The 115,343-nt window shown below is 48.1% G+C and carries 101 protein-coding genes, 1 tRNA gene and 1 pseudogene (2 of these 103 cut by a window edge); 40 read left to right on the forward strand and 63 right to left on the reverse strand.

Annotation, left to right across the window (positions count from 1 at the left end):
- The 3 genes in view from C4H11_RS00230 to C4H11_RS14350 are tightly spaced (at most 24 nt apart) and all read right to left on the reverse strand, a layout consistent with a single transcriptional unit that may run on beyond the window.
- Window positions 1-330: the 5' portion of a BAR domain-containing protein gene (locus C4H11_RS00230; RefSeq protein WP_106039980.1), read on the reverse strand. 1,305 nt of this gene lie to the left of the window's left edge; the window shows 330 of its 1,635 coding nt (coding positions 1-330); the start codon lies at window positions 328-330; its stop codon lies beyond the left edge, outside the window.
- A 20-nt stretch (window positions 331-350) separates the two neighbouring features.
- Entirely contained in the window at window positions 351-1,058 is a 708-nt protein-coding gene (locus tag C4H11_RS00235; protein WP_106039981.1) for a hypothetical protein, read from the reverse strand.
- A gap of 24 nt (window positions 1,059-1,082) precedes the next feature.
- A complete protein-coding gene (locus C4H11_RS14350) occupies window positions 1,083-2,357 on the reverse strand; it encodes an OmpA family protein (RefSeq protein WP_106039982.1) in 1,275 nt (424 codons plus the stop codon).
- 201 nt (window positions 2,358-2,558) lie between these two features.
- On the opposite strand from C4H11_RS14350, the gene C4H11_RS00245 reads away from it, so the two are divergent.
- Complete coding sequence (locus tag C4H11_RS00245; protein ID WP_164996250.1) at window positions 2,559-4,436, forward strand: tetratricopeptide repeat-containing sensor histidine kinase; 1,878 nt, start codon at window positions 2,559-2,561, stop codon at window positions 4,434-4,436.
- Window positions 4,433-5,053 carry a response regulator gene (locus C4H11_RS00250; protein WP_106039984.1) on the forward strand — a complete coding sequence of 207 codons (621 nt, stop codon included), beginning with the start codon at window positions 4,433-4,435 and terminating at the stop codon, window positions 5,051-5,053. Before C4H11_RS00245 ends, C4H11_RS00250 begins: the two co-directional genes overlap by 4 nt.
- A gap of 414 nt (window positions 5,054-5,467) precedes the next feature.
- Here the strand turns inward: C4H11_RS00250 and C4H11_RS00255 are convergent, their stop codons facing one another.
- Both C4H11_RS00255 and C4H11_RS00260 read right to left on the reverse strand, forming a co-directional pair.
- A complete protein-coding gene (locus tag C4H11_RS00255) occupies window positions 5,468-6,463 on the reverse strand; it encodes a virulence RhuM family protein (protein ID WP_106039985.1) in 996 nt (331 codons plus the stop codon).
- Window positions 6,464-6,497: 34 nt separating this feature from the next.
- Window positions 6,498-6,893, reverse strand: coding sequence for a phosphohydrolase (locus C4H11_RS00260; RefSeq protein ID WP_234819845.1), 396 nt, complete (start codon window positions 6,891-6,893; stop codon window positions 6,498-6,500).
- A 240-nt stretch (window positions 6,894-7,133) separates the two neighbouring features.
- Here C4H11_RS00260 and C4H11_RS00265 point away from each other — a divergent pair, with 240 nt between their 5' ends.
- The 12 genes and pseudogenes from C4H11_RS00265 to C4H11_RS00330 all read left to right on the forward strand — a co-directional run bounded on the left by C4H11_RS00265 (window position 7,134) and on the right by C4H11_RS00330 (window position 26,679).
- Window positions 7,134-8,030, forward strand: a complete 897-nt coding sequence (locus tag C4H11_RS00265) for an IS5 family transposase (RefSeq protein WP_106039986.1) — start codon at window positions 7,134-7,136, stop codon at window positions 8,028-8,030.
- Between the two features lie 585 nt (window positions 8,031-8,615).
- Window positions 8,616-9,134 carry an HU family DNA-binding protein gene (locus C4H11_RS00275; RefSeq protein ID WP_106039987.1) on the forward strand — a complete coding sequence of 173 codons (519 nt, stop codon included), beginning with the start codon at window positions 8,616-8,618 and terminating at the stop codon, window positions 9,132-9,134.
- A 383-nt stretch (window positions 9,135-9,517) separates the two neighbouring features.
- A complete protein-coding gene (locus tag C4H11_RS00285; protein ID WP_106039989.1) occupies window positions 9,518-10,864 on the forward strand; it encodes an OmpP1/FadL family transporter in 1,347 nt (448 codons plus the stop codon).
- A 248-nt stretch (window positions 10,865-11,112) separates the two neighbouring features.
- Entirely contained in the window at window positions 11,113-12,165 is a 1,053-nt protein-coding gene (locus C4H11_RS00290; protein ID WP_106039990.1) for a uracil-xanthine permease family protein, read from the forward strand.
- Between the two features lie 57 nt (window positions 12,166-12,222).
- The gene (locus tag C4H11_RS00295) at window positions 12,223-13,443 is read left to right on the forward strand and encodes an ISL3 family transposase (RefSeq protein WP_106040171.1); all 1,221 of its coding nucleotides are present in this window, start codon (window positions 12,223-12,225) and stop codon (window positions 13,441-13,443) included.
- A 3-nt stretch (window positions 13,444-13,446) separates the two neighbouring features.
- Window positions 13,447-13,650: pseudogene (locus C4H11_RS00300) on the forward strand (uracil permease); the annotation flags it as partial.
- 500 nt (window positions 13,651-14,150) lie between these two features.
- Window positions 14,151-15,488, forward strand: a complete 1,338-nt coding sequence (gene gdhA, locus C4H11_RS00305) for an NADP-specific glutamate dehydrogenase (protein ID WP_106039991.1) — start codon at window positions 14,151-14,153, stop codon at window positions 15,486-15,488.
- 300 nt (window positions 15,489-15,788) lie between these two features.
- Entirely contained in the window at window positions 15,789-18,965 is a 3,177-nt protein-coding gene (locus C4H11_RS00310) for a SusC/RagA family TonB-linked outer membrane protein (RefSeq protein WP_106039992.1), read from the forward strand.
- A gap of 11 nt (window positions 18,966-18,976) precedes the next feature.
- Complete coding sequence (locus tag C4H11_RS00315) at window positions 18,977-20,773, forward strand: RagB/SusD family nutrient uptake outer membrane protein (RefSeq protein WP_106042960.1); 1,797 nt, start codon at window positions 18,977-18,979, stop codon at window positions 20,771-20,773.
- Between the two features lie 29 nt (window positions 20,774-20,802).
- Window positions 20,803-23,616, forward strand: coding sequence for a SusC/RagA family TonB-linked outer membrane protein (locus tag C4H11_RS00320; protein WP_106039993.1), 2,814 nt, complete (start codon window positions 20,803-20,805; stop codon window positions 23,614-23,616).
- A 12-nt stretch (window positions 23,617-23,628) separates the two neighbouring features.
- A complete protein-coding gene (locus tag C4H11_RS00325; RefSeq protein ID WP_106039994.1) occupies window positions 23,629-25,275 on the forward strand; it encodes a RagB/SusD family nutrient uptake outer membrane protein in 1,647 nt (548 codons plus the stop codon).
- A 240-nt stretch (window positions 25,276-25,515) separates the two neighbouring features.
- The gene (locus C4H11_RS00330; RefSeq protein ID WP_106039995.1) at window positions 25,516-26,679 is read left to right on the forward strand and encodes a M24 family metallopeptidase; all 1,164 of its coding nucleotides are present in this window, start codon (window positions 25,516-25,518) and stop codon (window positions 26,677-26,679) included.
- A gap of 98 nt (window positions 26,680-26,777) precedes the next feature.
- Here C4H11_RS00330 and ruvA read toward each other — a convergent pair whose 3' ends face one another.
- The gene (ruvA, locus tag C4H11_RS00335; protein WP_106039996.1) at window positions 26,778-27,380 is read right to left on the reverse strand and encodes a Holliday junction branch migration protein RuvA; all 603 of its coding nucleotides are present in this window, start codon (window positions 27,378-27,380) and stop codon (window positions 26,778-26,780) included.
- Between the two features lie 182 nt (window positions 27,381-27,562).
- Between ruvA and C4H11_RS00340 the strand changes: the two genes are divergently transcribed.
- On the forward strand, window positions 27,563-28,462 hold the full coding sequence (locus tag C4H11_RS00340) for a diaminopimelate dehydrogenase (protein ID WP_106039997.1): 900 nt from the start codon (window positions 27,563-27,565) through the stop codon (window positions 28,460-28,462).
- Window positions 28,463-28,523: 61 nt separating this feature from the next.
- Here the strand turns inward: C4H11_RS00340 and C4H11_RS00345 are convergent, their stop codons facing one another.
- The 14 genes from C4H11_RS00345 to tsaB form a co-directional block, all read right to left on the reverse strand.
- Window positions 28,524-28,778 (reverse strand): hypothetical protein, encoded by a 255-nt coding sequence (locus C4H11_RS00345; protein WP_129588266.1) that lies wholly within the window; start codon window positions 28,776-28,778, stop codon window positions 28,524-28,526.
- Between the two features lie 236 nt (window positions 28,779-29,014).
- A complete protein-coding gene (locus C4H11_RS00350; protein WP_234819846.1) occupies window positions 29,015-29,524 on the reverse strand; it encodes an HU family DNA-binding protein in 510 nt (169 codons plus the stop codon).
- A 505-nt stretch (window positions 29,525-30,029) separates the two neighbouring features.
- Window positions 30,030-32,795, reverse strand: coding sequence for a fimbrillin family protein (locus C4H11_RS00355; RefSeq protein ID WP_106040000.1), 2,766 nt, complete (start codon window positions 32,793-32,795; stop codon window positions 30,030-30,032).
- Window positions 32,796-32,997: 202 nt separating this feature from the next.
- Complete coding sequence (locus C4H11_RS00360; protein WP_106040001.1) at window positions 32,998-34,104, reverse strand: fimbrillin family protein; 1,107 nt, start codon at window positions 34,102-34,104, stop codon at window positions 32,998-33,000.
- Between the two features lie 132 nt (window positions 34,105-34,236).
- Window positions 34,237-35,280, reverse strand: coding sequence for a DUF5119 domain-containing protein (locus C4H11_RS00365; protein WP_106040002.1), 1,044 nt, complete (start codon window positions 35,278-35,280; stop codon window positions 34,237-34,239).
- Window positions 35,277-36,518, reverse strand: coding sequence for a DUF3575 domain-containing protein (locus tag C4H11_RS00370; RefSeq protein ID WP_106040003.1), 1,242 nt, complete (start codon window positions 36,516-36,518; stop codon window positions 35,277-35,279). The genes C4H11_RS00365 and C4H11_RS00370 overlap by 4 nt, the downstream gene beginning before the upstream one ends.
- Window positions 36,519-37,027: 509 nt before the next feature.
- Window positions 37,028-38,068: a tyrosine-type recombinase/integrase gene (locus C4H11_RS00375; RefSeq protein WP_106040004.1), complete on the reverse strand. Its 1,041-nt coding sequence runs from the start codon at window positions 38,066-38,068 to the stop codon at window positions 37,028-37,030.
- Between the two features lie 130 nt (window positions 38,069-38,198).
- Window positions 38,199-39,533, reverse strand: coding sequence for an RIP metalloprotease RseP (rseP, locus tag C4H11_RS00380; protein ID WP_106040005.1), 1,335 nt, complete (start codon window positions 39,531-39,533; stop codon window positions 38,199-38,201).
- 61 nt (window positions 39,534-39,594) lie between these two features.
- Window positions 39,595-40,752 (reverse strand): 1-deoxy-D-xylulose-5-phosphate reductoisomerase, encoded by a 1,158-nt coding sequence (locus tag C4H11_RS00385; protein ID WP_106040006.1) that lies wholly within the window; start codon window positions 40,750-40,752, stop codon window positions 39,595-39,597.
- A 2-nt stretch (window positions 40,753-40,754) separates the two neighbouring features.
- A complete protein-coding gene (locus tag C4H11_RS00390) occupies window positions 40,755-41,627 on the reverse strand; it encodes a M23 family metallopeptidase (protein WP_106040007.1) in 873 nt (290 codons plus the stop codon).
- Window positions 41,628-41,643: 16 nt separating this feature from the next.
- The gene (gene rimM / locus C4H11_RS00395; RefSeq protein WP_106040008.1) at window positions 41,644-42,183 is read right to left on the reverse strand and encodes a ribosome maturation factor RimM; all 540 of its coding nucleotides are present in this window, start codon (window positions 42,181-42,183) and stop codon (window positions 41,644-41,646) included.
- Window positions 42,180-43,484, reverse strand: coding sequence for a UDP-N-acetylglucosamine 1-carboxyvinyltransferase (murA, locus tag C4H11_RS00400; RefSeq protein WP_106040009.1), 1,305 nt, complete (start codon window positions 43,482-43,484; stop codon window positions 42,180-42,182). The genes rimM and murA overlap by 4 nt, the downstream gene beginning before the upstream one ends.
- A gap of 39 nt (window positions 43,485-43,523) precedes the next feature.
- Complete coding sequence (locus C4H11_RS00405) at window positions 43,524-44,141, reverse strand: DUF4290 domain-containing protein (RefSeq protein ID WP_106040010.1); 618 nt, start codon at window positions 44,139-44,141, stop codon at window positions 43,524-43,526.
- A gap of 54 nt (window positions 44,142-44,195) precedes the next feature.
- Window positions 44,196-44,888 carry a tRNA (adenosine(37)-N6)-threonylcarbamoyltransferase complex dimerization subunit type 1 TsaB gene (gene tsaB / locus C4H11_RS00410; protein WP_106042962.1) on the reverse strand — a complete coding sequence of 231 codons (693 nt, stop codon included), beginning with the start codon at window positions 44,886-44,888 and terminating at the stop codon, window positions 44,196-44,198.
- 91 nt (window positions 44,889-44,979) lie between these two features.
- Here tsaB and C4H11_RS00415 point away from each other — a divergent pair, with 91 nt between their 5' ends.
- The 4 genes from C4H11_RS00415 to C4H11_RS00430 are packed head-to-tail and all read left to right on the forward strand — an operon-like array spanning window position 44,980 to window position 49,232.
- On the forward strand, window positions 44,980-45,858 hold the full coding sequence (locus C4H11_RS00415) for a YicC/YloC family endoribonuclease (RefSeq protein ID WP_106040011.1): 879 nt from the start codon (window positions 44,980-44,982) through the stop codon (window positions 45,856-45,858).
- 14 nt (window positions 45,859-45,872) lie between these two features.
- Complete coding sequence (gmk, locus tag C4H11_RS00420) at window positions 45,873-46,436, forward strand: guanylate kinase (protein ID WP_106040012.1); 564 nt, start codon at window positions 45,873-45,875, stop codon at window positions 46,434-46,436.
- A gap of 5 nt (window positions 46,437-46,441) precedes the next feature.
- Window positions 46,442-47,005 carry a nicotinate (nicotinamide) nucleotide adenylyltransferase gene (nadD, locus tag C4H11_RS00425; RefSeq protein WP_106042964.1) on the forward strand — a complete coding sequence of 188 codons (564 nt, stop codon included), beginning with the start codon at window positions 46,442-46,444 and terminating at the stop codon, window positions 47,003-47,005.
- A 19-nt stretch (window positions 47,006-47,024) separates the two neighbouring features.
- A complete protein-coding gene (locus C4H11_RS00430) occupies window positions 47,025-49,232 on the forward strand; it encodes a beta-N-acetylglucosaminidase (RefSeq protein WP_106040013.1) in 2,208 nt (735 codons plus the stop codon).
- A 7-nt stretch (window positions 49,233-49,239) separates the two neighbouring features.
- On the opposite strand, the gene C4H11_RS00435 is transcribed toward C4H11_RS00430, so the two are convergent.
- Window positions 49,240-50,469 (reverse strand): CobW family GTP-binding protein, encoded by a 1,230-nt coding sequence (locus C4H11_RS00435; protein WP_106040014.1) that lies wholly within the window; start codon window positions 50,467-50,469, stop codon window positions 49,240-49,242.
- Window positions 50,470-50,477: 8 nt separating this feature from the next.
- Between C4H11_RS00435 and C4H11_RS00440 the strand changes: the two genes are divergently transcribed.
- A complete protein-coding gene (locus C4H11_RS00440) occupies window positions 50,478-50,771 on the forward strand; it encodes a hypothetical protein (protein WP_106040015.1) in 294 nt (97 codons plus the stop codon).
- 118 nt (window positions 50,772-50,889) lie between these two features.
- On the opposite strand, the gene C4H11_RS00445 is transcribed toward C4H11_RS00440, so the two are convergent.
- The 5 genes from C4H11_RS00445 to C4H11_RS00465 all read right to left on the reverse strand — a co-directional run bounded on the left by C4H11_RS00445 (window position 50,890) and on the right by C4H11_RS00465 (window position 58,246).
- Window positions 50,890-52,263 carry a lipoprotein 17-related variable surface protein gene (locus C4H11_RS00445; RefSeq protein WP_234819847.1) on the reverse strand — a complete coding sequence of 458 codons (1,374 nt, stop codon included), beginning with the start codon at window positions 52,261-52,263 and terminating at the stop codon, window positions 50,890-50,892.
- A 497-nt stretch (window positions 52,264-52,760) separates the two neighbouring features.
- Complete coding sequence (locus tag C4H11_RS00450) at window positions 52,761-54,098, reverse strand: NADP-specific glutamate dehydrogenase (RefSeq protein WP_106040016.1); 1,338 nt, start codon at window positions 54,096-54,098, stop codon at window positions 52,761-52,763.
- Between the two features lie 195 nt (window positions 54,099-54,293).
- Window positions 54,294-54,467, reverse strand: coding sequence for a hypothetical protein (locus C4H11_RS00455; protein ID WP_106040017.1), 174 nt, complete (start codon window positions 54,465-54,467; stop codon window positions 54,294-54,296).
- Complete coding sequence (locus tag C4H11_RS00460) at window positions 54,464-56,752, reverse strand: NADP-dependent malic enzyme (RefSeq protein ID WP_106040018.1); 2,289 nt, start codon at window positions 56,750-56,752, stop codon at window positions 54,464-54,466. Before C4H11_RS00460 ends, C4H11_RS00455 begins: the two co-directional genes overlap by 4 nt.
- Window positions 56,753-56,968: 216 nt before the next feature.
- A complete protein-coding gene (locus C4H11_RS00465) occupies window positions 56,969-58,246 on the reverse strand; it encodes an O-acetylhomoserine aminocarboxypropyltransferase/cysteine synthase family protein (RefSeq protein ID WP_106040019.1) in 1,278 nt (425 codons plus the stop codon).
- 103 nt (window positions 58,247-58,349) lie between these two features.
- On the opposite strand from C4H11_RS00465, the gene C4H11_RS00470 reads away from it, so the two are divergent.
- Entirely contained in the window at window positions 58,350-59,555 is a 1,206-nt protein-coding gene (locus C4H11_RS00470) for an N-acetylmuramoyl-L-alanine amidase family protein (protein ID WP_106040020.1), read from the forward strand.
- Between the two features lie 22 nt (window positions 59,556-59,577).
- On the opposite strand, the gene C4H11_RS00475 is transcribed toward C4H11_RS00470, so the two are convergent.
- The 22 genes from C4H11_RS00475 to C4H11_RS00580 form a co-directional block, all read right to left on the reverse strand.
- Window positions 59,578-60,090, reverse strand: coding sequence for a methylated-DNA--[protein]-cysteine S-methyltransferase (locus tag C4H11_RS00475; protein WP_106040021.1), 513 nt, complete (start codon window positions 60,088-60,090; stop codon window positions 59,578-59,580).
- Between the two features lie 209 nt (window positions 60,091-60,299).
- Window positions 60,300-61,124 carry an orotidine-5'-phosphate decarboxylase gene (gene pyrF, locus C4H11_RS00480; RefSeq protein ID WP_106040022.1) on the reverse strand — a complete coding sequence of 275 codons (825 nt, stop codon included), beginning with the start codon at window positions 61,122-61,124 and terminating at the stop codon, window positions 60,300-60,302.
- Window positions 61,125-61,169: 45 nt separating this feature from the next.
- A complete protein-coding gene (prfA, locus tag C4H11_RS00485; RefSeq protein WP_106040023.1) occupies window positions 61,170-62,282 on the reverse strand; it encodes a peptide chain release factor 1 in 1,113 nt (370 codons plus the stop codon).
- Between the two features lie 4 nt (window positions 62,283-62,286).
- Window positions 62,287-63,030, reverse strand: coding sequence for a PmeII family type II restriction endonuclease (locus tag C4H11_RS00490; protein ID WP_106040024.1), 744 nt, complete (start codon window positions 63,028-63,030; stop codon window positions 62,287-62,289).
- Complete coding sequence (locus C4H11_RS00495; protein ID WP_106040025.1) at window positions 62,960-63,874, reverse strand: DNA-methyltransferase; 915 nt, start codon at window positions 63,872-63,874, stop codon at window positions 62,960-62,962. Before C4H11_RS00495 ends, C4H11_RS00490 begins: the two co-directional genes overlap by 71 nt.
- An 89-nt stretch (window positions 63,875-63,963) precedes the next feature.
- Window positions 63,964-64,230 carry a hypothetical protein gene (locus tag C4H11_RS00500; protein WP_129588267.1) on the reverse strand — a complete coding sequence of 89 codons (267 nt, stop codon included), beginning with the start codon at window positions 64,228-64,230 and terminating at the stop codon, window positions 63,964-63,966.
- A 16-nt stretch (window positions 64,231-64,246) separates the two neighbouring features.
- Window positions 64,247-65,416 (reverse strand): AIR synthase-related protein, encoded by a 1,170-nt coding sequence (locus C4H11_RS00505; protein ID WP_106040027.1) that lies wholly within the window; start codon window positions 65,414-65,416, stop codon window positions 64,247-64,249.
- A 682-nt stretch (window positions 65,417-66,098) separates the two neighbouring features.
- The gene (locus tag C4H11_RS00510) at window positions 66,099-66,680 is read right to left on the reverse strand and encodes a LemA family protein (RefSeq protein WP_106040028.1); all 582 of its coding nucleotides are present in this window, start codon (window positions 66,678-66,680) and stop codon (window positions 66,099-66,101) included.
- A 37-nt stretch (window positions 66,681-66,717) separates the two neighbouring features.
- On the reverse strand, window positions 66,718-67,641 hold the full coding sequence (locus C4H11_RS00515; protein ID WP_106040029.1) for a TPM domain-containing protein: 924 nt from the start codon (window positions 67,639-67,641) through the stop codon (window positions 66,718-66,720).
- Between the two features lie 40 nt (window positions 67,642-67,681).
- Window positions 67,682-68,716, reverse strand: a complete 1,035-nt coding sequence (locus C4H11_RS00520; protein ID WP_106040030.1) for an alpha/beta hydrolase — start codon at window positions 68,714-68,716, stop codon at window positions 67,682-67,684.
- 7 nt (window positions 68,717-68,723) lie between these two features.
- Window positions 68,724-69,470 carry a shikimate dehydrogenase family protein gene (locus tag C4H11_RS00525; protein ID WP_106040031.1) on the reverse strand — a complete coding sequence of 249 codons (747 nt, stop codon included), beginning with the start codon at window positions 69,468-69,470 and terminating at the stop codon, window positions 68,724-68,726.
- A gap of 75 nt (window positions 69,471-69,545) precedes the next feature.
- Complete coding sequence (ubiE, locus tag C4H11_RS00530) at window positions 69,546-70,283, reverse strand: bifunctional demethylmenaquinone methyltransferase/2-methoxy-6-polyprenyl-1,4-benzoquinol methylase UbiE (protein ID WP_106040032.1); 738 nt, start codon at window positions 70,281-70,283, stop codon at window positions 69,546-69,548.
- Complete coding sequence (locus C4H11_RS00535; protein ID WP_106040033.1) at window positions 70,283-71,224, reverse strand: phosphoribosylaminoimidazolesuccinocarboxamide synthase; 942 nt, start codon at window positions 71,222-71,224, stop codon at window positions 70,283-70,285. The genes ubiE and C4H11_RS00535 overlap by 1 nt, the downstream gene beginning before the upstream one ends.
- 11 nt (window positions 71,225-71,235) lie before the next feature.
- Window positions 71,236-71,667, reverse strand: coding sequence for a VOC family protein (locus C4H11_RS00540; protein ID WP_106040034.1), 432 nt, complete (start codon window positions 71,665-71,667; stop codon window positions 71,236-71,238).
- Between the two features lie 12 nt (window positions 71,668-71,679).
- On the reverse strand, window positions 71,680-72,675 hold the full coding sequence (locus C4H11_RS00545) for a PhoH family protein (protein ID WP_106040035.1): 996 nt from the start codon (window positions 72,673-72,675) through the stop codon (window positions 71,680-71,682).
- Between the two features lie 87 nt (window positions 72,676-72,762).
- Window positions 72,763-73,380, reverse strand: a complete 618-nt coding sequence (locus C4H11_RS00550; protein WP_106040036.1) for a M23 family metallopeptidase — start codon at window positions 73,378-73,380, stop codon at window positions 72,763-72,765.
- Window positions 73,377-74,063 (reverse strand): B3/B4 domain-containing protein, encoded by a 687-nt coding sequence (locus C4H11_RS00555; RefSeq protein ID WP_106040037.1) that lies wholly within the window; start codon window positions 74,061-74,063, stop codon window positions 73,377-73,379. The genes C4H11_RS00550 and C4H11_RS00555 overlap by 4 nt, the downstream gene beginning before the upstream one ends.
- A gap of 3 nt (window positions 74,064-74,066) precedes the next feature.
- Window positions 74,067-74,879: a peptidoglycan editing factor PgeF gene (gene pgeF, locus C4H11_RS00560; protein WP_106040038.1), complete on the reverse strand. Its 813-nt coding sequence runs from the start codon at window positions 74,877-74,879 to the stop codon at window positions 74,067-74,069.
- Window positions 74,876-76,051 (reverse strand): GTPase ObgE, encoded by a 1,176-nt coding sequence (gene obgE, locus C4H11_RS00565; protein ID WP_106040039.1) that lies wholly within the window; start codon window positions 76,049-76,051, stop codon window positions 74,876-74,878. Before obgE ends, pgeF begins: the two co-directional genes overlap by 4 nt.
- Window positions 76,052-76,114: 63 nt before the next feature.
- A complete protein-coding gene (locus tag C4H11_RS00570) occupies window positions 76,115-76,696 on the reverse strand; it encodes an adenylate kinase (RefSeq protein ID WP_106040040.1) in 582 nt (193 codons plus the stop codon).
- Between the two features lie 43 nt (window positions 76,697-76,739).
- Window positions 76,740-77,276, reverse strand: coding sequence for a hypoxanthine phosphoribosyltransferase (gene hpt, locus C4H11_RS00575; protein WP_106040041.1), 537 nt, complete (start codon window positions 77,274-77,276; stop codon window positions 76,740-76,742).
- Between the two features lie 208 nt (window positions 77,277-77,484).
- Window positions 77,485-77,558 (reverse strand) — tRNA-Ala (locus C4H11_RS00580).
- 106 nt (window positions 77,559-77,664) lie between these two features.
- Between C4H11_RS00580 and C4H11_RS00585 the strand changes: the two genes are divergently transcribed.
- From C4H11_RS00585 to C4H11_RS00610, 6 genes are all read left to right on the forward strand, one after another.
- On the forward strand, window positions 77,665-77,970 hold the full coding sequence (locus C4H11_RS00585) for a DUF4286 family protein (protein WP_106040042.1): 306 nt from the start codon (window positions 77,665-77,667) through the stop codon (window positions 77,968-77,970).
- The gene (ruvC, locus tag C4H11_RS00590) at window positions 77,967-78,536 is read left to right on the forward strand and encodes a crossover junction endodeoxyribonuclease RuvC (protein WP_106040043.1); all 570 of its coding nucleotides are present in this window, start codon (window positions 77,967-77,969) and stop codon (window positions 78,534-78,536) included. Before C4H11_RS00585 ends, ruvC begins: the two co-directional genes overlap by 4 nt.
- A 98-nt stretch (window positions 78,537-78,634) precedes the next feature.
- On the forward strand, window positions 78,635-80,632 hold the full coding sequence (gene pulA, locus C4H11_RS00595; protein ID WP_106040044.1) for a type I pullulanase: 1,998 nt from the start codon (window positions 78,635-78,637) through the stop codon (window positions 80,630-80,632).
- A 154-nt stretch (window positions 80,633-80,786) separates the two neighbouring features.
- Window positions 80,787-81,443 carry a fructose-6-phosphate aldolase gene (fsa, locus tag C4H11_RS00600; RefSeq protein WP_106040045.1) on the forward strand — a complete coding sequence of 219 codons (657 nt, stop codon included), beginning with the start codon at window positions 80,787-80,789 and terminating at the stop codon, window positions 81,441-81,443.
- A gap of 126 nt (window positions 81,444-81,569) precedes the next feature.
- The gene (locus C4H11_RS00605) at window positions 81,570-83,483 is read left to right on the forward strand and encodes an LTA synthase family protein (RefSeq protein ID WP_106042968.1); all 1,914 of its coding nucleotides are present in this window, start codon (window positions 81,570-81,572) and stop codon (window positions 83,481-83,483) included.
- A gap of 2 nt (window positions 83,484-83,485) precedes the next feature.
- On the forward strand, window positions 83,486-84,184 hold the full coding sequence (locus C4H11_RS00610; protein ID WP_106040046.1) for a phosphatase PAP2 family protein: 699 nt from the start codon (window positions 83,486-83,488) through the stop codon (window positions 84,182-84,184).
- On the opposite strand, the gene C4H11_RS00615 is transcribed toward C4H11_RS00610, so the two are convergent.
- Both C4H11_RS00615 and C4H11_RS00620 read right to left on the reverse strand, forming a co-directional pair.
- Window positions 84,156-86,672, reverse strand: a complete 2,517-nt coding sequence (locus tag C4H11_RS00615; protein ID WP_234819848.1) for a carboxypeptidase regulatory-like domain-containing protein — start codon at window positions 86,670-86,672, stop codon at window positions 84,156-84,158. The two genes, C4H11_RS00610 and C4H11_RS00615, sit on opposite strands and share 29 nt — an antisense overlap.
- Before the next feature lie 14 nt (window positions 86,673-86,686).
- Window positions 86,687-87,553, reverse strand: coding sequence for a GLPGLI family protein (locus C4H11_RS00620; protein WP_106040048.1), 867 nt, complete (start codon window positions 87,551-87,553; stop codon window positions 86,687-86,689).
- 198 nt (window positions 87,554-87,751) lie between these two features.
- On the opposite strand from C4H11_RS00620, the gene C4H11_RS00625 reads away from it, so the two are divergent.
- Both C4H11_RS00625 and C4H11_RS00630 read left to right on the forward strand, forming a co-directional pair.
- Complete coding sequence (locus C4H11_RS00625; RefSeq protein ID WP_106040049.1) at window positions 87,752-89,248, forward strand: sensor histidine kinase; 1,497 nt, start codon at window positions 87,752-87,754, stop codon at window positions 89,246-89,248.
- A gap of 20 nt (window positions 89,249-89,268) precedes the next feature.
- Entirely contained in the window at window positions 89,269-89,958 is a 690-nt protein-coding gene (locus C4H11_RS00630) for a response regulator transcription factor (protein ID WP_106040050.1), read from the forward strand.
- 310 nt (window positions 89,959-90,268) lie between these two features.
- Here C4H11_RS00630 and C4H11_RS00635 read toward each other — a convergent pair whose 3' ends face one another.
- On the reverse strand, window positions 90,269-91,327 hold the full coding sequence (locus tag C4H11_RS00635) for an endonuclease/exonuclease/phosphatase family protein (RefSeq protein WP_106040051.1): 1,059 nt from the start codon (window positions 91,325-91,327) through the stop codon (window positions 90,269-90,271).
- A 23-nt stretch (window positions 91,328-91,350) separates the two neighbouring features.
- On the reverse strand, window positions 91,351-92,811 hold the full coding sequence (locus tag C4H11_RS00640) for an aminoacyl-histidine dipeptidase (RefSeq protein ID WP_106040052.1): 1,461 nt from the start codon (window positions 92,809-92,811) through the stop codon (window positions 91,351-91,353).
- A gap of 320 nt (window positions 92,812-93,131) precedes the next feature.
- On the opposite strand from C4H11_RS00640, the gene C4H11_RS00645 reads away from it, so the two are divergent.
- Complete coding sequence (locus tag C4H11_RS00645) at window positions 93,132-93,365, forward strand: hypothetical protein (protein ID WP_106042970.1); 234 nt, start codon at window positions 93,132-93,134, stop codon at window positions 93,363-93,365.
- A gap of 24 nt (window positions 93,366-93,389) precedes the next feature.
- On the forward strand, window positions 93,390-93,992 hold the full coding sequence (locus C4H11_RS00650; protein ID WP_106040053.1) for an OmpH family outer membrane protein: 603 nt from the start codon (window positions 93,390-93,392) through the stop codon (window positions 93,990-93,992).
- Between the two features lie 571 nt (window positions 93,993-94,563).
- On the opposite strand, the gene C4H11_RS00655 is transcribed toward C4H11_RS00650, so the two are convergent.
- The 5 genes from C4H11_RS00655 to C4H11_RS00675 all read right to left on the reverse strand — a co-directional run bounded on the left by C4H11_RS00655 (window position 94,564) and on the right by C4H11_RS00675 (window position 98,463).
- Complete coding sequence (locus tag C4H11_RS00655; protein ID WP_106040054.1) at window positions 94,564-95,322, reverse strand: copper homeostasis protein CutC; 759 nt, start codon at window positions 95,320-95,322, stop codon at window positions 94,564-94,566.
- Window positions 95,323-95,548: 226 nt separating this feature from the next.
- Window positions 95,549-97,087, reverse strand: coding sequence for a ribonuclease Y (rny, locus tag C4H11_RS00660; protein ID WP_106040055.1), 1,539 nt, complete (start codon window positions 97,085-97,087; stop codon window positions 95,549-95,551).
- Between the two features lie 132 nt (window positions 97,088-97,219).
- Window positions 97,220-97,510, reverse strand: a complete 291-nt coding sequence (locus C4H11_RS00665) for a cell division protein ZapA (protein WP_106040056.1) — start codon at window positions 97,508-97,510, stop codon at window positions 97,220-97,222.
- A 14-nt stretch (window positions 97,511-97,524) separates the two neighbouring features.
- On the reverse strand, window positions 97,525-97,818 hold the full coding sequence (locus C4H11_RS00670; RefSeq protein ID WP_106040057.1) for a hypothetical protein: 294 nt from the start codon (window positions 97,816-97,818) through the stop codon (window positions 97,525-97,527).
- 285 nt (window positions 97,819-98,103) lie between these two features.
- On the reverse strand, window positions 98,104-98,463 hold the full coding sequence (locus C4H11_RS00675) for a YbaN family protein (RefSeq protein WP_106040058.1): 360 nt from the start codon (window positions 98,461-98,463) through the stop codon (window positions 98,104-98,106).
- A gap of 32 nt (window positions 98,464-98,495) precedes the next feature.
- Here C4H11_RS00675 and C4H11_RS00680 point away from each other — a divergent pair, with 32 nt between their 5' ends.
- The 4 genes from C4H11_RS00680 to C4H11_RS00695 all read left to right on the forward strand — a co-directional run bounded on the left by C4H11_RS00680 (window position 98,496) and on the right by C4H11_RS00695 (window position 104,364).
- The gene (locus C4H11_RS00680) at window positions 98,496-99,368 is read left to right on the forward strand and encodes a pyridoxamine kinase (protein WP_106040059.1); all 873 of its coding nucleotides are present in this window, start codon (window positions 98,496-98,498) and stop codon (window positions 99,366-99,368) included.
- Window positions 99,369-99,402: 34 nt separating this feature from the next.
- Window positions 99,403-100,236: a phosphodiester glycosidase family protein gene (locus C4H11_RS00685; RefSeq protein WP_106042972.1), complete on the forward strand. Its 834-nt coding sequence runs from the start codon at window positions 99,403-99,405 to the stop codon at window positions 100,234-100,236.
- A 305-nt stretch (window positions 100,237-100,541) separates the two neighbouring features.
- Window positions 100,542-101,720, forward strand: coding sequence for a TlpA family protein disulfide reductase (locus tag C4H11_RS00690; RefSeq protein ID WP_106040060.1), 1,179 nt, complete (start codon window positions 100,542-100,544; stop codon window positions 101,718-101,720).
- Window positions 101,721-101,961: 241 nt separating this feature from the next.
- Complete coding sequence (locus tag C4H11_RS00695) at window positions 101,962-104,364, forward strand: TonB-dependent receptor (RefSeq protein ID WP_106042974.1); 2,403 nt, start codon at window positions 101,962-101,964, stop codon at window positions 104,362-104,364.
- Between the two features lie 94 nt (window positions 104,365-104,458).
- Here C4H11_RS00695 and glyA read toward each other — a convergent pair whose 3' ends face one another.
- The 5 genes from glyA to pyrB all read right to left on the reverse strand — a co-directional run bounded on the left by glyA (window position 104,459) and on the right by pyrB (window position 108,694).
- Window positions 104,459-105,739 carry a serine hydroxymethyltransferase gene (gene glyA, locus C4H11_RS00700; protein WP_106040061.1) on the reverse strand — a complete coding sequence of 427 codons (1,281 nt, stop codon included), beginning with the start codon at window positions 105,737-105,739 and terminating at the stop codon, window positions 104,459-104,461.
- A gap of 105 nt (window positions 105,740-105,844) precedes the next feature.
- Window positions 105,845-106,618 carry a porin family protein gene (locus tag C4H11_RS00705; protein WP_106040062.1) on the reverse strand — a complete coding sequence of 258 codons (774 nt, stop codon included), beginning with the start codon at window positions 106,616-106,618 and terminating at the stop codon, window positions 105,845-105,847.
- Between the two features lie 53 nt (window positions 106,619-106,671).
- A complete protein-coding gene (locus tag C4H11_RS00710) occupies window positions 106,672-107,244 on the reverse strand; it encodes a flavin reductase family protein (RefSeq protein WP_106040063.1) in 573 nt (190 codons plus the stop codon).
- An 8-nt stretch (window positions 107,245-107,252) separates the two neighbouring features.
- The gene (gene pyrI / locus C4H11_RS00715) at window positions 107,253-107,714 is read right to left on the reverse strand and encodes an aspartate carbamoyltransferase regulatory subunit (RefSeq protein ID WP_106042976.1); all 462 of its coding nucleotides are present in this window, start codon (window positions 107,712-107,714) and stop codon (window positions 107,253-107,255) included.
- Between the two features lie 41 nt (window positions 107,715-107,755).
- The gene (gene pyrB, locus C4H11_RS00720) at window positions 107,756-108,694 is read right to left on the reverse strand and encodes an aspartate carbamoyltransferase (RefSeq protein ID WP_106040064.1); all 939 of its coding nucleotides are present in this window, start codon (window positions 108,692-108,694) and stop codon (window positions 107,756-107,758) included.
- A 395-nt stretch (window positions 108,695-109,089) separates the two neighbouring features.
- Here pyrB and C4H11_RS00725 point away from each other — a divergent pair, with 395 nt between their 5' ends.
- The 5 genes from C4H11_RS00725 to C4H11_RS00745 all read left to right on the forward strand — a co-directional run bounded on the left by C4H11_RS00725 (window position 109,090) and on the right by C4H11_RS00745 (window position 115,173).
- The gene (locus C4H11_RS00725; protein ID WP_106040065.1) at window positions 109,090-111,420 is read left to right on the forward strand and encodes a transglycosylase domain-containing protein; all 2,331 of its coding nucleotides are present in this window, start codon (window positions 109,090-109,092) and stop codon (window positions 111,418-111,420) included.
- Between the two features lie 5 nt (window positions 111,421-111,425).
- Window positions 111,426-111,812: a 2-amino-4-hydroxy-6-hydroxymethyldihydropteridine diphosphokinase gene (locus tag C4H11_RS00730; protein WP_106040066.1), complete on the forward strand. Its 387-nt coding sequence runs from the start codon at window positions 111,426-111,428 to the stop codon at window positions 111,810-111,812.
- A gap of 58 nt (window positions 111,813-111,870) precedes the next feature.
- Window positions 111,871-112,626 carry a 3-deoxy-manno-octulosonate cytidylyltransferase gene (gene kdsB / locus C4H11_RS00735; RefSeq protein WP_106040067.1) on the forward strand — a complete coding sequence of 252 codons (756 nt, stop codon included), beginning with the start codon at window positions 111,871-111,873 and terminating at the stop codon, window positions 112,624-112,626.
- Between the two features lie 15 nt (window positions 112,627-112,641).
- Window positions 112,642-113,931, forward strand: coding sequence for a M16 family metallopeptidase (locus tag C4H11_RS00740; protein ID WP_106040068.1), 1,290 nt, complete (start codon window positions 112,642-112,644; stop codon window positions 113,929-113,931).
- A gap of 69 nt (window positions 113,932-114,000) precedes the next feature.
- Window positions 114,001-115,173, forward strand: a complete 1,173-nt coding sequence (locus tag C4H11_RS00745) for an MORN repeat-containing protein (RefSeq protein WP_106040069.1) — start codon at window positions 114,001-114,003, stop codon at window positions 115,171-115,173.
- A gap of 24 nt (window positions 115,174-115,197) precedes the next feature.
- On the opposite strand, the gene pflA is transcribed toward C4H11_RS00745, so the two are convergent.
- Window positions 115,198-115,343, reverse strand: partial view of a pyruvate formate-lyase-activating protein gene (gene pflA, locus C4H11_RS00750; protein ID WP_106040070.1) — the final stretch only. Its footprint extends 583 nt past the window's final position; the window shows 146 of its 729 coding nt (coding positions 584-729); its start codon lies off the right edge, out of view; the stop codon is at window positions 115,198-115,200.

Consider the following 115,343-nt stretch of genomic DNA (forward strand, 5'->3'; position numbering starts at 1 on the left):
GCGAGCCATTTCCTCTGCCGTGGGGAGTGGTGGAAGTTCGCTCATCAGTGTTGATGCCGATGATGCGGTGCTAGGCTTGATAATACCATCCCAATTCAAGGTCACGGTACGGCGTTTGGGCACTATATCGCTTCCCGAGGGGACACTGATATTATTGCCATCTGTCTGCTCCACGTTTTCTCCGCTTTCCTCTTGTCGGTCTGCTGTGAGTCCTACAGCCTGCTGCGCTTTCTGTTTCAGTTTCTTCAAAAAGCCCTGTGCATCGGCTTCTGCCGGCACAAGCAAGGCCGCACATGCCAATGCTACGATTAATATGTTCTTTATCATCATTGGAATTTATCGGTTGATTCTTATTTGCCTGATTTTTCTTTTATTGCTTTCTGCACATTCTTATCGTCAAGTGCTTTCTCTGCCTCGTTGATGACAGCATCCAGCGATTCCTGTAGGCCTTGGCTGATGCTGAGTGTGATACGCGATGGTGTCGCTGCTCTTTGTTCTTTCAGATCGCAGTCCACCATGTAGAATATTCCGTCCTTCACAAAATGCCAAGTTACCGATGTCCAAGGCTCGCCAAAACCGTCCTTGAGCCCTATGACCTTGTTTATCGGCTTTTCTTTCAAGGCCTCTTCCTTTGTCGTCGCATTGTCTCCGAATCCCACAACGCACTTGCCGCCTTCGGACTGTTTTGCCGTGCTGTTGTACAATTTGGTAAGGAAAGCGTTATACTCTTCTATGGTAATCTCCCCACTGTCTTCCTTCATAAATGTACCGTAAGCCTCGTTTTTATTGTTTGCAAAGAGCCCTTTGACGTAATACTTCCCTTTTTCGTTTTTCTCCTTGTATTTGAAGTCGGGAGTTGCGTCATTCACATTCAGCCCGAAAGCCTTGAGTGCCGCTTCAAATTGTTCTGTACCATTCATCTCCCCGAAGTCTTTGGACATCTCTTTTGCGACTTCCTGTGCTTCTTTTTCCGCTGTATCTGAGTTTTTTTTGTTCCCACAGCTTACCATCGTGGCGATACAGGTGATGAGTACCCATACCTTTGTTATCTGTTTCATTATCGTTGGTGTTTTTGTTAACAATTATTTCTTAATGAACTCTACACGGCGGTTCTTGGCGCGGCCCTCTGCCGTCGAGTTGTCGGCCACCGGCTCATGCGAGCCTTTGCCCACGGCTTTCAGGTTGAAGTCGTTCACGCCCATTCCGGCCAGTGCCTTGACGATGGTCTCGGCACGCCGCTGCGAGAGCGAGTCGTTGATTTTGTCAGACCCTTGGTTGTCGGTGTGTCCCTGCACCTCAAAGCGCACGGTCGGGTTCTTCTTCATGTAGTCGGCCACCTTCTGTAGCTCTGCCATCGACTCGGGTTTGAGCGTTGCTTTGCCTATGTCGAAGAGGATATTGTTGGTGACGAACTTGCCTGCCTCTGCCATTGCCTTGTCAATGTCGCCGGCATTGCGGTCGTAAAGAGCCACCGCTCCCTGTCCGATGCGCACATTGCTGATGCACGAATAGGGATAACCCTCGCTGTTGGTGCTCTCGTATTCCATATACTTAGGAGCGAGCATATTCGGCACGTTGCAGAGACGTTGTCCATCGAGATATAGCTTGAAAGCTCGCTTGTTGAAAGAGATAGCGAAATGATGCCAACCAGTCTTCAACTTTCCAGACAGATCCTGCTTTCCATAAGTGCTGCCCTGTGTTGGTTTCTGGCAGTTCCAGGTCACTCTTGCCGCTTGGTCATCCGGGCGATACCAAATTTCGACGTATGCGCAACGGTTGTTGTGCGTATTGATGTCTGCTTCCCTGCTCATCAGCCGAAGTTCATGGTTCATGTCCTCGCCTTTATTGGCGATATAGACATCCCATTCGATGGTGAACTCCTCGGGCAGGTAGTTGTACTGGTTCTTCTTCATCAATGGGAAGAGGGTGCCGTTCTGCGTGAACTTGGCCACCTTGCGGTCGCCTATTTGGGCAACTTCCATTGAACCGCCGTCCAAATCCCACTTGCTGGGGAACTCACCGACTTGCTCGCCCGAAAAGTTATCCTCGAAGAGCACTACGGCACCCTGTACAAAGTCGCTCTTGCTCTGGGTTACGGAAACATCTGTTTCTATCGTGTCACCAGCATCGCCATGAGAACCTTTTTCTTTTTCTTTCGTCTCACCTTTCACGGTATTGTCCACTTTTTCTTCCGCACTGTCAATGGTCTGGTCTATGGTGCGGTCCACCTTTTGTTCCACCTTGTCCTTTACTTTCTGCTTCACTTTGTTGAGCAGTCCACCAAACTGTGCGTGGGCACTCATGCCGCCTACTCCCAATAGGAGGATGACAAGTACTAAACGGATACTTTGTTTCATATTTTCTCCTTTTTTAATAAGTGATTACTAAGTGTTTTGTAACAAAGATAGGAGGGGAAAGGTATAGATTGACTACCCAAAAGGGGGGAAAGATGAAAGGATGTGCTATATTCCACCTTTTTGGGGGGTGTGTTATCAGAAACATTGTCTATATTTGCGAATAACATGTACTGTTTCTCAGGGCTTTTTATTAAAAGAATAATGAAGCAAGTTTATTTCTTACTTTCCATCCTGTACATGCAGGCTATGACATTGCCTGCATCGGCATATTCCGACCACCGTAATCGAAAGGTAGATTCGTTGGAAAACGTGCTGCGTAAGGCTCCGCCTAAGGACAAGGTGGATTGTCTGAGGATTTACAATGACCTGGCATGGGGGTATTTGGAGATTAACGAACAGAAATCGACTTATTATGCCGACTGCGGCATTGCGCTGGCACAAGAAGTGAAAGACTACCGTAAACTGGCGGATTTATATCGTATTAAGGGTATGCATCATTGGGGAAACTCACGTTATGGGCAGGCGAAGGCTTGCTTCGACAAGTCGCTTGATGTGTTAGGACTGATGCGCAAGAGTGGAAAGTATGACGAAAGGACGATAGACGACACTGAATCGTCCATTTACGGCAGCATGGGCAATCTCTATAATACGTGGGGAAACGACGCAAAGGCAATCTATTACTATCTTCAGGCTCTGAAGCTATTCCAGAAACATGGTTGGAAAGAGAGTGAATCGATAGCCTATAGCTGTATTGCCGAACTCTATTACGGCATGGGCAACCTCAAGCGGGCGGAGACCTATCTGGCCAAAGGTATTGCCGCAGCCAAGACGACCCGTGATTCACTGATGCTTTGTAATAACTATAGAGGTATGGCCAAGATTCATATGCAGCACAAGCAGTACGAAAAGGCCGAGCGGTTAATGGACTTCGTCTACCGCTATACCTTCAGTCATCCCGATGAGGAGGGCAGTTCACGTGGCGACTGCCTGCTCTGCATGGCCGATATCTATCTTGCCAAAGGCGACCTGAAAAAGGCCGAGCAAGTCATTGACCTGCATGAGACTATGAACCGCGATATGCACCGTTCCGAGGCTTCTTTCGAGTGTCAGAAGGCACAATTGGCCATGTTGAAAGGTGATTGGACAAAGGTTTGCGAACAGGCCAAGCGTGCTTTGGAAGAAGATGGGCAGGCACCTGAGATAGGGGTGGCGGCTGCATGGCTGTTGGCCAAAGCTTACGCTCATATGGGCGAGCCGGCTAAGGCGGTGAGCATGATGGACAAGGCCGACTCGCTTCGCACCCGGCAAGCCAATCATGCCTATCAAACTTCGCTTGCCGAGCAGGAAGTACGGTTCGACAGTGAACGCAAAGATATCAAGATTGAACAACTGGTGAATGCCCGTGCCACCTATCTGATGCTATTCCTTGCAGCAACGCTGTTGGTGGTATTACTCATCGCATTGTTTTTTTATCGCCGTAAAGCGAACAAGCGGCAGAAGGAGTTACTTACTGCTCGAATCATCATGGAGACAGAGGTGAAAGAACGGCAAATGTTGGCCAAGGACTTGCATGATGGACTTGGAGGTATGTTGTCACTTTTGAAGTTGAAGATCCGTGAACAAGTGACGGGTGAGCCGTTGCGGATATTGGATAAGTCGATTGCCGACCTGCGACGCATCTCTCATCACATGATGCCGGAAGAGTTAATCACCCATGGATTGGAAGTGTCGTTGCGTGATTTTGCCGCTTCAGTACCTGGTGCCCAATTTCACTTCTTCGGAGAGCGCAACCACCTGCAACAGGACGTAGAGTTAGTGCTCTACCGTTGTGCCTACGAACTGGTGAACAATGTCATGAAGCATGCCGCTGCCGCCCGCATTGACATTCAGCTTATTCAGCAGTCCGGAAGTATCATCCTCACAGTGAGCGACAACGGAAAGGGCTTTGATGTCTCACAAGAAACAAAGGGCATGGGATTGCAGAATATCCGAGCGCGCATCGCCCGTTACCAAGGTCGGATGGAAATTATCTCCCATATGGGAGAAGGAACGGAAATAAATGTAACAATACCGCTATGAACTATAAAATAGATGTCAATATCGCTGACGATCATACGATGCTTACCGAAGGATTAGTAGAAGCCATCAATTCCTATGATAAAGTGCATGTCAGTCGCACCTTTGCCACCTTGGAGCAGTGTAGGCGGACACTCTCCGTCCGCATGCCTGACGTATTATTACTCGATATATCCATGCCCGACGGTAGCGGAATCGATTTCTGTCGTGAGGTTGTTGCGGCATATTCTTCTGTGAAGGTCATAGCTATCAGCAGCCACGATGAATACTCTATTATTCAGAAAATGATGAGTAGCGGGGCTCATGGCTACGTGTTGAAAAATATCTCCGTACCAGAGCTTGTTGCTGCTGTTATCAGTGTTTATCACGGAGAGCCGTATGTCTGCGAGGAGGTGAAGGGCATCATGGCTAAAGGTGCTTCAGAGGAAATCTACCTTACTGAGGTGGAAAGGAAGATACTCCGGCTTCTCTGCGAGGGATTGACGAATGCCGAAATAGCAGACAGAATTTACTTGAGTCATGAAACTGTCAATTGGTATCGCAAACGGCTGCTCTCGAAATTCAATGTCAAGAACACAGCAGCCTTAGTTGCTGTCGCACTGAAGCAGTTGCTGATTTGAATAAAGACTCATTGTTGCTGCCGAAATTCAGGGGGGGACTCTATCTTTTTTATCCTTGCAACTTTTCTTTTGATTTTATTTTACACATTCCGGAGAAAGAACTCTTGTTGCCCGGTGCTTTTTTATTCATTTCCTGACTGAACGGGATTCAGTCGGCGACTGAAACCGTTTCAGTCAGGGAGTGAAACCATTTCAGTCGCCGACTGATTGTCCCCCTCTCAGAATACCTTCTCGACAGGGGTGGTGACTTAGGGCATAAGATGGTGCATGGTAATAAATAATTAGTTATAGGAACTTATCAATCTAACCGATGAGATTAAAATTGTTCAAAACTTGGCAGTAGAACTAACTATTGATTGCTGAAAAATAAAAGTGTTTTGAGGCATCAAATTATTATTTTAATGCTTTATGACATTAAGATTCTCCTTTTAGTCGCTTTATTTCTTCATCGAAATCTGAAATATACTCTGCATCTTGTTTTTGGCGAAAGACCTCATACTCTTGCTCTGCTTTCAATTTTGCCTCCAATGCGGAAATGCTTCCTGGACTTTCAAGCAGAGGGCGCCCGGCTACTGTCAGAAATCCATCAAGTAAAATACTCCAATCGCGCATAGTCATAGGAATCTCCTGCTCGGCGCGATCTTCTGCCAAGTCAAGATAAGCAGATACAAGGCGGTTGATAGCCGTCATGTGCTTTTGGTCGAGATAATTCTTGACTATTGTAACATCAGACTTCATCACTTTCCCGTCTGGCGCGTGTCTCCATGTGGTCAGTCCCATATGGGGCTGATTCGCATCAGCCTTATCATAGATAATCTCTGCTGCCGTCTGTCCAGAAATAGCCCAATGCAACTTGTTTTGCACTGATGCAAAGAAAAGCTTTGTCTCCGGCGCTTGCTTATCGTAGTCAATCGACAGAGCATAAATATCCGTAATCTTTTGATAGAAGCGTCGTTCGCTGGCACGTATCTCACGAATATCTTCAAGTAAATCCTTAAAATAGTCATGCCCGAACCGTTCACCTTGCTTCAAACGGTTTTTATCAAGCACATAGCCTTTGGTAATGAACGAATTGAGTACTTGTGTTGCCCACTTCCGAAAACGTGTGGCTTGTTCCGAATTGACACGATACCCCACAGCGATAATTGCGTCCAAGGGGTAGAATGTTACCTCACGTGCCACTTGGCGAGTGCCCTCGTTCTGAACTATTCGGAATTTCCGAATAGTTCCTTCTTCCGATAGCTCTTCTGTGCTAAATATACTTTTCAAGTGTTCGTTAATGGTGCTAACATTCACATTGAATAGTTCAGTCATGCGTTTCTGTGTAAGCCAAAAAGTGCCGTCCTCATAACGCACTTGGATGCTTACATCGCCATTGTCGTTAGTATATAGTATTATGTTGCTCTCCATAGTTGAAGTTCTTTTATGTTTTTAGTCCGATGCTTTATTTCGATGGATTGCTCAAGTACTCATACTCCTTTTTGTATCGCTCCACTCGTGCAAAATCTTTCTTTGTGGGATTAGGTAAACGAGACAAATCCATATTGTGAGTAAGGTCATGCAACTTTACTGCCGTTGTAAGAGCATTAGCCCCTATAAGATGAATATACGTTTCTCTATCAGGAACTATATGGTGATTGAGCAATCGAAGAACTGTTGCAAGATCTTCTCTCTCCACGTCGGGTAATGGGGGTTCCAATTCGGTGTCCAATAAATCCAATACTTCGTCCACAGTATATGGGCAGTCCTCACTCGCATCATGGAGATACCCAACCACTTGTTCCTGCCAAGTTCTTCCCATTGCAGCGACAGCAGATAGATGCCCGCTGAAATAATCCATTCCGGCTTTATCTACTTTTCCCTTGTGTGTAGCCGTTCGGCTAAGTGTGCAGCACTAATTGTTATGTCTTTCACCATTGTTATTATAATTCATCACGTTATCAATCCATTTTGATTCTGTTGTTAATAACATTTCGTGTTAATTGCAGGTAAAGAAACTGGACTGCCCTTGATATAAATTTATCGTCATTTTGGGATTGATAGATTTATACATATGAAGTGATTTAAACTAATTGATCAAATGATAAACAGCGTACTAATAGCTAAAATTGTTATATTATGGGTGAGCAAACTCATTCATAACAATATCCCTATGTACGCTGTGTTGGACAAAGATACAATAAAAAGTGAAATATTACCTCATTTATGTGTGGCCAAACGTGGTTTCGTAACTCAAAGTAGTCTTGTTGAAATCGTAAATGCCATTCTTTATAAACTGAAAACAGGGTGTCAGTGGAAATATTTACCTGTAGATTCCCTGTTCAGTGACAAGGTTCTGACCTATGGTGCGGTATTCCATCATTATAACAAATGGAGTAAAAAAGGTGAATGGAAGTCTCTTTGGCTTCATCTTTTGAATAAGCACCGTACAAAGTTTGATATGTCAAGTGTAGACCTTGACGGAAGTCATACGGTAGCTATGCGTGGTGGAGAGGAGGTTGGTTATCAGGGTAGAAAAAAGCGCAAGACAACCAACGCTCTTTATATTACAGACCGGCAAGGCATACCGATTATCATGTCTTCGCCTAAAAGCGGCGAACATCATGATACTCATGACATAAAAAACGTAATCCGCTCCATGATGCATGACCTTGGGATTGCAAAAGTCAGAACAGATGGTCTTTTCTTGAATGCGGATGCCGGATTTGACTGTAAAGCTCTTCGAAGTGTACTTGGCTGTCATGGAGTAGTCGCCAATATCTGCATCAATAAAAGAAACGGGACTCCCAATAATACCGTTGTGGACGAACTGTTGTATGCTGAACGTTATGCCATTGAGAGGACCAATGCATGGATGGACAGTTACAGGACTATTTTAAATCGATTTGAAACAACGGTTAGGAATTGGGAATCATGGAACTATATTGCATTTATGGTAATTCTGCTAAGGAAATATTTGAGAAAAAGAAAAGTTTAAATCACTTCTATATGTACTGTTTCATTCTAATATTTATCACTGCTATTTTATGTGCAAAGGTATTCAATCCTTACCAAAACAAGGAAAGAATGAAAGGGATTTTTTTGTTGGAGATGATTTTGTCAACTCAAGTGTTCATTGAGGCGTTGCAGAATAAAGAATGGGAAAAAACTTACTCTTGAAAGAAAGAGCCCACGCCGTTTTTTCTCATCTATTGCTTCCACACTGCCTTTGAAGCAATTTTCCGTTGTTGTAGAGATGCACTCAAGTCCCCCTTTTCATTATCAGTGATTTACGTTTTGTTTTGTAGATATTGCCATCATTATTCTCTCTTTCTGTCATTCTGGTTATTTTCTCATTGTAGAGAGTACGTTTTTTTAAATGTTGTTTATCAGAATTTTATATTCCTTTGTTGTAGATGCCGTTTTCTTGCATTTTCTTTTGTCTGCCCCTAACTTTGCAACATCGAATCCGAGGAAAGCAGACGGACGGAACCGTTGAGGCCTCGCGGTGAAAAAAATCTGTTCCTCGGATGAGATAAGAGAAACCAATACATTATTATTAATAAACTAAAACTTTAAAATTATGGCTTTTTACAAGAAATTTCACTCGAAACTGACCGGTTTATGGTATCCGAAAGCGGTTACGACCGGTGCCCCCGTCTCTACTGACAAGATTGCGGACAAACTTTCCTTACTTTCTACCGTTACGCGCGGTGATACGTATGCCGTGATAAAGAATCTGGGAAACGTGATGGCCGACTATATGGCCCAAGGACGCACCGTGAAACTGGAAGGGGTGGGAACTTTCTATAACACGGTGGCTGCGAATAAGAAAGGAGTGGCCAAACCGGAGAATGTGAACGCGTCGCAGATTGTGGGAGTTCGCGTGCGTTTCATCCCCGAAGTAAGGCGCAATAGCAACAAGCAGGTTGTCACCCGCTCCATGGTAGATACTGTTATCGGTTGGACGGATATAGAGAAGCTGACTTCCCAAAAAGAAACTTCCGGTTCGTCCGAATCTTCCGGTTCTACCGGTCCCAATCTCCCTGTAAACCTTGTTCCCGGCGGCGAAGGAGACCAAAACAGCAATCCTTTGGGGTAATTGCGGAGTAGCTGAAACGCACTGTTGCTCCGGCGGCTATCCAGACCGACGAAGAGTTGCCGGAGCACCCTTATGATTTTTCAGGCGCGGCTTATGCGAATTTCACGGATTTCGTCAATGAACAGCCGTGCCGATGCGTGAAGTCCGCGCCTGATATGGTTCATAATGCAAGAGCCTTTTTCATTGCGGTGCATCCTTTCGGGAGTGTTTGGAGATGGAGGATAATCGGGTGGGATGAAGTACGACAGATGACTTTTTGTTTCATTGGAAATTGTTTGTTTTTCAATCAAATAAGAGATGTTGTCTACTTTTCTGCACAAAAACGCTTGTGGTGTGCGATATTGTTGTACCTTTGCGGCCGAAAACAATTAAAAAAGATTTAGATGAGAAAATTTTTATTGATCGGCATTGCGATGCTGATGGTTTCAATTCCAACTTTTGCGGGTGGCTTTCTGACCAACACCAACCAACATCCGGCTTTTCTTCGCATGTTATCTCGCGGTGCCACTACCGAAATAGACGGTGCTTACTACAACCCGGCCGGTCTGGCTCTCTTGCCGAAAGACGGTTTGCATGTGGCTTTGAGTATACAGAGTGCTTTTCAAACGAGAAATATCGATGCGGCTTTCCATACCTACAATGGTTTTAACGGAGCGAACCCCATTGTTTCAGAAAAGCCTTTCAGTAAATATTATGAAGGAAAGGCTGCTGCACCGGTTATCCCCAGCCTGTTTGCAGCCTATAAAAAAGGTGACTGGACTATTTCCGGATTCTTTGCCATCACCGGTGGCGGTGGTAAGGCTTCCTTTGACGACGGTCTGCCCATGTTCGAGTCGATGGTCATGGCCGAAATCTTCCAATCTGCTCTGAAAAAAGGGCAAGTAGTGACTCCCGATATGTACACCATCAATGGAGGCATGGATGGCAAGCAATATATCTACTCCTTGCAGTTGGGCTTGACTTACAAGGTGAACGAATGGCTGTCTGCATTTGCCGGCGGACGTATGAATTATTTCTTCGGCGGATATAAGGGGTTTGTAGATGCCAACTTGAAGAAAGAGTATGGTGGTTCCGGCCTGATGAGCCTGGCTTTGGATTGTGACCAGACCGGCTGGGGATTGACGCCGGTCATCGGTGCGAATGCCCGTTTGGGCAGGTTGAACATTGGTGCAAAATATGAGTTCTTGACTAACCTTAATATTGAAAACAATACAAAAGAACTGAAAGCGCCCGAAGGTACGCTGGATGCCTACAAGCACGGTGTGAACACTCCGAATGACATCCCTTCCATGCTCTCCGTTGCTATGGCTTATGAGTTTCTTCCGGTGCTGCGTGCCTCTGTCGGGTATCACTTCTATAACGACAAGAAGGCAGGTATGGCGGGAGATAAGCAGAAGTTCCTGACAAAGGGTACGAACGAGTATCTGGCCGGTATCGAATGGGATGTAACCAAGAGGTTGACTTTGAGCTGCGGCGGTCAGATAACGGACTATGGATTGTCTGACAATTATCAGAGCGATACCAGTTTCTCTTGCGATTCGTATTCTTTGGGTTTCGGTGCGAAATTCAAATTGAACGAAAGAGCGAAAGTGAATATCGGTTATATGTGGACCAACTATGAGGATTATAAAAAAACTTTTGCGAATTATAATAGAACCGGGCTGAAAGGAACGAACGTATATAGTCGCACCAGTAAAGTCTTCGGTCTCAGTCTGGACTATAGCTTCTAAAAGCGAACCCTAAGTAATCAGAATGAAGTTTGATTACTGTCATAAAAGCTTTAAAAACTATCTGAAAAATGAAGAAAAGATAAAATTTGGCTTTTTTTCTTCAATTTGTATAGATAAAGGAACCGTTTTCCCCATGCGTTCGCTAAAATCATTTCGGGAGAACATTGGCATATCAAGTTTTCTTTTTACATTTGCACGCTTAACCATCGTTTCATGTCAGAAACAATCATACCTCATAATATATAATAATGAGAACAGAAACACTTTCAACTACCAGAAAAGCCCTTGTCGGCGTGCAATTTCTTTTCGTAGCCTTTGGCGCAACAGTACTCGTTCCACTTCTTGTCGGCATTAATCCTTCGACGGCACTTTTCACCGCAGGATTGGGTACGTTCATCTTTCATTTCGTGACGAAAGGCAAAGTGCCCATCTTTCTGGGCAGCTCGTTTGCCTTTATAGCACCCATCATCGCTGCTACTGAACAGTGGGGACTGCCGGGAACGCTGGCCGGACTGACCAGTGTTTCGTTAGTCTATTTCCTGATGAGCGCATTGGTGAAATGGCAAGGGAAAAAATTCCTCAACCGTGTGTTTCCGCCCGTTGTCATCGGTCCCGTCATCATCCTTATCGGCCTGTCTCTTTCGGGCAGTGCCGTGAACATGGCAAAGACCAATTGGGTGCTGGCATTCATTTCGTTGATTACGGCGATACTCGTACTGACTTACGCGCGTGGGCTGATTAAACTTGTGCCGGTGATTTGCGGCATCATCACGGGATATATCGCAGCCATGCTCATGGGTGTGGTAGACTTGGCGCCGGTGGCGGCCGCTCCGTGGTTCACTAATCCGGTTTCTTTATCGACCATCACTCATTTTCAGTGGGCGCCTTTTCTCTATATGATTCCCGTTGCCATTGCTCCGGTGATTGAACATATCGGTGACGTATATGTGGTGAGTGCTGTGGCCGGAAAAGATTTTGTGAAAGACCCCGGATTGCATCGTACCATGTTGGGAGATGGTTTGGCCTGTCTGGCATCCGCTTTTCTTGGCGGCCCTCCCGAAACCACTTACTCGGAGGTGACGGGTGCCATGTCAATCACCAAGGTGACAAGCCCTGCCGTGATACGTGTCTCTGCCGCTACAGCCCTTGTCTTTTCGGTTATCGGTAAGTTGAGTGCGGTGTTGCAATCCATTCCTGAGGCTGTTTTGGGTGGCATCATGTTGTTGCTGTTTGGAACCATCGCAAGCGTAGGTGTGCAGAATCTTATGGCTCTTCCGACATTTCGAGTGATGGTATGTTAAAGAAGAAAACCGCTGAACAAATTGTATATTTGAATAACCACAAACAAATGTACATTTATGAACAGCAGTTTTCTATATCATGCGTGGGGGCTATACAATCACAAATGCACCCGTGAGGAATACAAAGGTAATACAATTATTCTGCATGTTGAAGCAAAAGAACGTCAAAATGAGTGTCCCAAGTGCGGATGCCGCCATTTGGTGAAGAATGGTTACCGTATGCGTGACTTTATCGGTCTTCCTGTTGGCGGCAAAAAGGTGATAGTCCGCATGAAAGTACAACGCTACAAGTGTAAGAACAAGGATTGTGATTACGACCGCCAAGAGAATATCCCCTTCGCCACAGGCAATTGCAGCTACACCCACCGTTTCGCAAGGTACGTGGTCGGATTGTTAAAGGCAATGACTTTGAAAGATGCGGCCAACCTGTTGGGAGTAACATGGGACACCATCAAAGACATACATAGCCGGTATTTGGAATACCATTACACCCCTCCTTCGTTGGAGGGTGTGGATTGTATCGGCATAGACGAGTTCGCCGTAAGAAGAGGGCACATATACAAGACAATAGTTGTCGACCTGAGGAGCGGACGTATCATATATGTTGGCGAAGGCAAAGGAGCTGATGCCTTGAACGGCTTTTGGAAAAGGGTAAAGCGAAAAGGCATTGACATCAAGTATGTTACCACAGACCTTTCTGCGGCATTCATTTCGTCCGTATATGAACATTGTCCCAATGCGCTTCATGTTTTTGACCATTTCCACGTGGTCAAGCTCATGAACGAAAAGCTGGATGACATACGCAGAGTACAGTACAACATGGAAAAGGATATCAATAAGCGGAAGGTCCTCAAAGGCACGAGATACCTCCTGTTAAGCAATGGTGAGGACATCTTTGACAAGGAATATAAAACGAGGCTTGACAATGCTCTGGACATGAACAAGCCTCTCTCGCAGGCATATTACCTCAAGGAGCAGCTCCGGGAATTTTGGACACAGATCAACAAGGAAGAGGCGGAGAAAGTAATGCTGGATTGGGTAAACCAGGCTAAAGAGAGCGAAGTGCCACAGCTGATGAAAATGGCTGCAACCATTATGGCGCATCGAACGGGAATACTCGCATGGTACGACTGCCATATCTCTACCGGCAAAGTGGAGGGCATCAACAATAAGATAAAAGTAATGAAAAGGAATGCGTACGGATTCAGGGATGAACGATACTTTGAGCTTAGGCTTTATGCACTACACGACTGCCGTATCACTCGAAATGTCGGATGAGCCAATCTTATTCAGCATAAGGTGGATATGAACGAGACGCGAAACGTGATAATCATTTCCGTAACGCTGACCATGGGAATCGGTGGTGCCGTATTGTCGGCGGATAATTTTGCTTTGTCGGGTATAGGACTTTCGGCCATTGTCGGAGTACTGCTTAATTTACTCCTGCCGAAAGCAAAAAACGGAAAAGAGGTGGAACAGAAATAGCACAGACCGGTTTGTGGGAAGGGAACAATGAAACTAAGAAGCGGTTTCATTGTTAACGTATCTGCTCCGCATCACCTCCGTATTTGCTCCGTATATCCTCCGTATCACCTCCGTATCATCTCCGTATATCCTCCGTTCCTATAGATACGGAGCAGACACGGCGTTGACACGGAGATGATAAGATGCGAAAGCGGAAATAGCCGGGATGTAATCGGTTTTCACCTGAAACATGCTTGATAATTGTTCCGAATGAAGTTTAAACTGGCTTTAAAAACGTTTTTAATGTAATGAGGAGTGATATGTGGGGCCCATATGCCTGTTTATGAAGCCAAATTCAATTTAGATAGCCTGTTCTTGACATTTTATTATTATTCCATTAAAAAAATACGATATTTCTTAGGTTGCTTGAAAAAAATTCCTATATTTGCACTGTTCTTAGTTGACATTTTGTTTTAAAACCATAAGAGTTAACAAGGTAATAACCTATAAAACGTAATATTATGAATATCGAACGTATCATGGCCTCTTTAGAGGCGAAGCATCCCGGCGAGTCTGAGTATCTTCAAGCCGTAAAGGAAGTTCTTCTTTCCATCGAAGATATCTATAACCAACATCCTGAGTTTGAGAAAGCAAAAATCATAGAGCGTCTGGTTGAGCCTGATCGTATTTTTACTTTCCGTGTGACTTGGGTGGATGATAAGGGTGAAGTTCAGACCAATCTGGGCTATCGCGTACAGTTCAATAATGCCATTGGCCCTTACAAGGGCGGTATTCGTTTCCATGCATCCGTAAATCCGTCTATCCTTAAGTTCTTGGGCTTTGAACAAACCTTTAAGAATGCATTGACCACATTGCCTATGGGTGGCGGTAAGGGCGGTTCCGACTTCTCTCCACGCGGCAAGAGTGATGCTGAAGTCATGCGTTTCTGCCAAGCGTTTATGCTGGAGTTGTGGCGCCATTTGGGTCCTGATATGGATGTTCCTGCCGGTGACATCGGTGTAGGTGGCCGTGAGGTAGGCTATATGTTTGGCATGTATAAGAAGCTGACACGTGAATTTACAGGTACTTTCACCGGTAAGGGGTTGGAATTCGGAGGTTCGTTGATTCGTCCTGAAGCAACCGGTTTCGGTGGATTGTATTTTGTTCACCAGATGCTTGAGACTAAGGGAATTGATATAAAGGGAAAGACCGTGGCTATTTCCGGTTTCGGAAACGTGGCTTGGGGAGCTGCAACCAAGGCTACTCAGCTTGGGGCAAAGGTTGTCACCATTTCAGGACCCGACGGTTACATCTATGATCCGAATGGCATTAGTGGCGAAAAGATTGACTATATGCTGGAACTTCGTGCATCGGGCAATGACATTGTGGCTCCGTATGCCGACAAATTCTCCGGTTCTACTTTCGTTCCCGGCAAGCGTCCATGGGAAGTGAAAGCAGACATCGCTCTGCCTTGTGCCACTCAGAATGAGCTGAACGGTGAAGATGCACGGCATCTTATCGATAATAAAGTGATGTGTGTAGGTGAAATTTCCAATATGGGATGTACTCCCGAGGCCATCGACCTCTTCATTGAACATAAAATGATGTATGCACCGGGCAAGGCAGTGAATGCAGGTGGTGTGGCTACCAGTGGATTGGAAATGTCACAGAACGCCATGCACCTCAGCTGGAGTGCCGCCGAAGTGGACGAGAAACTCCATGCCATTATGCACGGCATACATGCTCAATGCGTAAAATATGGAACAGAGCCTGACGGCTACATCAACTACGTGAAAGGTGCAAACATTGCCGGTTTCATGAAGGTTGCACACGCCATGATGGGACAAGGAATTATCTAAGAGAGAAACTTTGTTTAGTTGTATTTGTATTTGTGGTTTACTGCTGCCCTATGCCTGTGAAGGTATGGGGCAGCTTTTTTAGTAATATCGGAAGGGGGAGTGCCACTTCATTGTGAGGCTCTTTTTTATAATTCGTTGTCTTCCGTCTCAAAATGCTTGTAGGAAAGCATTTGAAGCATTGTTGTGTACGTTTTTGTACATATTCTGTATGATTATAGGGCTTGCCCTGCATCGTATATTTCTACTTTTGCGCATAAATTTTGTTTTAATTGATTTTGTTAACAGTAAAAGTCAAATTGTATGAAAAGACAGACGAAATTGAGTGGCGCAAAAAGGTGTATCGGCTTATTGGTCTTGATATGCTGCTCTTTTGTGGTGCAGGCTCAAACATCGGTCACGGGAACGGTAGTCGATGAGGCCGGATTAGAGGTCATCGGCGCCAATGTAAAGGAGAAAGGTACGTCTAACGGTACTATCACCGATGTAGATGGGAAATTCAGGCTGCAAGTAAAAGATCTGCAAAAGTCCGTGTTGCAGGTTTCTTTTATCGGTTATGAATCTAAAGAAGTAAAGCTCAACGGACAGCGGAAAGTGAATGTGATTCTGAAAGAGGTTGCCAACGAACTTCAGGAAGTGACTGTAGTGGCCTACGGTACACAGAAGAAAGAAACGCTTACGGGAGCCATTTCGGCGTTGAATAACGAAGCGTTGGTGCGTTCTCCGAATGCCAGTGTGGCAAATACGCTGGCCGGACAAATCACGGGGCTTTCTTCCGTGCAGACAAGTGGACAGCCCGGTTTGGAAGACCCCAAGGTATATATCCGCGGAGTGGGGTCTTTGTCGGAAGCCGCTTCGTCTCCTCTTATATTGGTGGACGGTGTGGAACGCTCTTTTTTTCAGATGAATCCGAATGAGATAGAGAGTGTGACGGTGCTGAAAGATGCTTCTGCTACGGCTGTTTTCGGGGTGAGAGGTGCCAACGGCGTTATTTTGGTCACTACCCGCAGAGGAAAAGAGGGAAAAACCAAGATTGCCGTCAACTCTTCGGTGGGCATACAGATGCCTACGCGTGTACTGAAGATGGCCGACAGTTATACGTATGCCACGTTGCGCAATGAAATCATTACGAATGACAAACCGAATGCCACCCCGGAAGATATGGTGTTCGACAGCTATTCCATCGAGCGCTTTAAGAAAAACGACGAACCGATTCTTTATCCCAATGTGGATTGGAGAAACTATCTGCTGAATAAGGCATCGGTTCAGACGCAGCATGATGTCAACATTTCGGGTGGTACATCCGATGTGCGTTACTTCATCTCTCTGGGTTTTCTCTATCAGAATGGTCTGCTCAAGCAGTTCAAGGGGATGGACTACGACAATAATTATAAGTATAAAAGATATAATTATCGCGCCAATTTCGATTTTAATGCCACCAAAACCACAACACTTAAAGTAGGTATAGGCGGGCGGGTAGGCAATCGGAACGAGCCGATGATTAGCGATAATGTGAATTCCATATGGACGTTAATCAATCAGTCGACCCCTTTCAGCAGTCCGGGCATTATCGATGGACAGCTGATTACTACACCCGAAGAGCGTTTCCAAAATAAAATCAATTTGGGAAACAGTGTTCTCCCCAAGGTGTACGGTACAGGCTATTTCACCGCCATCCAGAATACGATGAACCTTGACTTGCTGGTCAATCAGAAGCTGGATTTCATTACTAAAGGCCTCTCCATCGAGGTGAAGGGTGCGTATAACACCGGCTATGGCTTCACCAAGCAACGGAAAGGGGAAGTGGAGCAGCATCTGCCGTTCTACCGCTCGTCGCTGGAACATCCGAATATGGCTTATGATGCCCCCGATTTCAATAAAGAAGTGGTTTATAAAATAAAAGGAGAGAATAAAAGTCTGCAATATGACGAACGGACTTCACGCAGCAGGAACTGGTACATGGAAGGAAGTCTGCGCTACAATCACAAGTTTGGCTTGCACAACGTGGGTGGATTGTTATTGTATAACCAGAGCAAGAAGTATTATCCTCAGCAGTGGGCCAGTATACCGTCGGCATACATTGGCTTGGTGGGGCGTCTGACCTATGACTATAAGTCGCGCTACATGGCTGAGTTCAACTTCGGCTATAACGGTTCCGAGAATTTTGCTCCCGGCAAGCGGTTCGGCGCTTTCCCCGCAGGGTCGGTGGGATATATCCTTTCGGAAGAGGCATTTATGAAGAAACAGAAAGTGGTGGATTATTTGAAACTTCGCGCGTCTGTCGGGCTGGTGGGTAACGACCACTTAGGCAACAACCGCTTCTTGTATCTGCCCGATTCGTATAATGTGAATCTTTCAGGCGTGGATGGCTGGAACAACAATAAATATGGGTTCAATTTTGGCTCCGATGGTAAAGGATACATAAAGGGAGCACTGGAAAACCGTTTGGGAAACCCCATGGTTACCTGGGAAAAGGCACTTAAACAGAACTATGGTATGGATGTTCATTTCTTGAAGAGCCGTTTGAAGTTATCGTTCGACTATTTCCGGGAAGACCGCAAAGATATCTTGATTAATCGCAGAACGGTTCCTTTGCTTACCGGACTCACGTCGAGTGTGCTGCCGGCAGTCAATATGGGTAAGGTGAAAAACCAAGGCTATGAAATAGAGGTGAAATGGAACGATAAGGTGCGCGACTGGAGATATCGAATCAACGCCAACATGTCTTATTCCAAGAACAAAATCGTTTTCCAAGACGAAGTGGAACCCAACTATCCTTATATGTGGCGTACGGGTAACCCGGTCGGCACGTTGTTCGGCTATCAGGCATCCGGATTTTATCTCCCCGAAGATTTCGACGCCAACGGAAAACTGTTAGAAGGAATGCCCGATCCGGGAGTTGCGGTGAAACCTGGCGACATCAAATACAAGGATTTGAACGGCGACAAGAAAATCACGTCGGATGACCAAAGTGTCATCGGACATCCTACGCGCCCGGCCTATACGTTTGGTTTGAACTGTCAGGTGGATTATAAAGGTTTCTTCCTTACGATGAACTGGACCGGAACGGCGCAACGCTCGCTATTGCTCAACGATGCGTTCAGGGAGCCTTTCGGAAACGGTAAGATACGAGGACTGATGCAGTTTCATGCCGATACACGCTGGACGCCCGAGACGGCAGGAACCGCCACTACACCGCGATTCACCGAAACGAATGCTGTGTACAATATGCGCAATTCGTCGCTTTGGGTGCGAGACGCTTCGTATCTGAAATTGAAAAACATGACGATAGGCTATAACTTCACGGATAAGAAACTGCTGAAAAAACTGGGTATCCAACAATTGGGCATTCAGTTTACCGGATATAACCTGCTGACATTCGATAAGTTCGATATAATGGATCCGGAAGCCAGCCCCGATAATGCAGACTCCTATCCCATTATCAAAATATATAATGTAGGAATCAACTTAACTTTCTAATTATGAATACGATGAGAAACTATCGAGAATACATGGCTGCTCTCTCTTTGTTTTTGGGAGGCATCTTTGCCGGATGCGAAGATATTAAATTCGGTGAAGCTTTTCTGGAAAAGCCTTTGAGCAATGAATATACCATCGATTCGGTTTTCAACAAGAAAATCTTTGCCGAGCAGGCTTTGGCGGAGGCCTATCACTCCTTACCCGATTTTCTGCCTTCACAAGGACGGATGGGATATGGTGTATTGGAAATATTGACCGATATAGGAGACTGGACCAAAAAAGGTGCTCCGAAGTTCTATACCGGTACGGTGGATGCCACCAATGATTTTCTGGAACATCTTCCTTATAGGCCGGACACGGATAAAAATACGAGAGGGGTAGGGCCCATATACGGACTTCGGCGGGCGTATATCTATCTGGAGAACGTGGATCGAGTGCCGGACATGTCAGATGAAGAAAAAGCCTTCGGTAAGGGTGAGGCCAAGATGATCATCGCTTACCATTATGTGCAGATGCTTCGCTACTACGGGGGTATGCCTTGGATTGATCATGCTTATACGGCAGGAGATGAGATGATGATGCCCCGTATGACCGTGCAGGAGACGGTGGAAAAGATTGTAGGATTGCTGGATGAAGCCGCCGCTCTTTTGCCATGGGAATGGAAAAACCATGCGGACGACGACGGACGTATGACGGCCGCTGCCGCTCTGGCTTTAAAGTCGAGGGTGCTGCAATTTGCGGCCAGTCCGCTGTTCAATGCCGAAAAACCATATAAAGAGGGAGAAGCCGCATCGGCACATCTCGTATGGTATGGCAACTATTCGTCCGAGAGGTGGCAGAAAGCGCTGGATGCCGGATTGTCTTTTCTGCGTGAAAACAATAAACACGGTGGCATTTATCGGCTGGTGAATACCGGAAATCCCCGTGAAGACTTTGTGGCCGGATATTTCAAGCGCAACAACCATGAGACGTTGATTTCTTCGAGACGTTTCACCACCTATATGATAGGTAAGACGCCTTTTGCACAAATACGCTACGGAGTGGCCTCGCCCACATTGAATTACGTAGATATGTTTCAGATGAATGACGGTACGGAGTTTGACTGGAACAATCCCGACCATAAGAAGAATCCTTTCTTTGATGCTTCGGGCCATCCGCGACGGGACATTCGCCTGTATGAAACGGTTGCCGTGACGGGAGATAAATTCAGAGGGCAACAGAAGGTGGAGATTTATGAAGGAACCCAACAGTATCCTTATAAGAGCGGGCGCATGAGCTATAATGGCTTCGCGATGCGTAAGTTCATCCGCAATTTCAATGAAGAGGTAAACGGTGAACCTTATATCTGTCCGTTGCTGCGCTTGCCGGAAGTCTACCTGAATATGGCGGAGGCCATGAACGAGTTGGGTAAGGCCAACGTTGCCGATGAGTTCGGGCATACGGCTTATGATTATGTGAACTTGGTGAGGTCGCGGGCCGGAATGCCGCCTCTGACGGCTGCCACAACCCGGCAGGGAGAGCCGTTGCGCGAGGCCATATTGCGCGAAAGGGCTTTGGAATTCGGTTATGAGGAGGTTCGGTATTTCGACCTTGTGCGCTGGAAACGTTCGGATTTGTTCACCAAACCCCTGTCTCGTCTGATTATAAAGAAAGCGGGGAAGAATTATACTTATAAGGTATCCACTGCGATGGCCGAACAGCGGAAACACGTCAGACCGGACAGGTGGGACGAAAAGTATTTCTTGCTGCCTTTGCCCATTTCCGAGATTAATAAGAAATATGGATTGACGCAAAATCCCGGCTGGTGATAAGCCTGACTTTTAAATAGAAACCAAGTATGAAGAAAGTAATATATACAATCGCTTTTTCATTTGTGTTCGTGGCCTCCGGAGCGGCGCAGACGAACATAAAGGAGGATAAGAAGGAGAGCGGAACTCTCTTATTGCAAAATAATACCGAGAATAAAAACGTGGATCTGGGGATGTATGCCTCCGGAGAGAAGCGGAAGACACAATCTGTTTCTACCGTCTATGCGGACGAGTTGGAGAAGAACGCCGTAGTGAGCCCCTACAATGCCCTTTACGGATTACTGCCGGGTTTGAGCGTGATGCAGAATACAGCCTGGAATACGGAAAAATCGCGTTTGAACATACGCGGGCGCGGGTCTTTGAACGGCGATGCCCCTTTGATTGTGGTAGATGGCTTTGTACGTCCGATGGAGTTTGTCAATCTATCGGAAATAGAATCGATATCTGTATTGAAAGACGGGGCAGCCACTGCCTTGTGGGGAGGTAGAGGAGCCAACGGAGTGATTGTGGTGACTACGAAACGAGGAGAGTACAACAAGAAAGATATTCGCGTGGACTATAAGTACGGGTGGGGGCTGCCTGTCAACCAACCGGAGTTTGCCGATGCCCATACGTATGCATTGGCTCGTAACGAGGCGCTCAAGAACGATGGGCTTCAGCCTGATATGGATGCCGACGGCTTTCGCAATGCGGATGGAAGCAACGACTTGTATCCCAATGTAGACTGGCAGAAAGAAGCCTTGCGCAATCATACCGTCAATCATCAACTGGATATCTTGTTTCGTGGAGGCGGTAAGCGCCTGCGCTACTTCACAACACTGAATTATAAGAATGACATGGGGTTGCTGAATACGAAATATACCGATTATACCGAACGCTATAATTCGCAAATGAAGAAATATTTCCTGAATCTTCGGATGAATCTGGATGTGGATGTATCGAATGTGACCCGTCTGAAGTTAAGTATGCTGGGTATGCTGCGCGAGACCAACCGCCCGTATGCCAACGAAACGGCATTGTTCGGTTTGCTTTACAATACTCCTTCTGCCGCTTTCCCCCTGAAAACCCGGGAAGGCGAGTGGGGAGGAAATAATATCTTGAAAACAAATCCCATCGCACGCCTTGCGGACGAAGGCTATTATAAGCTGAATCAGCGCATGTTGCAGGCAGACCTGCGCGTGTTGCAGGACCTTTCCATGCTGACCCCCGGCTTAAGTGCGGAATTGGCAGTGGCTTACGACAACAATGCCACTTACCAGGAAACGGGACATAAAGGTTTCCGCTATCAGACGGTGGAGAAAGATGCGCAAGGAAATCCTGTGTATACGCATTATGGCAATGCTAACAACGAGTTGCAAATTAGCAATTCCGGTTTTGCCAATCAATACATCCACACCAACTTTGAAGGCAAGCTGAGTTATCATCGTTTCCGGCACAAGCACGAGCTGACAGCCGCCGCCATGTTCCGCCATGAGTCGATGACACTGAGCGGCCGGAACAACAGCCGTTATCGCCAATATATACTCGGAACGGCCGGCTATAACTACGACAACCGTTACTTTCTGGATGTGGTGGCCAACTGTTTCGGCAGCAGTGTGCTTGCCAAGAACGACAAATATAGGTTTCTCCCGGCTGTTTCTGCCGCATGGCTGCTCTCGAACGAGGCTTTCATGAAAGCGGTTCCGACAATGGATTATTTGAAACTGCGGGCTTCGTACGGACGTTCGGGCTATGACCTGTATGACTATGCGCTTGACAGACAATATTGGATAGGCACAGGCTCTTATCATTTCAAGGATGCCAACACCTCCGCGGGAACCAGCCTGACGGAAGGGAAACTGGCCATGGAGAGGCTTGATCTGGAGGTGGCCGACAAATACAATGTGGGCATAGATGTGTCGTTGTGGAAGAGTTTGTCTCTTTCGGCGGATATTTTTTACGACCGGCGTTCAAAGATTCTTATCGACGGGAAAGGCCTGATCTCTTCAGCCATCGGGGTGGAAGTGCCCGGTATGAATGCGGGCAGAGTAGATACGAAAGGAGCCGAACTTTCGGCCATGTGGAAACGCGGAGGCAAGAACTTCAAGTATTATGCGGGGGTTAACGCGGCGTATGTCCGTACCAAGGTCGTTGAAAACGGAGAGGGCCATCTGCCTTATGATTACCTCTCTGCCAAAGGTCATCGGCTGGGGCAGATTTTCGGTTTGGAGGCCATCGGCTATTTCCGTGATGCGGATGATATAAAGAACAGTCCCGTGCAACGCTTTTCGGAAGTTCGTCCGGGCGATGTGAAATACAGAGACCTGAACAATGACAACGTCATAGACAAGAACGACGTGAAGGCCATCGGGAAGTCGGGAATGATTCCCGACCTGTATTATGGCATCAATATCGGCTTTGAATACAAAGGCTTCGGTGTGGATGCGCTTTTTCAAGGCATCGGAGGATACAGCGTGATGCTTAACACAGAGAGTGTCTATTGGCCGTTGCGCAATAATACAAATATTTCCACTTGGTATCTGAAAGACAGAATCCGCTGGACGGAAGAGACGAAAGATGTGGCCAACGTTCCACGACTGACGACCGAAGATAATGCCAATAACTTCAGAAACAGTACGCAATGGTTGGAAAATGGTGATTATTTGAAGTTGCGCAATCTGAATGTCTATTATAATCTGCCTTCGGCATGGATGCAAAAACTGAAGATAAGAAAGGCGCAGGTTTATGCCCGTGCCAACAATCTTTTCTCGCTGGATCACGTGAAGTACCTGAACAGCGAAAACTTGAGAGTGAATTATCCGGATATGATTTCCGTTTACTTCGGACTGAGTGTTAACTTTTAAAGACAAAGAACGATGAAAAAGTATATTGTGATGGCAGGTTTGATGCTCTCTGTCTCCGGTTGCAGTCTGCTCGAGCTGGACGAGACTACCGGATTGACGCGCGAGGAGGCATTTGCTTATTTTGATAATGTCAGGGGATTGGCTACTTATGTATATAGCAGACTTCCCGACGAATTGGGAGGCATCGGAGGCGCCTTGCGCGAGTCGGCAACCGATAATTCCGTCTATATTTGGAGCGACAATAGTGTGCATACATTCTATAACAACGCCTGGAATCCCGTCAATACGGTAGACGATGTATGGGGAAGATGCTATGGAGCGATTCGTTCTTGCAACTCTTTCTTAGAGAATTACTCGCCCCAGCGTCTGGAGCGTTTCCGGTGGAACGACACCTACGATGAAGACATTGCCAAAGCGAATATGTACGGGCAGGAACTGCGGGTATTGCGTGCCTTTTTCTTTTTTGAGTTGGCCAAGCGATACGGAGACATTCCTTTGCTGACCCGTACCTATACGACGGACGAGATTAACAATGTGGAAAAAACAGCGTTTCATGAAGTGATAAACTTCATTTGCCGCGAATGCGATGAGGCTGCTCAACATTTGCCTGTGCGCCAGAAAGATTTCTGGGCCGAAAGCGGTCGTGTCACGAAAGGGACGGCTCAGGCTCTGAAAGCCCGTGCGCTGCTTTATGCCGCCAGTCCCTTGCACAATACGGCGCAAGAAGCATCACGTTGGGAAGCCGCGGCAAAGGCAGCCTACGCCCTTATCGAAGCGGGAAATTATTCGTTGCCGCCGATAGACAAGGACCCATTGTATCATAAAGATGGTGGCAATGAGGTACTGAAGTCTTCACAGCTCATCTTCGAACGTCGTTCGGGAGATACTTTCGATTATGAGGTAACCAATCTTCCCATCAGTTATGAAAAAGGGAAGACCGGTAATGTGCCTACACAAAATCTGGTCGACGCTTTTCAGATGGCAGACGGCACTGACTTTGACTGGACAGCCCTGGCCCCCGGAGCCAATCCGTATGCAAACAGAGACCCCCGTTTTTATCATACCGTTCTTTGCAACGGAGACACATGGATGCATACCGTCATCGAGGCTCACGAAGGAGGCAAGGACGGTGCGGGAACGGCGGGGACCACGAAGACGGGGTATTACCTGAAGAAGTATATGAATGAAACCGTGTCGCTGGTTCCTTCCAAAGAACGGAAGAAACCGCATCACTATGCGCTGTTCCGCTATGCCGAGGTATTGCTGAATTATGCCGAAGCAATGAATGAGTGGCGGGGAGCCGATTATACGGATGCCACTTTTCATCTCTCGGCGCGGGCTGCCCTGAATCAAGTGAGAGCTGCGGCCAAGATGCCTCCGGTGACGGCCGTTGGAGACGCTTTCAAGGAAAGTATCCGTCGCGAGCGCCGGGTGGAACTGGCTTTTGAGGATCATCGCTTTTGGGATATCCGGCGTTGGAAAATAGGTGAAAGCACGAAGAACATTTATTGTGTGCGAATCACCTTGCAAGACGGAAAGCCGGTGTATAGGAAAGAACTGCTCGAGACCCGTTCGTGGGACGAGAAGATGAATCTCTATCCTATTCCCCAAGCGGAATATCTGAAAAATAACAAGTTGGGTCAAAACAAAGGTTGGTAACGGCCTCCCTGCGATGAGAGGGTAAAACCGTTCCGAATGCCCCTTCGGCGCTGCCCGGGTATCGGAATATCTGTTTGCATATTACGAAAAGAAAGTGGTGCACAAACAGATATTCCGGTACTCGGGCAGCGCATTTTTTGCAAGGCGGCATGAACGATGTGTGCACTAACCGCTGTTCACTAATCTCTATTTACACTTTTTTCTATATATTTGCACCTCAAAGCCATAAATGACCAATAGATGTTACTACCGGAATTAAAATTGAGACGCGACAGGATTCGCTCTCTGATGGCTCAACAAGACATTGACGCCGCCCTCATCACTTGCAATGTCAATCTGCTGTATACGTATGGACGCGTCGTAAGCGGCTACCTGTATTTGCCATTGCATGCTCCTGCCCGTTTATTCATCAAGCGTCCCAATAATATGACAGGAGAGCACGTGCATCCCATCCGTAAGCCCGAGCAGCTTCCTGAACTGTTGGACGAATGCGGATTGTCCATACCTTCCAGGTTGATGCTGGAGGGAGATGAACTCGCGTTTACGGAGTATAACCGTTTGGCGGCATGCTTCCCGAAGACGGAGGTTGTTCCTTGCGGCACTTCGCTTATACGGAAAGCTCGGAGCATAAAGACCGATATGGAGATTGAGATGTTCCGCCGTTCCGGCATTGCACATGCCAAGGCATACGAACAGATACCCTCGGTCTATCAGCCGGGAATGACCGACCGGCAACTTTCCGTTGAAATAGAGCGCTTGATGCGCTTGGAAGGCGGTTTGGGCATTTTCCGGACATTCGGACAGAGCATGGAGATTTTCATGGGCAGTCTTCTGGCCGGTGATAATGCCATGTATCCTACTCCCTACGACTTTGCCTTGGGAGGCAGAGGTCTCGACCCTTCGCTTCCCATTGGCGTGGATGGTTCTTTATTGCAGCCGGGGCAGAGCTTTATGGTGGATATGGGAGGAAACTTTTATGGCTATATGGGTGATATGAGTCGGGTATTCTCCATCGGTAGGCTACCGGAGAAAGCATACGCTGCGCATCAGACTTGTTTGGAGATACAAGAAGCCGTGGCCGAGAAAGCCAAACCCGGAGTTGTTTGTGAAGACCTTTATAATATAGCCATCAATATGGTGACCAAAGCCGGGTTTGCCGACAATTTTATGGGGACAACCCAAAAAGCCAAATTCATCGGTCACGGCATCGGTCTGGAGATAAACGAGATGCCTGTGCTGGCTCCACGCATGAAGCAGGAACTCGAACCGGGTATGGTCTTTGCATTGGAACCGAAGATTGTTCTTCCCGGCATAGGCCCCGTGGGTATCGAAAATTCTTGGGCAGTTACGGAAGAAGGAGTGGAGAAACTCACGCTATGCAAAGAAGAGATTGTTGAAGTTTAAGTTAGCGGTTAGCGGTTAGTGATTAGTGAACTGCGTTATTAAGAATAAGGCTTGAAGCCGGTCACTAACCACTAACCGTTAATCAACTAACCGCTAATTCACATTCTTTTTAGTGCTATTTTGATGACCTGCTCCACCGGTGCTTGTGGGTCTTCTTGTAGGATGGCAAGCACAACTTTTTGTGAGGGAGCTTGTGCAAAGCCAAGCATGGTGAGGGCTGATATTGCTTCTTCCTGCACTTGTGCGTTGATGGTCGACGCCGGTATGCCCATTATTCCTGCGGTGTCGGTGGCTACGCTGCCGGTTTTAATTTTGTCTTTTAAATCCACAATCACACGTTGGGCGGTTTTCAGACCGATGCCTTTGACGGTTTTCAGCAAGGTGGCATTCTCCGTGCTGATGACATTTATCAGCTCCGAGGGCGAGAGAGCCGAAAGAATCATGCGCGCCGTGTTCCCGCCTATGCCCGATACGGAGATGAGCAGCAGAAACAGTTCCCGTTCTTGTTTGTCGGCAAAGCCATAGAGCGTGTAGGCATCTTCGCGTATGGCCTCGTGTATGTAGAGCTTGCATTCTTTTTTGCCCTGTATGGCGGCGTATGTGTTTAAGGAGATATTGATGCCATATCCCAATCCGTTGCAGTCTATCACTGCGGTAGCCGGTCTCAGTTCGGCTATTTCGCCTTTGATGTATTCTATCATAATCCTATCCTTTTGTATTCTATATCTTATCACCTGCGAATGTAAGCATTATTATCGGAATTCCGGTCACAAAAAAGAGAAAGCGATGTAAAACTTTGAGGCTTCTTGTAGATGAATGTGAACTAAAAAGCTTACTTTTGCGCCTATAAAGTAGAAAACTGATAAATAAAAACAATAAAAAGATGAAAAAGGTAAGAGCAGCTGTTGTGGGGTATGGCAATATCGGTCGTTACGTACTTGAGGCCCTGCAGGCAGCCTCCGATTTTGAGATTGCCGGTGTGGTACGTCGTTCCGGCGCCGATGATTGCCCTGCGGAACTGAGGGAATATCCCGTCGTAAAGACCGTCAAAGAGTTGCGGAATGTAGATGTGGCTATCCTTTGTACGCCTACCCGCAAGGTCGAGGAATATGCGAAAGAGTTTCTGGCTTTAGGCGTCCGTACGGTAGACAGTTTTGATGTCCATGCGGGTATTCCGGCTTTGCGCCGCACGCTCGATGCGGTGGCCAAGGCACACGATACGGTGGCTGTCATATCGGCCGGTTGGGATCCGGGAAGCGACTCCATTGTCCGTGCATTGCTCGAGGCCATCGCCCCCAAAGGCATTACTTATACGAATTTCGGCCCGGGCATGAGCATGGGGCATACGGTAGCCGTAAAGGCCGTCGAGGGGGTGAAGGCGGCTCTTTCCATGACCATTCCTACCGGGACCGGCATCCATCGCCGCATGGTGTACATCGAACTGAAAGAAGGTTATGATTTCGGCAAGGTGGCCGCCGCCATCAAGGCCGACCCCTATTTTGTGAATGACGAGACGCACGTCAAGCTTGTTCCGAGCGTGGATGCCTTGCTCGATATGGGGCATGGTGTAAACCTGACCCGCAAAGGGGTGTCGGGCAAAACGCAGAACCAGCTTTTCGAGTTCAACATGCGCATCAACAACCCTGCCCTTACCGCCCAAATATTGGTATGCGCGGCTCGTGCCGCCATGCGCCGGCAACCGGGTTGCTATACGATGATAGAAATTCCTGTTATCGATTTGTTGCCCGGTGAGCGGGAAGAGTGGATTGCACATCTGGTATAAGACCTTAGGCAAAAGACGTTAGAGATTAGAAATTAGAAACTAGAAACTAGAAATTAGGCCTCTAACGTCCAATCACTGCCGACGCCGCATCCACCAGTCGGTACCTGTGGCACACCTCGAGGACAATCTCCTGCGGGATGTCCGTCACCATGGGCCGTGTCCGTCCGTCTTCGCCGGGCACGTGCCGGAACGGTAGTTGCGGATAGAGTGCGTGCAGCACCAGTGCGGAGCGGTCGTAGGCCGTAGGCGATGCGCCCGTCATGTCAATATCTATAAGGCTGTTCCTGCGTGCCTCCGCCGCCTTCATTTGTTTCATAGTCTGATAAGTTTTCATAAGCATTAGGACATTAGAGGTGAGATATTAGATATTAGAGTTAAACGTAAGGAAGAAGGAAGAAGAAAAATTAAAATCCGCGTCATCTGCGTCTAAAAAATCATCCGCATTGAGAAACAGGAAACGTTACAAGTGCTTCCTGTTAACGATGAGCGATTAGCGCCGCCTCGTTACAGCGCAGCCACTAACCGCTCCAATTAGCCCTAACCGCTAATTTCTCATCCTAACGGGTTCTCCCCTTGACCGCCCGAGCCGCCGGGAGTACCGCCACCGCTGCCGCCACTTTCTCCCGGTGTAGGCAGCCCCTTGGCTTTACGATAGTCCGCCAGCGAAGCGTAGTTGATACCGCTCTCCAGCACGCCGCCGTTCTCGAAGCTGAGGCCTTGCAGGGTCTTTCCTTTCAGCTCTTTGGCAGGGGTGAAGACGATGCGGGGCGACTTAATCATCTTCGCGGAGTTGAACAGGTTGATGTCTTCCACTCCCTCGCTCTTGAAGGTCAGGCGGAAGGTTCCCATGCCGGGCACGTTCACCGTGTGCCCCTGCTGAAGCTGTTGCGGGATGAAGGCCGCCAGCAACTCCATGGCCGATTCCAGTTCGATGGGCGCCGTGGTGGTGTTCTCCGTGGCCACACGGGTCATCACTTTCTGCGCCAGCGGCTTTGCGCTGTTGGGCGTGGCATACCATTTGGCAGGTTCGTTTTTCTTTAAAGGATTCTTCCTTTGCACCAATTTGTAACTTGTGCTTATAATTTTTCCTCCTATAATTTAAAAAGTTAATAAAAAGATATTACACTAAGCAGAAGACTTAAGTCTGTTGCTTCTTATCGTTCATAACACATTTTCTCGTCCGGACAAGCATGCCGGAAGTTGGTTTTATTGCCCCTGCGGGAGGGGTGGTTGTCTCTCTATAGAGGAGGTAATCGCGTCTCTATAGAGAGAGCGGTCACGCCTCTATGGAGAGATTAGCAACGCCTCTATAGAGACGATAGCAACAGCTCTATAGAGACATGACCAGCGCCTCTATAGAGGCGTCACAGCGGCACCCCGATGCCGCATTCATGAAGTTACTGCTTACATATTCCATTGTATCTTATTCAATCATTATATTTTGTATAAAGTGAAACTCTCGGCTTTTTTCGACCGGCTTTGCCGGTATCGGGTTCCTGCGGCTGAAAGCCGCAGGAGAATAAAGCAAATGAAACAAATAAAACCAATGCGGTCGCTTCGCGCTCTTTTATTCTTGGGACGCCCGCACCGAGTAGCCGAAGCTCCGAGGGTCTTTGTCCAGCGGATGCACGATGCTCGAGTTGAAGATTAGGAACCACACGTCTCCCCTGCTGTTCGGTCCCGCCGTACAGTAGTGGGCGAAACTCCCCACGTGTGAGGGAACTGCGGTATTATAGATCCGAAAGCCCGATGCAGGGAAAAAGACGGATGTAGTCTTGCTTGGGTTGCAATAGAAGTTCCAACCTTTGGCCCAAGCTCCTTGTACATTGAACTGGCTGACAGTACCAGTGTTGCCTCCCGTTGTGGAGAAGCCGGTATATACATTGCTTGGCGGTAGCTTATAACCTGCGGGACAAGGGTCGTAGATGGTCTTTACCACGAGGTTGTCGTTGGTTGAGGTAGTGTTATTATTCGCATCCCACAAGTTGTAATATCGGTAGTCCATTTCCCAAATAGTATTAAACGTTCCGGGGTTCATGATACCACGGGTGATGCAGGGGGTGCCGTAAGGAAAGCTTTGGATGGCAGGAAGCTGGTTGGTTTTGACGTTCCCGCCGGCATCATACCATGTCTTGTTAATGCTGTTCGAGCTTCCGCCCGGTCCTTCCAATGCCCCCACGAACGGGTCTTTGCGTCCCCATTGATAATAAGTGTTATTCCCAAGCTCTGTAATGGTATGCGCTTTCTGTTTTACTGTAAACGTCTTTGGGGTAGCCGATGTGTACCCTGCTGTGGGCTTCTGCTTGAAGCGTACCTGCACGGTGCGCTCGGCATATATCACCTCTTTTCCGTCGCACCAGCCGAGGTTGACGGTCATAATCTTGTACTTCTTGTTCTGGTGGTTGGTGATTTCCTTGTCGGGTGTCGTTGTCCCTATGGTTCCCGGCCTGTAGTCCGTCACCCAGATATGCCAGCTCCACAGCACGGTGTTCGAGGCGTCGCGCACCGCTACCACGGCATTGCCTTGGCAGATGGTGGCCTGCCCCACGGTAAACTCGAGGAAATGACCGTCGGCAGATAGCGCCACGTTCGTCACCAAGTTCTGCGCGTCTTGCCAGACGAGCGTACAGTTTGCCGGCATGCAGCCGGCATGGCTGTAGATATAAGGATTGGTAAGCACATTGCCAAGGTGATTGATAAACGGTGTAAGCACATTGCCCCCGCCTGCCGTGGAAGTGTAGGCCGATGTATTCCATCCCGGATTTGAGCCTCCGGGCACTTTGACTTTATCTATCGCGTTGCCGTAAACTAATGGCAGGCGGTATGTTCCCGGAGCGTTCACAATGTAGCAGTTGGCCGTACGCGTCGGGGCAGGGTTGCCCTGATAATCATGCGTGGAGAGGTCGTAATTGGTCACCGGTGGGGTATTCTTTAATGCTACAGTGTGCGGGTTGTCCGGTGCGCTGTTCACCTGCGCCGCCACGGTGGCGGTATAGGGTGCAGCCGAAGTGCCTCCCGTTCCGTTTTCGGTGAAGGTCGTGAGCCATGCGGGCCTGGTGCTGCTCCAGTTTGATCCTCCATTGGTGGAGTATTCCACTTCCCAGGCTATGGGCACGTTGGCCGTTGCTCCTCCTCCGGATACGGAGGCGTAGCTCTTTACGGTGTAGGTGTTGTTTCCTCCTTGATAGGTGTACTCCGCAGGTGCCGTCACCTCCAGCGTGGGGGTCACCGATATGCTTGATGTACTGATGCGGTAGGTCACCGTCTTTCCCATGCCCCACGTCTTTCCGGCTATGTTTGCCGTGAGCGTGCGTTGCGTGTTCGTCAGCTTGTCGGTGTACTTCACCTCCAGCTTTGCCCCCGCGGGCAGCGTCTGCGGTATCATCATGAAGGTGGCGGCAGGTTGCGTTATGGGCGAGCCCGGCACGTTTGGATCGGGCGTCACCGTCGTGAGTGTCTGTGCAAAATCTTTTGGGCTCGAGTGCTCACTCCACACGGTATTGCCTATGCGGTGCGTGGCCGTGCCGTACACCCCCTTGAGCGTTATCTTGGTCACCGTCCCCGGCAGCAAGGCCGTCCCTGTCTCAAAGCGCACAGCGGTGAGCGCATGCTTGAATTTCAGCGGCGCAGGCGTATGCAGCACGCCCGCCACGTCCACCGACGAGGCAGTGAGCAGGTCGGTCTGGTCGGCCACGGCCGCCGGCACGGTATAGCTGAACACGGGCGCTCCCGGCGTGGTGGCGCCCGTGGTGAGCGTCACGCCCGCACAGTGGTGCGGGGCGTAAGCGAAGAATGCAACCTTTTTACTCAAGCCGGGCCAATGGTAGGTCGTACTCCAGCTTTCCGTCTTCTTCACCCGGAGGTCGAAGAAGTAACCAGGGGCAACGGTGTTGTTCCATGTGTCGGTGGATGGGTACACGGCAGCGAACACTGTGGCGTCTGCGTACATGGTGGCGGTAGTCACCGGTGCCGCTTTGGTGGTTGCATCTTCACTTTTTCCGGCAACGCCGGCATCGGCTTCCCTTGCGCCATCTGCCGCCATGTCCTCTTCCGTGAGCGTGTGCAGGTATAGCTGCCTTCCCTCTTCGTCGGTGGTTCCCTCAATGGGAGTTATCTCAACCTGTGGCAACGTATCGGCTGCTGTCCGGGTAGTGGCGTGCTTCGTACCGGCTTCTCCTCTTTCCCGCAGTGTGGTCACTGCAAACCCGATGGTCCTGCCTCGTAGACCTCCACCCTCTTCCTCGTCGGAACAGGCTGTGCACAACAGTAAGGCCATCACACCTGTAAGCAAAAAAGCAACCCCTCCCGGGCAAATAAATCTCATGGTTTTCATAATTATTTGGCTATTAGTGATTAGTTAATAACAACGGCCTTCTTTTTCCTATCCCCCTCCCTATGGGATAGGGGGGTAGGGGAGAGGCTTAGGTTTTGCGGACTGTGGGGGACAGAGAGCTTTCGCCCTCCCCGTCCGCTTGCGGGATCGGTCCAACCCCCGCAGCCCTTAGGTTAGTGGTGTGACTTTCGTAACGAGAGCCTTACAGAGGCATGTTCTCCTCGGGCAGGTTGTCCCAATCGTCAACCGTAACGGTAAACTTGATGGGGCCACCCAATACCGAGTCTCCCCCCTGGCCCGGATTCGGGTCCACATTCGGGTTGTTCGGGTTTTCCGGATCTGTCGGATCCGTCGGATTCGGGTCTATGTTTCCCGCCCCGTTGTTCCCGAGGAAACTCAGCGTGTAAGTGTATTTCTTTCCCGGCAGCCAGTTGGTACTGATTGGCACGGCCGCATATGCGAACTTGTCGGCAGCCCCAGGGAATATTTGCGTCAGGTTGGTTCCGTTCTTGCTGCAAATCTTGCACAGCACGGCGATGTAAGCCCCGTCCGCGCTGGTTCCTTTTGTCCACGGTGTCAGCTGCTGGGGAATCATGAGGAAGTTGCTCTTGGTGATGCTTTGTACTTCGGACGTAAGCGTCAGATCCGCATCGAGGTTTGTTCCGTAATCCTTCGCCGTGGCGGGTGCCGTCCAGTGGCTGGCAGGCAATGTTCCGGTTACCACGGTGGTGGGGAAAGTGAAATTGGCGGTGGAGGATATATGTCCCAGTTTCACGCCCAGCACCTTTATCTCATAGGCCGTGGTGTTGGCCGACTTGGCCTTTACCTCTATCTGCGAGAGGGCATGCTTGAAAGTGAGAGGCACGCCGGAATTCTCGTTGGCGGCTTTCGTCCCGGTGGCGAAGGCTACCACCACATCTTTCTGTTCGGCCACCTTGGCAGCCGGCGAGAAGTTGTTGATGGCGCGGGCGGTCGGGCTCACGGTTACGGTCGTCACATCCACGGGGGCGTAAGCGAAGAAGTTCAGTGTGCCCGTTCCCGGCCAATAGTAAACCTGTGCGGTGTTCCAGCTGGATCCTGTTTTATTCACTTGCAAGTCGGTGAAGAAATTGGCTGCCGCCCCCGTCACATAGGAACTCACCTTGAAGGTCGTGATGTTGTCCGTGGTGATGACCGGTCCACGCGTTACGTTGCCCACCGCCGGACGGAATCTGATGGATCCCCCGTTGTCCGTGCCGGTGGTCTCGTCCTGCGAGCAGGAGGCCAGAGCCAACAAGCCCGCAGCCAAATACAATACATTCTTTTTCATGTTCTTGATAATTTTAATGATTAATAAATAATTGATAATTAAAAAATGAGTGATTATCTGTCTATCTATCGAGTGTCACATCACTATCTCCATTCTGATTTCTTACGTCTAATCTCTAATGTCCGGTATCCTCTACATCTCCACCTCCACATTTTCACCTACCCAGTCGTCCACCGAAGGTTTGAATCCTCCTCCCTCCTCGACAATGGGCTTGGGCAGGTCGAGCCCGTCTATGACGATGTGCACGTTCTTAGGGTCGGGTGCATTGTTCACCTGTGTGGCCACATCGAAGGTGTAGTACTGTTTGTTCCCGTTGGTGAGGATGACGTACAGCGCCAGCGTGCGCATCTTGTTGGCCGATGTGGATAGTCCGAAGGCGAAGCACTCCCCGGTGATGACGGAAGCCACTTCGTCGCTTCTTCCCTCGAAAGGGATCATCGTGCGCAGAGGAGAGCGTTTGCCGCCGGCGACTGTCAGGCAACCCGATAGTCCTGACAGCGAGAAGCTCAGGGCCGATGCGTATTTCAGGTTGCGTGCGTTGCGTATCTCCACCGTGTATCGGGAAGTCTCCTGCACGGGATGGAACGTCACCTCTTGGTCGTAGGGTACTCCGGCTGCCGCTTTTGCCGGCAGTATCTTCATGTCCGTTTTGCTACCCGCCCAGAATCGGTCGGGTGGTAATGCCACAGCCTCTCCGGAGGGATTGGCATCCTTGGGGTTGCTCTGCAATCCCAAGGGTTCGAGCAAGTAGGCGGGACGGGTATATGCCTCGAGGGTCTCGTAACGGTCTGTGCCCCTCAACAGTACGGTCTCCGTATCGTTGTTCATGAACAGAGCCTTATAAGTGCCGTGAGGAATCGCCACCACCCCTCCGGCGGCGTTGTCAAAGTCGTAACGCAATACCTCTCCCTCATTCTCATTTTCGGGATAAAGGTAGAGGCTCATGGTCTTGGCGGTGGCTCCGGGGGCATTACGCCAGTCAAAGACAACATGTACCCTTGACACGGCCGGCTCGGGGTCGCAGAAAGTCTTGTGGTCGCAGGATGAGAGTGTGCCGGTGATGAGTGCGACAATCAGGGCCGCGCAGAGTGTCAGCGCGCCCACGGCGCCGAAGGCCCGCAGCGGGCGGGACGTGAACGGGTGTCTTCCGGTTTTCATCATATTCTCGGTTTTCATCGTTTGCCTCCTTTCTTCGTGTTTACGTTATCATGTCCCAGCAGCCATACCAGCGACACCTCGGCCTTGGTGGGGCCGAACCAGCGGCGCTGCCGGGTGGCCTGCCACAGGTAGCACTCTTTCCGGTGGGTCTCGCACCATCCCTTGGGGATGTACTCGAAGTATTCGCCGCCCAAGTAGCCGATGCCGATGCTGAAGTCGAGGTTCAGCCTGCGTCCGATGGGGGCGGAGTAGCCGTAGGCGATGCCGCCCCCGTAGCTCCAGCGGTCGCCCAGATAGCCCTTGCCGCCCCACTCTAAGTCGTAGGTCAGCAGCTGGCCGTAAAGCCCTATGTGGTGCCCGGTCAGCGGCTTCTTGCCGTAGCTCAGCCAGCGGCGCACCTCCAGGTCGCCGCCATAGATGCGGTGGTAACGGTGGCGGCTGTCGCTCTTGAACCAGGTGTACATCCAGTTGCCGGCTACCGACCAGCCGCGGCCCAAGTAGAACTCCAGCCCGATGTTGGGAACGACCAGGGCGTCATAGAGCAGGTTGGTCTTCAGCGCCATGTAGAAAGGTCTGCGATCCTGCGGCGCTGGTACGGCCTCAGCCTGTTCGGGCGGGAGGATGTAGACGGTGTCCTTCACGGCCTGTTGCGCCTCCTCTGTCTCGTACCACACGTGCAGGGTGGAGGCGCGCAGCTCGGGGAAGAAGCGGCTCTCCATGTAGCGCCAGGCGTAGCCCCCGCCCGCCATGGCCAGACGGCGCTTGCGGCCGTCGGCCACCTTGCCCTCGCGAGTAATCCACTCGGGGGTGTAGCGCAGGATGTCGAGCACCTCGTAGCGGTAGGGCATGTACTCGTCCGCCTGCACGAGCTTTTCCAGTCCCTGCCAGTCCACGCCCTTGGGCACGGTGGAGAGCCACCCGAACTCATGGGGGAAGTAGCCGGAGACCAGCTGCCGGATGGCCTCGGCCCTCCGCTCGGAGAGACGCTGGTTCAATGCCGTGCTTCCCTCGGGGGAGGCGCCTGCGGTGACCCGCAGGCCCCGTATGCGTCGCGAGGGGTCTTGCAGCAGGGTTCTGAAACGCTCGGTGAAGGCGCGTATGCGTGCGCCGTTATCACGGAAATAAGGGTCGAGGCGCGATTCGCCCTGACGGAAATAGACGCGCACGGAGTCCGTGCCCCGGCGCGTGTCGGATTCCTGTCCCCGGGCATGCCCGAGAAAAAGCAGGAGAAGCAGGAGGATCAATGGTCTTTTCATCACGAAGGATTAAAGGTTTATATCTTCTTTTTCATCTTGTCTGTCCTTATGGCGGGAAGGGCATGTGACATGCCTCAAAACCTGCAAGGAAGGAGAACCCAAGACATACACCTCTTGCGAAGAGGTGGGGAAAGGGGGGGGAAGAAGGCAACAGTGGGAAGAAGAGAAAGCCTTGCGCCTGCAATTTCTTAGACGCAGATGACGCGGATGACGCAGATTTCTTTATTTTTTATCCGTATTATCCGCGTCATCCGCGTCTGAAAAATGTCTTTGGCCGGCCGAGGCGGGAGGGGAGGAACATTAACGGCACATGGGAATCCGCGCCGGGACAGATGGGGTGACAGGAGTGCCGGTGTAAACAATATTTATAAAATATTCGTTCTAAAGCTTGTTAATACGAAATAAAAGTTGTTTATTTGCAACGTTTTACGATAAGTATTACACCTCTTCGCAAGAGGTGTGCAAAGAAGCGTCTTTTAAGACAAATTCCTCAAGGCATGGAATCTCTTTCAAGGCATGAGAACTTCTTTCAGCAGTTTGCGGTTGGCCGACGCCAGCCGCTTGTCTTTTATCTCCGTTATGTATATGAGGGTGGTCTTGGTGTCGGTATGCCCCAGTGCCTTGGAGATGACGGGCAGGTCGATATTCTTCTCGTAGGCGATGCTCGCCCACGAGTGGCGGGCGACGTAGGAGGTGAGGTTCTCCTTGATACCCGCCCGCCGTGCCAGCTCCTTGAGCGAGCGGTTGTAGCGGTTCAGGGCCGAAGAATAGGACACCTCGACAAGATTGCCGCCTGCCGGCCCGCCTTTACCGCCGTCTTTCACCTTATATAATATAGGGAATAGATAGTCCGTCCCCTCTGTCTTATACTTGTCCAGTATATCGAGCATGCACGGTTCCAGCCTCACCCTGACCTGCTGCCCCGTCTTGCGCCGGCGGTAGGTCAGCACCCCGTCCTTTATCTGCGAACGCTTCAGGTGAGCCAGGTCAACAAAGGGCATGCCCATGGCGTAGAAAGAGAAGAGGAAGAGGTCGGAAGCCCCTGAACCCCACCCCCCTTCCCCCCTCCCTATGGGGGAGGGGCCGGGGGAGAGGCTGTAGGGGCTTCGGGGGCTTTTCAGCTTCCTTATCTCTTTCTCTCCAATGCTTCTCTTCACCGTCCGCTCGTTGCCGGTGAACACGCCCTTGAAGGGTTCTTTGTCCTTCACGAGGCGTTTCGTGGCGGCTTTGTTGTAGATGGCACGCAGGGAGCGCATGTAGCAGGAGGAGGTGTTGGGGCATACGCCACGGTCGCGCAGCCACCGCTCGTAGTTTCGCACACTGTCGGCGTCGAGCGCCGATACGGGCACGTCCGTGCCGCCGCTGAAGCGGATGAAGGAGCGCACGGCCGTGCGGTAGTTCTCTTGGGTGGAGAGGCTTACACCTTCGGCGGCCGCGTGGACGAAACCGGAAAGCGTAGGGCCGATTTTCTGTGGTTTCCTTACTCTTTTCTCTGTCTTCTTCTCTCCGAAAGAAAACGCTCTCTTGAAATGAAATGGAATATTGAACATCTGTATCGTGATTAATATGATTAACGCGTAAAAATACAGATTATATAAACAATGCCCCCTATAAGCTTTGTGATTGCTTATAAGGGGCTTTGTGGTAAGGCAATCGGGTTGCCTGTGGAGAAAAGAGGAGTCAGAAGAAAAATCTCAGTATATCGTTGAAGTTGGCCCAAAGCAGCAGACCGAACAGCAAGAACATGCCTACCATTTGTGCGCGTTCCATAAATTTGTCGCTGGGCTTGCGGCGTGCCACAATCTCGTATATCAGGAACAACACATGGCCGCCGTCGAGTGCGGGAATGGGCAGGATGTTCATGAAGGCGAGGATGATGGAAAGGAAAGCCGTCATGTACCAGAACCGGTGCCAGTCCCACGTTGCCGGGAAGATGCTGCCGATGGTTCCGAAACCTCCAATCTGCTTGGCTCCCTCTTTCGAGAAAAGGTACTTCATCTGACCGACGTAGCCTTTCAGCGTTTTTACTCCCAAAGATATGCCGGCAGGGAAAGAAGAAAGGAAACTATACTCCTTGCGCACAACGGGCAACAGCTTGTGGGGGGCCGTACATGCGGTTACACCTATCTCATAATTGGCGTCGGTCGCTAAGGTCAGCGTATCCGTGATGCCGTTGCGCACGTATGTCAAAGTCACGTCGTGAGAGGCGTCGCCTGCCTGTTTGCGTCTCTGCATCTCCTTCTTGAAATCGAAATAGGCGATTGTCTTTCCGTCCAGCGCGGTGATGCTGTCGCCCGGTTGCAAGCCTGCCAAAGCGGCAGGACGCCCGGCGCTTATGCTGTCAATGACGAAAGGAAAACGGAAGCCGGCGAAACGTACACTGTCAGCCAGCAAGCGGTTCATCATGTCTTCGGGTATATAAACGGAGACCGTTTCGCCGTCACGCAATACGCTTACCTGACGGGCATCTGCGATGCCGGTCAGCAAATCGCCGTCGTAGCGTTCAAAAGGCACTCCGTCGGCCGAAAGCAAGATGTCGCCATCGCAGAATCCGATTGCTTTGGCCGTTTCGTTGAAGTCCATGCCCAACGGCGCTTTCTGAACCGGAATATATTCGTCTCCCCAAGCGAAAAGTATCATGGAGTAGATGAACAAGGCCAGCAGGAAGTTGAACAGCACGCCGCCCACCATGATGAGCAGACGTTGCCATGCCGGTTTGGCCCGGAACTCCCAGGGCTTGACGGGTTGTTTCATCTGCTCTGTATCCATCGATTCGTCTATCATGCCGGCTATCTTCACATAGCCGCCCAAAGGCAGCCATCCGATGCCGTATTCCGTATCGCTGTTTTTAGGTTTGAATTTGAACAGAGTGAACCAAGGGTCGAAGAATAAACAGAATTTCTCTACCCGTGTCTTGAACAAACGGGCAAAGAGGAAGTGCCCTCCCTCATGAACAATGACGAGTAGCGAAAGGCTCATGACGAGTTGCAGGGCACGAATCAAAAATGTTTCCATCTGATAATTTACTATTTTATGATTTACTATATTTAATAACAAGGAAAGACTTGTTTGGTTGTCACGCATGTTTTATCATCTCTCCGGCAATCCGCCTTGCTTCCGCATCGGTGGCTACATAATCCTCGTAGGAAGGTCTCTGTATGAAGGCTACGCGCGCCATGGTCTTCTCTATCACGTCGCTCATGCCGAGAAACGAAATCCTGTCTTGCAGAAAAGCGGCGACCACCGCCTCGTTGGCTGCGTTGATGATGCAGGGCATGTTTCCTGCACGGTGCAATGCCTCGTATGCCAAAGCCAGGTTGCGGAAACGTGTGGTATCCGGTTGCTCGAAGGTCAGTTCCGTGCATTGCTTGAAGTCGAGGCGTGGGAAAGATGCTTTCAGCCTGTCAGGGTAGGAGAAGGCATACTGGATGGGCAGCCGCATGTCGGGCATTCCAAGCTGTGCTTTTATGGCACCGTCTTCAAACTGCACCATGGAGTGTATGACCGATTGCGGATGTACTACCACTTCTATTTGGTCGGGCCGCACACCGAACAGCCATTTGGCCTCAATCACTTCGAATCCTTTATTCATCATGGAAGCGGAATCGATGGTGATTTTGGCTCCCATGTCCCAGTTTGGGTGTTTCAAAGCCTGTGCTTTGGTTACTGTTGCCAGCTGCTCCATGGAGCAATTGCGGAACGGGCCTCCCGAAGCTGTCAATATCACTTTTTCTATCGGGTTCCCTATTTCTCCGGCCAAGCATTGGAAAACGGCGGAGTGTTCGGAATCTACCGGCAGAATGGGAACATTGCTAAGGCTTGCCAGCTCGTTAATCAGCTCTCCGGCAACTACCAGGGTCTCCTTGTTTGCCAGCGCTATCGGTTTGTGGGCACGGATGGCGTTCATGGTCGGTCTCAGTCCGGCATATCCCACCATAGCCGTCAGCACCATGTCGATAGGCGTCTCGGCCACAATCTGGCAGAGGGCCTCTTCGCCGGCATATACCTTGACGGGCAGGTCGGCCAGCGCTTCCCTGAGCAATCGGTATTTCGACTCATCGGCTATCACCACAGCTTCAGGCTTGAATTTGCGGGCCTGGGCGATGAGTTCCTCTGCACGGTTGTTAGCTGTCAGCACGTAGGCTTCGTACAGGTCGGGATGTTCTTCGATGACCTGCAAGGCTTGTGTGCCGATGGAACCGGTAGAGCCAAGTATGGCAATTTGTTTCTTCATAATTAAAATACGATATAAAGTTCCGGGTTGACTGCCTTTCCTTTGTGCCACAGTTCGAAATGGAGGTGTGGCCCGGTAGAGAGTTGTCCGGTGTTTCCTACTAATGCAATGGCCTCGCCTCCTTTTACATTATCTCCTTGCTGTTTCAGCAGGGAACCACAATGCTTATATACCGAAACTAAATCCTGATTATGCTGTATCTCTATCAGATAGCCGGTTTCGGCTGTGTAGGTACTCAGTATGACGGTACCGTCCAGTGTGGCCAGTACGCTTTCACGGGGATTGGCGGCGATGTCCGTGCCGAAATGTCTCGTGTCGGCGTTGAAGGGAGAGGAAATCATGCCGCGGGTAGGACGATAGAATATGACTCCTTCCATTTCGGTATGAGCTGCAACGCTTGTCAGATTGTACTTTTCCGTTTCTTCGTATTGTTTGCGGAATTCGGTTTCCCGTTCCGTACGTTCCATGAGAGAATCTTTACGCGCGCTTGTCAATGAGTCAATGGAATGCACGGTATCCGCTTTTATTTTACCCGAAAGGATATCCTGAATATTCATTATATATAGATTCTGCTTCTCTGCCAGCTGTTGGAGCGAATCTACACGCAGTGCGTTCTCTACTACTTGGGCACGTATTTCACTATTCATATACCCCGGCAAGTAGTTGCGCAAGGGAGTGAAAGCGATGATGACCGCTGCTATCAGGAACAGAACAGTCAGAAGGGAAAGTAACACGGAGATTCCGTTCAGCTTGGATACACGCAGTCCGATCACCTCTTCGAGTGTATTCTCGTTGATAACGGTCAGCTTGTACTTGAACTTAATATTGTTCCAGAAAGCTTTATTACGCTTCTTATTCTTTTTCTTCTTTTCCAATATTTATACTTCGCTCTTAATTAAACTCTTCTGTATCGTCTAAAGCCAGCAGACCTTCGGGGAGACGCATCGTGATGACTTTATGTCCGGAGTCAATGTCCACGATAAAATCCTCTTGCGCGGGAATCAGTGTCTCTCCTCCTTGATAATCTACTGCAAACAGGGTATTGACGGTTGCGGTATCTACATATACTATCTTTCCCAACTTGCCGTGGTTTACTTCTTCGATGCGGAAACCGACGAAGAAATTCCAACCCAAGTCTTTAGGATTGACTTCTGTCGCATGGCGGATGGGGAAATATACTTCCGTATTGGTGAACATGCGGGCACGTTCCGCAGTGTCCACTCCCTCCAGCTTGACAAGCGCGGTGGTGTCCGAACGGAAGCGGTATTCTTCTAAGAAGAAAGGTACCAAGATGCCATCCAGCATACAGATAAGATATTCTGCTTCCACTTGGTCGAAAATGTCATCCGTAAAGGTGAACGACAACTCTCCGCGGACTCCGTGAGGCTTGTTGAATATCCCTATCTTATATACGTCTTCTTTCTTTATCATATTCTCGTAATTCTTGCTCCAAGCGCATTCAGTCGCCCTTCGATGTTCTGGTATCCGCGATCTATCTGCTCTATGTTATGTATTCGGCTGATGCCGTCTGCGCTCATGGCTGCTATCAGCAGAGCAATGCCGGCGCGAATATCGGGCGAAGTCATATTTCCACCACGCAGTCTGAATCCATGATTATGGCCGATGACAACAGCCCGGTGCGGATCGCATAAAATGATTTGCGCACCCATGTCTATCAGTTTGTCTACAAAGAACAGGCGGCTCTCGAACATCTTCTGATGGATGAGTACGCTTCCTTTTGCCTGAGTGGCGACTACTAGCAGCACGCTGAGCAAATCCGGTGTCAGTCCCGGCCAAGGTGCATCTGCAATAGTCATGATGGAACCGTCGATGAATGATTCTATTTGAAAGCTTTCTTGTGCAGGTACATAGAGGTCTTCTCCTCGTTGTTCCATTTTGATGCCAAGCCGGCGAAAACTGTCGGGAATTATTCCTAAGTTCTCATGAGAAACATTCTTTATGGTCAGCTCGCTTTGTGTCATGGCTGCCATGCCGATGAAGCTGCCTACTTCAATCATATCCGGCAGAATGGTATGTTCTGTGCCATGCAGCTCATCCACTCCTTCGATGGTGAGGAGGTTGGAAGCGATGCCTTCTATTTTGGCGCCCATCCGGTTCAGCATCTTGCATAGCTGTTGCACGTAAGGTTCGCAGGCTGCATTGTAGATGGTTGTTTTGCCTTTGGCCAGAACAGCAGCCATCACAATGTTGGCGGTTCCCGTTACGGACGCCTCGTCAAGCAGCATGTAAGTGCCTTGCAGCCGTTCCGCCGATATTTCGTAGACTTCACGCGCTTCGTTGTAAGAGAATGTGGCTCCTAAATTCTGAATACCGACGAAGTGGGTATCCAGACGACGGCGTCCTATTTTGTCTCCTCCCGGTTTGGACATCATTGCTTTGCCGAAGCGTGCCACCATTGGCCCTATCAACATGACAGAACCCCGAAGGCTTGAACATTTCTTTAGGAACTCATCACTTTCCAAATAACCGAAATCGACTCTTTCTGCCCGAAAACTATAAGTGTCAATGCTCTTTTTAGCAACACTTACTCCTATTTCCCTCATCAATTGTATGAGATTGTTGACATCCAATATGTCCGGAATGTTGCGTACCGTTACCTCTTCAGTGGTGAGCAGCGTGGCGCAGATTATCTGTAGAACCTCGTTCTTTGCACCTTGAGGGTAGATATCACCGGAAAGGCTATGTCCTCCTTCGATTACAAATGATGCCATGTGGTCTTTAAAATATGAGGTGTTAGAATAGGAGCGTTTTTAATATTTCTTCTTGTTCCAGTTGTTGTTCCGGTTACCTTGACTGTTTGCTTTCGGGCGATAGTTCTGGTCAATCCGTTCTGCCATAAGACGGACAATACTATCGGTCATCTGTAGCTTCCCGCCGGATAACTCGTAGAGGTCGTCTGCTATCTTGCGGTCGTCAACGTTGTCTTTGTTCCATGCCATGTAGTCTTTCTTCATGTGGTTGCAAAGTAACGCTATCAGATTCTGCTTTTCTTCCCCTTCGGGAATTTCGATGGCTTTCTTTATCAGTACTTCCAGTGTACGGCCATAATGGCGGTAACGAATCTTGGTGCTGGGGTAGGGGACGTTTTCCGGCTTGGTGTTCAGGTTATCCTTGCGTATAATCTCGTACGGATAGTCGATGTCTAACTGAAAGCCGGACATGATGGCGAGGTGATCCCACAGCTTGTGCTTGAAGTCGGGCACATCGCGCAGATGAGGAAACATGTTCCCCATGATATTGATAATTGTATTTGCGCAACGTTGGCGCTCTGCACGGTTCTCAATCGTAAGCGCATGGTCTACCATGTTCTGGATGCTCCGACCGTATTCGGGCAGAGGCATTCGTTTTTGTTGGGTGTTATATTGCATTTCTTTCAATTTATTATTGGCTGTTGATAATGGTAATACTTGGGTTTGCTGCCTTTACAGGACTTTCTTGGGCGTGCCGGCCACAAACTCTTTCAGGTAAAACGGCTCGAAATAGGCCACGTCTTTGAAGTCTTTTTCTGCCATCGCTTTCTCTGCCAGTGGCTGCATCATGCTTGCCAACGGACGGATGCCGTCAATGAAGTGTGCGTTGGGATGTTTAATCTTGTCTTTGCATTTGGCCGCACCGTCACCGAAGAAATAGACGGGATACTTGTCTAAAAACTCCATGTACGAGTCTTCGTTTACAATGTCGGCCGCAATATCCCGAACAGGATTCAGTGCCCGATTGTAGATAGCTGCATAAACTTCCATGCGGCGGGCATCAATCATCGAGCATAGCAATGCGTCATCGGGCAACTCTTCGTGGTAGAGCAATACCGGCACACATTGCACTTGCAAGGTCTGTAGCCCGATAAGAGGAAGGTTGCGTCCGTAGCAGATTCCTTTGGCCATGGATACGCCGATACGCAGTCCGGTATAGGAACCCGGGCCGCAGCTCACAGCAACAGCATCCAAGGGCATGGCATGGCTGTCGGCAAACGAGAGTGCCTCGTCTATAAATACTCCCAATGAGACAGCGTGCGAGGGGCCGTTCAAATCCTCCTTTTTGAAAACGTTCTGTCCGTCTTCACTCAGAGCTACGGAGCAGGCGGCAGTGGACGTCTCAATATGTAAAATACATGACATAGCTTTCATTCTTGTTTTTGTTGTGGCAAAAGTACGTGATTATTTTCAGTAATTAAAATAATCACGTACTTTTGCACAAAACTATAACATTATGATACAATCTATGACAGGCTACGGCAGGGCTGCTGTCGAACTGCCTGATAAGAAAGTGAGCGTTGAAATCAAGTCGCTTAATAGTAAGGCGATGGACTTGTCGACCCGCATCGCTCCTCTATATAGGGAGAAAGAGATGGAGATACGTAATGAAGTATCCAAGGTGCTGGAACGCGGAAAGGTCGATTTCTACCTTTGGCTCGAAAAGAAAGATACCGAACAGACGGCCACTCCCATCAGTCAGGAGTTGGTGACTGCCTATTACGAGCGTATCAGATATTTATCGGATACATTGGGCATTCCCGAGCCGGAAGATTGGTTCGCTACATTGCTTCGTATGCCTGACGTGATGACCAAAACCGAAACGCAAGAGTTGAGCGAGGAAGAGTGGGCGTTGGTTCATTCGGCGGTAGAAAAGGCTGTGAACTCTTTAGTGGACTTTCGCAAGCAGGAAGGTGTTGCGCTTGAGAAGAAATTCCGCGAGAAAATTGCCAATATCAGTCGTCTGCTCGAAGCTGTAGCTCCTTTTGAAAAAGAAAGGGTGGCGAAAGTACGGGAGCGGATTACCGACGCTTTGGAGAAAGACCTGAGCGTGGATTACGACAAGAACCGTCTGGAGCAAGAACTGATCTATTACATTGAGAAGTTGGATATCAACGAGGAAAAACAACGCCTTGGTAACCATCTGAAGTACTTTATCAATACGTTGGAGAGCGGGAGCGGACAGGGTAAGAAATTAGGCTTTATAGCTCAGGAGATGGGACGTGAAATCAATACTTTGGGTAGCAAATCCAATCATGCGGAGATGCAGAAGCTCGTGGTGCAGATGAAGGATGAACTGGAGCAAATCAAAGAACAAGTGCTGAACGTAATGTGATTTTTGTATCAAGAATGGGCAAACTTATTATCTTTTCAGCCCCTTCGGGCTCGGGTAAGTCGACGATTATCAACTATCTGTTGACGCAGAATCTGAATTTGGCTTTTTCCATTTCGGCAACCAGCCGCTCTCCTCGTGGAACGGAAAAGGATGGGGTGGAGTATTTCTTCTTGTCTCCCGAGGAGTTTCGTCGTCGCATAGCCAATGATGAATTTCTGGAATATGAAGAAGTGTATCAAGACCGTTTTTACGGAACGTTGAAGGCGCAAGTAGAGAAGCAATTGGATGCCGGTCAGAACGTCGTGTTCGATGTAGATGTGGTGGGCGGTTGCAACATAAAAAAATACTATGGCGAACGTGCCTTGTCGGTCTTCATTCAGCCTCCTTCGATAGAAGAGTTGCGCAAACGTTTGGTGGGCAGGGGGACTGATGCGCCCGAAGTCATTGAAAGCCGTGTGGCGAAAGCTCACTACGAGCTCAGCTTTGCCTCAAAGTTCGACACGGTGATTGTGAATGACAATCTGGAAGACGCCAAAGAAGAAGCATTAAAAGTAATTTCTCAATTCTTGGCGCAATGAACCCTCTGAAAGTAGGCATTTTCAGCGGTTCGTTCAATCCGGTGCATATCGGCCATCTGGCTCTTGCCAATTATCTTTGCGAGTACGAGGGATTGGATGAGGTGTGGTTTATGGTCACTCCTCGCAATCCTTTAAAGGAAGAAAAGAATCTGATGGATGATAAGTTTCGTCTGGAGTTGGTGAAACTTGCCATTGAAGGTTATTCAAAGTTCCGCGCGTCCGATTTCGAGTTTCATTTGCCTCGCCCTTCCTATACCATTCACACATTGGATGAACTGAAACGCACTTATCCTCAATGTGCTTTTTCCCTTATAATTGGAACTGATAATTGGAGCCTCTTTCCTCGTTGGTACCAATCGGAACGTTTACTTACGGAAAACCGGATTATCATTTATCCCCGTCCCGGTTATCCGATAGATGCGGAATCTTTGCCCGAAGGCGTGTGTCTGGCTTCTTCTCCTGTGTTCGATATCAGCTCTACCTTTATACGCAGAGCGCTGGCTGAAGGGAAAGATATACGTTATTTCCTTCATCCGGCAGTTTATAAGCGATTAACAAACCTCCTTTAATTCCATAAAAACATTTGTTATGAAGAAAGATTTTCTATTACTTGGAATCTTTGGCTTGCTGACGATAACCACGCTTCGTGCGCAAGATTTCCATTTGCAACCCACTCCGAAAGAGTATGTCACTCAAAATGGCTTTGTAGATATCCCCGCACAATACAAGTTGCTGGCGTCCGATTTGCCGCATGCTGAATCCGGCTTATCATTGCTTCGGCGGTTGATGCCGGGAGAGGCGTCGAAAGCTTCTTTTCGCATATATGTTGGCGTGAAAGGAGATAAGGCGGTCAAAGAGTTTGGAAGCCGGATTCCGCAAAAGCCGGAAGGTTATTTCCTGAAAATTGCTAAAGAGCGTATCGTCATTGCCGGTGCCGATGAACGTGGTGTGTACTATGGCGTACAGACACTTTCTCAACTGCTTGCTCAGGGCAGATTGCCTTTGGTTGAAATAACCGACTATCCCGATGTCCCCTACCGCGGTGTGGTAGAAGGTTTCTACGGCACACCGTGGAGTCATGAAGCCCGTATGCGTCAACTCGAGTTTTATGGCAGAAATAAAATGAACGTTTATCTGTATGGCCCCAAGGATGACCCTTACCATAGTACTCCTCATTGGCGCAAACCCTATCCTCCACGCGAAGCGGAACAGTTGAGAATGCTTGTGGACAAGGCGCATGAAAACAACGTTATCTTTTACTGGGCCATCCATCCGGGACAAGATATTCGTTGGAACGAAGAAGACCGCTCGCAACTGTTGCAGAAGTTCGAAAGCATGTATCAACTGGGCGTGCGCGGCTTTGCCGTGTTCTTCGACGACATATCGGGTGAAGGCACCAAGGCAGACAAGCAGGCCGAGTTGCTGAACTATATTGACAACCATTTTGTGAAAATCAAAAAAGACGTTGCCCCGTTGATTATGTGCCCTACGGAGTATAACAAATCGTGGGCGAAAGTGGAGGGAGGATACCTCACCACATTGGGCGATAAACTGAACGAGAGCATACAAATCATGTGGACAGGCGATAAAGTAGTTGCCACCATAGACAAACCGACGATGGACTTTATCAACCCGCTGCTGAAGCGCAAGGCTTATATCTGGTGGAATTTTCCTGTTTCGGACTATGTACGAGACCATCTGCTGTTAGGGCCGGTTTATGGAAACGGTACCGACATCAAAGATGAACTGGCTGCTTTCGTATCCAATCCGATGGAGCATGCGGAGGCTTCTAAAATCTCACTTTATAGTGTAGCAGATTATACTTGGAATATGAACCGTTACGACAGTGATGCTTCCTGGCGGAGAGCCGTTAAAGACCTTATGCCCTTGCACGCCGACTATCTGGAAACCTTTGCTTCCCATAATTCCGATTTAGGCCCGAATGGGCATAACTTCCGGCGCGATGAGTCCGTAGCCATCCAACCGGTTCTCACAACGCTGTTGGGCAGTTATCAGGAAAAAGGAAGTCCGGACGATTCGGCTTACCGCCTGGTGGCCGAAGAGTGCCGAAAAATAATTGTTGCCGCTGATATGTTGCTGGCTTCGGGCAATGCGAACCGTCCGCTGATAGACGAGATAAAGCCCTGGCTGACCCAGTTCAAATTAGTGGGCGAGTATGGGAAAGAAGTGCTTGACATGATGCGCTTGCAATCGCAAAAGGAAGCTTTTGTTCAAAGCCACGCCCATGCCCAAGCCCTGCAAAGACTGATGTGTGAGACAGATGCCCTTTATCAGGTGGGAGTGAAATGTTGTGGTAAGTATCTGTTGCCGGCTTTCAATACGTTGTTCGAAGTCTCTACAGTGCGATACAACAAATTGTTCAACGCCCAGTTGGATACGCAGGCGGTCTATTCGCCCTACACTTTGGAAAGCGATGTCATGCAACTGGCTTCGCTTCCGGTGAGGCAGAAGGGAAAAACGGTAAACATTGCTCCGTCCAACGAGGTGATAGACTGGCAGACCAACGGCTCGCTGCTTCTCTCGATGGATTATGCCCGCAGTCTGGCTTCATTGTTCATCGACTTGGGAAACAGGGAAGTCGCGGATTCACTGTTCCGGCTGGAGGTTACTGCCGATGGCGGGCATTGGCAACCCGTAGAACTGCAACCCTATGGAAGTAGGACACAGCTGAAGGCAGCCGTGGCAGGCTTGAAGGTGCTGAAGATGAGGCTGACCAATGTCTCCGGTGCCGACCGTAAGGTTTATTTCAAGACGTTCCGTTTGGTGGAGAAATAAACCTCCCTTAGTCCAAACATGCGTCAAGGTCGCGTGCCAATTGCTCTTTGTCCAAATGCCGGCCGATGAAGACAATCTTTTGCATGCGGTCTCCGTATTTCTCATCCCAGTCGCGCAACAGACCCGGCTCTTGGCGCATCAATTCAATCAAATCCTCTTCGGGGGCTGTGGCATACCACAGCCCGGCCTCCGTAAGTTGCTTCTGCGTGCCGGCTTGCTCAAAGAGGTAGGACATGTCGCGGTTGTGGCTGAAGTAGCATACGCCTTTGGCGCGGATGATGTTACGGCTCCATTTGGTTGCGATGAAGTGGTCGAACTTATGGATGTCGAATGCCTGACGGCGATAATAGACAAAGGTACTGATGCCGTATTCCTCGGCTTCGCCACCCTCCGCGTGATGGTGGCAATGTTCTTCGCAATCGTGATGATGGTGCTCATGCTCATGCCCATGTTCCTCCTCATGGTGGTGATGGCGATCAACTTCTTTCTCTTCCTCTTCGCTGACCGGACGTTCTATTTCGCGCACCCATCCTGCCGAGGTGGCCACACGTTCAAAATCGAACAATCGGGTGTGGATTATCTTATCCAAATTGATGTCCGTATAATCGCATTCCATGATTTCGGCACCGGGCTGCAAGGTGCGTATTATCTGCCTGATGCCTTTCAGCTCTTCGGGTTGCACTTCCGAGGCTTTGTTCAGCAAGACAATGTTGCAGAACTCTATCTGCTGTATGATGAGATTTTCTATATCTTCTTCATCTAAGCCTTTGCGGGCGAGGTCGTTGCCGCAGGAAAACTCGCTTTGCAGACGCAGGGCATCTACCACGGTGACGATGCAGTCCAAGCGGCAGATGCCGTATCGGGTGTATGCTCCGCCCATGCGGGGGATGGAGCAAATGGTTTGGGCAATGGGTTCAGGTTCGCAGATGCCGCTGGCTTCGATGACGATGTAGTCAAAGCGCTGCATCTGCATGATTTCTTGCAGCTGCTCTATCAGGTCGGCCTTCAGCGTGCAGCAGATGCAACCGTTTTGAAGCGCGACGAGGCTTTCGTCCTTTTTCCCTACGATGCCGCCTTTTTGTATGAGTTCCGCGTCGATGTTCACCTCACCAAGGTCGTTGACGATGACGGCGAATTTAATGCCGCGTTTGTTGGAAAGAATATGGTTTACCAAAGTGGTCTTTCCGCTGCCCAGATAGCCTGTCAGCAGCAGTACGGGGATTTCCTTTGTTTCCATTGCTGTTTATGATTAATTTCTGTAATGTCGCTTTTGTTGCCGCATATGCCATCGGTGGGACGATGGATGCGGGTTGCAAAAATACGGATAAAAAGAGCTTTTCGGCAATCATCCGCCGCATTTTTTTCTTAGAGGGGCAGAAGCCGCTGGTCCTTATCTGCTGTTCTTCTACCCCCCCCTTTCGTAATGAAGAGAAACGTGCTTTTAAAATATTATTGACAAAAAACGGACTTGTATGCACAGGGAAAAAACGCTTACTGAAAACTCCCCGAAGATTTACTAAAAATTCAACCGGGTTTTAGTAAAATGTACCGGTCTGGTTTTCAGTGCGTAGTAAGGCTTGCTCTGCACCGGACGTTTTTGGGTGCGGAAAGTATAAAAGTTTATAACACCCGTACAGGGCGCGCATATTCTTTCATCTTAGGAAGGAATATGTATCGACATCTTGAATTCGATGGCATCGTCCGTCAGTACCAATTCATTGGCTCCCGTCATTCGGAAGGTGATATGCAGGAACTTTCGTCCCTCCTCTTCGTTCAGTTTGGCGGAGGTGAGTTCGAATCGCACATTGTCCAGATAAATATCCTTCATGGATGTGTGGAGGCCGCTCAGTACATTTTTGCCCCAACGGTTCTTTTCCCATGCCAAAGTTTTCTGCTCCTTTTTGTCGACGAACTCTACATGGCGTATCCATTTTTCTATGGACATGGAAAGTCTGTTCGTCACATCGCCGTCACCGCTGTTTTTAACTTTCTCTTTCATAAACTCATGCAGTACGGCTGTAAGGTGGGTTTTCAACTCATTTTTCAGCTCTTTCAGAGGTTTGAATCCTGCGAATGTCTTGTCAAATTCGGCAAGCGGGATATCGCCGTTACTCTTTGCACGGAGGCTTAGATGCAGTGTAAGCGTGTTGTCGCTATCGCTTTTCTCTTTTCGGTTTTCGTTTATCACTACGGCGTACGTCTCGTCGTCGTATGAGAACAATAGGCCGTTGAACAGGGCTGGATTCTCGTATATGCCTCTCATGTAGCTTTGTTTTATGAAGTCCGTGCTTATCGTGATTTTGCCTTCGTAGTACTTATTCTTGTCGAATGGGAGGAAGAATCTGCTTTTTGACTTGATGTTGTTGTATTTCAGCGAGAATGAAATCTGTCCCTGTCCTTCATATTTCACCTCATCAATCGTGGTTTTCTTTATATCTTCCGAAGTGAAAGGATACATATAGCCGGTTTCTGTGGCGGAGGAGTGAAAATCCATCATTCGCTCGAGGTTATCGGTACTGAACATGTCTGTTTTGTGTAGTCTGTAGAAGCCATCGAAATCGAATGTTTCGTAAGGGTTTATACCCTCTTTCCATTTCACCTGCGCACGGTTGGTCATTTGATAATCTCCGGGTTTCTTCACGAAACCACTATACGTAAATTCCTTATCAAAAGAGGTCTCGTTTACTTTGCCTGCCACATGCAACACTAATGAACCTCCCTGTTCGTCTTTGCTTTTTATCTCGGCATCGGCAAGGCTGATGGTCTTTCCGTTTATTTGCTGCGTCTCCTTTCGGGTGTGGGTAAGCGCTGCGGCAACGTTTACGTCTTTTGACTTGTCGAAGCCGAAATATGCGGCTATGTCTTCTTGCGTTACGGTTGCCGGCGACTGTGGCTGTTCGGTGGGCGAATCAGATTCTTTGGGTTGCTCCGGTGCGGGAGCGGGTGTCGGTTGAGGAAATTCGGTAATGTCATCTTTTCCACAAGCCATCAAAATAATGCATATAAATGCTGATAATAATGCCTTTTTCATCTTAATACCTTTTTTGTTGGTCGTTAAATGAGTCCGGAATAGCTCATTTGTTTTCTTTTTCTTTTTCTTTTTGCACTGTTTTGTTTGTATGGTCAGTCGTTCTATTGCCATATACCTGGGGACGATTGTGTCGTCTTTACTTTCACTTCAAAGTGTAAGACCGGTTGCAAAGTTACGCAAAATATAGTTTTGGGAAAAAGAGGAATGATAGTGTAGCCTGCTCTGAATAGAGCTTTGGAAAGTGGTTGCCGGTTTCTATGGACCTGCTATCATGCTCTGTATGAGAAGAGTGCTTAAGGTCTTCTGATTTTATTGGTTTCTGCAATCATTTCGAATATTTATAATAAAAATATTTTCTTTTGCATAGAAAGGTATTTCCGGAAAGACATATTCTTGTGCTTGTGGCCGTTTGAAAGTGACGGACTGAAAAGTGAAAGGCGAAAACGGATTGTTGTCCCTTTCGCCTTTTGTTGTGATAAATGGGTTTTCGTGTTGTTTTATAAAATGCCTTGTGCCATCATTGCTTTGGCCACCTTCATAAATCCGGCGACGTTGGCGCCTTTCACGTAGTTTACATAGCCGTCGGCCTCCGTTCCGTATTGTATGCAAGCGGCGTGTATGTTCTTCATGATGCTCTTCAGCTTTTCATCTACCTCTTCGGCACTCCAGCTCAACTTGATGGAGTTTTGCGTCATCTCCAGACCGGATACCGATACACCTCCGGCATTGGCAGCCTTGCCCGGAGCATACAAAATCTTGGCTTCTTGGAATATGCGGATAGCTTCAGGGGTAGAAGGCATGTTGGCTCCTTCGGAAACGGCCATCACACCGTTGGCCATCAGTTTCTTGGCATCATCTCCATTGATTTCGTTCTGAGTGGCAGAGGGTAGGGCAATGTCGGCTTTCTCACCCCAAGGACGGGCGCCCTCCACATATTTTACGCCGGGATATTGTCCGGCATATTCGCGAATGCGTCCGCGATAGAGGTTCTTCAGTTCCATGATGTAATCCAACTTCTCGCGATTGATGCCTGCCGGATCGTATATATAACCGTTGGAGTCGGACATGGTCAGTACTTTACCTCCCAGTTGCAACACCTTCTCGGCAGTGTACTGTGCTACGTTGCCCGAACCTGAAATCAGACAAGTCTTGCCTTTTAAATCGGTGCCCTTGGTTTTCAGCATTTCCGTCAGGAAGTAGATATTGCCGTAGCCGGTAGCTTCCGGACGTATCAGCGAACCTCCGAACTCACGGCCTTTACCTGTGAAAGTTCCCGTGAACTCATGGGTCAGTTTCTTGTACATGCCGAACATGAAACCTACTTCACGTCCGCCTACGCCGATGTCACCGGCAGGTACATCTGTTTCGGGACCGATATGACGCCACAGCTCCAGCATGAAAGCCTGAACGAAACGCATCACTTCGGTATTTGATTTGCCGCGCGGAGAAAAGTCCGAACCGCCTTTACCTCCTCCCATAGGCAGGGTGGTCAATGAGTTTTTGAAAGTCTGTTCGAAAGCAAGGAATTTAAGGATTGACAGGTTTACGGAAGCATGAAAGCGTACACCGCCTTTGTAGGGGCCGATGGCGTTGTTGTGCTGTACGCGATAGCCCATGTTGGTTTGCACGTTGCCTTTGTCATCTACCCATGTGACGCGGAATTGATAAATTCGATCGGGAATACAGAGACGCTCAATCAGATTGGCTTTGTCAAACTCCGGATGTTTGTTATATTCTTCTTCAATGGTAGAGAGCACTTCTTCTACTGCCTGATGATACTCCGGCTCGTTGGGGAACCGTCTTTTCAAATCTTCCAATACCTTGGCTGCATTCATAATCTTTCTTTTATAGGTTTGCTGTTATTATGTTACTTGAAATATGAATCGGGTTTCTATTTGTTGTTTTATTTCTTGTTGCGGTTGCAAAAGTAAATATAAAAATGATATTGGCAAACATTTTATAAATAAAATGCGGGATAAAACAGCCTTTTTGTTGTTTTATCCCGCAAAAAGGAATAAAAAAGGTATTATTTATCTTTTTTTGAGTGATTTTATCACCGGAATGAAGACTAATGCGGCTGAAATGGCAAGCATCAGAATGATGGGGCCGTCAATCCGTTCGGCGGATATCAGAACGATATAGCAAAGTGCCGCCCAAAGCAATACGATGCAAACTATTTGAAATTTGGATAACGGCTTTCTCATTTGCCTGCTTTCTTTTTATATACAATGGCGTCAATTACCGCTACTGCGGTGATATTGACGATATCGCGTACTGAACTCTCGAAATCGGTGAAATGAATAGGTTTGTTCAATCCCATCTGGATAGGACCAATCAGTTCTGTCTCGCTATTCATTGTTTGTAATAGTTTGTAAGCAGAGTTGGCCGAACTGAGGTTTGGGAATACGAGTGTATTCACTTCTTTCCCTTTCAGGCGGGTGAAAGGATATTTGGCGTCACGCACCGTGCGGTTCATGGCAAAATTTACCTGCATCTCACCGTCAATGGCAAGATCGGGATAGTTTTGCTGCATATACTCCACGGCTTCGTGTACCTGTACCGGACTGCCTTCGGTATCTGCTCCGAAATTGCTGTAGCTCAACATGGCTATTACCGGTGTGTGATTAAAGAAACGCACGGTGTTTTCGGCCAATTTGGCCACGTCTATCAGTGTTTCCCTGTCGGGATGGCGGTTTATCAGCGTGTCTGCCAGAAAGTACGTCCCTTTTTTGGAATTCAATATGTGCATTGTTCCGAAATGCTTGAATTCCGGACGAATGCCGATAACCTCCTTTGCTACTTTGATTGTATTGCTGTATTTGGTGTAAAGGCCGGTGATGAAAGCGTCCGCCTCTCCGGTTTCTACCATCATCATGCCGAAATAGTTGCGTTCGAACATCTTGTCGTTGGCCTCTTCGTAGGTAGCGCCTTCGCGGGCACGTTTTTCCGAAAGAATACGGGCATACCGTTCGCGGCGTGGCGCTTCATCGGGATGGCGCAAATTTACGATTTCAATTCCTTCAAGGCTGAGGTCGATCTCTTGTGCCAATTTTTCGATGGCTTCATCATTTCCTAATATAATGGGATGGCAGATTCCTTCTGCCTTTGCTTCGACAGCGGCTTTCAGCATGTTGGGATGGATGCCTTCTGCAAACACTACGCGCTGCGGGTTGCGGCGGGCAGTATCGTAGAGTTGGCGCGTCAGTTTGCTTTCATATCCCATCAACTCGCGCAATTGCACTCTATAGGCGTCCCAGTTTTCTATCTTCTTGCGGGCCACTCCGCTTTCCATGGCAGCTTGGGCCACGGCACATGAAACCTCGGTGATGAGGCGAGGGTCTACGGGTTTCGGTATGAAGTATTCGGGGCCGAAAGTAAAGTTGTTTACGTGATATGTCTCGTTAACGACATCCGGTACAGGCTGTTTGGCCAGATTGGCAATGGCGTGTACAGCGGCAATTTTCATCTCTTCGTTGATGGCTTTTGCTTGCGTGTCGAGGGCGCCACGGAAGATATATGGGAATCCGATTACGTTATTTATCTGGTTGGGATAGTCGGAACGGCCGGTAGACATCAGCACGTCCGGTCGTGCCGCCGTGGCATCTTCATAGGATATTTCCGGAGTAGGATTGGCAAGGGCGAATACAATCGGATGTTCGGCCATGCTACGCACCATGTCTTGTGTCAGCACATTGCCTTTTGAGAGTCCGAGGAAAACATCGGCCCCTCTGATTGCTTCGGCCAATGTGTGTACGTTGCGGCGGTCGGTGGCGAAATAGCGCTTTTGTTCGGTCAGATTCTCGCGGTCGTCGGTGATGACTCCTTTGCTGTCCAGCATCAGGATATTTTCGCGGCGTGCACCGAGCGCTTCATACAATTTTGTACATGAGGTGGCCGAAGCACCTGCTCCGTTCACCACGATTTTTACGTCCTCAATCTTCTTGCCCGCCACTTCGAGCGCATTCAGCAGTCCGGCACCGGAGATGATGGCTGTGCCATGCTGGTCATCATGCATTACGGGGATGTCCAGCTCTTCTTTCAATCGGCGCTCGATTTCGAAGCATTCGGGTGCTTTGATGTCTTCCAGATTGATGCCTCCGAATGTGGGGGCGATGGCTTTGACGGCTTCGATAAATTTGTCAGGGTCTTTTTCGTTCACTTCGATATCGAAGACGTCGATGCCCGCATAGATTTTGAACAACAAACCTTTCCCTTCCATCACAGGCTTGCCGCTGAGAGCACCGATGTCGCCTAATCCGAGCACTGCGGTGCCATTGGAGATAACGGCTACCAGATTTCCTTTTGCCGTATATTTATAAGCATCTTGCGGATTTTTCTCGATTTCAAGACAAGGTTCCGCTACGCCCGGAGAATAAGCGAGCGAGAGGTCGGTTTGGGTACTATAGGGTTTGGTGGGCACTACTTCAATCTTACCCGGTTTGCCTTGTGAATGATAAAGCAAGGCTGCTTCTTTGGTTATCTTAGCCATGGTAAAACATTAAATTGGTTATAAATTGACCACAAATGTAGGGATAAAAGTTTTAGAATGGTAGTTTAGCGTGAGTGAAATATCTTTTTTTATTATAGTTTTTCGCTTTACGATATAAAAATGAAGACGCAGGGAATTGTTTCTGTATAGATATTAAGTTTATGTGTCTCCTAAACTAATCCTATGAAAAACTCTCTGCGTCTTCGTTTTTTAGTTTTATTTCAGTGCCTGTTCGATATCGGCTATGATGTCGTCTACATTTTCTATACCTACGGAAAGACGAATCAAATCGGGACGCACGCCGGCCGCCATCAGTTGTTCGTCCGTAAGCTGACGGTGCGTATGGCTGGCAGGGTGTAGCACACAGGTGCGGGCATCGGCTACGTGGGTGACGATGCTCACCAGTTGCAATGAGTCCATAAATTGGGTTGCCACATTGCGTCCTCCTTTCAATCCGAAAGTGACAACACCGCATGAACCGCCGGGTAGATATTTCAGTGCCAGGGTGTGATATTTGTCTTCCGGCAGACCGCTGTAATTCACCCATGCTACCTTATCGTTGTGTGAGAGAAACTCGGCTACTGCTTGTGCATTCTTACAATGTTGCGGTACGCGCAAGTGCAAAGTTTCCAAACCGATGTTCAGCAGAAAAGCGTTCTGCGGAGACTGGATACTGCCGAGGTCACGCATCAGTTGGGCTGTAGCTTTGGTGATGTAGGCCATCTTGCCGAAACTTTTTGTATAAATCAGTCCGTGATAAGAGTCGTCCGGTGTACACAAGCCGGGAAACTTGTCGGCATGTGCTTCCCAGTCGAAATTACCGCTGTCTACAATGGCGCCTCCTACGGAAGTTGCATGTCCGTCCATGTATTTGGTGGTGGAGTGGGTTACGATATCGGCTCCCCATTCAAAAGGGCGGCAGTTGATGGGGGTAGGGAAAGTATTGTCCACAATCAGAGGAACACCGTGGCTGTGAGCAATACGCGCAAACTTCTCGATGTCAATCACTTCCAGTGTAGGATTGGAGATGACTTCACCGAACAGTGCTTTGGTGTTGGGGCGGAAAGCTGCTGAGATCTCTTCTTCCGGAGCGTCGGGATTGACGAAAGTTACGTCGATGCCCAGTTTCTTCATCGTAACGCAAAAGAGATTGTATGTGCCCCCGTAGATGCAGGAAGAACATACCAGGTGGTCGCCTGCCTCGCAGATATTGAACACGGCGTAGAAGTTGGCCGCCTGTCCGCTGGAAGTGAGCATGGCGGCCACACCACCTTCAAGGGCGGCTATCTTGGCAGCAACAGCATCGTTCGTGGGATTTTGCAGACGAGTGTAGAAATATCCGCTGTCTTCGAGGTCGAATAGACGTGCCATTTGTTCGCTGGTTTCATATTTGAAAGTAGTGCTTTGGTAGATGGGAAGTACACGAGGTTCTCCTTTTTTAGGTGTCCATCCGGCTTGCACGCATAGCGTTTCCGGTTTGAATTGCTTTGCCATAATGCTTTTGTATTAAGTTTATTGTCAATTAACGTTGTAAGTCGTCGCAAAAGTAAGGAAAATAATGTATTTTTGCCTTCCATAAAGAAAAAATACAGTGAAAATGGTTCGAATATACCTCTTTTTGTTATTTATATTGACATTTATTATTTCCATTCAGGCTCAGCAGGTAACTGATACTCCAAAATCCGGCGAAGGCATTTCTTCTTTTCTAAAGCGCAACAATCGTCCGGGAAAAACATACTATAAGAGGTTTCTTGAATTGAATAGGAAGTGTTTGAACGGGAAAGAAGAATTGCAATTGGGGGTGAAATATGTGTTGCCTCCATTGAAGAATGGAGGAAAAAATGTTTCGATCAAAAAAAACGTAGCGGTTGGAGGTAATGATTTGAGAGACGGGCGGCAAACTGCCTCTGAACAAGATTCTGTAAAAGACAATCTTCTGAGAGGTGAGGTATCCGAAGATACATTGTTTGAGGAGAAGACTGTGGCAGATGTTGTTTTGCAAGAAACGACAAAAGAAGATACGGACGTTTTTGAACCTTCTTCTCTGCAAACCTCCCGCAAGCGAAAAGGATTTGTCCGAGAACCGCTCTTCGGGAAAGCGCTTGCCGATGTGCGTGTCAGTGGAAAGCGTTTGCAAGGTGCTTGTTTTTATGTGGTGGGCGGGCATGGAGGCCCTGACCCCGGTGCTATCGGGAAAATAGGCAATGTGGAACTCCATGAAGATGAATATGCTTATGATGTGGCTTTGCGCTTGGCACGCAATCTGATGGAGGAAGGGGCGGAAGTGCGCATCATTATTCAGGACTCTAAAGACGGCATTCGCGAAGATAAGTACCTCAGCAACAGCAAAAGAGAAACATGTATGGGAACTGCCATCCCCTTGAATCAGGTAGCTCGCTTGCGACAACGCTGCGAACGCATTAACGAGCTTTATCGTAAGGACCGTAAAAAATATAAGTATTGTCGTGCCATTTTTTTACATGTAGATAGCCGCAGCAAAGGAGCGCAGACAGATGTGTTCTTCTATCACTCCCCCAAAAGCTCTTTAGGGAGGAAACTGGCCACTACCATGAAGAATACTTTTGAGTCGAAGTACGGCAAGCACCAGCCTAATCGTGGTTTTAGCGGTACCGTCAGTGGACGGAACCTTTACGTAATGCTCAATACTTCTCCCGTTTCTGTTTTTGTGGAATTGGGCAACATTCAGAACGCTTTCGATCAACGTCGTTTTGTAATCAGCTCCAATCGTCAGGCTTTGGCAAAGTGGATGATGGAAGGTTTTATGGTGGATTATAAGAAATGAGCTGAATACGAATAATAAAACACTAAAGGCCTTCCCTATTCAGTAACCGGCGTTTTGCCTCCAGCCCACCGGCATATCCCGTAAGCGAATGGTTGCTGCCGATGATACGATGGCAAGGTATAAAGATGGAAATGGCGTTCGCCCCATTGGCATTGGCTACAGCACGTACCGATTTCGGCTCGCTCAACTGTTCGGCAAGTGCTCCATAAGAAACAGTCGTCCCATAGGGAATCTCTTGAAGCTTCTGCCATACCCTCTTCTGAAACTCCGTACCAATAAGAAGTAAAGGGATATCGAACACAGTTCGTTTTCCGTCAAAATACTCATCCAACTGCCTACAAGCCTTTTGAAGCACGTCTGACATTTCTTCTTTATAATCAGCTTGCAAGAGCCTTTTCAGCCGTCTGTCAACCCTGTCTCGATGTTTTGCTGCTGCCCAATCGCAAAGACATAGTTTTTCTTCGAACGAGCCTATTATAAGTTCGCCGCAAGGAGAATGATAATAATGTATCCGAATTACATTCTTTTTTTCCATAACCACAATAGTTGGTTCACAAAGATATGTTTTTTTCGGCAAAGCTTATATAGGGCGTATTCTTTTTCTAAATTCTGTAAAAGTGATAACAGAAAAATATTCAGGCATGCCGTGTGGAACAGAATACAACATTCTGCTTTGCAGGCAAATTCCTTTGTCCCAAAGCAGAATGGTAGTCTTTAGAAATCTTTTGGAGGAAGTTATGGCGTTTACAGAATAGCCTTCAATTGCGCAGCCATTTGTTCCTGTACCTCTTGTGCTGCCTTTCGTGCGGCAGCGGCAAAGTTTTCTGTTTTATCCGCATAGATGATGCCGCGACTGGAGTTGACTATTAGTCCGCACATCCGGTTCATTCCATATTTGCAGACTTCTTCCAGCGAGCCGCCTTGCGCTCCGATGCCCGGAACCAGCAGGAAATGTTCGGGGACAATCTTACGGATGTCCTCGAAAGCACGGCCTTGCGTGGCACCGACCACATACATCATTTGTTCGTCGCCCGCCCACTCTTGCGACTTGCGCAGCACTTTCTCGAAGAGACGTTCGCCATTGGCGTCGGCTGTCAGCTGGAAGTCATGCGAACCCTTATTGCTGGTGAGTGCAAGCAGGATGACCCATTTCTCCTTATAAGTAAGGAAAGGAGTGACGCTGTCTTCACCCATATAAGGGGCTACGGTCACGGAGTCAATCTCCAACTCTTCAAAGAAAGTGCGGGCGTACATGGCGGAAGTGTTGCCGATGTCGCCGCGTTTGGCATCGGCAATGATGAATTGGTCGGGGTAGTTCTGCTTGATGTAGTTCACCGTTTTCTCAAAAGCAATCCAACCCTTCACGCCCATGCTTTCGTAGAAGGCGAGGTTAGGCTTGTAAGCGATGCAAAGGTCGGCAGTAGCATCGACGATGGCTTTGTTGAAGGTGAATATAGGATCTTCCTCTTTCAGCAGGTGTTCCGGTATTTTCTTGATGTCTGTATCCAGACCAACGCAAAGAAAAGACTTCTTGCGCTTTATGTTCTCAAACAATTCTTGCTTATTCATTGGGGTATCTTCTGTTTAATTCAGGGAATGTTTCTCTTTCAGTGATTACAATTCGCTTTCTTTAAGCCTTTCCGCATTCTCGGCAACAATCAGATGGTCGATGCAGTCTTGTATGTCGCCGTCCATAAAGGCGGCAAGGTTATAGATGGTGTAATTGATGCGGTGGTCGGTGATGCGCCCTTGCGGATAGTTGTATGTGCGAATCTTGGCGGAACGGTCGCCGGTGCTGACCATTGTCTTACGTTTGGAGGCGATGTCATCGATGTATTTCTGATGTTCTTTGTCGTAGATGAACGTGCGCAGACGAGAGAGGGCGCGCTCCTTGTTCTTGGGTTGGTCGCGCGTTTCGGTGCATTCGATGAGGATTTCCTCTACGGTGCCGGTAAGCGGATTTTTCCAATTATAGCGCAGGCGCACGCCGGACTCTACCTTGTTGACGTTCTGTCCGCCGGCGCCACCGCTTCGGAAGGTGTCCCACTTGATTTCGCCTTCGTTGATGACGACGTCGAACTCTTCCGCTTCGGGCAACACAGCCACGGATGCGGCGGAGGTGTGTACGCGCCCTTGTGTTTCGGTGGCGGGTATGCGTTGTACCCGATGTACTCCCGACTCGTATTTGAGCGTACCGTACACGTTATCGCCCGTCACCGAGCAGATGATTTCCTTGAAACCGCCCGCGGCACCTTCGTTGGCGCTGGACACTTCGAGCTTCCAGCCTTTGATGTCGCAGTATTTGCTGTACATGCGGAAGAGGTCGCCGGCAAAAATAGCGGCTTCGTCTCCTCCCGTTCCTCCACGTATTTCGAGGATGGCATTACGGCTGTCCTGCGGGTCGGCGGGTACGAGCAGCAGCTTTATTTGTTCTTCCAGTTCGGGAAGTCGTGTTTGGCAGGCGTCCAGTTCTTCCCGTGCCATCTCGCGCATTTCGGGGTCTGTTTCGTTGGCGATGATTTCTTTGGCTTCGTCAATGCCGCCAAGCATCTGCATGTATTCTTTGCGGGCGCTCATCAGGTCGCCCAGCTCTTTGTATTCTTTGGTAAGTTTGACGTAGCGTTTCTGGTCGGCAATCACTGCCGGGTCTGTAATCAGTGTGGATACTTCCTCGAAGCGGGCTACGAGGCCGTCGAGTTTCTCCAGTAAGGTATTGTTGTCTGCCATCGGATTATTCTAATGCTTTGCTTGCTGAATTCAATCGTACAATTTTACTCCAATCAATACTGCCATCTTCTAAGCAATAATTTATAATAAACTCTTTGGTTATTTTATTAATCATCTTACCATATTCTATCTGATATTCATCATTTTGTTCTTTAGCATTGACTGATAATGGTTGAATAATATCTGTGTAGAGTGTCTTTTCTCCGGATATAAAGAACCAAAAGTCTTGACCGCAGTATTTTAGATAATCACCTTTGTCAGGCTGGTTATCTTTACCATAGCAACACCCATTAATAGCACGGATATTCAGACCGGAATTGCTGGTACGTAGTGTCTTCTGAGCAGTTCTAAAATCATCGCGCATCTTGCTGATTTGTGTACTGTTTCCCCAATGAGGCCCTGATTTAATGGAAACGATATATCTGATGTTTTCTTTGTCAAATTCTAAATCTATTCCTTTAGTTGATGATTTACGTCCGGCATATACTTGAGAACAAACAAATATTGCTAACCCTTCCAACCAATCCCCGAATATGGTTTCTTCAGCAGATGATATGTATGCATCTGCGAAGCTTTTTACGATTTCGGGGGCTGTTGTTAAATGTTTGGCTTTAAATAGATAGGGATTTTTCCTTTTTATAAAGTCATCTAATTGCAAATTTTCTAATTTGTTTATTCTATTCTGATGAAAAAAGGGTATATTGTTTTCCACGTATTGAGTAACTAGATTTATTAATGACTTGTTCATGGGATTTAGATTTTATTGTTGATATTTTCTCAAATGATGTTTTTACTAAATTATAATAATCGGGTAATAGCTCAATGCCAATACTATTTCTATGTAGCTTAGCTGCTACGATATTAGTTGTTCCACTACCCATGAAAGGGTCAAGTACGCAATCTCCTACTTGGGTAAATAGATTAATAAACCATGTCGGTAGTGTTTCTGGAAAAGTGGCACTATGCTTTTTATTATTGCATTCTGTGGCCAGATGCAATACATTTGTGGGGTAAGTCATATCGCGTCCTATCCAATTAGAAATGTTTTTGCCAAAGCCACTTGATACCTTTGAATTATCTCTATGTAGGTCTGTTTCGCTTAGATTCTTTAAGCGACTTTTTGCCCAATCACCAACAGGAATCATGACTGAATCTTGATACATGTTAAACTGTTTGCTTTTGTTGAATTGCAGTAAACGCTCCCAGGCATCTCGAAATCGGTTTGGCCATTTGCCCGGATAGCAATTTTTTTTATGCCAAATAAATTCTTCTGTCCATAGCCAGCCTTGTTTTTTCATTTCCAATATTAATTCTATTACATAAGTGCTACGTTCACCGTTCACTACTTTCTCTTTAATATTTAAGATGAATGTTCCTGTAGGCTTTAGTACGCGCAACAATTCTTCAGATATGGGCAAAAACCATTCTACATATTTATCTACACTGATACCTCCATAGGTACTTTTTCGCTGGTCTGCATAGGGAGGAGAGGTGACTATTAGATCAACAGAATTATCTGGTAGATATTTAAGCTCATTCTTACAGTCTCCCAAATATATTTCTACCTTAGGATATTGGCTTATTTGTTCCATTTTAATATTTTAAATCTCTAATTTTTTCAATCAAAGCATATATACAAAACACGATTTTCTTTTTCATCTGCTACACCATTTGTCTTAGCTTAGCGGCTTTTCATCAACCATGTCACTAATCCGGCCAACAGGAAAATGAGGACGATAAGCAATGCCCATCTCCATTTAGGCGTTTTTTTGTTTTTATTGTTGAATTTGAAATATTTCTCGCCTATGTAGGGAACTACGAGGGCAGGTGTCAAATACATCAGGTTCTTTAAAAACGGCCACTCCAACCTCAGAGCAATGTATATCCCTACTGAGGCCATGGCTGTGAAGCCGATGAGCAACAGGCATCCTTTTCGTTCTTTTTCCATCGTCTGGGAGGCCGGATTAATATTTGAACTCTCCGAACTCACTCCTTATCACCAATTCCTTCCGGTCGCTCTCTTCGATGCGTCCCACAACGCGTGCGTCGATATCGAAGCTGCGGCTGATGGCAATCACCTCTTCGGCATGTTCGGGCGAGAGGTAGACTTCCAAGCGGTGCCCCATATTGAACACTTTGTACATCTCGCTCCAGTCCGTGTCGCTTTGTTCCTTGATGGTCTTGAACAGAGGGGGAACGGGGAAGAGATTGTCTTTCACCACCCGGATGCCGTCGCCCACAAAGTGCAGTATTTTGGTCTGTGCGCCACCCGAGCAATGCACCATGCCGTGAATTTCGGGGCGGAGGGCGTCGAGCAACTTCTTTACTACCGGAGCGTAGGTGCGGGTGGGAGAGAGGACCAATTTCCCCGCGTCCAAGGGACTGCCCGGAACGGAGTCCGTCAGCCGTAGCGCACCGCTGTACACCAACTCATCGGGCACGGCCTTGTCATAGCTTTCGGGATATTTCTCTGCCAGATATTTGGCGAATACATCGTGACGAGCCGAGGTCAGTCCGTTGCTGCCCATGCCGCCGTTGTATTCTTTTTCGTACGTGGCTTGTCCGTAAGAAGCAAGACCCACAATCACGTCGCCCGGACGGATATTGGCATTGTCTATCACTTCAGCGCGCTTCATGCGGCAAGTCACGGTAGAGTCCACGATGATGGTGCGCACAAGGTCGCCCACGTCGGCAGTCTCGCCACCGGTGGCATATACCCCCACGCCCATTTTGCGAAGCTCGGCAAGAAGCTCGTCCGTACCATTGATGATGGCTGAAATCACTTCGCCCGGAATCAGCAGCTTGTTGCGTCCGATGGTGGAGGATACCAGAATATTGTCTACGGCACCTACACAGAGCAGGTCGTCGATGTTCATGATCAGGGCATCTTGCGCTATGCCTTTCCATACCGAAAGGTCGCCGGTTTCTTTCCAGTACATGTATGCCAAAGAGGATTTTGTGCCTGCACCGTCGGCATGCATGATGTTGCAATACTCCGGATCGCCGCCCAGTATGTCGGGGATGATTTTGCAGAAGGCCTGTGGGAAAATACCTTTGTCGATATTCTTGATGGCGTTGTGCACATCCTCTTTCGAAGCGCTGACGCCTCGCATCATGTATCGTTGGTTACTCATGAGATATGTATGTTTGTTATCGATTGATAGTGCAAAGATAGTGCAAAATGAAAGTTGTGCAAAATAAGTTCGCTTATTTTACATTGCTGAAACATCCTCTTCGTCCTCCCTCTCTTCCGACTGATTTACTTACACATTTGCGGGATTCCTGCCATTCTTACTATCGAATCTTTGTTCGCAGTGCGCGAATGTCTGTCCGCACAGTGCGAACGTCTATCCGCAGTGCGCGGATTTATATTCGCAAGGCGCGAACAGAGATTTGTTCAGCCTGCGTACAAGTTTACTCCTAACTTCATACAAGTTTATTCTATGGATGCAGCAACTTTATTCTATAGATACAGTACATAAATCTATCATCGCTATCCATTCAGGCCGATTGATTTGGTATTCACTGTGTATCTATGAACACAGGCATTGCGGATGCATTTATGCGAAGCCGTTGAAATCTGCAATATCCATGGACAGATATTGTAGATATAAAAGTGATATATTGGAAAGTTTTATCGGATGTCAATGAAAAACATATATATGCCATCTTCCCGGCATGAATCCGCTTCAAAGAAAATAAAAGGCACGAATCGCGCCAATTAGTGCGGGTCTCTATGAGTAGAACCCGTTAATTTGCGTGATCCGTGCCTGAGAATGAAGACTTTTCTTGCACAGCCTTCAAACTTGGGGGAGATTAGAACTGCACCTGCGGAGCCTGTTCTGTACCTTCGGCTGCCTCGAAGTAAGCACGCTTGCTGAAGCCGAACAGCCCAGCGATAATGCTCTTGGGGAAGCGGCGGATGGAAGTGTTGAACTCTTTGGCGGCATTGTTGAAGTTGGTACGTGCCACGTTGATGCGGTTTTCCGTACCTTCCAATTGTGCTTGCAACTCAAGGAAATTCTGGTTGGCCTTCAGGTCGGGATAATTCTCGGTGATGGCGAGCAGTTTGCCGAGAGCCGATGTGACGGCACCTTGCGCTTTCTGATATTCGGCCAATTTCTCCGGTGTCAGTTCGTCGGCGTCTACTTTTATCTGCGTGGCCGCACTGCGTGCCTGTATCACTCCTTCGAGCGTTTCTTTCTCGTGCAAGGCATATCCTTTTACGGTACTTACCAAATTGGGAATCAAGTCTGCCCGGCGTTGATATTGTGTTTCTACGTTCGACCATTGTCCGCTGACGTTTTCGTCCATGGTCACCAGCCCGTTGTAGCCACTGATGCCCCAAATGACAATGAGAGCCACAACCGCAATGATGATAATGTTTGCTTTCTTCATACTTTTCTCTTTTATTGGATGTTATACAAATGATTGTTTAAAACCGTGATCCGGCACCACCGCCTCCGCCTCTTCCGCCGCCAAAACTTCCTCCACTGAAGCTTCCTCCACCAAAACCTCTGCCGCTACCTCCGCTGAACGTGCCTCCTCCGCCAAAGATTGTCGGGCCGCTACTTCCACCGCCACGATAAGTCTCGTCATACGATTGTTGGCGTCGCACCACTTTATGTCCGCAGTTCAAACAGATAAACGTCACATCTTCCGTTTTCAGTCCTTTGTTTTTATGTACGAGCACGCTGTTGTGGCGTTGTAGTTTGTGTTGTCCGCAGTTCGGGCATTTGGTGGTTTTGCGGTGGGAACGGATGCCGGCCGCAACGGCAATGAGCAGAAGTCCGAGGAAAACCAACAGTAGCTTTCCGGCCGATAAACCGTCTTCTTGATTGGCGTCATTCGTCATGCTGCCGTCAAGACGCGCGCGCACAGCCCGTACACCTGCCATCATGCCGGCATCCCAGTTTCCGTCTTTCAGAAAGGGAATCATTTCTTCAGACTGGATGCGTTTGCAGATGGCGTCGGGCAAATCGCCTTCCAGCCCGTAGCCTGTATAGAATTGGATGCAACGCTGGTCGGTGACAAGCAAAAGGATGAGGCCGTTGTCTTTTCCTTTCTTTCCCACTCCCCATTCGTTGAGCAAACGGTGCGAGAAGTCGAAACAATCGTCATCGCCGATGGACGGAACCACGGCCACTACCGTTTCAATGCCGGTCTCCTGCTCTAAGGCATACAGCATGTGGTCTATGCTGTCGCATGCAGCTGCCGAGAGAATGTCGGCAGGGTTGCATACGTAGCGTGTCTTGTCTTGAAGATGAACTTTGGGAATATTGTTCGTGGTGTATATCGTCTGTGCTTGCATGGCCGTGAGCAAGCACAGAAGGATTGTTATGGAAATGAATCGTTTCATACATCGGCTGTTTGTTGCAGCGAAGATAAGAAAAAACAATTCAATGTATATACCTTTCTACAAAATTCTTTACTCGCTTTGTATATTCCTGCGGATAATTCTTGTAAGATTCGGCATGTGCGGTGCCCGGAACAATCCATAATTCTTTATCGCTGCGTCTTGCCTCATAGAGTGAATGAACCATCGTTGCAGGCACGTACGTATCGGCTTCTCCGTGGATAAAGAGCATGGCTTGTTTGGCGTGAGGGCTTTGTATTTGCTTCAAAGCGGAAGCCTCGCCGAACGTCCAGCCGTATTTTATCTTGCATAGCAGACTTGTGGTGTATAATAGCGGAAATTCCGGTAAGCCGAATTGTTGCTTCAATTGGTATGCAAACTCATCCCACACGCCGGTGTAGCCGCAATCTGCCACGTAGCATATAATGTTATGACTGTCATCCTGATTGTATCCCGACATCATCATGGCAGTGGCTGCTCCCATGGAGACGCCATGCAGCACTATCTGCAAAGAATATCCGTATTCTGTGATTTCCTGCCATGGACGGCCATTAACATATATAGTGCTTTCCTGCGCATGATAAGGCTTCTTGAAGAGATCTGAAGCCACATTCCTCCACCTTATTATATCCTGGCAGTCTTTCCATCCCATTTGTATGGCGTTGCCTTCGCTCAAGCCATGGTTTTGCAAGTCGGGTAACAGGATGTTGTATTTCAATTCTTTGTTATACATATAGCCTATCATCAGCATGCGGACGGCATTGTCCGTATAGCCGTGTACAATGATGGCTGTTTTGTCGGTAGGTTCGGGCGCCTCGGCAAAGAGCGCGTGCAGTTTCTTCCCTTCGTCATTGACAATGAATGTGTCGCGCAAGGCACCGATGGCTTGCAGACTGTCTGCCCAAGGCTGGATGAAAGGATACTCGTTGAACATATACTTATAAGATCCTGCAATGTCTTTCCCTTTGTTGTATCTCGGAGTCAGTGAATAATGGAGCATATAAAAACTTCCTCCAATAAGAGCGGAGAGAATCAATACCGACATTCCAGCCAGACTATATTTGAAAGTTCTTCTCATCGCTTTGTTATTTCTTCCAGATTTCCCATGCGGCGAAAGCTTGCAATAACAACATTTCCAGTCCGTTCTTGGTGACTGCTCCTTGTGCCTGTCCTTTTTTCATGAAAAGTGTTTCGTTAGGGTTATAGAGCAAATCATAAAGCAAGTGGTCGGAGGTGAGTTGCTCGTAGGGGATGTCAGGACAAGAATCCACTTTAGGGAACATCCCTACAGGAGTGGTATTCACTATGACGGTGTGCGAGGCCATCACTTCGGGGGTCAGTTCTTCGTAAGTCAGATACTTCTTATCTTTTTTGGTACGTGACACGAATGTGCTTTCTATCCCAAGATTTCTTAAGCCGTGATATACAGCTTTCGACGCACCTCCTGTGCCGAGAATCAGCGCTTTCTTATGATGGGGTTGCAGCAGAGGCTCGATGGATTGGGTGAAGCCGATGACGTCTGAATTATATCCAATCAGTTTCACTTTCCCTTTAGGCAGGCGGACAATTTTGATGACATTGACCGCACCTATCTTAGCAGTATCCTTATCCAGTTCGTCAAGAAAAGGAATCACTTGTTCTTTATAAGGAATAGTAACGTTGAGACCGCAGAGGTCAGGATTTTCCTCTATCACTTCTATAAAATTGCTAATCTTGGGAATCTCGAAGTTTATGTATTCGGCATCGATGTTCTCTGCTTTGAATTTTTCATTGAAGTATCCGATGGAGAACGAATGCCTCAACGGATAGCCTATTAAACCGTATTTCTGCATGATGTCCTTATTTGGTTGTTACACAAAATTTTGCTGATACATAAATTATCCCTTACCAATCTTCTCGTCTTTTTCTTATTTTTCGGCCACGTATAGTGTGCATACCCCGAAAGTCAGCCGCTTGAAGTGCACTTTACCGAATCCTGCCCGGAGGATGACTTCCTGCATCACTTCTCCTTGCGGAAAGGCGCGGATGCTTTGCGGCAGGTAGGTATAAGCGCTGTTGTCTTTCGATATGCATTTGCCGAGCAAGGGGATGACTGCTACGGAATAGATGGAGAATAATTGTTTCATCGGGAAACGCTCCGGAGTGGAGAGTTCGAGAATGACAAGGTGTCCGCCGGCTTTGAGCACGCGGCAAATTTCGGATAATCCCTTGTCCAGCCCGTCGAAGTTGCGAATGCCGAAAGCTACAGTCACGGCATCGAAACTGGCGTCGGCAAAGGAGAGCGAGAGGCAATCCTCCCGGGCGAAGGAAATCTTGTCCGAGAGGTGAGCCTTGCTTACTTTTTCACGTCCCACGTTCATCATGCCTTCCGATATATCGATGCCAACCAATGCGTCGGGCTGAAGTTCGCGGCATGCAAGAATGGCGAAGTCGCCCGTGCCGGTTGCCACATCCATGATGCGGCGCGGACGGAAAGGCCGGAGAACGTCGATTGCTTTTCTACGCCAACTGCGGTCCAGACCCATGGATAGAGTATGGTTCAGCCTGTCGTAGGCAGGGGCAATGTTGTCGAACATTTCCTCCACTTGTTCGCTCTTCGTACCTTCTTTGCCGTAAGGCTTGATGTGTTCCTGCGGGTAGTCCATTATTTCAAATAGGCTGTTACGTTCTTTTCGATTCTCTCGGCAATGTTTCCGGCATCCTCTTTGACAAATTTCTCACCGGTGATGTGCTCGTACAATTCGATGTAGCGTTCGCTGATAGAAGTTACGATTTCATCCGTCATTTCAGGAACCTGTTGTCCTGCTTTTCCTTGAAAGCCATTGTCCATCAGCCATTCGCGCACAAACTCCTTGGACAGTTGTTTCTGCGCTTCACCTTTGCTGAAGCGTTCTTCATAACCCTCGTAGTAGAAATAGCGGCTGGAGTCGGGCGTATGAATTTCATCCATCAGGTATATTTTCCCGTTGTGCTTTCCGAATTCGTATTTGGTGTCAACGAGAATCAGACCGCGTGCTGCCGCAATCTCTGTCCCGCGTCGGAAGAGTGCCAGCGTGTATTTCTCTAAGACGGCATACTCTTCGGGAGTAGCCAATCCTTTGGCCAATATTTCTTCTTTGGAGATGTCGGCATCGTGTTCGCCGATTTCCGCTTTGGTGGTCGGGGTGATGATGGGGGTAGGAAACTTCTGGTTTTCCTTCATGCCTTCGGGCAACTTTACGCCGCAGATTTCACGGACGCCGCTCTTGTAGGCACGCCATGCACTGCCGCAAAGATAGCCGCGTACAATCATTTCGATGGGAAACCCTTCGCACATTACGCCTACCGTCACCATCGGGTCCGGCGTAGCCATCTTCCAATTGGGGCAGATGTCGGTAGTGGCGTCCAGAAACTTGGCTGCAATCTGATTCAGCATCTGTCCTTTGAAGGGAATGCCTTTGGGCAACACCACGTCGAAGGCGGAAATACGATCGGTAGCCACCATGACCAACTTTTCACCGTTGATGTTATACACATCGCGCACTTTTCCGTGGTACACGCTTTTCTGTCCCGGGAAATGGAAATCTGTTTTAGTTAATGCTTTCATATTTGTTTCTGTTAAAATTGAACCATGTCTTGTTCATCGAAGTTCCAATAAGGATTGTAAGCCACTTCCCAATAGTAACCGTCCGGGTCTGTAAAATAGGCATGAAAACCGCCCCAAAATACTTTTTGCGGCTCTTTAACGATGCATGCCCCGGCTCTACGTGCCAGTTCTATGGTTTCGATAACTTCTGCTTCGCTCTTTACATTGTAAGCTAACGTAATGCCACTGAAACCGTTCACGATTTCAGGAGGATTTATGCTATTGATGTCCTGTGCTAAAAGCACCAAAGGATATAGTTCGAACTTTGTTCCTGTCGTATTGAAAAAGACAACGTTAGGAGCGTCTCCTTTTTCTTCAGTCAGAAATCCCAGCCCGTCACGATAAAACTTGAGTGACTGACGCATATCTCTTACTCCGAGGGCGATTACATTGATTCTATTCATGACTTTATATCATTACTTGAATTTAATATTGGATTCTTTTTCTTCTTTTCGTCTTTCCCGTTCCGCTTTGGCTTCCTTGTCAAAGTGTTCGTAGGCTTCTACTATTTGCGTCACTAACTTGTGGCGGACAATGTCTTTCTTGTTCAGTTCGATAAAGCTGATGCCTTTCACTCCTTTCAGAATCTTCAAAGCCTGCACCAGACCGGAAGTTTGAGATTGCGGCAGGTCAATCTGTGTCATGTCGCCCGTTACAATCATTTTGGTGTTCAGGCCCATGCGGGTGAGGAACATCTTGATTTGTTGCGTGGTGGTGTTCTGCGCTTCGTCCAGAATGACCACCGCATCGTTCAGCGTGCGTCCGCGCATAAAGGCAAGCGGAGCTATTTGGATGATGTTCAGCTCCATGTACTCTTTCAGTTTGGCGGCGGGTATCATGTCTTGCAGGGCGTCGTAGAGTGGCTGCAAGTAGGGGTCTATCTTATCCTTCATGTCACCCGGCAGGAATCCGAGCTTTTCTCCGGCTTCTACGGCAGGGCGGCTGAGGATGATTTTCTTAATCTCTTTGTTCTTCAGCGCCCGCACGGCCAGTGCAATGGCAGTGTACGTTTTTCCGGAGCCGGCGGGACCGATGGCAAACAGCATGTCGTTCTTCGCAAAGGCTTCTACCAGCTTCAGCTGGTTTTCGCTGCGCGGAATGATGGGTTTGCCGGCAACGCTGAACACAATGACGTTGCCTGACTTCTCGGCTTGCGGGGCATTGCCCTTGATGATGTCTATAATGACTTCCTCTTTCAGAGAGTTGTATTCGGCGCAATATTTCTCCAGCTTCGTGATGTTTTCTTCGAACGCGCACATCTCTTCTTCGTCGCCCAGCACTTTGATGACATTGCCGCGGGCCACGATGCGAAGTTTGGGATACAAAGCCTTTATCAGTTGCATATTGGCATTGTTTACGCCATAAAAGATGACGGGGTCGATATCCTCCAGAACAATCAGTTTTTCTATCATTGATATGTTTTAATCTTCAGATTGTATTTAAAAAGAAATGTTTTGCAAATGTAGCGAAACGTTCCGATAGTCATGTCGTTCCGATGGCTATTTTTTATGCTTTGTCTTTACCACGATACCTTTTCCGTTTTTAGTACAGCGGATGCATTCGCGGCGGAGCGTTCGTTCCTCTAAATTGAAGATGATATTCGGGTTGAAATGCTGTCCGTTGATGCGGGTTTCGAAGTGCAGATGTTCTGTACTGGCACGCCCGGTACGCCCGGTCAGTCCTATGGGTTGTCCGACTTGCACCGAATCTCCGCTTTTTACAAAATTCTTGAATTGATGGCTATAGACTGTTTCCAATCCTGTATTGTGTCGTATAACGATTACATTTCCATAAGCGCTGTAGGGTTTGGACATGCGCACTACTCCTGCAAATGCTGCGCGAATGGTGTCTTTGGCGTGTGTTTTGATATCCACGCCGGAATGTCTGCTTCTGTTGCGCCCATAGGGTGAAATAATTTTTCCGTTAGGCAACGGAAAAGAATAATCCTCATCGGATAAGCTTTCCAGATGGATTTCGTGAAGTTTACTGTGAAAGAACAGCCCGGGCGTTGCAACACGTATATGGTTGATTTCCATTTGGCTGAATGCAGGCTTCCGTTCTTGTGTCACAATGGTGGAAAGGGGGATTGATAAGAGTAAGATGAGAAGCGATTTCATAATCGGGAACTTTCTTTTTCATAAAAATATTGTATGCTGCCACCATCGGAGGAGGCGTACTTCCGTAGCAATTCTTGTGTCATTTCAGCGGCTTCAGGCAGGCCGTCTAAGCCATTGTAACCATTGATGATGACAAGTATGTGGTGAGTATTCAAGTCCATTTTTGTCCGCTCATGGTCACTGGTAGGTGTGCCTATGCCTCCGACGGAGTCCCGATATACAGGTAAGCCTTCAATGTTCAAGAAGCCTCGTCCGATGCCTTCGAACGATTCATCGGTGCGCCCGATGCCGAGTTCGAGTTGGAATCCTTCTATTTTGTCGGCATCAAAGCCTCCGATGGAGTAGCCGGTGCGCAAAGATACAAGATTGATTAAATCGACCAGTGTGTCAATTTGATAAAGGTTTAGTCCGCGCAAGAGTCGTCGACGCAATGCTTCGGCCGAAGGACGGTAACGGCTGGGGTCTTTGCCGCAGCGTTTGTAAGCTTCGCGGGTGGCGGTAATGACAGGCTGACACTTGATGCTGTCCGTTGTTTCACTGTTTCTTAACTCTTGGGTGAAGGCTTTGATTTCCTCCCATAGGCCTTCGCTGAAGGGGGTATTGGCTACTGCCGCGTATATGGCTGCACCTCTGAAAATGGGGCAGGCTTGTTTTATCTCTTCTGATACAGTAATCTTATACATAAATCATTTATTTATCATGATTCCCGACAGTATACGTCCAGATTTAGTTCCCAGCCGTCGTGCCGAAAAGAAATCCTCTTGTTGACTGAAAGTACAAATCCCGGCAGTTTCCACTTGTGTGGAAGATACGCCAAGGTCAAGCAGTTGCAGACGATTGGCTGCCCACAAGTCGATGTGATGTTTATGAGTTTCGGGCTTCCATACGGAAATATAGTCCATCGGAAAGCCGTTTTCCCGGAAAGCTTCGTATACTTCATCGCCTACCTCGAATGCGGAAAGAGAGATGCCGGGACCGATGCAGGCAATGAGTTCCTTTTCATCGGTATGAAAGAGTGTCCGCATGGTTTCTACATTGCGATGCAGAATGCGTTTTACTGTTCCTCTCCAGCCGGCATGGATGGCAGCTGCCACTCTGTGAGTTGGGTCATAGAGTAAAATAGGGATGCAGTCTGCTGTGGAAATGCAGATGCAGCAGCCCGTCTCACGGGTAATCAGCGCATCGATTCCTTGCAACATGACATACCGTTCCTTTTCCGTAGCTTGTCGATAACTTTTGTCTATCACAAGAGATTTTATACCATACACTTGGTAAGGGATGATAAGTTCTTCCGGACGTTGTGGCAGTCCTTCGCACAATATTTCCTGATTCTTCCGGACGCATGCTGTGTTATCGCCGGTGTAGGGCGTGCAGTTGAACGAGGCATAGTTACCTTGGCTACATCCTCCGTGACGGGTTGTTACAAAACAAGAAATGTCGGGATAGGAGGCAAGTACCTCATATCCCAACATCCTTTTATCGGTTGTGAGAGGAATCATTTTCCGTCTTCCTCCCAATCTTCTTCATATTCAAAATCCTCCAAATCCTCTATGTCATCCTCATCTTCCACATATTCTATGGTGATATCTTCACCTTCTTCTTTCAGCTCCTGTTGCAAGTGACCAAGGTCTTTGGCGCGATGGGCGATACTTTCCACTTTACTTTCCATCCGGTTGCTTTCTTTATTCAACTCTTCCCAAAGAACGTCTTTCAGCACAGATACGCCCATGCCGGAGATGGCAGATAAGAATATATGTGGAATATTTTCAGGAAGTGTAGGCTTTATCTCATCCATCAGTTCCTGATCCAGCATGTCACATTTGGTGACGGCCAATACACGCTGTTTGTCCAGCATTTCGGGGTTGAAATTTTTTAATTCATTCAGCAGAATCTCATACTCTTTGCGGATGTCATCACTATCGGCAGGCACCATGAAGAGCAGCAGTGAATTTCGCTCGATGTGTCGCAGAAAGCGTAAACCCAAACCGCGGCCTTGGCTGGCGCCTTCGATGATGCCCGGAATATCCGCCATGACAAACGATCTTCCTTCACGATAAGATACAATTCCCAGATTAGGTTCCATCGTGGTGAATGGGTAGTTGGCAATCTTGGGTTTTGCCGAAGACAATGCGGCAAGCAGAGTTGATTTTCCGGCATTTGGGAAACCTACCAGACCGACGTCTGCCAGCAACTTCAGCTCCATGATGACCGTCATTTCCTGCATGGGTTCGCCCGGCTGTGCGAAGCGGGGAGCCTGCCGTGTGGCTGTCTTGAAGTGGGTGTTTCCTTGTCCGCCTCGTCCGCCTTTCAGCAAGATGACTTCTTGTCCATGCTCCGTCACGTCGCAAAGGTATTCGCCGGTTTCAGCGTTGTAAACAACGGTGCCGCAGGGTACTTCGATTACTTTGTCGGCACCATCCTTGCCGGTACTACAGCTCTTAGAGCCGGATTCGCCGTGTCCCGCCATGATGTGGCGGTCGTAGCGCAAGTGCAGCAATGTCCAATAGTTACGGTTGCCACGCAGAATGATATGACCTCCTCGTCCTCCGTCACCTCCGTCTGGACCTCCATTAGGTACGTATTTCGCGCGCCTCATGTGTGTGGAGCCTCGTCCGCCTTTGCCGGAACGGCAGTATATTTTTACGTAGTCAACAAAATTTGATTCAGCCATGCTTCTTTAATAGTTGGAAGGGATAATATAGAATATTTCTTCGGAGACAGCTTCAGTAATGCTTCATTGCTTACCGCCCATTTTGTCGATTTCCGTGCAGATGTCGGCAAAGATACCTTCCATCGTGCCTAATCCTTTGATGTGTCGGTATTGACCCTCCGACTTGTACCAGTCGATAAGCGGTGCTGTCTGTGAGTGATAAACATTCAAGCGTTTCTTGATGGTTTCTTCGTTGTCATCAGCACGGCCGGAATCTTTTCCACGTTTGATGAGACGAACCATCAGCTCAGCTTCCGGAACTTCGAGGTCGAGCATGACACTCACTTCCTGTCCTCTCTCTTTCAGCATCACTTTCAACGCTTCTGCTTGTGCAATGGTTCTGGGAAAGCCGTCAAAAATAACCCCTTTGCTGTCTTCGAAACTGTCGAATACACTTGCCAGAATATCAATCATCAAGGAGTCGGGAATCAGTTGTCCTTGGTCGATGTAGTCTTTGGCTGTCTTCCCGAGCTCTGTTCCGTTCTTGATTTCCGCACGGAGCACATCTCCGGTAGAAATGTGGTTGATGCCATATTTCTCTACTATTCTTTCGCTTTGTGTTCCCTTGCCTGAACCGGGTGCACCGAAAATTACAATGTTCAACATTTTTTTTGAGTACGATTAATTATGTTATAATTCTTGTTTGTGGTTATTCCATTACCGTATAAATGTCGGGATAGTTACGTCCGAATCCGTCATAGTCCAATCCGTAGCCCACGATAAAGTCGTTCGGGATGTTCATGGCCACGTATTCTATGTTCAAGTCCACTTTAAGCTTTTCGGGTTTTACCAGCAACGAGGCAATGTGAATTTCTTTGGGATTCCGGGTGCCGAGGGTTTCCAGCAAGCGTTGCATGGTAAGCCCCGTATCCACGATGTCTTCTACGATGACCACAGTGCGGTCTGTGAGGTCTTCGTTGATGCCTATTACTTCCTTGATTACTCCGGTAGATGAGAGACCCTGATAGGAGGCCAACTTGACGAATGATATTTCACAAGGAATGGTGATGCGTTTCATTAAGTCGGAAGTAAACATGAACGAGCCATTCAGCACGCTGACAAACAGCGGGTTCTTTTCGGCCAGGTCACGGTTTATTTCGTTTGCCACGCGTGTCACTTCTCTCAGTATGTCCTGCTCCTTGATAGAGATAGAGAACTTTTTGTCTTTTATCTGTATGGTATCCATGAGATGGAATGTTTTTAGAAAGTTGGCACAAAAATACAATTTTTATTCTACTCTCCTTTACTTTTCTCGTCAATTTCATAGAGAGTATACCCGCGTATGCGCCCAACCACACTGCAAATATAAGAAATAAATTCAACTCACGATGCAGCATTTGTGAAGAACTGAAGAGGTTTGCCTAAAAACAAAAACCGCTTTTGGAAGCGGATTGTGGAGCGTATCGGACTCGAACCGATCACCTTAACACTGCCAGTGTTACGCTCTAGCCAGATGAGCTAACGCCCCTTTTTTAGGGATTGCAGAGTTGCTCTGCTTTTTTGATGGCGCAAAGATAATGCATTATTCTGAAATAATTGCTATGTTTGCGGAATAAATTGAAAAAAAACGTATCATGCTGATATATAATACAACGTATCATGTTGAAGAAGGGGATGAGAAGAACTTCTTGATTTGGATGCAGGAATATTATCTTCCTGAAGTAGAAAAAAAAGGAATGTTGCATACTCCCCGGATATTACGTATATTGAGCCACATAGAGAAGGGCAGTGTTTGCTTCTCTGTTCAATTCGAGGTGGGGGATTCTGCTCTTTTGCACCGTTGGCATCGGGAACAAGGAGCAGAACTGAATGGTGAACTGCAAAGGACATTTAAGGATAAAGTTATCGGCTTTCCTACTTTAATGGAGGTTATGGAGTGATACAACCGGTCAAAGAGAAGATTATTCTGGGCATTGACCCCGGTACGACTATTATGGGATATGGCGTATTGTGCGTGAAAGGAGTGAAGCCTGAAATGGTGGCTATGGGGATTATCGACCTTCGCAAGTTTAGCAACCACTATCTGAAACTGCGGCATATTCATGAGCGTGTGTTGGGGATTATTGAAGGCTACCTGCCGGATGAGTTGGCCATTGAGGCACCGTTTTTCGGAAAAAATGTACAGTCTATGTTGAAACTGGGCCGGGCACAAGGTGTGGCAATGGCAGTTGCCCTGAGCCGTGATATTCCGATCACGGAGTATGCGCCTCTGAAGATAAAGATGGCGATAACCGGAAACGGGCAGGCATCCAAAGAGCAAGTGGCAGATATGTTGCAGCGAATGTTGCATATCTCAAAAGAAGATATGCCGATATTTATGGATGCAACGGACGGACTTGCTGCTGCTTATTGCCATTTTCTGCAGATGGGGCGTCCGGCAGTAGAGAAAAACTATCACGGATGGAAAGACTTTATAGCCAAGAATCCGGACAAGGTGAAGAAATGAATCAGAGAATCCGGAAAAAGATATTTAAATAGCATATATATAATAATGTGTAATAGCATGAGACATCATCGTTATTATGAAGAACTGAAAATAAGATTATGAACTTGAAAGATTTAGCCATTATAGGAGTAACTGCAGCGACTGTTGCAGGTTGTGCTTCTGCCAAAAAGGAGTATGCTTCTTACGAATTATATCCGGTACGTTCGGGTAGTCTCACAGAGATGGAATACAGCCCGACCGTGACTCGTTTTTCTCTATGGGCACCTACGGCCGACGAAGTTCGTCTGATGTTGTTTGAAACTGGAGACGGTGGACATGCTTATGAGACTATCTCAATGCAGCTTTCTGAAGAAGGGACGTGGAAGGCAGATGTTGAGCGAGATATGAAAGGGAAATTTTATACTTTCAACGTGAAAATCAACGGTAAATGGTTGGGTGATACTCCGGGCATCAATGCTCGTGCCGTAGGCGTAAACGGCAAACGTGCGGCAATCATTGACATGAGGACCACCGACCCTGAAGGTTGGGCAGACGACAAACGTCCCGCGTTGGTTTCTCCGGCAGATGTGATTATCTATGAGATGCACCACCGGGATTTCTCAATAGACTCTTTATCCGGCATTCGGCATAAAGGTAAGTTCTTGGCGCTTACCGAGACGGGCACAGTGAACCCTGACAACTTGCCGACCGGAATCGACCACCTCAAGGAACTGGGCATCACGCATGTACACATCCTTCCTTCCTATGATTATGCTTCGGTTGATGAAACCAAGTTGAGTGAGAACAAATACAATTGGGGATACGACCCACAAAACTACAATGTGCCCGACGGTTCTTATTCCACAGACCCTTATACGCCCGAAGTACGTATCCGTGAATTCAAGCAGATGGTGCAGGCATTGCATAGAGCCGGCATCCGGGTGGTATTGGATGTGGTTTATAATCATACCTACAATACGTCCGACAGTAATTTCGAGCGTACGGCACCCGGCTATTTCTATCGTCAGCGACCCGATGGAACGTATGCCGACGGTTCGGCTTGCGGAAATGAGACGGCCAGCAATCGTCCCATGATGCGCAAATATATGATAGAATCCGTACTGTATTGGATGAACGAGTATCACATCGACGGTTTCCGTTTCGACCTGATGGGCATTCACGATATTGAAACCATGAACGAGATACGTAAGGCTGCAACGGCTGTCGACCCCACCGTTTTTATATATGGTGAAGGTTGGGCTGCATCGGCTCCGCAGATGGCGGCAGATTCTTTGGCCATGAAAGCCAACACATACAAGATGCCGGGCATTGCCGCTTTCTCCGATGAGATGCGTGATGCATTGCGTGGCCCGTTCAATGATAATCATCAAGGCGCCTTTTTGGCCGGTCTGCCGGGAGGAGAAGAAAGTATTAAATTTGGCATTGCAGGTGCGGTGAAGCATCCGCAAGTCAATTACGATTCCGTGAACTACAGTAAAGCTCCGTGGGCAGAACAACCAACGCAGATGATCGGCTATGTGTCTTGCCATGACGACATGTGTTTGGTGGACAGGCTTAAGGCGAGTGTTCCCGGCATAACTCCCGAAGAATTGGTGAAGTTGGATAAATTGGCACAAACGGCAGTGTTTACTTCGCAAGGAGTTCCGTTTATTTATGCCGGTGAGGAAGTAATGCGCGATAAGAAAGGAGTACATAACAGTTTTGAAAGTCCTGACTCCGTAAATGCGATAGATTGGCGTCGCAAGACACAGCATGCCGATGTATTTGCCTACTACAAAGGTTTGATACAACTGCGTAAGTCGCATCCGGCTTTCCGTATGGGCGATGCCGATATGGTACGCAGGCATTTGGAATTTCTTCCGGTAGAAGGTAATAATCTGATTGCTTTCCGGCTGAAAGACCATGCTAACGGAGACGGATGGGAAGAAATTATCGTGGTGCTCAATGCCCGCAAGGAACGTGCCCTCATTTCCTTGCCCGAAGGAAAATATATCGTGGTATGCAAGGATGGTTTCATCGACCGGCAGGGATTAGGCACATTGTATGGTGGCGAGATAGGCATCTCCGCACAGTCGGCAATGATCTTGTGGAAGTGATATGACGAATATTTCGCCTTGTTCCCCATTCAGGCAGTTTGGTGCAAAAAGCGTAGGTACGTTTGGTTGGGTATTGAAATAATAGGGATTCACTCGAAGATTGTATGATATAAATCGTTATATTTGTGACGTTAACCATCTTAACCATTATATCATGAAATTTTTTATTGATACGGCCAATCTGGAACAGATTCGGGAAGCCTATGATTTAGGTGTGCTCGATGGCGTTACAACCAACCCTTCGCTTATGGCCAAAGAAGGAATCAAAGGAGTAGATAATCAGCGTAAGCATTATGTGGATATCTGCAATATTGTGCAGGGAGATGTGAGCGCCGAAGTGATTGCCACCGATTACGAAGGTATCATTCGGGAGGGAGAAGAGCTGGCAGCTTTGAACCCCCACATTGTGGTGAAAGTACCTTGTATTGCCGACGGCATCAAAGCCATCAAATATTTCTCGGAAAAAGGCATTCGCACGAACTGTACATTGATTTTCTCTGTGGGACAGGCACTGTTGGCTGCCAAAGCCGGTGCCACGTATGTGTCTCCATTTGTGGGTCGGCTCGATGATATCAGTGAAGATGGCATTGCGTTGGTGGGCAAAATCGTTGAGATATATCGCTACTATGGTTATGCCACTCAGGTGCTTGCTGCTTCTATCCGTCATACGGCACATATCATTCAGTGTCTTGAAGTAGGTGCTGATGTGGCAACTTGTCCGCTTTCGGCCATCAAGGGATTACTCAATCATCCCTTGACGGATGCAGGCTTGAAGAAGTTTCTTGAAGACTACAAGCGGGTGAACAACTAATCGGCTTGGCTCTTAAAATATCCTATAAGCTTTTCTATTATCGTAAAAAAAGACCAATATCTGTGTGGATTAGAATAAAAAGATTTACTTTTGTCTCTCATGTTTAAGAGATGGAATAAGACACAGATGAAAGAAAGGCTTATAGGATTTATAAAGACTTACTGTTTGTTCGTCTTTATTTTTGTACTGCAAAAACCTTTGTTCATGCTATTCTACCAATCGTTGTATTCCGAGGTTTCACGGAGTGATTGGTGGAGTGTTGTTTGGCATGGATTACCGCTTGATTTTTCTTTGGCCGGTTATCTGACCGCCATTCCCGGCTTTCTTTTTGTTGCTTCCGCTTGGACACTGTCCGGTTTTCTTCATCGCCTTCGATGTGGCTATTGCCTTTTCATTTCCATCCTGCTTTCCATTATCTTCATTGTAGATTTAGGATTATACGAATATTGGGGATTCCGATTGGATGCTACGCCGCTTTTCTATTTTTTCTCTTCACCTAAGGATGCAATAGCCAGTGTCAGTGTCTGGGTGGTGTTGGGAGGAATAGTTGCTATAGCTGTTTATGCGGCATGTATATATGGTCTATTCTATGCCGTTTTGTTACAAAAGAAGCAATGGCAGCAGATAAAATTACCCTACTACCGTTTGAGGACATCCGGTGTATTGCTGCTGATGACCGGATTGTTGTTTATACCTATTCGCGGAGGTTTTACGGTCTCTACGATGAACGTGGGGAAGGTCTATTACAGTGCTAATCAACGTCTGAATCATGCTGCCATCAATCCGGCATTCAGCCTGATGGAGTCGCTCGCCAAGCAGAAAGACTTCGGCAAGCAATACCGCTTTATGAAGGCCGAAGAAGCCGATGCTATCTTCAGGAGCCTGCTCGACCCGTCTGTGCTTGAGGACAATGCCGAAACAACCGTTTCCTTACGGCAGCCTGAAGATTCATTGCATACATTGTTTACTACTCGACGTCCGAATGTACTTTTTGTTATTCTGGAGAGTTTCTCCTCCAAGTTGATGACAGCGCTGGGCGGTGAACCGGATATTGCCATACATCTGGATAGCCTGAGCAAGGAGGGGGTACTTTTTACAAACTTCTATGCCAATAGTTTCCGTACAGACCGTGGACTGGTAGCCATCTTAAGCGGTTATCCTGCTCAACCTACTACAAGTATTATGAAATATCCGCGCAAGACGCAGTCTATTCCGGCCATTGCAGGCTGCTTGAAGAAAGCGGGCTATGAAACCAAATACTATTATGGCGGTGATGCCGATTTTACGAATATGCGTTCTTATCTCATGTCGTCAGGTTTTGAAAATATAGTTTCAGACAAAGACTTCCCTATAGCGGAACGCTTGAGCAAGTGGGGAGCACACGACCATGTGGTATTCAATCGTCTGCTGGAGGATCTGACCCGACGTTCGGAAAGGAGCGAAGGACGATTCGTGTCGAATGAGGAACAAAGGTCGTTCTTCTATGTATTGCAGACTTCCAGCAGTCACGAACCCTTTGACGTTCCTTATCGTAGGCTGGAGAACAATCGTTTGAATGCATTTGCTTATACGGATAGTTGTGTAGGCGACTTTGTAAATCGCTTCCGTAAGTTGCCGGCATGGAAAAATACGGTGATAGTTTTTGTGCCCGATCATTTGGGGGCTTATCCCGAACATGTTGACAATCTTTCTTTGGAACGTTACCGAATACCGTTGTTGATGGTGGGCGGTGCAGTTCGCGAGCCGCAACGCGTTGACGTGTATGGTTCGCAACATGATATTGCCGCTACGTTGTTGTCTCAGTTAGGCTTGCCTCATAATGAATTTATTTTCAGTAAAGATATGTTGAACCCTTCTGTTCCTCATTTTGCTTTCTTCACAGTGCCCGATGCTTTCGGCATGGTGACGGAGGAGAATCAGGTGATATACGATTGTCAGGCTGGCAAGGTGGTGGTAGACGAAGGGGAGTCAAAAGGTAAAAACCTGTCGCTTGGGCAGGCTTATCTGCAAAAATTGTATGACGATATAGCCCAAAGATAAGTATGGTATTATTCATGAATATTCTTCAGCAGGCGGTGGAAGCGGACACAAACGTTTTCTTTTTCTTCAACCGGATGCATAGTGAGTTTTTCGACTATTTTATGAGTGCTTATAGCGGCAAATGGGTGTGGGTACCTATGTATGCGGCCATCTGGTATGTGATGTTGCGCAGCTTTCATTGGAAGGTCACTTTATGTTGTGTGCTGGGATTGGCTTTGACAATTGTTTTGGCCGATCAAGTGTGTGCCACATTGATACGCCCCTATGTAGAGCGTTTGCGTCCTTCCAATCTTGAAAACCCTATTTCGGAGATGGTGCATCTTGTGAATAATCGCCGTGGGGGACGCTATGGCTTTCCTTCGTGCCATGCAGCCAACACTTTCGGTCTGGCTTTCTTCATCTTCTTTTTGTTTCGTAGGCGATGGCTTACCCTTTTCATGGCTCTATGGGCTTTGCTCACCTGTTATTCAAGGGTTTATCTCGGTGTGCACTATCCCGGTGATTTGCTGGCAGGCACATTGGTCGGTCTGGCCGGTGCCTATGTCATGTATCGTTTGTTTATGAAGGTCAGCGGTCACAAACATGCCCAACAGGTCACCCATATTTATGCTCCTGTATTGATAGGAGGGATAACCATTGTGGGAATATTTATTTATGCACTGATAAGCACGCTCAGAACTGATGACTTGCCGTTATCATGATCTCTCTCGGACGGATATTCAGACGTGAAGTGCTGCTTTGCGTGGCCGAATAGAGTGTATAGGCATATCCTTTCTTGTTTAAGAGATTGTTAAAGTTGGCTTCCAGTCTCCATTTTGCAGTTTTATAGACGAGCGACGCGTCTGCAAACACTGTGCTGAGATGTGTGTTGCTGTTTAAGTCATTCCGATAGTGTTCTCCCGAAAGGCGGAGTTCGAACTTGCCGAAGCTCATGGTGAGATACAAGCGTTGCACGAAGTTCAGTAGTGGAGTGAGGTGGGTGCCATTGCCTATCTTGCTGCCGCCGTAGCCGACGGTAGCATGATATTCGGCTTCCAGATTAGGGGTAGGTTGCCAGATTATTTTCGGTTCTATTCTCAGATAGTCGTACCGGTATGTTTGCAGCAACTTGTTGGTGAGCTGCTTCCCCGTGTTGCGGTTCAGCGAGAAGTTCAACGACGTTTTCAGATGCCAGTCATAAAAACCTTTGGAGAGTGTGCCTGTAAATGACCAGTATTCTGTCCTGTTGGGCAAATCGTGAAGTGTGTGGATAATGGAGTCTTGCGAAATGCTTTGTCCGTAGAGCGCATTCTTCCACGCGTGCTGATAATAGAGGGAAGCGGTTATGAAAAATTCTTGTGCGGTATTTTTGTATTCTCCGTATAGCCGGTAGTTTTGGCTGAGGCTGACGGGAGTTGTTTCGTTGTTGTGCCAAGTCCTGTAATCAGTCCGGTAAATGGGACGATAAAGATCGGTTCCATTTCCGGCAGAACGGGTCAGGCTGCTGAAGAAAGTCAGTTTCCAGTGATAGTCTATCTGATAACGGAGATAGATGGAAGGGGCATACAGGAGATAGTTTTCCTTTTGGCTGAAGAATCTTTTTCCTCGGAAAGGAAGCGTGAGGTTACCTTGCCATTTGCCTCGTTCCAACTGGAAAGAAGGGGTGATATAAATGGAAAGATTGGAGATGTCGGTCGGGTAACCGGAACTTTGTGAGAGCCTGCCCCATTCTCCTTGCACCCCTGCCCGATATTGCTGCGTGAAGTCATTATGCTTGCGTAGATAGCTTATGCTGTTGTCCGTATGGAGGCTTTGCCGGCGATACGTTTCTTTCTTGTCTGCCACTTGCAGAGATGAGGGAAGAAGAGTATATTGCACTGCGGAATTGACCTCCCACGTATTTATTCCTTTATTGCGGAGTAAGTGGAAACTGTTGTCGGCTTTCAGTTGCGAGGTCTGTATTCTCTGGTGTAATTCTTGCAGAGTGCTCCGTTCTGTTGCTCCCTCTGCCCTGAATCGGTTACTCAGATAGTGCTTTGGGCTGTTGTCCTCATAATGAAGCTCTGCATAAGCATCGTCGCTCAGCAGGCGATGGTGATACGTCTCGTCTATGCGGATGGTATCTCCGGGCCGATAGTAGGACAGTGTGTTGCTCCGTTCCTGTTCGATTTGGTCGTGCGTATATCCTGCTTGCAAGCGGAGACTTTTCTCGTCGTTCCATTTGTACATGCGATTGCCGTTGACAGTGTGCGTGTGGTTGAAGAGTAGGCGTTTCTTATCGAGCGGTGCACTGATGCCGGGTTGCGAGAGGAAAGAGGAGTTATCGAAATTGGCACTGTTATTGTTTATAAACTGCATTTGCTCTTTGCTCAGGTCGGTGCCATTGTTGTTTGTCTTATAGTTGTACAGGCTTTGCCTGCCCTTGCCTAACTGCAAAGCATTGAGGGCGCCCTTCCAAAGGATGCCTTTATTCTCATTGGAGGTCTCTTCCTTTTCGGCGACATTGCTCAGCCCCATTCCTAACATGCCATTCATTATCCACTGGTCGCGGGCTTTCGGGTCGAGCTTCAGGTTCAGAGCCACTTCATCGGAACTTATTTTGCCCTTTAATGTTTTTAAGGACTGGTAGTTTTCCATGATTTCCGCAGTCTTTACAGCTTTGGCGTTCAGGTTATTGTTCACTTGGTTATAGCGTCCGCCCGTCACATCCATGCCTTCTACCAGAAAGTGGTCGATGGCTTTGCCTTTGTACTTTACTTGCCCGTTTTCTTCTACGTCCACTCCGGGCAACCGCTTCAATACATCTTTAATGTGCACGTCTTTGGAAGATGCAAACTGCGAGAGGTCATAGCGTACCGTATCTTTGCGGCTATGGATTCGTCCGGGGCGTATTTGCACTTCTTTCAGGGCAATGGCTTCGGATTGCAAGGAAAGGTTCAGTATTCCGGCTGCCGCTATCCGGCGGACTTCTCTCCTATATCCCAATAAGGAAGCACAGACTTGCAATGTATCTTTATACTTCCACGGCAAGGCATATCGACCTTGGGCATCGGTCAGTGCATAGTCTATCGTCGTGTTGTCGCGCATGACGCTGACTACAACAGCTTCCAACGGTTGACCGGTTTCGGCATCTGTCACTGTACCGTTGAGGGTTTGGGCTTGTGCGGCTACTGAAAACAAGGCAAGATATACCGGTAAGTACTTCCTCATTGTCGTTTTCATGTTTATCTTCGTTCGAGTGGATTGTAGGGTATATTCATCGGATTTCTCGTTTTATTGCCTTGCTGGTCTTGTACGGTGACACTGACGTTGGGCATACTGCCGGTGATGAAGCCTACCGGGTCTGCATGGTATCTTTCGTGGATTTTATCGTATGCTTTACGGTTTATGGGTTCGTAATCTTTCCCGTTGAAGAGGAGGGGGCGATAAGAACGACATTGCTCTATGCCTGTGCAAGTGAAGGTGTAATGCTTATCGCCGTCTTCGGCTTTCAATATCAATCCCGGAAGGCCGAACAGTTTCCATGGTCCTTCACCGGAAGGAATTTCCGGGCTATACCAAGCCGTCCATCTTCTTCCCTTGAAGAAGCATTCCGCCTTGTTGCATACATAGCCGAGAATGGTGGCCGTGTCTGCTGAAAGGGTCCATTGGGGACGCTCTTCCGTTTCTTCGCAACGGAGCCTGCTGATGTCTCCCGCTATTTCGTTCAGCGTGGTGACTTTTCCTACCGGATACCGTTTGTATGTTTGTTCATTAAGTCTGCTTTTCCCGAATTGTTTGGCATGCTCCATCATGACTTCTTTGGAGACGTTATTGGCAATATCGGCGGCAAGCACGGAATCGCTTACATATTTCGTATAGCTATAAAATCTGGAAGATTTCTTTCCTACTTCCAGCATCATGGTTTCTTTGAAGCGTTCTTTTTTCAACGTGTCTATACAGCCGTCTACTTCGTATTGAACGATGAACACCGCTTGGTCTATGGTATCCTTTCGGAAGGTCTTGCCCATGCCTATGTTGATACTGAATTGTGCATGCGCAGCCAATGCTATTATGGTCAGCATTGCGGTGAGTGAAGCTTTCTTTTTCATTGTTTTGTTGTTTTTAAAGGTGATATCGGTAACAGATTGATATTTCTGTTTGTCGCAAATCTACACGAAAAGATTGTACCGGAGCAGGAAAGTTATTACTGAGATATTACTCCGAAAGAAAAAAGAGAGCCTCGTACGTACATCCGATTCCCTGAAAAGATTACCTTTGCCACTGTGGAGAAAAGGAATATCGCAAAGATGGAACGGAGAATAAAGATTATATGGGCATTGTCGTTCGCGTCCATGATACTGATTGTGGCAGGGCAGGGGTATTGGTTATGGAATCAATATCAGTACAAGAACGGAGAGTATGAGGAAGAAATTCGTCGGTGTGTAATGGATGCCGTGGCGGCAAACGATTCCGTCCGCCGCATGCAGCCCAAGAAAGTGTTTATCAAGCCCAATGTCTCTTTCTACAATACCAATGTGGATATGCGTGCGGACAGGGACTCTGCGACCGGAAAAGCGAAGGAGTGCTATACGCGTACCTTTATCATCGGTTCCACGTTTGCCGACTCTTTGCGGACGATAAAGAAGATTGCCAAGACCGCTGACGCCGACTTCAACCTTAACATATCGATAGATAGTGTTGTCCATAAAGAGAAAATAGTGATATACGGAGATGATAAAGCCTTGTTCGATATGAGCTTCACTGAGGCGATAAACGCCTATCAGTTGCAAGTGGATGTGCCTTTCACCTTGCAGCGTTTCGATTCGGTGCTGGCTGCGAAATTGGGCGACATGACTTTTGAGACGAAGTTGACGATGAGGCCGGACACCCTCTATCAATGGGCGGAAACGGTAGAAAGGTTGGGCAATGGTTTGCGTCCGGTTCTCCGCATAGTCTATCCTTATAATCCGTTGAAACGCGAGTTGGTGCAGATAGACGTGCGGATTCGGCCTCATACCCTTTTGCTTCGTATGGGCCGGCAGTTACTCGGAAGTCTGTTCCTTATATTCTTGCTGGCCGTCTGCCTGTTGTTGCAGATAAAAACGATTCTGAAACAACGCCGCATCGACGAGTTGCGTAAAAGCTTTGTAAATACGATGATACACGAACTGAAGCGCCCGGTGCAGGCTTTGAAAATGTGTGTGGCTTTTCTCAGCGACAAGAACATGCGTACGGACGAGCAGGGCATGGACGAGGTGGTGCGCGATTCCATGTCCGAACTGGACAATCTTTCGGCCTATCTCCAAAAGCTTCGCGACATGACGCGTGCCGATGATGAACAAACGCACTTGTCGGTAAGTACTTTCGATTTGAAACCGGTTGTGGAAAAGCTGATACGCTTGCAGCATGCTCCCGAGGGCAAGCATGTGACATTTACAACCGGCTTTACGGACCGTCTGCTCGTCACTGCCGACCCGGTGCACATCTCCAACATCGTCAGTAACCTGATAGAAAATGCCGTGAAGTATTCGGGAGCTTCGGTTCATATTCTTGTCGACTGTGCGTTGCACGACCATAGGCTTACGATAAAAGTCACCGACGATGGCATCGGCATCCCCGCGTCCGAGCAACTGCGTGTGTTCGATAAGTTCTATCGCAGCAGTAACCTTCCCGACAAGGCCCTTCCCGGCATCGGTTTGGGATTGAGTTACGTCAAGCTCTTGGTGGAAGCCCATCGGGGCACTGTCTCTCTGACAAGTCGGGTGGACAAGGGCACGACGATAGAAATATCCATACCTCAATAAGCTAATCTCAAGTACTGAATATGAAATCCCTGAAGATACTTTTTGCCGACGATGATTTGAAGTACTCCATGCTGCTGAAACGTTTCCTCGAAAAAGAAGGTTACGAGGTGACTTATGCCGGTAACGGCAACATCGCCCTTGAGCAGTTTGTCCGTGTCAAGCCCGATTTGGTGTTGCTCGATATCAATATGCCCGGCCTTAACGGTTTTGAAGTGGCCGAACGAATTCGGGAAACGGATAAGCACGTCCTTATTTTCTTTCTCTCCGACCGTAGCGACAAGGCGGACCGTCTGCAAGGTTTTCAACTGAAGGCAAACGATTATCTGGCCAAGCCTTTCTATCCCGAAGAGTTGATGGCACGCATCCGCGAGCGCTTCGCTGTGCAACTGTCCGGTGTTGTGGAAGACGAGACCTACTCCTTCGGCAATTCCGTATTTAATTACAGCACCAACGAGATACGCACCGGAAACAACAAGGTGCTGGTCACTTCCCGCCAGGCAGACATCCTCCGCCTGCTTGTCTTGAATCGTAACACTTCCGTCAGTCGCGACAGACTGCTGGAACTTGTGTGGGGCAACAGTTCTTATGCTAATTCCCTTGCTCTGAATGTTCAGATTTCCTATCTGCGAAAGGCTTTGAAAAACGACCCGACTGTAAAGATTGAGTCGCTGATGAAGAAAGGGTATGTATTTGTCGTTATGGGAGTGTGACGGGAAACCATGAAGCAGATATTTCTATTGCCCATGAGATACTGATGTCGTTGCCCATGAGATACTGATGTCGTTGCCCATGAGATGCTGATGTCGTTGCCCATGAGATGCTGATGTCGTTGCCCATGAGATGCTGATGTCGTTGCCCATGAGATGCTGATGTCGTTGCCCATGAGATGCTGATGTCGTTGCCCATGAGATACGTATGTCATCACCAATGAGATACGTATGTCATTTCAGCGATACTGAGACATCGTTGAAGGTTATCGGCTGAAAGCGAGAAACATGCTTTTGGAGAGCCGTATCGGCTTTAATACAATAGTCGGAATTCCGCCCATACAGGCAGATGGTCGCTGTATCCGGCCCGATATTTCATGCCGCGATAGGTGCGGAAGGGTTGTTTTTCTCCATATTTCTTGTCTTCTTCCAAAAGAAAGGGAGGAGCAAACACATCGGCTTTCGTTTCGTCTGTATGGAGGGATGAATCTTTTTGAAGAAGACTGCCCGACACGATGATATGGTCCAGCAAGCCCCATTCTCCTTGATATTTATAGCTTCCGAAGTGCTTGCTGACGGTCGTTTTCCCGGCCAGCAGATGGTAGAGGCCGTGTGCATGCAGTGAATCCGGCGAGAGGGGAGGCGCTCCGGCCTTCAGCACCTGCCTTATGCTTTTGTTGTGGGGATAGTCGTTGAAGTCTCCCATAAGAAGGATTTGCGGATGCCGGCGTAGGCGGAACAGACTGTCTATGGCCGTCCTCACTCTTCGGGCGGCATGCAGGCGGTAAGGTTCGGACTCTTTGGCACCTCCCGAACGGGATGGAAAGTGGGCCACGAATACATCCAGCGTGTCTTTGTTCAACAACAGTCCGCTTACGTGGAGTATATCGCGTGTGGGGCGGGCATCTCTCCTAAACCTGCTTACCGAAAGGCTTTGGCTGGAAAGCGGTTTGAAAAGACTGCGCCGATAAAGCAAGGCGACGTCGATGCCGCGTTCGTCGGCCGATTGCGTCATTATGTATCGGTACCCGACTTCCCGCAGTGCGGAGTAGCGGGTGAGGTCGCGCATCACACTGTCGTTTTCCACTTCGCACAGGGCTACGAGTGCGGGAGGCGTCCAACCGCCCACGGCGATGATGACGCGGGCTATGTTGTCCAGCTTTTTCTTATACTTGGCATAGTTCCAGCGGCGCAGGGCATCGGGCAGGAACTCATGGTCGTTTTTCAGCGTGTCGTGCCGGAGGTCGAAGAGGTTTTCCACGTTGTAGCTCATCACGCGGAAAACGAGACTGTCCTTTTTCTCTTGCCCGTACACGACAATGTGCAGGCAGAGAAAAAGGACAGCCATCCATATCGTCTTATTAATCGGCATCACAAGCTATCCTGTGCCACTCGTCACTTTTTTACAGGCACATGCTTTAAGATATCCAGCAGATGCCTCCAGAATTTATCGACGGTAGGAATGAGCATCCGTTCGTCGGGAGAGTGTACGCCTTGCAGGGTAGGACCGAAGGAAACCATGTCCAGCGTCGGATACTTGTCGAGGAACAGACCGCACTCCAAACCCGCATGGATGGCTTTTACTTTGGCGTCTACGCCGAACAGCCGCTTGTAAGAATCTGCCGCCACCTCCAGAATTTCCGAATGCGGGTTCGGTTTCCAACCGGGATAACCATCGCCGAACGATACGGAGGCCCCGCCCATCTCGAATACGGTGCGCACCATATTGGCTATGTCTTGTTTGGAAGATGCAGTAGAACTGCGCTGGCTCGTCTCGATGCGGATGATGTGGTTAGGCTTCATTTTCACGGAAGCCAGATTGGTGGAGGTCTCTACCAGTCCCGGAATGTCCTGACTCATGGCAAATACTCCGTGAGGCACGGCATAGATGGTTTGCAACAGTCGTTTGGTCGTGTCTTTGTCGATGGCTTTGGGGTGAGAATGCTCCGATTCGAGTGTAAACTGCAAATCGGGTTCTACGACGGCTGATTCGGCTTGTGCCTCTGCCGCAAAAACATTCAGGTCTGCACGCAAAGCATGCTTGTCGGCATCGGGCAGGGCAATCACCGCATGTGCTTCGCGGGCAATGGCGTTGCGCAGGTTGCCGCCGTCTATTTCACAAAGATATAAGTCATATTTGCCGAATGCCGCACTCAGAAAACGGTTCAGCAGCTTGTTGGCATTGCCCCTTCCCAAGTGTATGTCGCCTCCGGAATGTCCGCCTTTCAGTCCTTTTACCTGCACTTTGCAGAAGAAGTATCCTGCCGGCACATCCACCTCTTTGTATGTAAACTCAGCGACCGAGTCTATGCCGCCCGCACAGCCGATGAAGAGTTCGCCTTCGTCTTCCGAATCGAGGTTCAGCAGGATGTCTCCGCTCATGAAGCCCTCTTTCAAGGCAAAAGCGCCTGTCAGCCCCGTCTCTTCATCTACAGTGAACAGGCATTCTATGGGACCGTGTTCAATGCTGTTGTCGGTGAGGATAGCCAGTTCGGTTGCCACTCCTATGCCGTTGTCGGCACCTAAGGTGGTTCCTTTGGCTTTCAACCATTCACCGTCTATTTCGGTTTCGATGGGGTCGGTGAGGAAGTCGTGCTTCACGTCATTGTTCTTTTCACACACCATGTCGATATGCGATTGCAGGACAACCGTCTTTCTGTTCTCCATGCCCGGAGTGGCCGGCTTCTTTATCAAGACGTTTCCGGCTTCGTCTACTTTTGTTTCCAACTTATGCTTTTCTCCGAACGCTTTTAAATAAGCAATCATTTTCTCTTCCTTCTTGGAAGGGCGCGGCACTTGGCAGATTTCTTCGAAATAACGAAATACGTTTGCCGGTTTCAATTCTTTTTTCTCCATATCGTATGTTTTTAATAATGGTTTCTTTGTACAATCTCCATGCAACTTCCATGCAGCCTCCGTATCAAATCTGTGCCTTCTCCGTATCTATGGGTACGGAGCAGACACGAAGGTGGTATAGGGCAGATATATGGCATGTGCAACTTGTGCTTGGAGCCTGACTGTTAATCTTTAGTGCTAAAGTCGGTTAAAAAGAAGCCTATTTTATTCCCCTTTCTCTTTTTTTAGAGCAAAAAAAGTAGGTTAGTCCAACCAAAGCCCTATATTTGCACCACAAAAATAGTAAAAACACTATTTTTTATGTAACAAAATTAGAGGAAATGCTCGATACAATATTGATAACTCTGTTAATAGTTGCTATTTGCATTGTTTTATTGGGAATAAAGGTCTTTTTCGTAAAAGGCGGTAAGTTCCCTAACGGGCATGTCAGTGGCAACAAGGCCATGCGCGACAGAGGCATCGGCTGCGTGCAGTCGCAGGACAGGGAAGCACAGCGTAAATCCCGTTTCTCCATTGATGAATTGGAAAAAGCCTTAAACGATAGTATGAACTAATTTTAAAAACAATATTTATCTATTATGAAGAGATTAAACTACCTCGTGAACGGTTTGGCAGCTTTTGCTCTGATCGTTTTATTTGCTCAATGTACCGGTAATGCTGATAAACAGACAACAAACGACCCTGTGCATGCCGGCGGATTATCCGAAATGAAGATTGCCTATGTCGAGATAGATACGCTTCTCGCAAAATATAATTTCTGTGTTGACTTAAACGAGGCCATGGTGAAGAAGAGTGAGAATGTACGTCTGACCCTGAATCAGAAAGCCGGTGAATTGGAGAAACAAAAACAAGAATTCCAGACGAAGTATCAGAATAACGCCTATCTTTCTCAGGAGAGGGCGCAGCAGGAATATAACCGCATCGCTAAACTGGAACAAGACTTGCAGACTTTGAGCAACAAGCTGCAATCGGAATTGATGAGCGAAAACGAAAAAAACAGTCTGCAGTTGCGCGACTCCATCAATGCTTTCCTGAAAGAGTATAATAAAACAAAAGGTTACAGCATGATTATAAGCAATACGGGATTCGATAACCTGTTGTATGCAGACAGTGTGTACAACATCACCAAGGAGATTCTGGAAGGTTTGAATGCAAGATACTCTTCTCCTGCAAAGAAATAACGCGAAACCTTGATTTTCGTGACAAATATTCGGCCGAATGCGGGCATTATAAGATTATAAATAAGGAAAGAGTGCATTAAAATAATATAGGGCACATTTCTCAAATGTTTAGAAAACGCAGATGACATGGATTTGAAGAAGAATCTATGTCATCTGTGTTTTTTTTGCGTATTTGGAAGCGGTTGTTTGATACGGCTTGTATGGGAACAATCCGACAAAACTGTGGGTGAATTCCTCCATGTTTGTAATTCAACATAATTCGGCATTTTACGCTTGTACAATCCTAAGCCCACATTTGAGGAGGCATATGCCCACACTTTAATGAATATAACCCCACACTTTAAGAGGTGCAACCTCACACTTTAGGAGTCCTAAGCCCACACTTTAGAAGGCATAAGCCCGCATCTTACGGAAGCTACTCCCACACCTTAGGAAAGGTGGCCTCACGCTTTAGGGCAAGGTGTCTTTTGAGGAATCATTGAACAGCCGACAGGCTTTTCGGACTGAGCCGATTTAACATTCCCGCATGTTGGTCGGGTTTGCTCTCTTGTACGTCTTGGTCCGTATCCTTTTATTGCTTGCCCGAATGCAGCGCCTCAATAGTCTGTTTCACCCGCTCGGAGGTGGTGACACTGCGTGTGTATTCGTCTATGTGGACTGTTCCGCCCATGGAGACGGATTGGTTGTGATACAGCATGTCGCTTGTCCGGTTCTCTCTGGCAGAGAAGTGAAATTCGCGGATTCCGGTTTCTTGGGCAATGCGGGCTATGTTTGATTCGTTCACTCCACAGCCTGCCAGCAGGATAATCCGGTTTGCGGCCTGTTGTCCGAGTTCTTTCAATAAGGGGATGCCTTGTTCTGCCGTGGCTTGTTGCCCCGAAGTCAGGATGCGGTTGCAGCCCAGTCGGATGATGTCTTCAAGTGCTTCGTGCGGATTACGGCAAATGTCGAATGCACGATGGAAGGTGACGGACATGCCCCGGGCAGCTTCCATTAGCAGCTTCATCAGAGAGACGTCTACATCTCCTTCTGCCGTCAAGCAGCCGAAGACTACGCCGTCTGCTCCCAAACGGCGGGTATTCTCAATATCTTTCAGCATGATGCGTTGCTCGATGGAGGAATATAGAAAATCGCCTCCACGTGGACGGATGATGACATGTAGTTTGGTTTCTCGTAGATGCTCGCGGGCTATGAGGATGTCGCCATAAGATGGGGTGGTGCCTCCTTCGGGAATGCCGGCGCACAGCTCCACCCGGTGGGCTCCTCCGGCTTGGGCGGCAAGGCAACTCTCTACGGAGTTGGCACAAACTTCAAACTGATAATTTTCCATTTGATAAACGTATGGTCTGTGGTAAAAAAGAAAAGAAGCGCTTGGAAATGGTGTACTTCAAGCCTTCTCGGATATTTTAGACGCAGATGAAGCGGATGACACAGATTTTCATTAAAAAACTGCCACATCCGCTTCATCTGCGTCTTGAAAAACGTCTCTTTGACTTTCTTTCGCCTGTTTTCTGACAAGCCCGGAGGTAAAAAGACAAGAGGAAATGTCTCCGTCCTTACTTAGCGTAGCTCACGGCGCGCGTTTCGCGGATGACGGTAATCTTCACCTGGCCGGGATAGGTCATCTCATCCTGAATCTTCTTGGCTATTTCGCCTGAGAGATTTTCCGTTGCCTTGTCGTCAATCTTGTCGGCACCGACAATGACACGCAGTTCGCGGCCGGCTTGGATGGCGTATGTCTTCGTTACGCCCGGATAGGACATGGCCAGTTGTTCAAGGTCGTTCAGTCGCTTGATGTATGCTTCTACGATTTCGCGGCGTGCTCCCGGGCGTGCCCCCGATATGGCATCGCACACTTGCACGATGGGGGCAAGCAGGCTGGTCATCTCCACTTCGTCGTGGTGGGCTCCGATGGCATTGCAGATGTCCGGTTTTTCCTTAAACTTCTCGGCCAGCTTCATGCCGTAGAGAGCGTGCGGCAATTCCGGCTCTTCATCGGGCACTTTGCCTATGTCGTGCAGCAATCCGGCACGTTTGGCCTTCTTGGGGTTCAGCCCCAGTTCCGATGCCATCACGGCGCAAAGGTTGGCCGTTTCGCGGGCATGCTGCAAAAGGTTCTGGCCGTAGGAAGAACGATATTTCATCTTACCGATGATACGAATGAGTTCGGGGTGCAGACCGTGGATGCCCAAGTCGATGGTGGTGCGCTTGCCGGTTTCTATGATTTCTTCTTCAACTTGCTTGCGCACTTTGGCTACTACTTCTTCGATACGTGCAGGATGAATGCGCCCGTCTGTGACCAGTTGGTGAAGAGCTAAACGAGCTATCTCACGGCGAACAGGGTCGAAGGCAGACAATACGATGGCTTCTGGCGTATCGTCTACAACGATTTCTACACCGGTAGCAGCTTCTAATGCACGGATGTTGCGGCCTTCGCGACCGATGATGCGACCTTTGATTTCGTCTGACTCGATGTGGAATACGGTTACGGAATTTTCGATGGCTGTTTCTGTTGCCACGCGTTGGATGGATTGTATGACGATGCGTTTGGCCTCTTTGCTTGCCGTCAGTTTGGCATCATCCATAATGTCGTTGATGTATGATTGGGCTTGCGTTTTGGCTTCTTCTTTCAGCGATTCCACCATGCGCTCTTTGGCTTCTTCGGCAGAGAGTCCGGATATGGCTTCCAGCTTCTCTATCTCTTGCCGTTGCATGTGTTCCAACTCTTCTTTCTTTTTGTCTACAATGGCTAATTGGGCCTCCAGATTCTCTTTTACGGCCTCGGCTTCCATTTTTTTGCGTTGAATCTCTTCTTGGCGCTGGTTCAATACCAGTTCACGTTGCTTCAGTTTGTTCTCTGCCTGCTGTATTTTCTGGTTGCGGATGGCTACCTCTTTTTCCAAATCGGCTTTCTTGTTCAGGAATTTTTCCTTCACTTCCAGCAACTTATTCTTTTTAATTACTTCCGCTTCGGCTTCCGCTTCTTTCAGGATGCCGTCGTATTTCTTTTTCAGCCCGTGCTTGAAGAACAAGTACGAGGCGAATCCTCCGACAATGAAGCAGGCAATGGATACTACTATTGTAACTACTGTCATTTTATTGAATTGTTTTAGTATATAAATAAAAAAGCACTGCATAAAAGTTTACTCACGTTTCAGAGCAAACTTTTGTACAGTGCGTGAATCTTTCTTTTTATTAAGCCGAACCCGACGGAGGAGCGTTGTTGTTTATGATTCCTTGAAATAGGTTTCCAGCACTTCTGTCAGTTCCTTTATCTTGGCAGTGTACGGTTCGGTATCATTACGGTCTTTCATTTGAAGGTTTTCCAAAGAGAATTGATAGGCCACCATGGCTATAATCTTCTCCGGAGATACATTTTGATAATGTTCCCGATACGCATTGAGCCGGATATCCACCTGCTTGGCGGCTTCTCTTACCATTTCTTCGTCCTCACGGTTGATGGTGAGGGGGTAGGAGGCTCCTGCCATTTGCAGATTTATCTTTATCTTATCGTTCATACATCCTCTTCTCTTTATTCATTCAGCAAGGCGATGCATTTATCGACTTCACGCACTAATTTGGACAATCGCAGCTTCGTCTCTTTTACGTCGCTGCCGTTAAGGCTGATTGTCGTAGCTGTTTTTAGGTTCGTGTAGTTAAGTTCCAGTTCCTTGTATTCAGCTTGTAATTTCTCGTATTCTTCTTTTTTAGCTTCGAGAAGTTGTTTCAGCTCAGCGTTTCCGCGTTTTAATTCATCGTGCAGATAGATTAAATGTCGCAGTCTGGCTTCAAAGGTACTTAATAGCTTCTTTTCTTCGTCTGTCATTACTACACCAAAATTCTACACAAAAATACGATTTACTTATAGATTACAAAAACTTTTTGATAAAAATGTTGTCTTTAGGGGTTGATTATTGCTTTTTATCGTTCACTTTTTCCGTTTTCTCGAAAAAACAAGCTTATTTGTTGCGTAGGGCGGTAAGAGGATATTTGTTTCTTTAGAGGGCGAAATAGAAGTTATCCCTTCTAAATATTTAATGAGACAAAGGTAGGAATCTTCCGGAAAGGTTTCTACCTTTGTGTTTTGATAGAAAGTGCTCTTCTGCGGGACTTATTTCAGTGTCTTGAAGGATAAAATATGTCGGGTCACTCCCACTGCGACGAGGAACATCAGTATTTTCACCCCCATCAGCGGAATTAAGAAAAAGATGCAATAGAGAATGGTGCCCCACATCAATAGTAGAGAGTAGATTTTTGCTCGTAGCGGAATGGCTTTGTTTTCGCGGAAATTACGGATGTAGGTGCCGAAGTATTTATGGTTCAGCAACCATTGGTATAGGCGGGGCGAGCCTCTGAAATAGAGGGCGGCGGTGAGCAGCAAAAAGGGAGTGGTAGGCAGTAAAGGCAGAAATATGCCGATGAGGCCCAGCACGAAGGAGATAGTTCCTAAAATGATATAAATCGTTTTCATGCGGCAAATGTAGGAAAAATAATATAGATAACATGTATGCGAATAAAGTAAAGAAAGTGGTTGCCGTTCACGACCTTTCGGGAGTGGGACGGGTTTCTTTGACGGTGGTTATCCCCATACTTTCCACAATGGGCTTTCAGGTATGTCCGTTGCCTACGGCAGTATTGTCCGGCCATACCCAATATCCGGACTTCTCTTTTCTTGATTTGACGGACGAGATGCCGAAGATTATCGCCGAGTGGAAGAAACTTGGAGTGCGATTTGATGCTTTCTATACAGGCTATTTAGGTTCTCCGCGCCAGATACGTATTGTATCCGACTTTATCGACAGCTTTCGCCGACCGGAGGAGCTGGTAGTGGTAGATCCTGTGCTGGGAGATAACGGACGGCTTTACACGAATTTCGATGGTTTCATGGTGGAGGAGATGAGGCATCTTATCACGAAAGCAGACGTGATTACTCCTAATCTGACGGAACTTTTCTATTTGTTGGATATTCCTTATCGGGAGCGAAATTCGGATGAAGAGTTGAAATCGTATCTCCGGCAACTTTCCGATGCCGGTCCTGAAGTGGTGGTTATCACCAGTGTACCGGTGGAAGATAAGCATAAAACCTCTGTATATGCCTATAATAGAAACGGCAATCGCTATTGGAAAGTAACTTGTCCTTATTTGCCTGCCCATTATCCCGGCACGGGCGATGCCTTTACGAGTGTCATTACCGGCGCATTGTTACAAGGCGACAGCCTGCCCATTGCTTTAGATCGTGCCACACAGTTTATTATGCAGGGCATTCGAGCTACTTGGGGTTATGAGTATGATAACCGCGAGGGGATTCTGCTTGAGAAGGTGTTGCATAATCTTGACATGCCGATTCAGATATCGGGTTACGAGCTGATTGATTGATTGAAAGAATGATGCCATGAAAAAGAAGAGTGAAATGAAGAAGAAAGTTGGCTTGTTGCTGCTTTTCTGTTGCAATTTGTTGGCTGTAATGGCACAGACTGCCGCCGATTCGCTGGCACTTGTCGAGGCGGACTGGCAGGCTGTTTCTTTGCAAAAAGGAATTCTTTATCGCAAGGCGGCATTTTCTTCCTTGTATGGAGTGCCGCAAGAAATTTTTATTTTTGAAATATCTCCGAAACATTATTGTTTGGATGTGCTTATTCATAATCCCAAAGAAGAGACGAGTGTTGCCGCCCGTCGTTCGGGTGCCGTGGCAGCCATCAATGGTTCTTTTTTCGATATGAAGGCGGGTAATTCCGTCTGCTATCTGCGCCGTGACGGAGTTGTAGTAGATACAACCTCCATCGGTGCTCTGTCGACTGTGTCGAATGGCGCCCTGTTCATACGAAAGGGGAAATTACGGTTGATGTCATGGAATAAACAAAAAGAAAAGACTTGCAAACTGAAGCGTGGCACTGTGCTCGCTTCCGGTCCTTTGATGTTGCTGGATGGAAAAAACTGCGATTTTTCTGCGTGCAATCCGAACTTTGTAAAGACCAAACATCCTCGCAGTGCCGTGGTTCTGACCGGAAACAAGAAAATCTTGTTGATTGTTGTAGATGGGCGCAGGAAAGGAAAAGCCGAAGGAATTAATATACCGGAGTTAACCCACATGATTCGTGTGTTGGGCGGTAAAGATGCGTTGAATCTCGATGGTGGAGGTTCTTCAACTCTTTGGAGCGCTTCTTTGCCCGATAAAGGCATTGCAAATGCACCTTCGGGTACGGTTGAACGCAAAGTGGCCAATTCTCTTTGTGTGTACGAATAAGTTAAGGCCCGGGACATACCTCCTCCCTATTTAAATTGTCGGATTAAGGTAATGTGAACCTTTCCTCCGAGAATACGATTTTAAGCCGAGGCCTGTTTAAAGTTCAAAATGGTATCTGCTCGGTCGTTTCTTCGTAGTTCTTTCGTCGCTGTAGATACGGATTTGATGCGATGCCGATACGGTTCAGGTGTGGCTCCGAAGTAGAGATGCCGGTTAAATATCAATAAAACAGCTCCCGGTTTATCCGTAGATACAGCTATAATCAGTATCATTGTTCCTTATTAAATAAAAATCATGTAAGAACTATGAATTGTAGAAAACTGATAGGAAGTATATTGTTGCTGTTGGCAAGTGTTTGTGTGCAGGCACAAGGAACTTTCGTCATCGAGGGGAAAGTCAGTAATGTAAAGGAAGGCGTATGTCTGCGATTGTTCCGTATGGAAGGAGATATAGGCAAAGACATTGCGGCGGATACGTTGCGTGGAGGTACCTTTCGGTTTGAGCAACAGACGTTGGGCGAAGGAACCGACAAATTGGTGTTGATTATTACAGAAGGGAATTTATATACGATGGCTTTGGACCTTTGGGCGCGCCCCGGAAGCCATATCAAAATTACCGGAGATGATATGTTGGTTTATACTTGGCAAGTGGAAAGCGATATCCCCCAACAACATATCAGGCAACTTTTCGTTGACGATTCGCGTGAACTTTGGAATGAGTATCAGCAAAACGATATTCAGGAAAAAAGATTGTATGACCGGTGTAGAAGTAAGGATATTACGGATGAAATGAAAAAAGAATTGCGCGCGCAAGGGGAAAAACTTTCGGAACTGAATAAGGGAATACAGACGCGCATCGATGCCAAAATCATAAAGCGTATGAAACAATTGCCTGTGGACGATGTGTGGATGGGAGAACTTGAAAAACTGTCGATTGATGTGAAATACAATCCGGATTATCCTTATCGCCGCGAAGTGACGGAGCTTTATAACAGCCTCTCGGAGGAGCAGCGGAAGACGGACAAGGCATTGGACATTCTGTCTTATTTGGCGCCACCGGATGCAGCCAATCTTGGTGAAAAGGCCGCGGACGACGATTTATTTGACTTGCAAGGTAATGTGCATCATTTATCCGACTTTAAGGGCAAACCGGTTTTAATAGACTTTTGGAGTCGCGGATGCGGCCCTTGCATCATGGCTCTACCGGAAATGAAGGAAATCAGCAAGAAATACGAAGGTCGTCTGGTGGTGGTGAGTTTGAGTATAGATAACAAAACCAACTGGGAGATAGCTTCACGGCATCATGAAATTACATGGTGGAACTTGAACGACCTGAAAGGGAATCATGGCTTGTATGCCAAATATGATTCGGGTGCCATTCCTCGTTATGTCTTTTTGTCTTCCGAAGGCGAAGTACAGGAAATGTGGTCGGGCTATGGCAAAGGCAGCCTGCTTGAGAAACTGGAGAAATTGATGAAAGATTGAGGAAAACGCATCCACACATATATTATCTGCTTGTAGGTGGGGATACTGTCTAATCGACAAATGCGATAAAAAACGTCGGCCAGAGAGTGGGACGAATGATATTGCCCTTATTTTATGCTTTCTTACTTATAAGAAAAATAGTTAAGTGTTGTTAAAACAGGGGGGGTAATTATCCTTCTTTCTGTATTCCGTATCTTCGCATTTCATTAATCGATATCATAAAAAAGACACGATGAATTACATGAAACGAACAGGAAGGAAACTTATCTCTTTTATTTTTGTTTTGCAAAGCATAGCTGCATCGGCGCAATACAGGGTGCAGGGTGTAGTGACCGACTCCATCGGTACTCCGATAGATGCGGCAGTAGTTGTCTTGATGACTCCCGCAACCGGTGTCTCCATCCGGCAGGGCATCACTTCACCGGATGGAAAGTACGGCATGGACGCAGCGGGAGATATACAAATCTATGTAAGCTGCCTCGGGTATAAGCAATACCTGAGCGAGCCGTTCAGGGTGAGCAGAGACACTGTAATCTCCGACATTCGGCTGCGCCCCGAGAGTTTTCTGCTGGATGATGTAATCGTTGTCGGCGAGAAGCAGTCTCCGTCAATAAAGATAGAAGGAGGAAAGATGATTTTCACGCCTCGCAACAGTGGCATCACGGCTGGAAGTTCCGCCCTCGAGGTGTTGAAGAAAACGCCGGGAGTCTTCGTCGATGGGGAAAACAACATCAGCATCGGGGGCAAGAACGGTGTATTGGTCATTCTCGACGGAAAGCAGACGTACTTGCCCAAGGATGAGTTGGCCGCTCTGTTGAGAACCACCCCTTCGTCGTCGGTGGCTTCGGTAGAGGTCATGCACAACCCTTCCGCCCGGTATGATGCGGAAGGTTCGGGAGGCATCATCAACATCAACCTGAAGAAGAGCAAGAGAGAAGGTTTCTTCTTGTCGCTCAACAACGGACTCTCTTATTGGAATCACCTGAGAGAAAATACGGAAATCGCTTTCAGCCATACGAAAGGGAAGCTCAGTCTGTCGGGCGGCTACAGTCACACTTTCGGGCATTTCGATATGGACTACGGTTTGCACCGCTGGCAGAACGGGAAAGAGTACTACAGCCCCACACAGGACACGGACAAGCGCAATACCATATCCGGAAATCTGAGCATGGAGTATGCGCTGAACGAGAGGCAGACCATAGGTGGGCGCATAGATGCCAACACGCTGTTCGGACCGGGAATAACCAATACCGTGACCGAAATAAGAGACATGGAAAGCAAGAAACTGGAACGGATTCTTTATGCCCGAAACGATTATTATAGGCAGAAAGGAAACCGCTACGGAGGAAATCTCTACTATGCGGCGAAGCCCCGAGAAGGGGTCAGTTATATGCTGGACTTCAACTACGCATGGTTTGACGGCGGTTCGGGCAACCGGCAACCCAACAAATACCTCGCACCCGACGGGAAAGTGCTGCAGGACAATCTTTATAAGTCGGTAAACAGTCGGAATATCCATATCTACGCCTTATCATATAACCAGCAACATCCTTTGTGGAACGGCGAACTGAAGTCCGGGCTTAAATATTCCTCCGTCCGTGCGGACAACGATTACCGGTTCTATAACGTAGTGAACGAGCAAGAGAGCATAGACCGCACCCAGTCTAACGACTTCGGATACAGAGAGCAGATATGGGCTGCCTATATGCTTTATGCTCACGCCATAGGCAGCAAGCTCAAGCTGGAAGCGGGAGTGCGCGGCGAATATACCTTCTCCGACGGAACCTTGCGTGCCGTGGATGGCAGGAACGATGAGAAGAACAAACGCAACTATTTCAACCTGTTCCCGACTTTCGACCTGAACTACCGGATCAGTGATAATCATACATTGACACTGAGCTATGCAAGCAGGATAGACCGTCCGGCTTATCAGGACTTGAATCCGTTCGAGTACCTTCTCGACGAATTGACTTCGTGGAAAGGCAATCCTTTCCTCATTCCGCAGAAGACGCATCAGTTGTCGCTCGTTTACTCGCACAAACGGACGGCGCTGACTGCCTCCTATTCGTACATGAAAGATTATAAGACACAAATCACCGACACGGTCTCCATAGACAAGATGATTATGACGCCGCGCAACATCGGAAAGCAGCAGAGGCTCTCACTGACTCTGTTTCAAGGTATCGACATGGCACGATGGTGGGAGATGAATCTCAATCTGACGGGCTATTACGTTCGGAACGATATTGCTTTCGACCGTTATCGAACATTCGATTTGGACGACTTTGCCGGCATTTTCTCCATTCAGAATACGATACGCCTTCCGTGGCAGATTCAGATGGAGCTGAACGGTTCGTACGCCACGGGACGTTTGGGAACTTCCAATGAGCATATCGAACCTTCGGGCTATATCGATGTAGGTTTCGGTAAGAGTTTTGCCGATAAGAAGTGGACGGTCAATCTGGCCCTGACCGATATTTTCCGAACCAGCCGCTGGGATAATTACCGTTCGTTCACCGGCTTCCGGTTGTGGAACTGGGGTAAGAGCGAGTCAAGGCAGGTAAAGCTGAATGTAACCTACAGATTCGGCAAACAGAAGAGTGCCTCGCACAGCAGCAAATTCGAGGAGATAGACAGATTGTGACCTCATGCTTCTGTCTGAAAACACCAAAGGCTGCACCTATCGGGTGCAGCCTTTACTGTTTTTCATATCGGGGTGATGAACCGTTGTCTCCTGTTTAGTAGGCAAACAGCGGATATGCTTTCATCTTCCGGTTCACACGTGCACGGACGTCCGCGATGACTTGTTCATTGTCTACGTTGGACAGAACCGTCTCAATCATTTCGGCTATTTCCAGCATCAGGTCTTCTTTGGCGCCGCGGGTGGTGATGGCCGGGGTGCCCAGACGGATGCCCGAAGTCTGGAAAGCCGAACGGCTGTCGAACGGCACCATGTTCTTGTTCACCGTGATGTCCGCAGACACCAGCGCTTTCTCGGCCACCTTGCCCGTCAGGTCGGGATATTTGCCGCGCAGGTCTACCAGCATGGAGTGATTGTCCGTACCGCCCGAAACAATGGTGAAGCCGCGGTCTATCAAGGCTTGTGCCAACGTGGCGGCATTCTTCTTCACCTGTTTGGCGTAGGCTTTCCATTCCGGTTGCAGAATTTCGCCGAAAGCCACTGCCTTGGCCGCGATGACGTGCTCCAGAGGTCCGCCCTGAATGCCAGGGAATACAGCCGAATCGAGCAGTTGAGACATCATCTTGATTTCTCCCTTGGGAGTCGTTTTTCCCCACGGGTTGGGGAAGTCCTTGCCCATCATGATGACGCCTCCGCGAGGGCCGCGCAGCGTCTTGTGCGTGGTGGAGGTCACGATATGCGCATACTTCACGGGGTTGTCCAGCTCTCCGGCGGCAATCAGTCCGGCAGGGTGAGCCATGTCTATCAGCAGGATGGCGCCCACCTTGTCTGCGATTTCGCGCATACGCTTGTAGTCCCATTCGCGGGAATAGGCCGACCCTCCGCCGATAATCATCTTCGGCTTCTCGCGCAGGGCTGTTTCCTCCATTTGGTCGTAGTCCACCCGTCCGGTCTCCCGGTTCAGGTTGTATTCGCAGGGAGTGTAGAGAATGCCGGAAGTGTTGACCAAAGAACCGTGAGAGAGGTGTCCGCCGTGAGCGAGGTTCAGTCCCATGAATTTATCGCCCGCATTCAGTACGGCAAGGAATACGGCCGCGTTGGCTTGTGCGCCGGAGTGGGGCTGTACGTTGGCCCATTCTGCCCCGAAGATTTGTTTCAAACGGTCGATGGCTATCTGTTCGCTTTGGTCCACTACTTCGCAACCGCCGTAGTAACGCTTGCCGGGATAGCCTTCGGCATACTTGTTGGTCAGGCAGGACCCCATGGCCTGCATCACTTGGTCGCTAACGAAGTTCTCTGATGCAATCAGTTCAATGCCTTTGAGCTGGCGTTGATGTTCTTTTTCGATGATGTCGAAAATCAAATCGTCTCTTTTCATTACTGTATATTAGATAAGTTGATAAATCGGTGTTTCTCTTGTTACGTGCACAAATTTAAAGGAAATAAATGAATAAACGGAAATATACAAAGGAAATTTACGTGCTCAGAAGAGTACTCCGAAAGAAAAGCTGAGCACGTTGTCCCGGCGTCTGAACTGTATTCCGTTTTTCACGGTTTTGTCCGCAGTTTGATGTTCATTGTTCGGGATGTCGCAGGTGACACGTTTGGATATGTTGTGCAACCCGATATCGTAACGGAAATCGAAAAATATACGAGAGATGGTGACTGATACGCCGGTCGTGCAGCTGATGTTGAACGGGTGCAGCTGCTCATGAATATTCTCCTGATTGAAATTCTCAAAAGTTATGTTGCTTCTCTTATTCCATATATAGCGTATTTTGGGGCCTGCGAACACAGCGAGACTGTAAGGCCCTTCTTTGATGATGTTGTATCCGTAGATTACGGGGAAGTCTATGCTGTGGATAGATGATGTGATGGAAGCTTCCACCGACCGGGGCGTTGTAGTGGCTGCGGCCGGCAAAGGGCGTTCGAAAGTGATGTTGCAGCGATTGACGTTGTATGAAACTTCGGGCTGAAGGAAGTGTTTGTTAAAATTTATCCGCATGAAAAGAGCACCGAAATGCCCTATTTTATAATTGTTCTGTACTTCTTCAACGGATATTCCGTCAACATCGAAACTGGAAATAAGGAGCAAAGAAGAAGTGAATCCACCTTTGATGCCGAAGTTCACCCGATGGTCTTTTCGTTGTTCCGGTTGTTCTTCATCCGCTGTGCCCGGCACTATAGGGGTTTGTGCCCACATTGTTGCGGAAAGGATTGCCGAATATAAACAGATGAAGATTTTTTTCGTTTTCATGTGAAGGTTCTTTTCGTTTTCATGTCTGTCTCGATTCTTTCGCCGGTCGTTGGCTACTTGTTTCCTTTCTTCTCTACCGACCAGCCGAACTTGCCTATCTTTTCGCCCAACTCATAATATCCGCCATGCACGTAGACCAGCGGGTTGGTCTCCGCCAGTTCCAGCTTGCCGGTTTCCGGGTTGAGCTTATCGGTTTCGGCACGCACGTTCACCACCTCGGCAATGAACATGTCGTGCGAGCCCAGAGAGACGATCTCTTTCACCCTGCACTCGATGCAGAGCGGAGACTCTTCGATGAGCGGGGCGCTGACTACGCTACACTTCCCCGGCGTCAGGCCCATCTCCTTGAATTTATCATGATTCTTGCCGGAGCGTACGCCGCACCAGTCGGTGGCACGCGCCATCTCTTTCGTGGTAAGGTTGATGACGAACTCCATGTGGCGCCTGATGAGGTCGTAGGAGTATCGTTCGGGGCGCACGGAGATGTAGCACATGGGCGGGTTCGTGCAAATCGTTCCCGTCCATGCCACGGTCAGTATGTTGTATTCGTCCGGAGTGCTTCCGCAGCTCACCAGTACGGCGGGCAGCGGATAAATCATCGTTCCGGGTTTCCAGTCTTCTTTCATGTTGCCGTTCAGATTATTTCGATGTCTTCGCGCGTCTGTTCTTTCTCGCAGTAGTGGCACTTGATGACGCATTTCTCCTTGTCTATCACATGGAAGCGTGTGGCCATCGGTTCGTTGTTCGTGACGCATTTGGGGTTGGCGCATCGCACGATGCCTTGCAGCTCGTCGGGCAGGCTCACTTCGCGTTTTTCCGCCACCTCATAGTCGCGGATGATGTTCAGCTTCACGTTCGGGGCCACCACGGCGATGCGGTTGATCTCTTCGTCGCAGAAAAACTTGTCGGCGATTTTGATGATGCCCTTCGTGCCCAGCTTCTTGCTCTTGAGGTTGAAGCCGATGGTGATGTTATTACTCATGTGCTCCAGTCCCAGCAAAGAGACTACGGTGAACAGTTTCTCCGAAGGGATGTGGTCGATGACGGTGCCGTTCTCCAGTGCGGCCACCTGCAACTCTTGTTTCTTTTCGTTCAGCATCTTTCTATCTACTGTTTTTTGGCGGTTTACGAATTACTTTACTTGGTGAAATCCCTGACTTGCTCCAACGTGATGCCCAGTACGTCGCACAAGATGGCCTCGCGTGCGTACAGCCCGTTTTGCGCCTGCTGGAAATAGTAGGCCTTGGGGTTGTCGTCCACATCGTAGGCAATCTCGTTCACCCGGGGCAGGGGATGCAGGATGCGCAGGTTGGGACGGGCATGCTCCAGCATTTTGTTGCGCAGGATATAGACATTCTTCACGCGCTCGTATTCCATCAGGTCGGTGAAGCGTTCGCGTTGCACGCGCGTCATGTAGAGGATGTCGGCCTCGGCGATGGTCTCTTCGGTAAAGTCGGTATGTTCCACGTACCTGATGCTGTGTTCCCGGCAATAGATTTTATATTCCTCGGGCATCTTCAGTTCTTCGGGGGCGATGAAGTGGAACGTGGGGTTGAAGTGGCGCATGGCCATCAGCAGCGAGTGGACGGTGCGTCCGTACTTCAAATCGCCCACCAGAAAGAGGTTCAGGTTCTCCAGCGTGCCCTGCGTCTTGTAGATGGAATAAAGGTCGAGCATGGTCTGCGAGGGATGCTGGTTGGCCCCGTCGCCGGCATTGACGATGGGCACGGCGGTCACTTCGCTGGCATAGCGTGCGGCGCCCTCCAGGTGGTGGCGCATCACGATGATGTCGGCATAGTTGCTCACCATCTTGATGGTGTCTTTCAGCGTTTCGCCTTTGGACGAGCTGGTGGCTTTGGGGTCTGAAAAGCCGATGACACGTGCTCCGAGGCGGTTGGCCGCCGTCTCGAAGCTCAGGCGGGTGCGGGTAGAAGGCTCGAAAAATAGGGTGGCTACCACTTTCCCGTCCAATAAGCGGCGGTTGGGACGGGCCTCAAACTCTTCCGCCATCTTCAGCATGTAGTGTATTTTCTCCTTGCTGTGGTCGGCAATGGTGACTAAACTTCTGTTTTCCATACGATTGAATTCATTTATATTTTTCGAGAGTGTAAAGTTAAGGAAAATCTGTGTGCCATGGAAATATGTAGGGAAGTTTTTTGAGGGAAATCATTAGAATCTGGTAAATTTTTAATGAGATATTCTTCGATATAAGACAATTTACAATTGCCTTTCTTGAGGAATATGCCGCAAACTAATATCCTCCTACCATCGGGGCTCCATACCCCAACCGTATCAAAGCCGTGTTTTCTTTGTGTCAACTTCGTATCTATAGAAGCGGAAGATATACGGAGGATATACGGAGCGGATACGGAGGATATACGGACAGTAAAAAGATAGGCGAAAACATAGATGTATCCAATATATTTTCCTACCTTTGCCCAATTATTTAACGTTGATTTCAAGAATTGAAAATGATAAAGAAAATCGTTAAAGTCCTATGGATTTTCATAGCGCTGGCAGTTCTCGTTTGTGTATTTATATTCTTTTCTATAGCCAAAGGATGGATAGGCTACATGCCTCCGGTGGAAGAGCTGGAAAATCCCAATTATAAGTTTGCCACCGAAGTCCTGTCGGACGACGGGAAGGTATTGGGCACCTATTCGTATAGTAAGGAAAATCGCGTATTTGTGGGATATGCTGATTTGTCTCCATATCTCATTAATGCTCTGATTGCCACGGAAGACGTGCGTTTTGCCGACCATTCGGGCGTGGACGTCATCGCCCTGATTCGCGCCCTGGTGAAGCGCGGCATCCTGATGCGGAAGAATGCCGGCGGTGGAAGCACCATCACCCAGCAGCTGTCCAAGCAACTTTACTCGCCGAGTGCGGGGAATTTTATGGAACGCCTCTTTCAGAAACCCATAGAGTGGGTGATTGCCGTGAAGCTGGAACGATATTACACCAAAGAAGAGATTCTGACGATGTATCTCAATAAATTCGATTTTCTGAACAATGCCGTCGGCGTAAAGACGGCTGCCTTTACTTATTTCGGCTGCGAACCCCGGGACTTGAAACCGGAGGAAGCCGCCACGCTGGTAGGCATGTGTAAGAATCCGTCGCTCTACAACCCCGTACGCTACAATGAACGCTCGCGCGGGCGCCGTAACGTGGTGCTCGACCAGATGCGCAAAGCTGGATACATCACCGAAGCCGAACGTGATTCCTTGCAGGCTTTGCCTTTGAAGTTAAAGTATAACCGAGTGGATCACAAAGAAGGACTTGCCACCTATCTCCGCGAATACCTGCGCGGAATTCTTACTGCCAAGAAACCCGACAAGAGTGACTATCGCGGATGGCAGATGCAGAAATTTTATGAAGATTCTCTCGACTGGGAGAACAATCCGCTGTACGGCTGGTGCGAGAAGAACACCAAGAAAGACGGCTCCAAGTACAATATCTATACCGATGGGCTGAAAATCTATACCACCATCGACTCGCGCATGCAGCAATATGCCGAAGAGGCCGTGACCGAGCATCTGAAAGAACTGCAAGGCTATTTCTTCAAGGAAAAGAAAGGGGCGAAGAAAGCTCCCTACACTTTCCGGGTCACTCAGGAACAAGTGGACGAGATGCTGGGGCGAGCCATGCGTCAGTCCGACCGCTATCGCACGATGAAGAAGAACGGGGCGTCCGAGACCGAGATACGGAAAGCGTTCAACACGCCCGAAGAAATGACCGTATTCAGTTGGCAGGGAGTGAAGGATACCGTGATGACTCCGATGGACTCGATACGCTATTATAAATTCTTCCTCCGTGCCGGTTTCATGTCCATGGATCCGCGCAACGGATACGTCAAGGCGTATGTGGGCGGACCCAACTACCATTACTTTCAATACGACATGGCCATGGTGGGGCGCCGGCAGGTTGGCTCCACTGTGAAGCCTTTCCTCTATACGCTGGCCATGGAGAACGGCTTCTCGCCCTGCGACGAAGTGCGTCATGTGGAATATACACTGCTCGACGAGAACGGACGGCCATGGACACCGCGCAATGCCAACAACAAGCGTTACGGCGAGATGGTGACCGTGAAGTGGGGATTGGCAAACTCGGATAATTGGGTCACGGCTTATCTGATGAGTAAACTGAACCCTTATAACCTGAAACGGCTGATACATACGTTCGGGGTGCGTAACCGTGATATCGTGCCCTCCGTCTCCTTGTGTCTCGGTCCGTGTGAAATCTCCGTCGGCGAGATGGTAAGCGCTTATACGGCGTTTCCCAACAAAGGCATCCGGGTGGCTCCGCTGTTTGTGACGCGGATTGAAGACAATGAGGGTAATGTCCTGGCTGCCTTTACTCCCGAAATGCAGGAAGTCATCAGTGCGTCAGGTGCATACAAAATGCTGGTGATGTTGCGTTCCGTAGTCAACGAAGGTACCGGAGGCCGTGTGCGTCGTCTCGGTGTCAAGGCGGACATGGGCGGCAAGACGGGCACCACCAACTACAATGCCGATGGCTGGTTTATGGGCTTTACACCCTCGCTCGTATCGGGTTGCTGGGTGGGCGGTGAGGACCGCGACATCCACTTCGACACCATGCTGCACGGGCAGGGCGCCTCGATGGCATTGCCCATCTGGAGTAAATACATGGTGAAAGTGCTTGGTGACAAGTCTTTGGGCTATGATGAGAAAGAGACTTTTCGGTTGCCGGAAGATTATGATCCATGCAAAGAAGATGGCGGTTTGCGCGAAGGAGGTAATGTGGAAGATCCGATAGAAGGACTTGACGAATTGTTCAATTAGTGGATATGGTCTATACAATCGGCATCGGCAGCAACGAACAGCGGAAAGAGAACATGGCTTTGGCGCGGAAACGCTTGGCCGAACTTTTTCCGGGAATATGTTTCTCGGAAGAAGAGGAAACCAAACCTCTGTTTTTTCATCGTCCTGCTCTGTTTTCCAATCAGGTGGCTCGTTTTGCCTCGAAAGAGCAGGCATCGGATGTTATCTCGCGCCTGAAAGCGATAGAGCGTGAAGCGGGCAGAGTGCCTGGGGAGAAGGAGGCGGAGATTGTCCGGCTGGACATCGACCTGCTGTCTTGCGACGATATTGTTTACAAACCGGAAGATTTGGTACGGGATTACGTAGTGCGTGGCTTGGAGCAGCTATCTTCCGAAGCTCTTTCTAAAGAATAAACCTCGTTCTCCGCCTGCCCCAATTCGGGGCGGACGGAGATAAATAATAAACACTGAAATGAAATTTTTAGGAATTATACCCGCCCGTTATGCCTCTACGCGTTTTCCCGCCAAACCTTTGGCCATGCTGGGTGGAAAAACCGTGATACAACGGGTGTATGAGCAAGTGACCGGCGTATTGGATGATGCTTATGTGGCCACGGACGATGAGCGGATTGAAGCCGTGGTCAAGGCCTTTGGCGGAAAAGTCGTGATGACCTCTGTGCATCACAAGAGCGGCACCGACCGGTGTCATGAAGCATGTCTTCGGATAGGAGGCAGGTTTGATGTTGTTGTGAATATTCAGGGAGACGAACCTTTTATCCAAGCTTCGCAGCTGCAAGCAGTCAAGGCTTGTTTCAATGACTCTTCTACTCAGATAGCTACTTTGGTGAAACCTTTCACTGTAGATAATGACTTCAAGGATTTGGAGAATGTCAATTCTCCGAAAGTGGTACTTGATAAGAATATGAACGCCCTTTATTTTAGTCGTTCCATCATTCCGTTTCAGCGTAATGCCGGCAAAGAAGACTGGCTGAAGAGTCATGTCTACTATAAACACATCGGTCTCTATGCTTATCGCGTGGAGGTGCTGAAAGAAATAACCTCACTTCCCCAGTCTTCGCTCGAACTGGCCGAGTCGTTGGAACAATTGCGATGGTTGGAGAATGGCTATACCATCAAGGCCGGAATCACCGAACTGGAAACTATTGGCATAGACACTCCGCAGGATTTGGAACGTGCCGAAAAGTTCCTTCAAAATCTTACTCTATAGATTGTACATAAAACGATGTTGAACCGAAGCAACCGTCCTCTCATCTCAGAACCGGAACAATCGGCAGTACAACGACCGGAATGTATATTGTTGCCTAATGGCATTCTATTGAATGTACTTAATACAGGTGACAATGAGGTGATGCGCATAGATTTATTAATGGGGGGAGGCCGTTGGCATCAGACCCGCCCTCTGCAGGCCTTGTTCACCAACCGCATGCTGCGTGAGGGCACCGGACGCCATACTACTGCCGATATTGCAGAGAAGTTGGATTATTATGGAGCTTGGCTGGAATTATCCGCCGTTTCGGAATATACTTATGTCACACTCTATTCTTTGAATAAATATTTTGCCGAGACATTGGACGTGTTGGAGTCTGTCATAAAAGAGCCTACCTTTCCGGAGGAAGAATTGAATGTCATTGTAGATAGCAATATCCGGCAATTCCTTGTCAACTCATCCAAAGTGGGTTTTCTTGCACATCGTGGATTGCTGAATGCTTTGTACGGAGGGGAACATCCCTGCGGACGGTTGGCACAGGAGAATGATTACCGGTGTATTACCCCCGGTGTTTTATGTGAGTTTTACAATCGTTATTATCATTCAGGCAATTGCAGCATTTATCTTTCGGGAAAGGTGACGGACGAGAATATCTCTCGGGTAGAGAAGATTTTTGGCAACGAATCTTTTGGTAAAGATTTCCGCAAACCGGATAAGAGAGAATATGCTTCTGTCACTTTGCCTGAAAAACGTATCTTTATAGAGCGTCCCGAAGCTTTGCAAAGTGCTGTCCATATGGGGATGCTTTCTTTGGATTATAGCCATCCCGATTATCTGAAAACACGTGTGCTGGTGACGCTTTTCGGAGGGTATTTCGGCAGTCGGCTCATGTCTAATATCCGCGAGGAGAAAGGGTATACTTACAATATTTCGGCCGACCTCATGTCTTATCCCGGACAAGGGGTGCTGACTATCAATGCAGAAACAGCCAATGAATATGTAGAGCCTCTTATAGGTGAGGTATATCACGAAATGGAGCGACTTCAGAACGAATTGGTTTCCGATGAAGAGCTCAGCATGGTGAAGCACTATCTGTTGGGAGAAATTTGCCGCAGTTACGAGTCTCCTTTCTCTTTGGCGGATGCGTGGATTTTTGTACAAGTGTCCGGTTTGCAAGATACCTATTTTACAGATGTCATGAATGCGGTAAAAACAGTCACACCTCAAGAGATTCAAGAACTTGCCGGACGTTATTTTTGCAAAGAGACATTAAAAGAAGTGGTATCCGGCAAAAAAATGTCATAAAAAACAGAGAGTGGGCTTTATGTAAAGAGATAAACCTTATCTTTGTGCATAATACTTAGTTCTTAATCCATGAAATATCTATATATCGCTTTTTTTCTGACCCTATTCTGTCAAGGCAACACCGTAGCTCAAGAAAAAAAAGGCTCTTTCTTGAATAAGGTAAAAACATCATTCTCTTCTCAAATTACTATAGGCACCTACGTTTTTAAAGAAAATGGAGCTGTATATACGGGCGAAATGAAAGGTCGTAGGCCCAATGGAAAAGGTAAGACTGTCTTTAAAAACGGAGATATATACGAAGGTGAATATCTGAAAGGCAAACGGGAAGGGTATGGAACCTATGTGTTTCCGGATGGCGAAAAATACGAAGGACAATGGTTTCAGGACCAACAACATGGCAAGGGCATCTACTACTTCATGAATAACAATCGTTATGACGGCATGTGGTATCAGGATTATCAGCATGGCAAAGGGGTGATGTATTATTATAACGGCGACCGTTATGAAGGTGATTGGGTGAATGATAAACGGGAAGGAGCAGGCACTTATACGTGGAAAAACGGTTCCAAATATGTTGGCTCGTGGAAAAATGATAAGAAAGAAGGCAAGGGGACGTTAATTTGGAACGATGGTTCCAAATACGAAGGAACCTGGAAAAAGGATGTTCGTGAAGGCAAAGGAACTTTTGAATATGCCAATGGCGATAAATACGTAGGGGATTGGCTGGACGACATACAGCACGGGAAGGGTATTTATTTCTTCCATACGGGCGACCGTTATGAAGGCTCGTATGTACAAGGTGAACGTACCGGTGAAGGTATATACTACCATGCCAATGGTGATAAGTATGTAGGAAATTTCAAAGACGGTAAGCAGGAAGGACGCGGCACTTTTACTTGGTGCAACGGTGCTGTATATGAGGGTGACTGGAAAGATAATCTGCGTAACGGATATGGGGTCTACAAATGGAATGTGGGCGACTCGTACGAAGGCGAATGGAAGGATAATAAATTCAATGGGCGGGGCATCTTGATACAGACTGATGGAACGAAATATAAAGGCAGTTTCGTGAACGGCATGGAAGAGGGTAATGGCGTTTTAGAGGATAAAAACGGCAATCGTTACGAGGGCTTCTTCAAACAAGGGAAAAAACACGGTCCTTTTGTGGAGACTGATAAGGATGGAAAAGTGACGAGAAAAGGAACCTACAAGATGGGGAAATTGGAAACTAATGGAAAGTGATTCGAAAGGCGCTTTTGCTTGAACTCAGTTAACGTTAACCATAATCGAAAAGTATTCTTTGAATAACTTTTCAGCTCTTTCCAATTGTTGAGGCGTATTTTCTTCGACATCTTTTAGTTTATACTCCCATCCCATTGCCTCATATTTGTGTACGCCTAATTTATGATAGG

The organism is Bacteroides zoogleoformans (assembly GCF_002998435.1).
In the GTDB taxonomy this organism is placed as follows: Bacteria; Bacteroidota; Bacteroidia; order Bacteroidales; family Bacteroidaceae; genus Bacteroides; species Bacteroides zoogleoformans.

Bases quoted from the DNA above. Each gene is read 5' to 3' on its own strand.
- C4H11_RS00730 (WP_106040066.1), top strand. From the start codon at position 111,426: ATGGTCTATACAATCGGCATCGGCAGCAACGAACAGCGGAAAGAGAAC.
- C4H11_RS00285 (WP_106039989.1), top strand. From the start codon at position 9,518: ATGAGAAAATTTTTATTGATCGGCATTGCGATGCTGATGGTTTCAATT.
- C4H11_RS00690 (WP_106040060.1), top strand. From the start codon at position 100,542: ATGAATTGTAGAAAACTGATAGGAAGTATATTGTTGCTGTTGGCAAGT.
- C4H11_RS00550 (WP_106040036.1), bottom strand. From the start codon at position 73,380: ATGAAATCGCTTCTCATCTTACTCTTATCAATCCCCCTTTCCACCATT.
- C4H11_RS00555 (WP_106040037.1), bottom strand. From the start codon at position 74,063: ATGTATAAGATTACTGTATCAGAAGAGATAAAACAAGCCTGCCCCATT.
- C4H11_RS00615 (WP_234819848.1), bottom strand. From the start codon at position 86,672: ATGAGGAAGTACTTACCGGTATATCTTGCCTTGTTTTCAGTAGCCGCA.
- C4H11_RS00250 (WP_106039984.1), top strand. From the start codon at position 4,433: ATGAACTATAAAATAGATGTCAATATCGCTGACGATCATACGATGCTT.
- C4H11_RS00345 (WP_129588266.1), bottom strand. From the start codon at position 28,778: ATGAAACAAATGAAGGCGGCGGAGGCACGCAGGAACAGCCTTATAGAT.
- hpt (WP_106040041.1), bottom strand. From the start codon at position 77,276: ATGGATACCATACAGATAAAAGACAAAAAGTTCTCTATCTCTATCAAG.
- ubiE (WP_106040032.1), bottom strand. From the start codon at position 70,283: ATGGACTACCCGCAGGAACACATCAAGCCTTACGGCAAAGAAGGTACG.
- C4H11_RS00525 (WP_106040031.1), bottom strand. From the start codon at position 69,470: ATGCAGAAATACGGTTTAATAGGCTATCCGTTGAGGCATTCGTTCTCC.
- C4H11_RS00455 (WP_106040017.1), bottom strand. From the start codon at position 54,467: ATGAGAAAGCCGTTATCCAAATTTCAAATAGTTTGCATCGTATTGCTT.
- C4H11_RS00635 (WP_106040051.1), bottom strand. From the start codon at position 91,327: ATGCCGATTAATAAGACGATATGGATGGCTGTCCTTTTTCTCTGCCTG.
- C4H11_RS00610 (WP_106040046.1), top strand. From the start codon at position 83,486: ATGGTATTATTCATGAATATTCTTCAGCAGGCGGTGGAAGCGGACACA.
- C4H11_RS00415 (WP_106040011.1), top strand. From the start codon at position 44,980: ATGATACAATCTATGACAGGCTACGGCAGGGCTGCTGTCGAACTGCCT.
- C4H11_RS00535 (WP_106040033.1), bottom strand. From the start codon at position 71,224: ATGAAAGCATTAACTAAAACAGATTTCCATTTCCCGGGACAGAAAAGC.
- gmk (WP_106040012.1), top strand. From the start codon at position 45,873: ATGGGCAAACTTATTATCTTTTCAGCCCCTTCGGGCTCGGGTAAGTCG.
- C4H11_RS00585 (WP_106040042.1), top strand. From the start codon at position 77,665: ATGCTGATATATAATACAACGTATCATGTTGAAGAAGGGGATGAGAAG.
- C4H11_RS00695 (WP_106042974.1), top strand. From the start codon at position 101,962: ATGAAACGAACAGGAAGGAAACTTATCTCTTTTATTTTTGTTTTGCAA.
- pgeF (WP_106040038.1), bottom strand. From the start codon at position 74,879: ATGATTCCTCTCACAACCGATAAAAGGATGTTGGGATATGAGGTACTT.
- C4H11_RS00315 (WP_106042960.1), top strand. From the start codon at position 18,977: ATGAGAAACTATCGAGAATACATGGCTGCTCTCTCTTTGTTTTTGGGA.
- pulA (WP_106040044.1), top strand. From the start codon at position 78,635: ATGAACTTGAAAGATTTAGCCATTATAGGAGTAACTGCAGCGACTGTT.
- C4H11_RS00540 (WP_106040034.1), bottom strand. From the start codon at position 71,667: ATGAATAGAATCAATGTAATCGCCCTCGGAGTAAGAGATATGCGTCAG.
- C4H11_RS00520 (WP_106040030.1), bottom strand. From the start codon at position 68,716: ATGAGAAGAACTTTCAAATATAGTCTGGCTGGAATGTCGGTATTGATT.
- rseP (WP_106040005.1), bottom strand. From the start codon at position 39,533: ATGGAAACATTTTTGATTCGTGCCCTGCAACTCGTCATGAGCCTTTCG.
- C4H11_RS00570 (WP_106040040.1), bottom strand. From the start codon at position 76,696: ATGTTGAACATTGTAATTTTCGGTGCACCCGGTTCAGGCAAGGGAACA.
- C4H11_RS00515 (WP_106040029.1), bottom strand. From the start codon at position 67,641: ATGAAACGATTCATTTCCATAACAATCCTTCTGTGCTTGCTCACGGCC.
- C4H11_RS00630 (WP_106040050.1), top strand. From the start codon at position 89,269: ATGAAATCCCTGAAGATACTTTTTGCCGACGATGATTTGAAGTACTCC.
- tsaB (WP_106042962.1), bottom strand. From the start codon at position 44,888: ATGTCATGTATTTTACATATTGAGACGTCCACTGCCGCCTGCTCCGTA.
- C4H11_RS00495 (WP_106040025.1), bottom strand. From the start codon at position 63,874: ATGGAACAAATAAGCCAATATCCTAAGGTAGAAATATATTTGGGAGAC.
- C4H11_RS00275 (WP_106039987.1), top strand. From the start codon at position 8,616: ATGGCTTTTTACAAGAAATTTCACTCGAAACTGACCGGTTTATGGTAT.
- C4H11_RS00340 (WP_106039997.1), top strand. From the start codon at position 27,563: ATGAAAAAGGTAAGAGCAGCTGTTGTGGGGTATGGCAATATCGGTCGT.
- C4H11_RS00370 (WP_106040003.1), bottom strand. From the start codon at position 36,518: ATGAAAAGACCATTGATCCTCCTGCTTCTCCTGCTTTTTCTCGGGCAT.
- C4H11_RS00640 (WP_106040052.1), bottom strand. From the start codon at position 92,811: ATGGAGAAAAAAGAATTGAAACCGGCAAACGTATTTCGTTATTTCGAA.
- C4H11_RS00665 (WP_106040056.1), bottom strand. From the start codon at position 97,510: ATGAACGATAAGATAAAGATAAATCTGCAAATGGCAGGAGCCTCCTAC.
- C4H11_RS00655 (WP_106040054.1), bottom strand. From the start codon at position 95,322: ATGGAAAATTATCAGTTTGAAGTTTGTGCCAACTCCGTAGAGAGTTGC.
- pyrB (WP_106040064.1), bottom strand. From the start codon at position 108,694: ATGGAAAACAGAAGTTTAGTCACCATTGCCGACCACAGCAAGGAGAAA.
- C4H11_RS00500 (WP_129588267.1), bottom strand. From the start codon at position 64,230: ATGGAAAAAGAACGAAAAGGATGCCTGTTGCTCATCGGCTTCACAGCC.
- C4H11_RS00355 (WP_106040000.1), bottom strand. From the start codon at position 32,795: ATGAAAACCATGAGATTTATTTGCCCGGGAGGGGTTGCTTTTTTGCTT.
- C4H11_RS00430 (WP_106040013.1), top strand. From the start codon at position 47,025: ATGAAGAAAGATTTTCTATTACTTGGAATCTTTGGCTTGCTGACGATA.
- C4H11_RS00325 (WP_106039994.1), top strand. From the start codon at position 23,629: ATGAAAAAGTATATTGTGATGGCAGGTTTGATGCTCTCTGTCTCCGGT.
- C4H11_RS00680 (WP_106040059.1), top strand. From the start codon at position 98,496: ATGTATGCGAATAAAGTAAAGAAAGTGGTTGCCGTTCACGACCTTTCG.
- C4H11_RS00385 (WP_106040006.1), bottom strand. From the start codon at position 40,752: ATGAAGAAACAAATTGCCATACTTGGCTCTACCGGTTCCATCGGCACA.
- C4H11_RS00510 (WP_106040028.1), bottom strand. From the start codon at position 66,680: ATGAAGAAAGCAAACATTATCATCATTGCGGTTGTGGCTCTCATTGTC.
- C4H11_RS00290 (WP_106039990.1), top strand. From the start codon at position 11,113: ATGAGAACAGAAACACTTTCAACTACCAGAAAAGCCCTTGTCGGCGTG.
- obgE (WP_106040039.1), bottom strand. From the start codon at position 76,051: ATGGCTGAATCAAATTTTGTTGACTACGTAAAAATATACTGCCGTTCC.
- glyA (WP_106040061.1), bottom strand. From the start codon at position 105,739: ATGAAAAGAGACGATTTGATTTTCGACATCATCGAAAAAGAACATCAA.
- C4H11_RS00245 (WP_164996250.1), top strand. From the start codon at position 2,559: ATGAAGCAAGTTTATTTCTTACTTTCCATCCTGTACATGCAGGCTATG.
- rimM (WP_106040008.1), bottom strand. From the start codon at position 42,183: ATGATAAAGAAAGAAGACGTATATAAGATAGGGATATTCAACAAGCCT.
- C4H11_RS00710 (WP_106040063.1), bottom strand. From the start codon at position 107,244: ATGAAAGAAGACTGGAAACCCGGAACGATGATTTATCCGCTGCCCGCC.
- C4H11_RS00360 (WP_106040001.1), bottom strand. From the start codon at position 34,104: ATGAAAAAGAATGTATTGTATTTGGCTGCGGGCTTGTTGGCTCTGGCC.
- C4H11_RS00745 (WP_106040069.1), top strand. From the start codon at position 114,001: ATGAAATATCTATATATCGCTTTTTTTCTGACCCTATTCTGTCAAGGC.
- C4H11_RS00605 (WP_106042968.1), top strand. From the start codon at position 81,570: ATGAAAGAAAGGCTTATAGGATTTATAAAGACTTACTGTTTGTTCGTC.
- C4H11_RS00445 (WP_234819847.1), bottom strand. From the start codon at position 52,263: ATGAAAAAGGCATTATTATCAGCATTTATATGCATTATTTTGATGGCT.
- C4H11_RS00235 (WP_106039981.1), bottom strand. From the start codon at position 1,058: ATGAAACAGATAACAAAGGTATGGGTACTCATCACCTGTATCGCCACG.
- C4H11_RS00670 (WP_106040057.1), bottom strand. From the start codon at position 97,818: ATGACAGACGAAGAAAAGAAGCTATTAAGTACCTTTGAAGCCAGACTG.
- C4H11_RS00260 (WP_234819845.1), bottom strand. From the start codon at position 6,893: ATGGATTATTTCAGCGGGCATCTATCTGCTGTCGCTGCAATGGGAAGA.
- pyrF (WP_106040022.1), bottom strand. From the start codon at position 61,124: ATGAATAAGCAAGAATTGTTTGAGAACATAAAGCGCAAGAAGTCTTTT.
- C4H11_RS00320 (WP_106039993.1), top strand. From the start codon at position 20,803: ATGAAGAAAGTAATATATACAATCGCTTTTTCATTTGTGTTCGTGGCC.
- C4H11_RS00545 (WP_106040035.1), bottom strand. From the start codon at position 72,675: ATGATAGAAAAACTGATTGTTCTGGAGGATATCGACCCCGTCATCTTT.
- C4H11_RS00740 (WP_106040068.1), top strand. From the start codon at position 112,642: ATGTTGAACCGAAGCAACCGTCCTCTCATCTCAGAACCGGAACAATCG.
- C4H11_RS00365 (WP_106040002.1), bottom strand. From the start codon at position 35,280: ATGAAAACCGAGAATATGATGAAAACCGGAAGACACCCGTTCACGTCC.
- rny (WP_106040055.1), bottom strand. From the start codon at position 97,087: ATGACAGTAGTTACAATAGTAGTATCCATTGCCTGCTTCATTGTCGGA.
- C4H11_RS00685 (WP_106042972.1), top strand. From the start codon at position 99,403: ATGAAGAAGAAAGTTGGCTTGTTGCTGCTTTTCTGTTGCAATTTGTTG.
- C4H11_RS00460 (WP_106040018.1), bottom strand. From the start codon at position 56,752: ATGGCTAAGATAACCAAAGAAGCAGCCTTGCTTTATCATTCACAAGGC.
- C4H11_RS00725 (WP_106040065.1), top strand. From the start codon at position 109,090: ATGATAAAGAAAATCGTTAAAGTCCTATGGATTTTCATAGCGCTGGCA.
- C4H11_RS00625 (WP_106040049.1), top strand. From the start codon at position 87,752: ATGGAACGGAGAATAAAGATTATATGGGCATTGTCGTTCGCGTCCATG.
- kdsB (WP_106040067.1), top strand. From the start codon at position 111,871: ATGAAATTTTTAGGAATTATACCCGCCCGTTATGCCTCTACGCGTTTT.
- C4H11_RS00330 (WP_106039995.1), top strand. From the start codon at position 25,516: ATGTTACTACCGGAATTAAAATTGAGACGCGACAGGATTCGCTCTCTG.
- gdhA (WP_106039991.1), top strand. From the start codon at position 14,151: ATGAATATCGAACGTATCATGGCCTCTTTAGAGGCGAAGCATCCCGGC.
- C4H11_RS00375 (WP_106040004.1), bottom strand. From the start codon at position 38,068: ATGTTCAATATTCCATTTCATTTCAAGAGAGCGTTTTCTTTCGGAGAG.
- fsa (WP_106040045.1), top strand. From the start codon at position 80,787: ATGAAATTTTTTATTGATACGGCCAATCTGGAACAGATTCGGGAAGCC.
- C4H11_RS00310 (WP_106039992.1), top strand. From the start codon at position 15,789: ATGAAAAGACAGACGAAATTGAGTGGCGCAAAAAGGTGTATCGGCTTA.
- C4H11_RS00705 (WP_106040062.1), bottom strand. From the start codon at position 106,618: ATGAAAACGAAAAAAATCTTCATCTGTTTATATTCGGCAATCCTTTCC.
- C4H11_RS00650 (WP_106040053.1), top strand. From the start codon at position 93,390: ATGAAGAGATTAAACTACCTCGTGAACGGTTTGGCAGCTTTTGCTCTG.
- C4H11_RS00435 (WP_106040014.1), bottom strand. From the start codon at position 50,469: ATGGAAACAAAGGAAATCCCCGTACTGCTGCTGACAGGCTATCTGGGC.
- C4H11_RS00255 (WP_106039985.1), bottom strand. From the start codon at position 6,463: ATGGAGAGCAACATAATACTATATACTAACGACAATGGCGATGTAAGC.
- C4H11_RS00470 (WP_106040020.1), top strand. From the start codon at position 58,350: ATGGTTCGAATATACCTCTTTTTGTTATTTATATTGACATTTATTATT.
- C4H11_RS00490 (WP_106040024.1), bottom strand. From the start codon at position 63,030: ATGAACAAGTCATTAATAAATCTAGTTACTCAATACGTGGAAAACAAT.
- C4H11_RS00440 (WP_106040015.1), top strand. From the start codon at position 50,478: ATGATTAATTTCTGTAATGTCGCTTTTGTTGCCGCATATGCCATCGGT.
- C4H11_RS00675 (WP_106040058.1), bottom strand. From the start codon at position 98,463: ATGAAAACGATTTATATCATTTTAGGAACTATCTCCTTCGTGCTGGGC.
- C4H11_RS14350 (WP_106039982.1), bottom strand. From the start codon at position 2,357: ATGAAACAAAGTATCCGTTTAGTACTTGTCATCCTCCTATTGGGAGTA.
- C4H11_RS00295 (WP_106040171.1), top strand. From the start codon at position 12,223: ATGAACAGCAGTTTTCTATATCATGCGTGGGGGCTATACAATCACAAA.
- ruvA (WP_106039996.1), bottom strand. From the start codon at position 27,380: ATGATAGAATACATCAAAGGCGAAATAGCCGAACTGAGACCGGCTACC.
- C4H11_RS00405 (WP_106040010.1), bottom strand. From the start codon at position 44,141: ATGCAATATAACACCCAACAAAAACGAATGCCTCTGCCCGAATACGGT.
- C4H11_RS00265 (WP_106039986.1), top strand. From the start codon at position 7,134: ATGATAAACAGCGTACTAATAGCTAAAATTGTTATATTATGGGTGAGC.
- C4H11_RS00475 (WP_106040021.1), bottom strand. From the start codon at position 60,090: ATGGAAAAAAAGAATGTAATTCGGATACATTATTATCATTCTCCTTGC.
- C4H11_RS00465 (WP_106040019.1), bottom strand. From the start codon at position 58,246: ATGGCAAAGCAATTCAAACCGGAAACGCTATGCGTGCAAGCCGGATGG.
- prfA (WP_106040023.1), bottom strand. From the start codon at position 62,282: ATGGCAGACAACAATACCTTACTGGAGAAACTCGACGGCCTCGTAGCC.
- C4H11_RS00450 (WP_106040016.1), bottom strand. From the start codon at position 54,098: ATGAATGCAGCCAAGGTATTGGAAGATTTGAAAAGACGGTTCCCCAAC.
- C4H11_RS00645 (WP_106042970.1), top strand. From the start codon at position 93,132: ATGCTCGATACAATATTGATAACTCTGTTAATAGTTGCTATTTGCATT.
- C4H11_RS00505 (WP_106040027.1), bottom strand. From the start codon at position 65,416: ATGAGTAACCAACGATACATGATGCGAGGCGTCAGCGCTTCGAAAGAG.
- murA (WP_106040009.1), bottom strand. From the start codon at position 43,484: ATGGCATCATTTGTAATCGAAGGAGGACATAGCCTTTCCGGTGATATC.
- C4H11_RS00620 (WP_106040048.1), bottom strand. From the start codon at position 87,553: ATGAAAAAGAAAGCTTCACTCACCGCAATGCTGACCATAATAGCATTG.